108 protein-coding genes and 1 pseudogene (2 of these 109 cut by a window edge) are annotated in these 112,432 nt (G+C 71.8%); 43 read left to right on the forward strand and 66 right to left on the reverse strand.

Translation table 11 applies throughout. The features are described from left to right. From J2N69_RS07825 to J2N69_RS07855, 7 genes are all read left to right on the forward strand, one after another. On the forward strand, positions 1–299 hold the 3' portion of the coding sequence (locus J2N69_RS07825; RefSeq protein WP_230900087.1) for an NAD-dependent epimerase/dehydratase family protein. The gene continues 511 nt to the left of window position 1, outside the view; only the last 299 of its 810 coding nucleotides appear in the window; the start codon falls outside the window, past its left edge; it ends in the stop codon at positions 297–299. Between the two features lie 237 nt (positions 300–536). Then, on the forward strand, positions 537–1,307 hold the full coding sequence (locus J2N69_RS07830) for a DeoR/GlpR family DNA-binding transcription regulator (RefSeq protein WP_230900088.1): 771 nt from the start codon (positions 537–539) through the stop codon (positions 1,305–1,307). Positions 1,308–1,399: 92 nt separating this feature from the next. Further along, positions 1,400–2,764 (forward strand): ABC transporter substrate-binding protein, encoded by a 1,365-nt coding sequence (locus tag J2N69_RS07835; protein WP_230900089.1) that lies wholly within the window; start codon positions 1,400–1,402, stop codon positions 2,762–2,764. Then, positions 2,761–3,720: a carbohydrate ABC transporter permease gene (locus tag J2N69_RS07840; protein WP_230900090.1), complete on the forward strand. Its 960-nt coding sequence runs from the start codon at positions 2,761–2,763 to the stop codon at positions 3,718–3,720. The genes J2N69_RS07835 and J2N69_RS07840 overlap by 4 nt, the downstream gene beginning before the upstream one ends. Next, entirely contained in the window at positions 3,717–4,556 is an 840-nt protein-coding gene (locus J2N69_RS07845) for a carbohydrate ABC transporter permease (RefSeq protein ID WP_230900091.1), read from the forward strand. The genes J2N69_RS07840 and J2N69_RS07845 overlap by 4 nt, the downstream gene beginning before the upstream one ends. Then, positions 4,553–5,542 (forward strand): zinc-dependent alcohol dehydrogenase family protein, encoded by a 990-nt coding sequence (locus tag J2N69_RS07850; RefSeq protein WP_230900092.1) that lies wholly within the window; start codon positions 4,553–4,555, stop codon positions 5,540–5,542. The genes J2N69_RS07845 and J2N69_RS07850 overlap by 4 nt, the downstream gene beginning before the upstream one ends. Positions 5,543–5,635: 93 nt before the next feature. Beyond that, positions 5,636–6,877, forward strand: coding sequence for a TerD family protein (locus J2N69_RS07855; RefSeq protein ID WP_230904628.1), 1,242 nt, complete (start codon positions 5,636–5,638; stop codon positions 6,875–6,877). Between the two features lie 80 nt (positions 6,878–6,957). On the opposite strand, the gene J2N69_RS07860 is transcribed toward J2N69_RS07855, so the two are convergent. Next, a complete protein-coding gene (locus J2N69_RS07860; RefSeq protein WP_030784272.1) occupies positions 6,958–7,185 on the reverse strand; it encodes a CarD family transcriptional regulator in 228 nt (75 codons plus the stop codon). A gap of 438 nt (positions 7,186–7,623) precedes the next feature. Between J2N69_RS07860 and J2N69_RS07865 the strand changes: the two genes are divergently transcribed. Next, the gene (locus J2N69_RS07865; RefSeq protein ID WP_230900093.1) at positions 7,624–8,637 is read left to right on the forward strand and encodes a serine/threonine-protein kinase; all 1,014 of its coding nucleotides are present in this window, start codon (positions 7,624–7,626) and stop codon (positions 8,635–8,637) included. Positions 8,638–8,648: 11 nt separating this feature from the next. On the opposite strand, the gene J2N69_RS07870 is transcribed toward J2N69_RS07865, so the two are convergent. Together J2N69_RS07870 and J2N69_RS07875 are read right to left on the reverse strand one after the other, a co-directional pair. Further along, positions 8,649–10,109, reverse strand: a complete 1,461-nt coding sequence (locus J2N69_RS07870) for an alkaline phosphatase PhoX (protein WP_230900094.1) — start codon at positions 10,107–10,109, stop codon at positions 8,649–8,651. Between the two features lie 821 nt (positions 10,110–10,930). Next, positions 10,931–12,394 (reverse strand): hypothetical protein, encoded by a 1,464-nt coding sequence (locus tag J2N69_RS07875; protein WP_230900095.1) that lies wholly within the window; start codon positions 12,392–12,394, stop codon positions 10,931–10,933. A 258-nt stretch (positions 12,395–12,652) separates the two neighbouring features. Here J2N69_RS07875 and J2N69_RS07880 point away from each other — a divergent pair, with 258 nt between their 5' ends. Then, on the forward strand, positions 12,653–14,491 hold the full coding sequence (locus J2N69_RS07880) for an endonuclease/exonuclease/phosphatase family protein (RefSeq protein WP_230900096.1): 1,839 nt from the start codon (positions 12,653–12,655) through the stop codon (positions 14,489–14,491). Between the two features lie 25 nt (positions 14,492–14,516). On the opposite strand, the gene J2N69_RS07885 is transcribed toward J2N69_RS07880, so the two are convergent. The 14 genes from J2N69_RS07885 to J2N69_RS07950 all read right to left on the reverse strand — a co-directional run bounded on the left by J2N69_RS07885 (position 14,517) and on the right by J2N69_RS07950 (position 24,230). Continuing rightward, the gene (locus tag J2N69_RS07885; protein ID WP_230900097.1) at positions 14,517–15,287 is read right to left on the reverse strand and encodes an SRPBCC family protein; all 771 of its coding nucleotides are present in this window, start codon (positions 15,285–15,287) and stop codon (positions 14,517–14,519) included. 72 nt (positions 15,288–15,359) lie between these two features. Continuing rightward, positions 15,360–16,133: an antibiotic biosynthesis monooxygenase gene (locus J2N69_RS07890; RefSeq protein ID WP_230900098.1), complete on the reverse strand. Its 774-nt coding sequence runs from the start codon at positions 16,131–16,133 to the stop codon at positions 15,360–15,362. Positions 16,134–16,246: 113 nt separating this feature from the next. Beyond that, the gene (locus J2N69_RS07895) at positions 16,247–17,056 is read right to left on the reverse strand and encodes an SGNH/GDSL hydrolase family protein (protein ID WP_230900099.1); all 810 of its coding nucleotides are present in this window, start codon (positions 17,054–17,056) and stop codon (positions 16,247–16,249) included. 193 nt (positions 17,057–17,249) lie between these two features. After that, positions 17,250–17,516, reverse strand: a complete 267-nt coding sequence (locus tag J2N69_RS07900; protein WP_127910330.1) for a DUF4235 domain-containing protein — start codon at positions 17,514–17,516, stop codon at positions 17,250–17,252. Continuing rightward, the gene (locus J2N69_RS07905; RefSeq protein ID WP_230900100.1) at positions 17,513–18,217 is read right to left on the reverse strand and encodes a DUF3618 domain-containing protein; all 705 of its coding nucleotides are present in this window, start codon (positions 18,215–18,217) and stop codon (positions 17,513–17,515) included. The genes J2N69_RS07900 and J2N69_RS07905 overlap by 4 nt, the downstream gene beginning before the upstream one ends. Next, positions 18,214–18,654, reverse strand: a complete 441-nt coding sequence (locus J2N69_RS07910; RefSeq protein ID WP_392720920.1) for a phage holin family protein — start codon at positions 18,652–18,654, stop codon at positions 18,214–18,216. Before J2N69_RS07910 ends, J2N69_RS07905 begins: the two co-directional genes overlap by 4 nt. Before the next feature lie 52 nt (positions 18,655–18,706). Next, on the reverse strand, positions 18,707–19,372 hold the full coding sequence (locus J2N69_RS07915) for a hypothetical protein (protein ID WP_230900101.1): 666 nt from the start codon (positions 19,370–19,372) through the stop codon (positions 18,707–18,709). Continuing rightward, positions 19,369–19,530 (reverse strand): hypothetical protein, encoded by a 162-nt coding sequence (locus tag J2N69_RS07920; RefSeq protein WP_230900102.1) that lies wholly within the window; start codon positions 19,528–19,530, stop codon positions 19,369–19,371. Before J2N69_RS07920 ends, J2N69_RS07915 begins: the two co-directional genes overlap by 4 nt. Before the next feature lie 130 nt (positions 19,531–19,660). Further along, positions 19,661–20,887, reverse strand: a complete 1,227-nt coding sequence (locus tag J2N69_RS07925; protein WP_230900103.1) for a WD40 repeat domain-containing protein — start codon at positions 20,885–20,887, stop codon at positions 19,661–19,663. Further along, positions 20,884–21,444 (reverse strand): SigE family RNA polymerase sigma factor, encoded by a 561-nt coding sequence (locus J2N69_RS07930; protein WP_230904629.1) that lies wholly within the window; start codon positions 21,442–21,444, stop codon positions 20,884–20,886. Before J2N69_RS07930 ends, J2N69_RS07925 begins: the two co-directional genes overlap by 4 nt. Positions 21,445–21,580: 136 nt before the next feature. After that, complete coding sequence (locus J2N69_RS07935) at positions 21,581–22,114, reverse strand: hypothetical protein (RefSeq protein ID WP_230900104.1); 534 nt, start codon at positions 22,112–22,114, stop codon at positions 21,581–21,583. A gap of 126 nt (positions 22,115–22,240) precedes the next feature. Further along, entirely contained in the window at positions 22,241–23,230 is a 990-nt protein-coding gene (dapD, locus tag J2N69_RS07940; protein ID WP_230900105.1) for a 2,3,4,5-tetrahydropyridine-2,6-dicarboxylate N-succinyltransferase, read from the reverse strand. A gap of 122 nt (positions 23,231–23,352) precedes the next feature. Continuing rightward, positions 23,353–23,910: a TetR/AcrR family transcriptional regulator gene (locus tag J2N69_RS07945; protein WP_230900106.1), complete on the reverse strand. Its 558-nt coding sequence runs from the start codon at positions 23,908–23,910 to the stop codon at positions 23,353–23,355. After that, positions 23,910–24,230 carry a DMT family transporter gene (locus J2N69_RS07950; protein WP_230900107.1) on the reverse strand — a complete coding sequence of 107 codons (321 nt, stop codon included), beginning with the start codon at positions 24,228–24,230 and terminating at the stop codon, positions 23,910–23,912. Before J2N69_RS07950 ends, J2N69_RS07945 begins: the two co-directional genes overlap by 1 nt. A 114-nt stretch (positions 24,231–24,344) precedes the next feature. On the opposite strand from J2N69_RS07950, the gene J2N69_RS07955 reads away from it, so the two are divergent. After that, positions 24,345–25,538 (forward strand): DUF7847 domain-containing protein, encoded by a 1,194-nt coding sequence (locus tag J2N69_RS07955; RefSeq protein ID WP_230900108.1) that lies wholly within the window; start codon positions 24,345–24,347, stop codon positions 25,536–25,538. A 1-nt stretch (position 25,539) separates the two neighbouring features. Continuing rightward, entirely contained in the window at positions 25,540–25,776 is a 237-nt protein-coding gene (locus J2N69_RS07960) for a hypothetical protein (protein WP_230900109.1), read from the forward strand. 100 nt (positions 25,777–25,876) lie between these two features. On the opposite strand, the gene J2N69_RS07965 is transcribed toward J2N69_RS07960, so the two are convergent. From J2N69_RS07965 to J2N69_RS08000, 8 genes are all read right to left on the reverse strand, one after another. After that, positions 25,877–26,212: a metal-sulfur cluster assembly factor gene (locus J2N69_RS07965; RefSeq protein ID WP_127910322.1), complete on the reverse strand. Its 336-nt coding sequence runs from the start codon at positions 26,210–26,212 to the stop codon at positions 25,877–25,879. Next, positions 26,209–26,682, reverse strand: a complete 474-nt coding sequence (gene sufU / locus J2N69_RS07970; RefSeq protein WP_230900110.1) for a Fe-S cluster assembly sulfur transfer protein SufU — start codon at positions 26,680–26,682, stop codon at positions 26,209–26,211. The genes J2N69_RS07965 and sufU overlap by 4 nt, the downstream gene beginning before the upstream one ends. A 16-nt stretch (positions 26,683–26,698) precedes the next feature. Next, complete coding sequence (locus J2N69_RS07975; RefSeq protein WP_230900111.1) at positions 26,699–27,955, reverse strand: cysteine desulfurase; 1,257 nt, start codon at positions 27,953–27,955, stop codon at positions 26,699–26,701. Beyond that, on the reverse strand, positions 27,952–28,716 hold the full coding sequence (gene sufC, locus J2N69_RS07980; RefSeq protein WP_127910319.1) for a Fe-S cluster assembly ATPase SufC: 765 nt from the start codon (positions 28,714–28,716) through the stop codon (positions 27,952–27,954). The genes J2N69_RS07975 and sufC overlap by 4 nt, the downstream gene beginning before the upstream one ends. A 7-nt stretch (positions 28,717–28,723) precedes the next feature. Beyond that, positions 28,724–29,053, reverse strand: coding sequence for a non-heme iron oxygenase ferredoxin subunit (locus tag J2N69_RS07985; protein ID WP_127910318.1), 330 nt, complete (start codon positions 29,051–29,053; stop codon positions 28,724–28,726). Beyond that, positions 29,050–30,231, reverse strand: coding sequence for a Fe-S cluster assembly protein SufD (gene sufD, locus J2N69_RS07990; protein ID WP_230900112.1), 1,182 nt, complete (start codon positions 30,229–30,231; stop codon positions 29,050–29,052). The genes J2N69_RS07985 and sufD overlap by 4 nt, the downstream gene beginning before the upstream one ends. A 67-nt stretch (positions 30,232–30,298) precedes the next feature. Further along, entirely contained in the window at positions 30,299–31,720 is a 1,422-nt protein-coding gene (sufB, locus tag J2N69_RS07995) for a Fe-S cluster assembly protein SufB (protein ID WP_223773968.1), read from the reverse strand. Beyond that, positions 31,717–32,481 carry a helix-turn-helix transcriptional regulator gene (locus tag J2N69_RS08000; protein WP_230900113.1) on the reverse strand — a complete coding sequence of 255 codons (765 nt, stop codon included), beginning with the start codon at positions 32,479–32,481 and terminating at the stop codon, positions 31,717–31,719. Before J2N69_RS08000 ends, sufB begins: the two co-directional genes overlap by 4 nt. A gap of 283 nt (positions 32,482–32,764) precedes the next feature. Here J2N69_RS08000 and J2N69_RS08005 point away from each other — a divergent pair, with 283 nt between their 5' ends. From J2N69_RS08005 to J2N69_RS08015, 3 genes are all read left to right on the forward strand, one after another. Then, complete coding sequence (locus tag J2N69_RS08005; RefSeq protein WP_230900114.1) at positions 32,765–33,688, forward strand: ABC transporter ATP-binding protein; 924 nt, start codon at positions 32,765–32,767, stop codon at positions 33,686–33,688. After that, positions 33,685–34,455, forward strand: a complete 771-nt coding sequence (locus J2N69_RS08010) for an ABC transporter permease (protein ID WP_230900115.1) — start codon at positions 33,685–33,687, stop codon at positions 34,453–34,455. The genes J2N69_RS08005 and J2N69_RS08010 overlap by 4 nt, the downstream gene beginning before the upstream one ends. A gap of 96 nt (positions 34,456–34,551) precedes the next feature. After that, the gene (locus tag J2N69_RS08015; RefSeq protein WP_230900116.1) at positions 34,552–35,574 is read left to right on the forward strand and encodes a COX15/CtaA family protein; all 1,023 of its coding nucleotides are present in this window, start codon (positions 34,552–34,554) and stop codon (positions 35,572–35,574) included. Here J2N69_RS08015 and J2N69_RS08020 read toward each other — a convergent pair. The 3 genes from J2N69_RS08020 to J2N69_RS08030 all read right to left on the reverse strand — a co-directional run bounded on the left by J2N69_RS08020 (position 35,554) and on the right by J2N69_RS08030 (position 38,163). After that, entirely contained in the window at positions 35,554–36,660 is a 1,107-nt protein-coding gene (locus J2N69_RS08020; protein WP_230900117.1) for an amidohydrolase, read from the reverse strand. The two genes, J2N69_RS08015 and J2N69_RS08020, sit on opposite strands and share 21 nt — an antisense overlap. Positions 36,661–36,764: 104 nt before the next feature. Next, positions 36,765–37,136: a hypothetical protein gene (locus J2N69_RS08025; protein ID WP_127910313.1), complete on the reverse strand. Its 372-nt coding sequence runs from the start codon at positions 37,134–37,136 to the stop codon at positions 36,765–36,767. A gap of 73 nt (positions 37,137–37,209) precedes the next feature. Next, the gene (locus tag J2N69_RS08030; RefSeq protein ID WP_230904630.1) at positions 37,210–38,163 is read right to left on the reverse strand and encodes a heme o synthase; all 954 of its coding nucleotides are present in this window, start codon (positions 38,161–38,163) and stop codon (positions 37,210–37,212) included. A gap of 419 nt (positions 38,164–38,582) precedes the next feature. Here J2N69_RS08030 and tkt point away from each other — a divergent pair, with 419 nt between their 5' ends. From tkt to pgl, 5 genes are read left to right on the forward strand one after another with little or no spacing between them, the layout of a single operon-like run. Further along, positions 38,583–40,670 carry a transketolase gene (tkt, locus tag J2N69_RS08035; protein ID WP_230900118.1) on the forward strand — a complete coding sequence of 696 codons (2,088 nt, stop codon included), beginning with the start codon at positions 38,583–38,585 and terminating at the stop codon, positions 40,668–40,670. A 34-nt stretch (positions 40,671–40,704) separates the two neighbouring features. Next, positions 40,705–41,823, forward strand: a complete 1,119-nt coding sequence (gene tal, locus J2N69_RS08040) for a transaldolase (protein ID WP_230900119.1) — start codon at positions 40,705–40,707, stop codon at positions 41,821–41,823. 5 nt (positions 41,824–41,828) lie between these two features. Beyond that, positions 41,829–43,352 carry a glucose-6-phosphate dehydrogenase gene (gene zwf, locus J2N69_RS08045; RefSeq protein ID WP_127910311.1) on the forward strand — a complete coding sequence of 508 codons (1,524 nt, stop codon included), beginning with the start codon at positions 41,829–41,831 and terminating at the stop codon, positions 43,350–43,352. Next, positions 43,349–44,389 (forward strand): glucose-6-phosphate dehydrogenase assembly protein OpcA, encoded by a 1,041-nt coding sequence (gene opcA, locus J2N69_RS08050; protein WP_230900120.1) that lies wholly within the window; start codon positions 43,349–43,351, stop codon positions 44,387–44,389. Before zwf ends, opcA begins: the two co-directional genes overlap by 4 nt. Beyond that, a complete protein-coding gene (gene pgl / locus J2N69_RS08055; RefSeq protein WP_269075599.1) occupies positions 44,386–45,165 on the forward strand; it encodes a 6-phosphogluconolactonase in 780 nt (259 codons plus the stop codon). Before opcA ends, pgl begins: the two co-directional genes overlap by 4 nt. Before the next feature lie 45 nt (positions 45,166–45,210). Here pgl and J2N69_RS08060 read toward each other — a convergent pair whose 3' ends face one another. The 14 genes from J2N69_RS08060 to J2N69_RS08125 all read right to left on the reverse strand — a co-directional run bounded on the left by J2N69_RS08060 (position 45,211) and on the right by J2N69_RS08125 (position 61,971). Then, entirely contained in the window at positions 45,211–45,474 is a 264-nt protein-coding gene (locus J2N69_RS08060; RefSeq protein ID WP_230904632.1) for a DUF2087 domain-containing protein, read from the reverse strand. 312 nt (positions 45,475–45,786) lie between these two features. Next, positions 45,787–47,448, reverse strand: coding sequence for a glucose-6-phosphate isomerase (gene pgi / locus J2N69_RS08065; protein ID WP_230900121.1), 1,662 nt, complete (start codon positions 47,446–47,448; stop codon positions 45,787–45,789). 168 nt (positions 47,449–47,616) lie between these two features. Then, positions 47,617–47,952, reverse strand: coding sequence for an RNA polymerase-binding protein RbpA (locus J2N69_RS08070; protein WP_003957010.1), 336 nt, complete (start codon positions 47,950–47,952; stop codon positions 47,617–47,619). Between the two features lie 159 nt (positions 47,953–48,111). After that, positions 48,112–48,342, reverse strand: a complete 231-nt coding sequence (secG, locus tag J2N69_RS08075; RefSeq protein ID WP_030784160.1) for a preprotein translocase subunit SecG — start codon at positions 48,340–48,342, stop codon at positions 48,112–48,114. 114 nt (positions 48,343–48,456) lie between these two features. Continuing rightward, on the reverse strand, positions 48,457–49,233 hold the full coding sequence (gene tpiA / locus J2N69_RS08080) for a triose-phosphate isomerase (RefSeq protein WP_230900122.1): 777 nt from the start codon (positions 49,231–49,233) through the stop codon (positions 48,457–48,459). Between the two features lie 6 nt (positions 49,234–49,239). Beyond that, a complete protein-coding gene (locus tag J2N69_RS08085) occupies positions 49,240–50,451 on the reverse strand; it encodes a phosphoglycerate kinase (RefSeq protein ID WP_230900123.1) in 1,212 nt (403 codons plus the stop codon). A gap of 100 nt (positions 50,452–50,551) precedes the next feature. Next, the gene (gene gap, locus J2N69_RS08090; protein ID WP_127910306.1) at positions 50,552–51,562 is read right to left on the reverse strand and encodes a type I glyceraldehyde-3-phosphate dehydrogenase; all 1,011 of its coding nucleotides are present in this window, start codon (positions 51,560–51,562) and stop codon (positions 50,552–50,554) included. Positions 51,563–51,750: 188 nt separating this feature from the next. After that, positions 51,751–54,711 (reverse strand): M14 family metallopeptidase, encoded by a 2,961-nt coding sequence (locus J2N69_RS08095; protein ID WP_230900124.1) that lies wholly within the window; start codon positions 54,709–54,711, stop codon positions 51,751–51,753. A 233-nt stretch (positions 54,712–54,944) separates the two neighbouring features. Continuing rightward, positions 54,945–55,934, reverse strand: coding sequence for a DNA-binding protein WhiA (gene whiA / locus J2N69_RS08100; RefSeq protein ID WP_230900125.1), 990 nt, complete (start codon positions 55,932–55,934; stop codon positions 54,945–54,947). Continuing rightward, positions 55,925–56,947: a gluconeogenesis factor YvcK family protein gene (locus tag J2N69_RS08105; protein ID WP_230900126.1), complete on the reverse strand. Its 1,023-nt coding sequence runs from the start codon at positions 56,945–56,947 to the stop codon at positions 55,925–55,927. Before J2N69_RS08105 ends, whiA begins: the two co-directional genes overlap by 10 nt. After that, a complete protein-coding gene (gene rapZ, locus J2N69_RS08110; protein WP_127910305.1) occupies positions 56,944–57,879 on the reverse strand; it encodes an RNase adapter RapZ in 936 nt (311 codons plus the stop codon). Before rapZ ends, J2N69_RS08105 begins: the two co-directional genes overlap by 4 nt. Beyond that, positions 57,876–60,260: an excinuclease ABC subunit UvrC gene (gene uvrC / locus J2N69_RS08115; protein ID WP_230900127.1), complete on the reverse strand. Its 2,385-nt coding sequence runs from the start codon at positions 60,258–60,260 to the stop codon at positions 57,876–57,878. Before uvrC ends, rapZ begins: the two co-directional genes overlap by 4 nt. A gap of 176 nt (positions 60,261–60,436) precedes the next feature. Next, on the reverse strand, positions 60,437–61,276 hold the full coding sequence (locus J2N69_RS08120; RefSeq protein WP_408056881.1) for a hypothetical protein: 840 nt from the start codon (positions 61,274–61,276) through the stop codon (positions 60,437–60,439). A 5-nt stretch (positions 61,277–61,281) separates the two neighbouring features. Beyond that, on the reverse strand, positions 61,282–61,971 hold the full coding sequence (locus J2N69_RS08125) for a papain-like cysteine protease family protein (RefSeq protein ID WP_230900129.1): 690 nt from the start codon (positions 61,969–61,971) through the stop codon (positions 61,282–61,284). A gap of 1,060 nt (positions 61,972–63,031) precedes the next feature. Here J2N69_RS08125 and J2N69_RS08130 point away from each other — a divergent pair. Continuing rightward, the gene (locus J2N69_RS08130) at positions 63,032–63,955 is read left to right on the forward strand and encodes a hypothetical protein (RefSeq protein ID WP_230900130.1); all 924 of its coding nucleotides are present in this window, start codon (positions 63,032–63,034) and stop codon (positions 63,953–63,955) included. A 15-nt stretch (positions 63,956–63,970) separates the two neighbouring features. On the opposite strand, the gene J2N69_RS08135 is transcribed toward J2N69_RS08130, so the two are convergent. Next, positions 63,971–64,393: a Rieske (2Fe-2S) protein gene (locus J2N69_RS08135; protein WP_230900131.1), complete on the reverse strand. Its 423-nt coding sequence runs from the start codon at positions 64,391–64,393 to the stop codon at positions 63,971–63,973. A 208-nt stretch (positions 64,394–64,601) separates the two neighbouring features. Between J2N69_RS08135 and J2N69_RS08140 the strand changes: the two genes are divergently transcribed. Then, a complete protein-coding gene (locus J2N69_RS08140) occupies positions 64,602–65,528 on the forward strand; it encodes a carbohydrate kinase family protein (RefSeq protein ID WP_230900132.1) in 927 nt (308 codons plus the stop codon). A gap of 15 nt (positions 65,529–65,543) precedes the next feature. Here the strand turns inward: J2N69_RS08140 and J2N69_RS08145 are convergent, their stop codons facing one another. Together J2N69_RS08145 and uvrA are read right to left on the reverse strand one after the other, a co-directional pair. Next, on the reverse strand, positions 65,544–66,317 hold the full coding sequence (locus J2N69_RS08145; protein WP_230900133.1) for a crotonase/enoyl-CoA hydratase family protein: 774 nt from the start codon (positions 66,315–66,317) through the stop codon (positions 65,544–65,546). 262 nt (positions 66,318–66,579) lie between these two features. Beyond that, entirely contained in the window at positions 66,580–69,699 is a 3,120-nt protein-coding gene (gene uvrA, locus J2N69_RS08150; RefSeq protein WP_230900134.1) for an excinuclease ABC subunit UvrA, read from the reverse strand. A gap of 227 nt (positions 69,700–69,926) precedes the next feature. On the opposite strand from uvrA, the gene J2N69_RS08155 reads away from it, so the two are divergent. Together J2N69_RS08155 and J2N69_RS08160 are read left to right on the forward strand one after the other, a co-directional pair. Further along, positions 69,927–70,610, forward strand: a complete 684-nt coding sequence (locus tag J2N69_RS08155) for a maleylpyruvate isomerase family mycothiol-dependent enzyme (RefSeq protein ID WP_230900135.1) — start codon at positions 69,927–69,929, stop codon at positions 70,608–70,610. A gap of 10 nt (positions 70,611–70,620) precedes the next feature. Beyond that, positions 70,621–71,277, forward strand: a complete 657-nt coding sequence (locus J2N69_RS08160) for an MBL fold metallo-hydrolase (protein WP_230900136.1) — start codon at positions 70,621–70,623, stop codon at positions 71,275–71,277. Positions 71,278–71,350: 73 nt separating this feature from the next. Here J2N69_RS08160 and aroQ read toward each other — a convergent pair whose 3' ends face one another. Then, positions 71,351–71,824, reverse strand: a complete 474-nt coding sequence (gene aroQ, locus J2N69_RS08165; protein WP_230900137.1) for a type II 3-dehydroquinate dehydratase — start codon at positions 71,822–71,824, stop codon at positions 71,351–71,353. A 78-nt stretch (positions 71,825–71,902) separates the two neighbouring features. On the opposite strand from aroQ, the gene J2N69_RS08170 reads away from it, so the two are divergent. Together J2N69_RS08170 and J2N69_RS08175 are read left to right on the forward strand one after the other, a co-directional pair. After that, positions 71,903–72,949 (forward strand): S66 family peptidase, encoded by a 1,047-nt coding sequence (locus J2N69_RS08170; protein ID WP_230904633.1) that lies wholly within the window; start codon positions 71,903–71,905, stop codon positions 72,947–72,949. Between the two features lie 61 nt (positions 72,950–73,010). Then, positions 73,011–74,297 (forward strand): MFS transporter, encoded by a 1,287-nt coding sequence (locus tag J2N69_RS08175; RefSeq protein ID WP_230900138.1) that lies wholly within the window; start codon positions 73,011–73,013, stop codon positions 74,295–74,297. Positions 74,298–74,309: 12 nt separating this feature from the next. Here the strand turns inward: J2N69_RS08175 and J2N69_RS08180 are convergent, their stop codons facing one another. The 6 genes from J2N69_RS08180 to J2N69_RS08205 all read right to left on the reverse strand — a co-directional run bounded on the left by J2N69_RS08180 (position 74,310) and on the right by J2N69_RS08205 (position 82,616). Continuing rightward, on the reverse strand, positions 74,310–75,410 hold the full coding sequence (locus J2N69_RS08180) for a calcium:cation antiporter (protein ID WP_230900139.1): 1,101 nt from the start codon (positions 75,408–75,410) through the stop codon (positions 74,310–74,312). Positions 75,411–75,488: 78 nt separating this feature from the next. Beyond that, positions 75,489–76,496: a TerC family protein gene (locus J2N69_RS08185; RefSeq protein WP_230900140.1), complete on the reverse strand. Its 1,008-nt coding sequence runs from the start codon at positions 76,494–76,496 to the stop codon at positions 75,489–75,491. Between the two features lie 250 nt (positions 76,497–76,746). Further along, entirely contained in the window at positions 76,747–78,669 is a 1,923-nt protein-coding gene (locus J2N69_RS08190) for a TerD family protein (RefSeq protein ID WP_230900141.1), read from the reverse strand. A 30-nt stretch (positions 78,670–78,699) separates the two neighbouring features. Next, positions 78,700–79,278 carry a TerD family protein gene (locus J2N69_RS08195; protein WP_127912174.1) on the reverse strand — a complete coding sequence of 193 codons (579 nt, stop codon included), beginning with the start codon at positions 79,276–79,278 and terminating at the stop codon, positions 78,700–78,702. A 195-nt stretch (positions 79,279–79,473) separates the two neighbouring features. Beyond that, complete coding sequence (uvrB, locus tag J2N69_RS08200) at positions 79,474–81,639, reverse strand: excinuclease ABC subunit UvrB (protein ID WP_230900142.1); 2,166 nt, start codon at positions 81,637–81,639, stop codon at positions 79,474–79,476. Positions 81,640–81,701: 62 nt separating this feature from the next. Beyond that, a complete protein-coding gene (locus tag J2N69_RS08205) occupies positions 81,702–82,616 on the reverse strand; it encodes an MHYT domain-containing protein (protein ID WP_230900143.1) in 915 nt (304 codons plus the stop codon). Positions 82,617–82,891: 275 nt separating this feature from the next. On the opposite strand from J2N69_RS08205, the gene J2N69_RS08210 reads away from it, so the two are divergent. From J2N69_RS08210 to J2N69_RS08220, 3 genes are all read left to right on the forward strand, one after another. Then, positions 82,892–83,788 (forward strand): glycerophosphodiester phosphodiesterase family protein, encoded by an 897-nt coding sequence (locus J2N69_RS08210; RefSeq protein WP_230900144.1) that lies wholly within the window; start codon positions 82,892–82,894, stop codon positions 83,786–83,788. A gap of 63 nt (positions 83,789–83,851) precedes the next feature. Beyond that, positions 83,852–84,466: a methylated-DNA--[protein]-cysteine S-methyltransferase gene (locus J2N69_RS08215; RefSeq protein ID WP_230900145.1), complete on the forward strand. Its 615-nt coding sequence runs from the start codon at positions 83,852–83,854 to the stop codon at positions 84,464–84,466. Positions 84,467–84,806: 340 nt separating this feature from the next. Continuing rightward, positions 84,807–86,075, forward strand: a complete 1,269-nt coding sequence (locus tag J2N69_RS08220) for an MFS transporter (protein ID WP_230900146.1) — start codon at positions 84,807–84,809, stop codon at positions 86,073–86,075. A gap of 73 nt (positions 86,076–86,148) precedes the next feature. Here J2N69_RS08220 and J2N69_RS08225 read toward each other — a convergent pair whose 3' ends face one another. Beyond that, a complete protein-coding gene (locus J2N69_RS08225; protein ID WP_127913342.1) occupies positions 86,149–86,514 on the reverse strand; it encodes a cupin domain-containing protein in 366 nt (121 codons plus the stop codon). Between the two features lie 130 nt (positions 86,515–86,644). Here J2N69_RS08225 and J2N69_RS08230 point away from each other — a divergent pair, with 130 nt between their 5' ends. After that, positions 86,645–87,556, forward strand: a complete 912-nt coding sequence (locus J2N69_RS08230; RefSeq protein WP_230900147.1) for a pseudouridine-5'-phosphate glycosidase — start codon at positions 86,645–86,647, stop codon at positions 87,554–87,556. After that, positions 87,553–88,506, forward strand: coding sequence for a carbohydrate kinase family protein (locus J2N69_RS08235; RefSeq protein ID WP_408056687.1), 954 nt, complete (start codon positions 87,553–87,555; stop codon positions 88,504–88,506). Before J2N69_RS08230 ends, J2N69_RS08235 begins: the two co-directional genes overlap by 4 nt. Positions 88,507–88,774: 268 nt before the next feature. Here J2N69_RS08235 and J2N69_RS08240 read toward each other — a convergent pair whose 3' ends face one another. After that, positions 88,775–89,605 (reverse strand): class I SAM-dependent methyltransferase, encoded by an 831-nt coding sequence (locus tag J2N69_RS08240; protein ID WP_230900148.1) that lies wholly within the window; start codon positions 89,603–89,605, stop codon positions 88,775–88,777. A gap of 158 nt (positions 89,606–89,763) precedes the next feature. Between J2N69_RS08240 and J2N69_RS08245 the strand changes: the two genes are divergently transcribed. Continuing rightward, positions 89,764–90,909 (forward strand): magnesium and cobalt transport protein CorA, encoded by a 1,146-nt coding sequence (locus J2N69_RS08245; protein ID WP_230900149.1) that lies wholly within the window; start codon positions 89,764–89,766, stop codon positions 90,907–90,909. A gap of 57 nt (positions 90,910–90,966) precedes the next feature. Here J2N69_RS08245 and J2N69_RS08250 read toward each other — a convergent pair whose 3' ends face one another. Together J2N69_RS08250 and J2N69_RS08255 are read right to left on the reverse strand one after the other, a co-directional pair. Next, complete coding sequence (locus tag J2N69_RS08250) at positions 90,967–91,386, reverse strand: CBS domain-containing protein (protein ID WP_230900150.1); 420 nt, start codon at positions 91,384–91,386, stop codon at positions 90,967–90,969. 187 nt (positions 91,387–91,573) lie between these two features. Further along, entirely contained in the window at positions 91,574–92,206 is a 633-nt protein-coding gene (locus J2N69_RS08255; RefSeq protein ID WP_230900151.1) for a nucleoside/nucleotide kinase family protein, read from the reverse strand. Positions 92,207–92,337: 131 nt separating this feature from the next. On the opposite strand from J2N69_RS08255, the pseudogene J2N69_RS08260 reads away from it, so the two are divergent. Continuing rightward, positions 92,338–93,118 (forward strand): annotated as a pseudogene (locus J2N69_RS08260) (DUF2293 domain-containing protein). A gap of 98 nt (positions 93,119–93,216) precedes the next feature. Then, entirely contained in the window at positions 93,217–93,696 is a 480-nt protein-coding gene (locus tag J2N69_RS08265) for an anthrone oxygenase family protein (RefSeq protein ID WP_230900152.1), read from the forward strand. A gap of 62 nt (positions 93,697–93,758) precedes the next feature. Here the strand turns inward: J2N69_RS08265 and J2N69_RS08270 are convergent, their stop codons facing one another. From J2N69_RS08270 to J2N69_RS08280, 3 genes are read right to left on the reverse strand one after another with little or no spacing between them, the layout of a single operon-like run. Beyond that, a complete protein-coding gene (locus J2N69_RS08270; RefSeq protein WP_230900153.1) occupies positions 93,759–94,556 on the reverse strand; it encodes an SAM-dependent methyltransferase in 798 nt (265 codons plus the stop codon). Positions 94,557–94,595: 39 nt separating this feature from the next. Further along, complete coding sequence (locus J2N69_RS08275; protein ID WP_230900154.1) at positions 94,596–94,916, reverse strand: DUF397 domain-containing protein; 321 nt, start codon at positions 94,914–94,916, stop codon at positions 94,596–94,598. Position 94,917: 1 nt separating this feature from the next. Continuing rightward, on the reverse strand, positions 94,918–95,778 hold the full coding sequence (locus J2N69_RS08280) for a helix-turn-helix domain-containing protein (RefSeq protein ID WP_230900155.1): 861 nt from the start codon (positions 95,776–95,778) through the stop codon (positions 94,918–94,920). 234 nt (positions 95,779–96,012) lie between these two features. Here J2N69_RS08280 and J2N69_RS08285 point away from each other — a divergent pair, with 234 nt between their 5' ends. Continuing rightward, positions 96,013–96,441: an ATP-binding protein gene (locus J2N69_RS08285; RefSeq protein WP_230900156.1), complete on the forward strand. Its 429-nt coding sequence runs from the start codon at positions 96,013–96,015 to the stop codon at positions 96,439–96,441. Between the two features lie 163 nt (positions 96,442–96,604). Beyond that, positions 96,605–97,021: a hypothetical protein gene (locus tag J2N69_RS08290; RefSeq protein WP_230904635.1), complete on the forward strand. Its 417-nt coding sequence runs from the start codon at positions 96,605–96,607 to the stop codon at positions 97,019–97,021. 95 nt (positions 97,022–97,116) lie between these two features. Here the strand turns inward: J2N69_RS08290 and J2N69_RS08295 are convergent, their stop codons facing one another. From J2N69_RS08295 to J2N69_RS08305, 3 genes are all read right to left on the reverse strand, one after another. After that, positions 97,117–97,308 carry a hypothetical protein gene (locus J2N69_RS08295; RefSeq protein WP_230900157.1) on the reverse strand — a complete coding sequence of 64 codons (192 nt, stop codon included), beginning with the start codon at positions 97,306–97,308 and terminating at the stop codon, positions 97,117–97,119. 198 nt (positions 97,309–97,506) lie between these two features. Then, on the reverse strand, positions 97,507–98,190 hold the full coding sequence (locus tag J2N69_RS08300) for a DUF899 domain-containing protein (protein WP_230900158.1): 684 nt from the start codon (positions 98,188–98,190) through the stop codon (positions 97,507–97,509). Between the two features lie 147 nt (positions 98,191–98,337). After that, a complete protein-coding gene (locus J2N69_RS08305; RefSeq protein ID WP_230900159.1) occupies positions 98,338–99,756 on the reverse strand; it encodes an amidohydrolase in 1,419 nt (472 codons plus the stop codon). 105 nt (positions 99,757–99,861) lie between these two features. Between J2N69_RS08305 and J2N69_RS08310 the strand changes: the two genes are divergently transcribed. Both J2N69_RS08310 and J2N69_RS08315 read left to right on the forward strand, forming a co-directional pair. After that, the gene (locus J2N69_RS08310) at positions 99,862–100,503 is read left to right on the forward strand and encodes a 2'-5' RNA ligase family protein (RefSeq protein ID WP_230900160.1); all 642 of its coding nucleotides are present in this window, start codon (positions 99,862–99,864) and stop codon (positions 100,501–100,503) included. A 123-nt stretch (positions 100,504–100,626) separates the two neighbouring features. Beyond that, positions 100,627–101,148 carry a DUF3574 domain-containing protein gene (locus J2N69_RS08315; protein ID WP_230900161.1) on the forward strand — a complete coding sequence of 174 codons (522 nt, stop codon included), beginning with the start codon at positions 100,627–100,629 and terminating at the stop codon, positions 101,146–101,148. A gap of 68 nt (positions 101,149–101,216) precedes the next feature. Here J2N69_RS08315 and J2N69_RS08320 read toward each other — a convergent pair whose 3' ends face one another. Both J2N69_RS08320 and J2N69_RS08325 read right to left on the reverse strand, forming a co-directional pair. Continuing rightward, positions 101,217–102,011, reverse strand: a complete 795-nt coding sequence (locus J2N69_RS08320; RefSeq protein WP_230900162.1) for a nucleotidyltransferase domain-containing protein — start codon at positions 102,009–102,011, stop codon at positions 101,217–101,219. Positions 102,012–102,033: 22 nt separating this feature from the next. Next, positions 102,034–102,306 (reverse strand): hypothetical protein, encoded by a 273-nt coding sequence (locus tag J2N69_RS08325; protein ID WP_230900163.1) that lies wholly within the window; start codon positions 102,304–102,306, stop codon positions 102,034–102,036. A 77-nt stretch (positions 102,307–102,383) separates the two neighbouring features. Between J2N69_RS08325 and J2N69_RS08330 the strand changes: the two genes are divergently transcribed. Further along, positions 102,384–102,968 carry a DUF4291 domain-containing protein gene (locus J2N69_RS08330; protein WP_230900164.1) on the forward strand — a complete coding sequence of 195 codons (585 nt, stop codon included), beginning with the start codon at positions 102,384–102,386 and terminating at the stop codon, positions 102,966–102,968. Positions 102,969–103,012: 44 nt separating this feature from the next. Here the strand turns inward: J2N69_RS08330 and J2N69_RS08335 are convergent, their stop codons facing one another. Together J2N69_RS08335 and J2N69_RS08340 are read right to left on the reverse strand one after the other, a co-directional pair. Further along, the gene (locus J2N69_RS08335) at positions 103,013–104,302 is read right to left on the reverse strand and encodes an SWIM zinc finger family protein (RefSeq protein WP_330166802.1); all 1,290 of its coding nucleotides are present in this window, start codon (positions 104,300–104,302) and stop codon (positions 103,013–103,015) included. A 194-nt stretch (positions 104,303–104,496) separates the two neighbouring features. Beyond that, positions 104,497–107,802 carry a DEAD/DEAH box helicase gene (locus J2N69_RS08340; protein WP_230900165.1) on the reverse strand — a complete coding sequence of 1,102 codons (3,306 nt, stop codon included), beginning with the start codon at positions 107,800–107,802 and terminating at the stop codon, positions 104,497–104,499. A gap of 376 nt (positions 107,803–108,178) precedes the next feature. Here J2N69_RS08340 and J2N69_RS08345 point away from each other — a divergent pair, with 376 nt between their 5' ends. The 5 genes from J2N69_RS08345 to J2N69_RS08365 all read left to right on the forward strand — a co-directional run. After that, on the forward strand, positions 108,179–109,153 hold the full coding sequence (locus J2N69_RS08345) for a metallophosphoesterase family protein (protein WP_230900166.1): 975 nt from the start codon (positions 108,179–108,181) through the stop codon (positions 109,151–109,153). A 14-nt stretch (positions 109,154–109,167) separates the two neighbouring features. Beyond that, complete coding sequence (locus J2N69_RS08350) at positions 109,168–110,520, forward strand: MFS transporter (RefSeq protein ID WP_230900167.1); 1,353 nt, start codon at positions 109,168–109,170, stop codon at positions 110,518–110,520. After that, positions 110,517–111,539, forward strand: coding sequence for a TolB-like translocation protein (locus J2N69_RS08355; protein ID WP_230900168.1), 1,023 nt, complete (start codon positions 110,517–110,519; stop codon positions 111,537–111,539). The genes J2N69_RS08350 and J2N69_RS08355 overlap by 4 nt, the downstream gene beginning before the upstream one ends. Positions 111,540–111,649: 110 nt before the next feature. After that, positions 111,650–112,084 carry a RidA family protein gene (locus J2N69_RS08360; protein ID WP_230900169.1) on the forward strand — a complete coding sequence of 145 codons (435 nt, stop codon included), beginning with the start codon at positions 111,650–111,652 and terminating at the stop codon, positions 112,082–112,084. Continuing rightward, a protein-coding gene (locus J2N69_RS08365; RefSeq protein ID WP_230900170.1) for a GNAT family N-acetyltransferase crosses the window boundary here: on the forward strand, positions 112,081–112,432 show its 5' portion. 110 nt of this gene lie beyond the right edge of the window; the window shows 352 of its 462 coding nt (coding positions 1–352); it begins with the start codon at positions 112,081–112,083; its stop codon lies off the right edge, out of view. The genes J2N69_RS08360 and J2N69_RS08365 overlap by 4 nt, the downstream gene beginning before the upstream one ends.

Consider the following 112,432-nt stretch of genomic DNA (forward strand, 5'->3'; position numbering starts at 1 on the left):
AGCCGTCGAACGTACGGATGCTGTCGGTCTGGATGAGCCCCGCCGACGGCGCGCGGCTCTTCCACGCGGCCCTCACCGCGCAGGACGTCGGGCACACCGTCGTCTACGGCTCGTCCGCCAACACCCGCCTGTGGTGGGACCTCTCCTCGGCCCGCGCGCTCGGCTACGACCCCCAGGACGACTCCGAGCGGTACGCGGCCACACTCATCGCCGAGCAGGGCGAACTCGACCCCGACAACCCCGACCACGCCCACCTGGGCGGCCACTTCTGCACCCGCCCGCCGGTGTGGCCGCACTGACCCGCCGCCCCGCTCCGGGCGGCGAACGGGCGGCGCGCACCCCCGAAACGGGCACGACCGCCGCCCGCGCCACAGGCCACCGCGCCGCCAAGCGGGCACAAACGGGCGGCATCGTGTCCGCTGCGCACCTGGTCACCCCCTTGCCCGCGCTGTAGAACTTCCCCACAGGCCCGAACGGGCACGCCCCGGCCAGGGGCTTCGGACAAGGGCTTCGGCCAGGGGAAGAAGGTGGCGTCGATGACCGCGGAGGAACGTCAGCGGCGGATCGTCGACGCGGCCCGCCACTGCGGCTCCGTCGACGTGACGGCGCTCGCCGCCCAGCTCGGCGTCGCGAAGGAGACCGTCCGCCGCGACCTGCGCGCCCTGGAGGACCACGGCCTGGTCCGCCGCACCCACGGCGGCGCCTACCCCGTGGAGAGCGCGGGCTTCGAGACCACCCTCGCCTTCCGCACCACCATGCACGTGCCGGAGAAGCGGCGCGTGGCCGCCGCCGCGGCCGAGCTGCTCGGCGACGCCGAGACCGTCTTCGTCGACGAGGGGTTCACGCCCCAGCTGACCGCCGAGGCGCTGCCCGGCGCGGCGGCCGGGCGCCCGCTGACCGTGGTCACCGCCTCGCTCGCCACCGCGGGCGTCCTCGCGGAGGCCGGGAACGTCACCGTGCTGCTGCTCGGCGGGCGGGTGCGTCCGGGCACGCTCGCCACCGTCGACCACTGGACGACCAAGATGCTGGCCGGGTTCGTCATCGACCTGGCGTACATCGGCGCCAACGGCATCTCCCGCGAGCACGGCCTGACCACCCCGGACCCGGCCGTCAGCGAGGTGAAGGCGCAGGCCATCAGGGCATCGCGGCGCACCGTCTTCCTCGGCGTGCACACCAAGTTCGGCGCGACGAGCTTCTGCCGGTTCGCGGGCGTGCCCGACCTGGACGTGATCGTCACCAGCAGCCGCCTGCCCGCCTCGGAGGCGCACCGCTACTCCCTCCTCGGCCCTCAGGTCATCCGCGCCTGACGGCTCCCCACCGCGCACCACCCACCGCCCCCGCGCACCCCGGTGCGTCCGGAACATCCGCAATCGTCCCCCTCCACATCCAGGAGCACTTCATGCGAACCCCGAGCCGACGGAGGCCGCGCGCGCTCGCCGCGGCCGCCGCAGGGACGCTGCTCGCCCCGCTGCTCACCGGCTGCTGGGCCGGTGCGGGCGGGACCGGTTCCGGCGACTCCCTGAACGTCCTCATGGTGAACAACCCGCAGATGCTGCAGCTGCGCAAGCTCACCGCCGCCCACTTCACCGAGGAGACGGGCATCAAGGTGAACTTCACCGTCCTGCCCGAGAACGACGTCCGCGACAAGATCAGCCAGGACTTCGCCAACCAGGCGGGCCAGTACGACGTCGCGACGCTCAGCAACTACGAGATACCGATCTACGCCAGGAACGGCTGGCTGCACGAGGTCGGCTCGTACGCGCGCAAGGACACCGCGTACGACGAGAAGGACATCCTGCCGCCCATGCGCCAGTCCCTCACCGGGGAGGACGGCAAGCTCTACGGACAACCCTTCTACGGAGAGTCGTCCTTCCTGATGTACCGCAAGGACGTCTTCAAGAAGGCGGGCCTGACCATGCCCGAGCGCCCCACCTGGCCGCAGGTGGCGAAGCTCGCCGCCCGGGTGGACGGCGCGGAGCCGGGGATGAAGGGCATCTGCCTGCGCGGCCTGCCCGGCTGGGGCGAGGTGATGGCGCCGCTGACGACCGTGGTGAACACCTTCGGGGGCACGTGGTTCGACAAGGACTGGACGGCGCGCCTGGAGGCCCCCGAGTTCGAAAAGGCAACTCGCTTCTACGTAGACCTCGTGCGCGAACACGGCCAGTCCGGTGCCGCCCAGTCCGGTTACGCGGAGTGCCTCAACAACCTCACCCAGGGCAAGACGGCCATGTGGTACGACGCGACGGCCGCCGCCGGTTCCCTGGAGTCCGCCACGTCCCCGGTCAAGGGCAAGATCGGCTATGTGCCCGCCCCGGTGGTGCGGACGGAGAACTCCGGGTGGCTCTACACCTGGGCCTGGGGCATGCAGAAGACCTCCCGGAACCCGGACAAGGCCTGGAAGTTCATCTCCTGGGCCTCCGGCAAGGAGTACGAGAGGCTCGTCGGCGAGAAGGCCGGCTGGTCGAACGTCCCCGCGGGCAAGCGCGCCTCGACCTACGCGAACCCCGCCTACCGCAAGGAAGCCGCCGCCTTCCAGGACGTCACCCGCGCCGCCATCGAGGGCGCAAGGCCCCGCGACCCGGGCGTGCAGCCCCGGCCCGCGCCCGGCATCCAGTTCGTCGGCATCCCCGAGTTCACCGACCTCGGCACCAAGGTCTCCCAGGAGATCAGCGCGGCCATCGCCGGACGCCAGTCCGTCACCACGGCCCTGGAGAAGTCCCAGCGGCTCGCCGAGAAGATCTCCGAGGAGTACGAGGGACGATGACCGCCACCGCCCCCAGCACCGCCCCCGTCGGCCACGCGCGCGTGCCCGCCGCCAAGGCACCCGCAACCTCCGGCCGGCTGCGCGCCTGGGCCACCAGGGCGCCGCTGCTGCCCGCCCTGATCTTCATGATCACCGTGACCCAGCTGCCGTTCGTGGCCACGCTGGTGATCTCCTTCTTCGACTGGAACGCCCTCTACCCCGACGCCCGCCGCTTCACCTGGTTCGCCAACTACTCGGAGGTCCTCAGCGACCCCGACCTGCGCGCGTCGGTCCTGACCACGATCCTGCTCACGGCCTCCGTCGTCCTGACGAGCCTGGTCCTCGGACTCGTCCTCGCGCTGCTCCTCGACCGGCGGTTCAAGGGGCGCGGGATCGTGCGCACGCTCCTGATCGCACCGTTCCTGCTGGTGCCGGTGGCCGCCGCGCTGCTGTGGAAGCACGTGCTCTACAACCCCGAGTACGGCCTCTTCAACGGCCTCCTGCGCTGGATCGGCGGGGACGGCGCGGCCCAGCCCGACTGGATCTCCAACGCCCCGCTGCCGGCCGTCGCGGCCTCCCTGGTGTGGCAGTGGACGCCCTTCATGATGCTGATCCTACTCGCGGGGCTGCAGAGCCGTGACCCACAGCTGATCGAGGCGGCCCGCATGGACGGCGCCGGGGACTGGCAGGTCTTCCGCCACCTGACCCTGCCGCACCTGCGCCGCTACCTCGAACTGGGCGCGCTGCTCGGCTCGATCTACATCGTGCAGAACTTCGACGCCGTCTTCACGCTCACGTCGGGCGGCCTCGGCACGGCGAACCTGCCCTACACCGTCTACCAGAGCTTCTACCAGGCGCACGAGAACGGCCTGGCCTCCGCGGCCGGCGTGCTCGTCGTCATCGGCTCGCTCGTCATCGCGACCTTCGCGCTGCGGGTCGTGTCGTCCCTGTTCCGTGAGGAGGCCTCCCGCGCATGAGCGACGTACGCGCCAAAGGCGCCAAGGGTGCCGGTCTCGGTCTGGCCGCCTGGCTCGCCGGCATCCTGTTCTTCCTGCCCATCGCCTGGATGACGCTGACCTCCTTCCACTCGGAGGAGGACGCCGCCACCAACCCGCCCTCGCTCGCCGCCTCCCTCACCCTCGACGGCTACCGCGAGTTCTTCGGCGCGGGCGGCGGCGCGAGCCCCTGGCCCCCGCTCGTCAACTCGACCGTGGCCTCGCTCGTCTCGACCCTGTGCGTGCTGGTGCTGGCCCTGCCCGCCGCGTACGCGCTGTCCATCAGGCCGGTGAGGAAGTGGACGGACGTGCTCTTCTTCTTCCTGTCCACGAAGATGCTGCCGGTGGTGGCGGGCCTGCTCCCGCTCTACCTCTTCGCCAGGAACACCGGCCTGCTGGACAACATCTGGCTGCTCGTCATCCTCTACACCTCGATGAACCTGCCGATCGCCGTGTGGATGATGCAGTCCTTCCTCGCCGAGGTGCCGAAGGCGGTCATCGAGGCCGCGCAGATCGACGGGGCGCGGCTGCCCACCGTCCTCGCGCGCGTGGTGGCGCCCATCGCGCTGCCGGGCATCGCCGCGACCTGCCTGATCTGCTTCATCTTCAGCTGGAACGAACTGCTCTTCGCGCGGGTGCTCACGGGCGTCGTCGCCCAGACCGCGCCCGTCTTCCTGACCGGCTTCATCACCAGCCAGGGCCTGTTCCTGGCGAAGGTGTGCGCCGCGTCGCTCGTGATCTCCCTGCCGGTGCTCGCCGCGGGGTTCGCCGCCCAGGACAAGCTGGTCCAGGGCCTGTCGTTGGGAGCCGTGAAATGAAGGCCGCGATCGTCGAGTCGGTGGGCAAGGTCGTCGTCGGTGAGGTGCCCGACCCGACGCCGGGGCCCCGCGAGGTCGTCGTGGAGGTCGCCGCGTGCGGCCTGTGCGGCACCGACCTGCACATCCGCCAGGGCGAGTTCGCGCCGACGCTGCCGGTGGTGCCCGGCCACGAGTTCGCCGGCACCGTCGTCGCCCTCGGCCGTGACGTGCGCGAACTGGCGACCGGTGACCGGGTCGCCGTGGACCCCTCGCTGCACTGCCACGAGTGCCGCTACTGCCGGGCCGGGCGGGGCAACCTGTGCGAGCGGTGGGCCGCCATCGGGGTGACGACGGCGGGCGGCGCCGCCCAGTACGCCGTGGCGCCCGCCGCGAACTGCGTACGCCTGCCCGATCACGTACGCACTCAGGACGCGGCCCTCATCGAGCCGCTGTCCTGCGCGGTGCGCGGCTACGACGTGCTGCGCTCGCGGCTCGGCGCGCATGTGCTGATCTACGGCTCCGGGACGATGGGCCTGATGATGCTGGAGCTGGCCAAGCGGACCGGCGCGGCGAGCGTCGACGTGGTCGACCTCAACCCCCAGCGGCTGGCGACGGCGCGGCGGCTCGGTGTCTCGGCGTCGGCGGCCGGCGCCGACGAACTGGACCGGCCGGGCGGCTGGGACGTCGTGATCGACGCGACGGGCAACGCGGCCGCCATCCAGGACGGCCTGGACCGGGTCGCCAAGGCGGGCACGTTCCTCCAGTTCGGCGTCGCCGACTACGCCACGCGCGTCACGATCGATCCGTACCGCGTCTACAACCAGGAGATCACCATCACCGGTTCGATGGCCGTCCTGCACAGCTATGAGCGGGCGGCCGAGCTGTTCGCGGCGGGGGTGCTCGACCCGGAGGTGTTCATCAGCGACCGGCTGCCGCTGGACGACTACCCGCGGGCCCTGGACCAGTTCGCCTCGGGGGTGGGCCGCAAGATCGTCGTCGTGCCGTGAACCGGTCCGCGGCGCACGGGTGACGCCGGAAAAACCTCGGGCAGGTAAGGGAACGGCAAAGCGGGGCCGTTCGTTACCCCTGGCATGACAGCTATGACCCCCGGCTCGAACATCCCCCTGACCGCCGCCCGCGTGGCGGTGGACGTCGCCGCTCCGGTGCGGCTCGACGTATCGGGCCTGCTGCTCACCGCCGACGGCAAGGTGCGCTCCGACGACGACTTCATCTTCTTCAACCAGCCCTCGGGGCCCGGTGTGACGTATCAGTCGGGCGGTGGCACGACCCCCGACAAGATCACCGTGGACACGACCGCCGTGCCGGCCGGCATCGAGAAGATCGTCGTGACCGCGAGCCCGGACGCGGCGGGCCAGAGCTTCCAGGGCATCGAGCCCACCGCCACCATCCGTGACGCGGACACCGGCTCCGTGCTCGCCACGTTCACCCCGCCGCAGCTCGGCACCGAGACGGCCCTGGTGATCGTCGAGATCTATCTGCGCAACGGCGCGTGGAAGGCCCGCGCGGTCGGCCAGGGGTATGCGAACGGCCTCGCGGGCATCGCCACGGACTTCGGCGTCTCGGTCGAGGAGCCCGCCCCGGCCCCGGCCGCCGCGCCTGCGGCGCCCGCCGCCCCGATGGCTCCCCCGGTGGGGCAGCCGGTCCAGGGCCCGCCCCCGCCGGTCGCCGACCCGCGCCAGGCCGCGCCCGCCGCTCCCCCGGCCCCCGCCGCGCCCGCCCCCGCCGCGCCCGCCCCCGGCGCCGGGAAGATCAACCTGGACAAGGGCCGGGTCAGCCTCCAGAAGAACCAGACGGTGTCCCTGGTCAAGGGCGGCAAGCCGCTGCTCTCCCAGGTCAAGATGGGCCTCGGCTGGGAGCCCGCGTTCCGCGGCAAGGACATCGACCTGGACGCCTCCGTCATCGCCTACGGCCCGAACCGCAACCACGTCGACAGCTGCTATTTCGGCAAGCTCTCGATCGTGAACGGCGCGATCAAGCACTCCGGCGACAACCTCACGGGCGAGGGCGGCGGTGACGACGAGGTGATCGTCGTCGACCTCGGCCGTCTCCCCCAGGACGTCACGGGCCTGGTCTTCACGGTGAACTCCTTCTCCGGCCAGAAGTTCACGGAGGTCGCCAAGGCGTACTGCCGCCTGATGGACGCGGCGAGCGGCGAGGAGCTGGTCCGCTTCGACCTGACCAACGCCGAGGCGCAGACCGGCGTCATGATGGCCAAGCTGATCAAGCAGTTCAGCGGCGAGTGGGAGATGACCGGCATGGGCCAGTTCGTCAAGTCGCGCACGGTGCGCGGCATGGTGAAGCCCGCGGCCCAGGCGCTGTAGGCGCGGACAGGTGAGGGGCGGCGGGCCGCGTGTCGCGGCCCGCCGCCCCTCACGTGCGTCGGTTCAGGTCTTCGGAGTCGTCAGAGCTTGGCCAGCTTCGGGTAGGGGCTCAGGAACCGCCCCTGACGGCCCGCGAAGTCGATGACGACCGCGTCCTCTCCCTCGACGCCGACGATCCTCCCGAGGCCGTACTGGTCGTGGGAGACCCGGTCGCCCACGGCGAACTGCTCTACGGGTGGAGCGGGCGGAGCGGGCACGTTGAAGGGACTGTTCGGCAGGTGGCGGCGCGAGCCGGCGGGCCTCGTCATATTCGAAGTATGCGCCCCCGGACGCCCGACGCACCATGCTCCGAGCTCACACCGCCCTCACATCGGTATGGAACAGACACACAAGTTCCGCCGCGGACGGCCGCCAGAAGGGGCCGAAGCACCTCGAATGGGGCACCCACTGACGGTCCGTACCCCCTCGGCGACACCGTGTCGTCGCGGTTCGGGCCGACGAGGCCGCGGGCAGGCTTCCCATGGCGCCTGCGCGGTGCCGAAGATCACGCCCTGCCTCTTCACTCGTACGAGGCAGCCGCCGCCGAGGCCGCCCCGGCCCGCCGGGGCGCCGGGGCGCCGGGGCGCCGGGGCGCCGGTGGCCGCAACCGTACGATGCCTCCCACGCGTCGCAGAGACCGACAGACAGGCCGGAAGATCGTCCCGGCACCGAAAGGGTCCCGCCGGGGCCCGCTGGAAGGAGCACCCGTGGACGTCGGCGGGTACCGGATCGTTTCGCTGCTCGCCGAGAGCCGCTTGGGCCGTGTCCACCTCGCGCGGTCCGCGTCCGGGCGGCCGGTCGTCGTCCGGACGGTCCCCGCGCGTCTCGCGGCCGACCAGGCGTTCCGTGAGCGCTTCCGGCGCGAGGCGGCCGCGGGGCGCGCCGTGACCGGCCGGTACGCGGCCGCCGTGCTCGACGCCGGCCCGGACGCGGAGGAGCCCTGGGTGGCGATCGAGTTCTGCGCCGGTCCCGGCCTCCCCGAAGCGGTGGCCACCCACGGGCCGCTAGACGACGCCGAGCTGGGCGCGCTGGGCGCGGCGCTCGCCGAGGCCCTCGCGGGCGTGCACGCGGCGGGCGTTCCGCACCGTGACGTCAAGCCGTCGAACGTCGTCGTCACCCGTGACGGGCCGAAGCTTCTCGGCTTCGGCGTCGCGAAGCCCGTGTCCGCCGAGAGCCGCGCGGCGGACGGCCGGGCCCTCGGCTCGCCCGGCTTCGTCGCCCCCGAGCTGCTGGCGGGCGATGCCCGGCCCTGTCCCGCCGCCGATGTCTTCGCGCTCGGCGCGGTCCTCGCGGTGGCGGCGACCGGACGCGGCCCGTTCGGTTCGGGGCGCGGGCCCGAGGTCCTCTCCCGCACGCTGCACGAGGAACCGGACCTGCTCGGCGTGCCGGGCGCCGCCTGGCCCTGGTTCATCGGCCGCTGCCTGACCCGCGACCCGGCACAGCGCCCGTCGGTCGCGGAGACGCTGGCCTGGTGCGCGGGCCGGGCGGTCACGCCGCCGTGGTGGGAGACGGAGCCGGTCGCCGACCTGATCCGCGTACAGGAGGAGGAGGTCGCGGAGCTGCTGGCGTGGGCGGCGGAGGGCGCGGAGGCCACCGACACCGGTGATCCGTACGCCGCGGCGGCCGGCCTCGGCATCCTCGGCGCCCTCGGCACCGCCCAGCGGGAGCAGCCGACCGTTCCCGCCGCCGCCCCGAGGGACCCCCGTATCCCCTGGCGGTGACCACGGGCCGGTCAGCGGCGCTGGCGCCGCCACGGGCCGGTGATCGCCAGCAGGATGCCGGGCGACTGGATGCTCGCGTAGAGCGTCCGGCCGTCGGGCGAGAAGGTGACGCCCGCGAACTCGCTGTACTGCGGGTCGTCCGCTGTACCGATGTTGAGTTCGTTGCGCGCGATGGGGTACGTACGGCCGCGCTCCGTCGCGCCGAACAGGTGCTGGACGCCGTCGCCGTCCTCCGCGACGACCAGGCCGCCGTACGGCGACACGGTGATGTTGTCGGGGCCGTCCAGGGCGCCGCCCCGGTCCGGGTCGGGGTTGACGCCGAGCAGGACCTTCAGGGTGAGGGTGCGGCGGCCGGGGTGGTAGAACCACACCTGTCCGTCGTGCTGGGCGGGGCTCTCGGCGCGGGCGTAGGAGGACACGATGTAGACGCCGCCGTCGCCCCACCACATGCCTTCGAGTTTGCGGGCGCGCGTGATGTCGCCGTCGTCGAACTGTTGGCGCACCGGCACCGTCCGCGCGTCGCGGTCGGGCACCTCCACCCAGTCCACGCCGTACACCGTGCCGATCTTGGTGGCGCGGGACAGGTCGTCGACGAAGCGGCCGCCGGAGTCGAAGCACTTGGGCGCCTTCAGGACGCCCGCGTCGTCGGCGAGGGTGCGCAGCCTGCCGCGACCGTGTTCGAAGCCGGGCGGCGGGGTCCAGCGGTAGAGGAGGCCGTTGGGCTTGGCGGCGTCCTCGGTGAGGTAGAGGTGGCCGCGCCTCGGGTCGACGACGACGGCCTCATGGGCGTAGCGGCCCAGCGCCTTGATGGGGTGGGGGGCGCGGTTGGCCCGGCGGTCCAGGGGGTCGACCTCGAAGACGTAGCCGTGGTCCTTGGTCATGCCGTTCTGGCCGGCCTTGTCCTCGGTCTCCTCGCAGGTCAGCCAGGTGCCCCAGGGGGTGCTGCCACCGGCACAGTTGGTGGCGGTGCCCGCGATGCCGACCCACTCGGCGACGTGGCCGTCGCGGCGGACCTCGACGACGGTGCAGCCGCCGGACGCGGCCGGGTCGTAGACGAGTCCCTCGGTGAGCGGGACGGGGTGCTTCCACTTGGTGCGGGGGCCGCTCAGTTCGTGGTTGTTGACGAGCAGGGTGGTCCCGCGCGGGCCCGCGAAGGCGGCGGTGCCGTCGTGGTTGGACGGGGTGTACTCGCCGCTCTCCAGCCTCGTCTTCCCGCTGTGGGTCAGGACGCGGTACGAGAACCCGGCGGGCAGGGCCAGCAGGCCCTTCGGGTCGGGGACCAGTGGGCCGTAGCCGGGAGCGTGGTGTCCGTGGCCCCGCGCGTCGGTGCCCGGGCCCGCCTCGATGTCGTCGGTCTCCGTGGCGGCCAGCGCGCCGGGCGCGGTGGCGAGCGCGCCGACGCTGCCCGCCAGGGCGATCCCCGCCCCGGAGATCGCGGAGCGTCTGGTGAAGTCCCTGCGGGTGAGCGACATGGTGTCTCCTGAGGCGCGAAGGCGGATACGTACGACCGGGCTGCCGTCGGCGAAACCGTCCCGCCCCCGCCTGAACACCGGTTGAACACCGCCCGACGCCGAAGGGCCACCTTCCGTGAACCTGACGGCCCTGGGCCGGGGGCCCGGACCGCCGCGCTGGTGGGCCCGGGGCCTTGCCGCCCGGGTGGGCCAGAGGCCCGGACCGCCGCGCTGGTGGTCCCGGGGCCTTGCTGCCCGGGTGGGCCCGAGGCCTTGCCTCGCCGGGTGGGCCCGAAGCCCTGACTGCCCGTCGGGGAACCCGCGACTCTGGCCCCCGAGTGAGCCCGAGGACCTGCCTTGACCGCCGCTCCGGTAAACCCGAGACCCTGCCCCCGTAGGCCCGAGGCTCTGACCGGCCCTCCGGAGAACCCGAAAACCTGACCGCCCCTCCGGTCAGCCCGAGACCCTTCCCCCGTAGGCCCGAGGCGCCCTGACCGCCCCTCCGGTGGGTCCGAGAGCCCGACCGCCCTCCGGTGGGCCCGGGGCCCTGACCGCCGCGCCGGTGAACCCGGGGCCTTGCCCCCGCCAGGTGGGCCCGCGGCCCTGACCGTGCGCTGGGGAACCCGCACCCCTGCCCCCGGTGGGCCGAGGACCTGACCGACCCTCCGGTGGTCCCGTGAGCCTGACCGCCCCCCGGTGGGCCCCAAGCCCTGACCGCCCCCGGTGCACCCGCAACCCTGCCCCCGATGGGCCGAGGCCCCGACCACCCCCCGGTGCACCCGCAGCCATGACCGCCCCCGGTGTGAGCGAGGCACCCCCCGCTCACCAGATGCCCCGCCCGGTCACACCCCCTGCTGCGACCTCGCCTTGAAGGCCGCCTTTCGGGCCTCCTTCGCCACCTTCTTGTCGGGGTGCAGCCGCCCCATCGCCTCCAGGACGTCCGCCGTGGCGGGGTGCTCCACGCGCCACGCCGTGGCGAAGAAACCGCTGTGCTGCTGGGCGAGGCCCTCGACGAGGCCTTGCAGCTCGTCGGAGTTGCCCTCGGCGGCGAGCTGCGCGGCGAGCGTGTCGATGGTCAGCCAGAAGACGAGCGCCTCCGAGGGCGCGGGAACGTCGGCGGCGCCGTGCTCGGCGAGCCACACCCGGGCGAGCCCGCCCAGCTCCGGATCGTCGAGGACCTCCCGCAGCGCGGGCTCCGCCTCGCCGCCGACCAGGGACAGCGCCTGCTGGCAGCGGAGCCTGCGCAGCGGCGCGCCCTCGTCGCCGCCGCGCGCCGCGGCCAGCAACTCCCGCGCCGCGTCCAGCGGTTGGTGCCGGGCGAGCCACTGCTCGATCTCGGCCTGCGCGGCCGCCTGCGGGAAGCCGGAGGTGCCCTCCAGGAGGACGTCCGCGCCCTTGTCGGCGAGTTCGCCGACGGCGGGCGCGTCGACGCCGGCCTCCAGCATGCGGGCCCGGATGCCGTAGAGGCCGAGCGGGGTGAGCCGCACCATGCCGTAGCGGGTGACGTCCTCGTCGTCGAGCGGCTCGGGCTCGGCCACGGCGGCGTCGCTGTCGTCGATCTCCGCCATGAGGGCCTCGTCGACCGGCTGGTACTCGACCAGGCCGAGCGGTTCGAAGAGGCGGAACTGGTCGTCGAGCTTCATCATCGCGTCCGACACCTGCTCCAGGACGTCGTCCGTGGGTTCGCCCATGTCGTCGGGGACGATCATCGAGGCGGCGAGCGCGGGCAGCGGCACCGGGCCCCCGCCTCCCGCGGCGTCGCCCACGGTGAGCAGGTAGAGGTTGCCGAGGACGCCGTCCAGGAAGTCGGCCTCGGCCTGCGGGTCCCAGCCCAGCTCGCCGAAGTCGACCTCGCCGTTCTCCTCCAGGACGTCGAGGAGGCCCTCCATGTCGGGCACGGTGGCGTCGGCGTACACCGTGTCGAGGGCGCCGAGCCAGAGGCCGAGGACGTCCTGCGGGCCGCCGGAGGAGAGCAGTGCCAGTTCTTCGCCCTGGGTGACGGTGCCCTCGCCGCCTTCTTCCTCGGCGTCCGTGACCTCGACCAGGCCGGTGTCGACGGCGATGCGCCAGGCCTCGCTCGCGTGGGCCGCCGCGTCGGGGTCGTCCGCCGCGAGGCCCAGCTCGGCGGCGGCCGCCGGAAGCTGCGCCTCGACCAGCTCACCGCCCGCGCCGACCCTGGTGTCGGGGCCGGCCCAGCGGGCGAGCCGCACGGCGCGGGAGAGCAGCGGTGTGGCGAGCGCGGCCCGCGCGAGCTCCGCTTCGGAGTGCAGCAGCACCGGCGGCAGGGTGGCGGGGCTTACGGACATCGACGGGTTCTCCTCCGGGGGTGCGGGCGCCGAGGGTACGGGTCGGCAAGGCGCAAGCCTAGACGGATTTGGCCCCATGCCGCCCGGTTCATGTCCCTGTCAGGAGACGTACAGAGAACGGGCACCCGGGCAGCCTTGACAACTCCCCTGGTCACACACGAGATTGACGCGCGTAGAGCGCTCGTTCGGGACGGCTGCCGTCCCCTGCTGTCGCCCTCTTCCCTCCCGGCCCTCACTTCCCTCATCCGGAGTTCCCTGATGCCCCGCATACCGAGATCCACCGTCGTCAGCGCCGCCACCGCCACCGCCCTCGCGGCGGGTCTGCTCGCCGTCTCCTCGCCCGCCGCCTCGGCCGACGAGGTCCGCGTCCACGACATCCAGGGCACGACCCGGCTCTCGCCGCTGGCCGGGCAGCGGGTGACGGACGTCCGCGGCATCGTGACCGGCGTCCGCGGCCACGGCTCCAAGGGGTTCTGGATACAGGACACGGAGGCGGACGGCGACCCGGCCACCAGCGAGGGCGTCTTCGTCTACACCGGCTCGGCCGCGCTCACCGTCAAGCCCGGCGACGCGGTCCGGGTCTCCGGAACGGTCGGGGAGTACGTGCCCGGGGGCACGAAGTCCGGCAACCAGTCCCTCACGCAGATCACCGGGCCGACGGTGACCGTCGAGTCGTCCGGCAACGCCCTGCCCGCGCCGGTCCGGATCGACGCGAAGTCGGTGCCCGCACGGTACGCGCCCGCCGGTGACCCCGCGCAGGACGGCAGCGTCAACGGCCTGCCGCTGAAGCCCCGTACGTACGCCCTGGACCTGTACGAGTCCCTGGAGGGCATGAACGTGCGCGTCGGCAGTTCGCGCGTGGTCGGGGCGACCGACGCGTACCACGAGCTGTGGGTGACGGTGAAGCCGCGCGAGAACCGCAACCGGCGCGGCGGCACCGTCTACGGCTCCTACGACGCGCAGAACGGCGGGCGGCTCCAGATCCAGCAGCTCGCGCCGGTCTCCGAGCGCCCCTTCCCGAAGGCGAACGTCGGCGACGTCCTGAAGGGCGGCGCCGAAGGGCCCCTGGACTTCAACCAGTTCGGCGGTTACACCCTCGTCGCCCGCGAGCTGGGCGAGGTCCGCGACAAGGGTCTCGTACGGGAGAAGACGCGGCGCCAGGCCCAGCGTGAGCTGGCGGTGGCCACGTACAACGTGGAGAACCTCGACCCGACCGACCCGCAGGAGAAGTTCGACGCGCTGGCCGGGGCGGTCGTGACCAACCTCGCCTCGCCCGACATCCTCGCCCTGGAGGAGATCCAGGACGACAACGGCGCGAAGAACGACGGCACGGTCTCGGCGGGCGCGACGCTGCAGAAGTTCACGGACGCGATCGTGGCGGCGGGCGGGCCTCGCTACGCGTGGCGCACCATCGACCCGGTGAACAACAAGGACGGCGGCGAGCCCGGCGGCAACATCCGCCAGGTCTTCCTCTTCAACCCCAAGCGCGTCTCCTTCACCGAGCGCGCGGGCGGCGACGCGACGACGGCCACCGAGGTCGTGCGCTCCGGCAAGCGTGCCGCGCTGAGCCACTCCCCCGGTCGGATCGACCCGCAGAACGCGGCGTGGGCCAACAGCCGCAAGCCGCTGGCCGGCGAGTTCGTCTTCCGGGGCCGCACGGTCTTCGTCATCGCCAACCACTTCGGGTCCAAGGGCGGCGACGAGGGGCTCACCTCGCACCACCAGCCGCCGGTGCGTTCCTCCGAGGCCCAGCGGCTCAAGCAGGCGCAGGCCGTGAACGGCTTCGTGAAGGACATCCGCGCGGTCCAGCGCGACGCGGACGTCGTCGTGCTCGGCGACATCAACGACTTCGAGTTCTCGGCGACCACCAAGGCCCTCCAGGACGGCGGCGCCCTGTACCCGGCCGTCAAGTCGCTGCCCAAGAGCGAGCGTTACTCGTACGTCTACCAGGGCAACTCGCAGGTCCTCGACCAGATCCTGACCAGCCCGGGGGTCGGCGACGAGGACGACTTCTCCTACGACAGCGTGCACATCAACGCGGAGTTCACGGAGCAGAACAGCGATCACGACCCGCAGGTGCTGCGCTTCAAGCCGTGACCGGGACGGGCCGGGCGGGGACGGCTCACCCGTAGAGGTGGTGCAGCCAGTCCTGCCAGGCCAGTTCGGTGCGTTTGGTGTCCGCCTGCGGGCCGAAGTCGTGCACGCTGACGCGCACCGGGGCACCGGAGTGGTTGCGGCCGAAGAAGCGGTGCAGGGCGTCGTCCGTGCGCAGGCCGATGAAGTACCGGCTGCGGAAGTCGATCACGGCGTCCAGCTCCTCGCCGGGCGCCTCCACGCGGACCCGCGCGCCGTCGGCCGCGTCGTCGGGCAGGCCGAGGGCGCGGGCGAGGCGGACGAAGGCGTCCGGGGCGGCCGACGCGGGCGGGCCGTTGAGCGCGGAGAAGACGGCGGGGCGGCCCGCGAAGTACGCCAGGTACTGGCGCAGGGTGTGCAGGTGGAAGTCGGTGTGCCTGACGGCGTCGTCGTACCGGCGTTCCCAGTCGTCGGCGAAGGTGCCCCGCTGGACGTAGCGCAGCCATGAGCGTCGGCCGCCGTGGCGCGGCTCTATCGTGTGGTCGAGTTGGTCGAGCCGGTCGGGGAGCTGACCGGGACCGCGGCCCGTGCCCTGGACGCGGGCGGTGAGGCGGTGCGGCGGCTCCCAGCGGGTGACGGTGCCGCCGAAGGGGGCCGCGCCGCCCTCGCGGGGCTCGTACTTCATGGGCCACAGCCAGCCGCCGGTGCCGGTGGTCAGGGCGGCCCAGACCTCGGCGGGGGCGCCCTCGACCTCGAACTCCCGGGCTATCTCGAAGCGCTTGCCGCCGCCGGCGGGGCCTGGCGCGGGGACGTCCAGCATCTCCCCACCGTCCCGCCGACACCTGCCGCTGTCCAGGCACCGCGGAGCTGTCGGCGGCAGGACACCGCGAATCTACGCACGACCCGGTACGAAGCTGTACGCGAACCGGTACCGGGCGATGGAGCCGCCGCTCGTGACGCCGGGGAACTCGCGTACGCGCCGCCACTCGGGCGTCGGCGATCCCACGCCGTCGCCGGCGGCGGCGAGCGCGTCGATGTGGGCCTGCTCGCTGTCCCATTCCGCGTAGTTGAGGACCTGCCTGCCGTCCGTGCTGACGTGGAAGTGGGCGGAGATCAGCCCCTGGTCCCGCACCGGGTCGCTGTCCAGGGCGGCCAGCACGGTGTCGACCCAGGCGCGCGGGCTGTCGTCGGCGCTGTCGAAGCGGACGTCCACGATCACGACGGCGCCGGGCTCGCGGTCCGTGCGCCGGTCCGCGCCTGCGGTCCAGCTGCGGTACAGCCGCGTCTTGGCGAGGCCGAGGCGCTGGACGCCGGGCACGGCGGCGTCGATGTCGGCGTTGCGCGCGTCCCTGCCGTTCCCCGCGCTCGCGAAGAAGTCCTGGTGCGCCTGCTCGTCCCGCCACTGGGAGCGGTGCAGGAGCGTCGAGCCGTCGGAGCCCGCGTACACCGCGTACGACAGGAGCCCCTCGTGCGGCCAGGGGCGGCTCTGCCAGGCCCGCGCGATGGCGTCGAGGGTGGCCCGCTGCCGTTCGGGGGTGCCCGTGCCCCAGGTGCTGAGGAAGGTGAGGCCCGCGCCGGGGCGGGCGGGGTCGGGGTGGGTACCGGTGCTCAGGGTCGGGACCGCGTGCGTAGCCGTGGTCGTGTTGGTGTTCGTGTTCGTGGGCATGGCTGTCCATCCGTCCTTGGTGGCGCACGTGAGTGCGGGTCGTTCCCGGGGCCGGCGTGGGACCGGCTCCGTGCACACCCCACGTTCGGACCTCAACCATGGTTCAGGTCAAGTCATATCGGCTCGTGATCGTGATCCGGTACGGTCACCGCGCCGAGGAGGGGACGCTTCGCCTCCCGGCCGTCGCCCGAGGAGCGGCCCCGCACCCGCCGCCACAGCCACGGGCCCATGAACCCGGTGCACCACCGCGCCTGCGCCGTCACCTCGCCCCACACCGACACCGGGGCGAGCGGCGGCAGCGTGGCCAGCCAGCCCTCGTGACCGGGCAGGCCGAGGGCGTCGGCCATCCCGGCGGCGATCCTGGCGTGGCCCAGCGGGCTGGCGTGCATGCGGTCGCCGCACCACAGCCGCGGGTCGCTGGTGACCCGGTGCGGGAAGGTGTCGAGCACCGTCACGCCGTGCCGGTCCGCGGCGGCGCGGATGCGGGCGTTCAGGTCCAGGACGCGGGGCAGCGCGCGCCGCGCGAGCGGGGAGATCCGCCCGATGTCCGGGAAGGTCACGGTGGCCACGTGCGCGCCCGCCGCGGTGAGTTCGGTGAACATCTCCTCGATGTCGGCGGCGACGCGGGCGGCGTCGAAGCCGCCCGGCCGCACCAGGTCGTTCATGCCCGCCATGACGGTGACCAGGTCCGGCTTCATCGCGAGCGCCGGGCCGAGCTGCTCCGCCTTGATCCGGGCCGTGCGCCGGCCGCGCACGGCGAGGTTGGCGTACATCAGGTCGGGGTTCACCGCGGCGAGGATCTCGGCGAGCCGGTCGGCCCAGCCGCGGTAGCCGCGCGTCTCGTCACCGTCCCCGAGGCCCTCCGTCTGGCTGTCGCCGAGCGCGACGTAGCGTGCGTACGGATGGTGCTGCGTGGTGGTCATGGGCCGAGCTTCCTCCGGGCACCTGACGTCGTCAACGCGGCGTCTCCGGCGGGAAACGGCTCGGGGAAGGGTGGCCGCCACCGTCCCCGAGCGGCCGATCATGCGAGACGGCGGCGGGCGGCTCGGCGGGGCCGGGGCCAGGGGGCCCGGCCTCAGCGCCGCGGAGCCGCCCGCCACCGCCGATGTCGTCCCGTCAGTCCGGCCACTGCCCCGTCACCCGGCGGACGCCGACCGCGCCGCCGCGTTGCACCGCGGCCTTGACCACGGCGAAGATCGCGCCCTGGAGCGCGGCCGCGGCGAGGATCTCGCGCCAGGCGCGGTCCTCGTCGTGGGCGTCCGGGGCGTCGTCCTCGCCCGCCACCATCTTCCACGTGCGGTTGAACAGGGCGCTCGCGGCCATACCGCCGAGCATGCCGAAGGCCATGCCGAGCGGCTTGTAGAGCATCGTGGCCTTGGTCATCGGCGGCCACCCCGCTTCCGGCCGCGCAGCACCACGAACGCGAGCAGCGCGCCCGCCCCTGCCGCGACGAACGCCCCGGGGCGCCGGCTGGTGGCCCGCGCGACGCCGGTCGCGACGGCCCGTACCGGCTCCGGCGCGTTCTCCTGCACGCGCCGCGCCACCTCGGTGACCTTCTCCCCGGCCTGGGCCACGGCCTGGTGCTCCTCCGCGCGCGCCTTCGCGCCGAGCACGGCCCCCTTGGCCAGGGCGGCGCCCTCGATGGCCTTGCCCTTCACCTGTGCGGCGCCTTCGATGGCCTTGCCCTTGGCCAGGGCGGCACCCTCGATGGCCTTGCCCTTGACCTGCGCCGCGCCTTCGATGGCCTTCTCCTTCGTCTGTGCCGTGCTCACGGCGGCCGCTTCCTTCGCGTGGCCCGCCTCGTCCGCCGCCTTGCCCTTCGCGCGGGCCGCCTGCTCCGTCACCTTGTCCTTCACCTGTGCCGCCGTTCCACGTACTTGACTCTTCACCGCTTCGGCCTTGTCCTTCGCGCGGGACTTCACGTCCGCCTTCGCCGCGAGTTCCTCCACGGTCTCGCCCAGCCGCCCGCGGGTCTCCTCGATCTGCCGGCGCAGTTCGTCCAGCCCCTTCACGCCCGCGGTCTTCGAACTGCTCGCGTTCTCGCCGCCGTTCGAGCCTTTCGGGCTCTTCGGGGTGTCCGTCATCGGTGCGCCCTTCCCTTGATCTCCTCGACGTCCGCCCGGACGCTCTCGATGGCCTCCTGCGGCACGGGCGGTACCGCACGGGCCAGTTGCCCGCGCCCCATCACGGCCAGGACCCCTGCCACGGCGAAGAGAACACCCGTGACGATGAGGGCGGCCGCCCAGACGGGCAGGGCGAGGGAGAGCGCCGCGATCGCCGTGGCCGCGAGCGCCATGAGTCCGATGTACGCGACCGCGCCGGCCGCCCCGAGGAGCCCGCCGCCACGGCCCGCGCGCTTGCTCTTGGCGGCCATCTCCCGGGCGGCGAGCCGCATTTCCTGACGTACGAGGTCCGACAACTGCGCGGTGGCCCGCTCGACGAGCTGCCCCACCGAGTGCTGCGGGCTGTCGCGGTCCTGCGCGTGGTCGCGTGTCGTCTGCTCGTGCATGGTCCCGGTCACGGGTGCCGCCTCCCTTCTGGCTGGAAGGACCGGGTACCCGCGCGAGGCCGCGCTATCCCCGTTGATCCCCGGTCAGCCGGGCCAGCTCCGCCTGGAACCAGTCGAGGCGCGCCTGGAGGAGTGCGGCCTCGGCCATCAGTTCGGGCATGCCGAGCGCCAGGGGCCCGCCTCCGGCAGCGGGCGGGACCGGCGTGACGACCCGCAGCCCCTCCCCCGCAAGCCGCGCGAACTCCACGACGGACACCGCCTGTCGCGCCCCCCGGCACCGCCCGCACGCCGGTTCGAGGGCCCGCCAGCCCGGCCTGCCCCACCCGGCGTCGGCGAGGAGCGTGGCGGCGCCACCGCAGTCGCACGGCGGCACGGTCGCCTCGCGCACCCGCTGTCTGGCGTACCGGAAGCCGCGCTCGAAGCGGATGTACGCGCCGAGCACCGTCACTTCGAGGAGCACCGCCCCCCGGTGCTCGGCGGTGCACAGCAGCCCCTCGGCGGTGGCACGCTCGTGCACGCAGTGGAAGCCGCAGTCGCAGCGGCGGCTGGGGGCGCTGTGCCGTCTGCCGTAGACGCAGCGCGCCTCGTCGAGCACCGCGTACGGCAGTCCCGCGCCGAGGGAGACGCCGGTGAAAGCGGCCCGGGTGCCGTCGTGGGACAGCACCGGGCGGGCGATCTTGTATCCGGTCGGCGGCTCCGTCGGGCGTTCCTCGGGGAGCCGCAGCCTCATCGGCCTACGGCGGCCTCGACCGGCCGGGGCTCCGCCGCCGGCTCAGCGGCCTGCGGGCCGGGTTCCGGCACGGTCGTCTCGTACTGCTGCCGCGCCGGTTCCTCGTGCCGCGGCTGCTCTTCGGCGATTCCGGTGGCGAGTGCTTTGCCGAGCCTCATGACGCCTCCTAGGGAACAGCTGTTCCGCCATTGGGGACCCACTGCCCCCCATGGTGACCCATAGGAGGGCGAGTTGGCACTAGTGCCTGCAGTGCCTGCGCCCGCCTGACCGGAAATCAAGCCGCGCCGCCTACCGTTCGGCGAAGACCGGTTGCCAGCGTCCGGCCGAGTCCGCCTTGGACGAGCGGTAGCCGCTGAGCGGGACCGTCTTCTCGCTCCCGATGGTGACGAGGACGAGCCGGTTGCGATATTCGCTCGTGCCGGGCGCGATGTCCCAGGCGATGAGCCGCTTGTTGTCGGCCCAGGCGAGCAGCTGCTGGCCGGGGATCTTGGCGACGCGCTTGCCGGTGAGGGGGTCGATGATCTCGGACGCGGTGGTCTTGGCGCCGCCCGCGAAGTCACCGGCGGCGAGTTTTCCGTTCGGGGAGAGCCCGCCGTCGACGAACCAGCGCAGATGCTTCTCCTTCGCGGGGGTGCTCCGCTCGCGGCCCTCGAAGTCGTAGTACTGCTGGTGCGGCGCGGAGGTGAGGCCCGTGTAGACCAGGGAGCCGTCATGGCTGAAGGCGAAGTCCTGGCGGGCGTTGATGTCCGCGATGCCGATCCCGCCGGTCCTGGTTTTCACCTTGCTCCAACTCCCCTCCCCGGAAGCCACGTCAAGGACGTAGAAGCCGGTCCTACTCGGGTCGGCGGGGCCCGGCTCCTCGTGCTTCCCGTCGCTCATCGGCCGGTCCTTGTCCAGCCGGTCCGGGTCCTTCGCGTACGTCGTCGCGACGAGCTTCCTGCCGTCGGGCGAGAACTCGACGCCTCCCACCCCGTGGTCCACCGGGATCCAGCGCTCGACCTTGCCCGTCATCAGGTTCAGCAGGCCGATCCGCTTCGCGGGCAGGCCGCGCTCCAGGACGGCGGCGGTCCGCATCCCGGGCGCGACGTCGAGCCAGGACCAGCGGGGCGCCTCGCGGTAGGTGCCGGTCTTCTGGTCGAGGAGCCGGTAGGTGCGGGTGACGACGGCGTCGCCGTCGGGCTGCTTGACACGTTTGTTCGTGCTGTAGGCGGCCAGCGCGGTGTCGCCCGCGGCGATCAGCTCGCGGGGCGGTGTCTGGCCGGGGTGTGCGAGGACGTCGCCGCTCCGCAGCTCACTGGCCGGGCGCGGCCCGTCGTCCACGGAGTCCCGGCCGAGGCCCGGTGCCGCCACCGCCACGACGGTGGCCGTCACCACCGCGAGGGAGGCGCCCGCCATCGTCCGGGCCCTGCGCCGCCTGCGCACGGCCAGCACCCGGCCTGCGAAGTCCCCCGGCACGGGCCCCTCTTGGTCCGCCTGCTCCCGCAGCGACTCACGGACCAGATCTGCCACCTTCACGGTCGTACCTCCATCGGCGAGAAGTCGGGGGAAGCGCTCGTGGGCCGGTCGTCCGGTCCATCGAGCCGCGCCAGCTCGGGCGCGAGGCTCCGCAGCCGGGCCAGTGAGCGGTGTGTCGTGCTGCGCACGGTGCCGACGGAGCAGCCCAGGATGGCGGCCACCTCCGCCTCCGGCAGGTCCTCGAAGTAGCGCAGGACGAGCACGGTCCGCTGCCGCGTGGTGAGTCTGGCGAGCGCCCCGCGCATCACGACGCGCAGCTCCGCCGCCGAGGTGCCGTCGCCGGGCGTGGCGCGCTCCGGCGGCTCGGCGACGGCCTGTTCGCGTCGCGGCCACTTCAGCCGCCAGCGGCTGACCTGCTGCCGGTAAAGGATCCGTCGTACGTACGCCTCCGGCTCGTCGATCCGCTGCCACCGCCCCGCCGCCTTGACGAGCGCGTTCTGCAGCAGGTCCTCCCCGGCGTGCCGGTCGCCCCCGCTGAGCAGCACGGCGGTCTTCAGCAGCGCCGACGATCTCGTCTCCACGAACTCCCGGAAACTCGCCTGCCCCTGGACATCCATCGTCACCTTCACTCCCTGGGGGCCTGTTGCCCCCGCATGGAGGAGGACGGGTCCGGAGGCCCCCCGCTATGCCTGCTGACCGGGACAGAAAAAAGCGGCCGCCCCGGAGGGTGGCCGCTTTGGGTGGAGCGGTTGTTCAGCCGGCGGCGGGGAAGCCCGCCGCCTTGGTCCAGCGCAGCGTCTTGCCGCCCCGGCTGAACGTGACCTTCTTGCCGCCGGGCGCGACGGCGATCTTCTCCCAGCCGTCGAAGTTCCTCGTGAGGTGCTTGTCCCACTTGGTCAGCGATCCCGTGGCCACGGCGGCGACGGACTCCATGGGCGGTTCGCCGTCCGCGCACCACCGGGCGAAGTCCCCGAAGGCCGCGACGGTGCCGTCCTTGGCCTTGAGCCCGATGCCCTGGCAGGCGTCGGTCCTCGTCTTGTAGACCACGGCGGGCTTGGACCAGCCTCTGGCCCGGGGGCTGTAGTCCTGCACGAAGAGCCCCTTGCCGCTCATGTAGTGCATGGCGACGCGCCGCCCGTCGGCGAGCTTGACCTGCGCGTTGAACGGGTTGGGGCCGTGTCCGCTCCAGGGGATGTCGCTCTTGCGCAGCCGGTGACTGTGGTCACCGGCCGCGGCGTGGCTCATCTCCCGCGCCGCGGCGTGCCCCTCCCCGCGAGGCTGACCCACGCTCTGACCACACCCGGCGACCAGACCGATCACTGTCGCGGCCCCCAGGGCCACGGCCCGGATTCCCGTTCTCCGCATGACGCTTCCGCGCATGACGCTCCCCCTGTTTGTCGTTCCCTGCGATGGTCAGTTGTGGCTGTGCAGGATTTCGTTGAGGCCGCCCCAGACCGCGTTGTTCGGGCGGGCCTCGACGGTGCCCGTCACCGAGTTGCGGCGGAAGAGGATGTTCGAGGCGCCGGAGAGTTCGCGGGCCTTGACGATCTGGCCGTCGGGCATGGTGACGCGCGTACCGGCGGTGACGTACAGGCCCGCCTCGACGACGCACTCGTCGCCCAGCGCGATGCCGACGCCCGCCTCGGCGCCGACCAGGCAGCGCTCGCCGATGACGATGCGGACGTTGCCGCCGCCCGACAGGGTGCCCATCGTGGAGGCGCCGCCGCCGATGTCCGAGCCGTCACCGACGACGACACCGGCGGAGATGCGGCCCTCGACCATGGAGGTGCCGAGCGTGCCCGCGTTGAAGTTGACGAAGCCCTCGTGCATGACCGTGGTGCCCTCGGCGAGGTGCGCGCCGAGGCGGACGCGGTCGGCGTCGGCGATGCGGACGCCCTTCGGCACGACGTAGTCGGTCATGCGGGGGAACTTGTCGACGGACGTCACCGCCAGGTGCAGGCCCTCGGCGCGGGCGTTGAGCCGGACCTTCTCGACGTCGTCGACGGCGACCGGGCCGAGCGAGGTCCACGCGACGTTGGCGAGGAAGCCGAACTGGCCGTCGAGGTTCACGCCGTGCGGCTGGACCAGGCGGTGCGAGAGCAGGTGCAGGCGCAGGTAGACGTCGTGGGCGTCCATCGGCTTGTCGTCGAGGGAGGCGATGACCGTACGTACGGCGATGATCTCCACGCCCCGGCGGGCGTCCGGGCCGATCGCCTTGGCGGCACCCTCGCCGAGCAGCTCCACGGCGCGCTCGGCGGACAGCCGCTCGGAGCCCGCGGGGCCCGCTTCGGCGACGAGCTCGGGCGCGGGGAACCAGGTGTCGAGGACGGTGCCGTCGGCGGCGACGGTGGCGAGGCCTGCGGCGATGGCGCCGGTGGTGCGGGGTGCGTTCGTGTCGGTCATGGGTGAAACCTAACCGGAGGCACGGCGCGCGGGCGAACCGGTCTCAGGGTCCGGGCCGCGCACGGCCCCGACAGCGGGCGGCTCATGGGTCCGCCCCGGCGCGCCCCTGCCGGCGGCCGGCATCACGCGCCCCGGTCGCCCGCGCGCGCAAGGAGCCGGCCGAGGACCTCGCGCGCGTACGCCTCGTCGTACTCGCCGCCCGTGAGCAGCACCTCCAGGCTGATCCCGTCCATCAGGGCGACGAGGGCGCGCGCGGTGACCGGATCGGTGCGGGGCATCAGGACCTCGGTGAGCCCCTGGCACCACTCGGCGGCGACGGGACGCAGCGCGGGCCTGCGCAGGGCGGCGAGATACAGCTCGTACTCCAGCTCAAGGCCGGCCCGCTCCCCCGCGAACCACTCGCCGAGGAGCCGGGCCAGCTCCGCCGCGATGTCGGCGTCCGGGTCCTCGAAGGCGCCGCCCGCCGCCATCACCTTCGCGAACCCCTCGTTGCTCTGCCGCAGCGCGGCGACCAGCAGCTCGTCGAGCGTCTTGAAGTGGTACGTCGTGGAACCGAGCGGCACGTCGGCCTCGGCGGCGACCGAGCGGTGGCTGAGCCCGGCGATCCCCTTGGCGCCGACCACGCGGATCGCGGCGTCGATGATCCGCTGGCGGCGCTCGGGGTCGTAGCGACGGGGCATCAGTGCGCCCCGCCGAGGTTGAGCACGACGACGCCCGCGATGACGAGCGCGATGCCGGTGATCTTGAGCAGCCCGGCCGGTTCGCCCATGAACAGCATCCCGATCGCGGCGACGGCGGCGGTGCCGATGCCCGCCCAGATCGCGTAGGCGGTGCCGATGGAGAGCGTCTTGAGCGTCTGCGCGAGCAGCGTGAAGGCGAGCGCGTAACCGACGACGGTGATGAGTGAGGGCCACAGCTTGCTGAACCCCTCGCTGTACTTCATGGCCGTGGTGCCGGCCACTTCCGCCGCGATGGCCGCGGCCAGCAGTGCGTATCCCATGCGTACGAGTGTACATATCGTTGCGTACGGCCGTACGCAACGCGGCGGGCTAAGGTGACGCGATCTCTGTGGGGGGCCACAGGGCGCACGACACACCATGGAGCGCGAGAGCAGATGCCGGATACACCGGGGTGGGGACCTCAGGGTTCGCAGGGTCCGCAGGGCGCACACGGCCCGCAGGACCCGCAGGCAGGACCGGGGCACGGCAGCCCGCAGCAGGGAGCACCCCCTTACGGAGCACCCCACTACGGAGCACCGCAGTACCCGCCCCCGCCGCCCTACGGCTGGGGGCACCAGGCCCCCTGGGGCCCGCCGCCTCCGCCTCCGCCGAAGCCGGGGGTCATACCCCTCGCCCCGCTCGGCCTCGACCACATCCTCGGCGGCGCCTTCGCCACGATGCGGCGCTACGCCAAGCCGCTGTTCGGTGCCGCCCTCGCCGCGTACGCCGTGTACGCCGTCGTCCTGGGGGCCGCGCTCGGCGTCGCGTACGCCGTCACCCGGGACCACTACGCGGCCCTGTCGGCGGACGGGGCGGAGTTCTCGTGGGAGCACGGCAGGCCGCTGTTCGTCGCGTACGGCGTCGTCTGGGCGGCGGGCATGGTCGGCGCGCTCGTCGTCAACTCGTTCGTGCAGGCCACGACCGCGGCGACCCTGCACGAGGCGGTACTGGGCCGCCCCACCACCGTCCGCGCGGTGACGCGCCGGGCCTGGTCGCGGACCCCGGCGGTGGCGGCCGTGACGCTGCTGCTCGCGCTGATCCTGATGGTGCCGCTGGGGCTCCTGGCCCTGCTCTTCCTCTCGCTCTTCCTCCTGCTCCTGACGCAGTGGGTGATCCCGTTCGGCCTGATCTTCCTGGCGCTGCTCGTGGTGCTCCCGCTGGCGGCCTGGCTGTACGTCCTCTTCGCCTTCGCCCCCGCGGCCGCCGTCCTCGAATCGGCGGGCCCGCTCACCGCGCTGCGCCGCTCGGTCCGCCTGGTCCGGGGCGCCTGGTGGCGCACGTTCGGCATCTCGCTGCTCGCCGGCGCGATGGCGATGATCGTGTACCTCGCGTACCAACTGCCCCTGCAGTTCGCCGCACCGGAGCCGCCCGCGGTCACCCCGGACACCTCCGCGTCCGACGCGATGGCCGACCAACTGCGCTCGCAGACAAGCCTGTACGCGCTCGTCACCCTGCTCGGCGCCCTCCTCACCCAGCTGACGGCCGCGGTCTTCCTCCCCCTGGTGACCGCCCTCCTCTACATCGACCGCCGCATCCGCAAGGAGGGCCTGGCGCACACCCTGGCGGAGGCTTCCTCGGAGCGGCGGTGACATGGAGGACTCCTCCGCGCGGGAGGCGGCGCGCGAGCGGGCGGCCGAAGTCAGGGCGCTGACGCACCGGCTGGAGGCGCTCTACGCCCTCCAGTACGCCGGGGACCGCACCACCCGGCTCGCCGCTCGCGTGGCACGGCTCGAAGCGCTCCTGGCGGCCCTCCAGGGTTTCCCGGACGCCATGGCCGATGCCGCGCGCCGCACCTGCACCTGCGCCTGCACCTGCCGCCACGGCTGAGGACACGGAACGCCGCGACGGCACGACGAAGCCCCCCGGAGAGTCCTCCAGGGGGCTTCGCGCACAGCAGCCGTACCGTCACATCGCGGAGCTGCCCGGCTCAGACGTTGAACCCGAGCGCCCGCAGCTGCTCGCGCCCCTCGTCCGTGATCTTGTCCGGGCCCCACGGCGGCATCCAGACCCAGTTGATCCGCAGCTCGTTGACGATGCCGTCCGTCGCGGACTTCGCCTGGTCCTCGATGACGTCGGTCAGCGGGCAGGCCGCGGACGTCAGCGTCATGTCGATCGTGGCGATGTTCGCGTCGTCGACGTGGATGCCGTAGATCAGGCCGAGGTTGACGACGTCGATGCCCAGCTCGGGGTCGACGACGTCGTACAGCGCCTCGCGGACCTCTTCCTCCGAAGCGGGCTTCGTCAGGGTCTCGTTCTCGCTCATGCCGTCTTCCTTTCAGCGGCGCCGTCGGTCTCGCCCAGTGCCTGGGCCGTCGCGTCCTTCCACGCCATCCAGCTCAGCAGCGCGCACTTGACGCGCGCCGGGTACTTGGAGACCCCGGCGAACGCGACCGCGTCCTCCAGGACCTCCTCCATGGCGTCGTCCGGCTCCAGCCTGCCCTTGGACTGCATCAGCTCCAGGAAGACTTCCTGGATCTTCTGCGCCTCGGCCAGCTCCTTGCCGACCAGGAGGTCGTTCAGGACGGACGCGCTGGCCTGGCTGATGGAGCAGCCCTGGCCCTCGTACGACACGTCGGCGATCGTCGACCCGTCGTACTTGACGCGCAGGGTGATCTCGTCCCCGCACGTCGGGTTGACGTGGTGCACCTCGGCGTCGCCATCACGCAGACCACGACCGTGCGGGTGCTTGTAGTGGTCCAGGATGACTTCCTGGTACATCGAATCCAGCTTCACGTTCCCAGCCAGCCCCTCAGCCGAAGAAGTTCCGTACGTGCTCCAGGCCGTCGACAAGGGCGTCGATCTCGCCGGGCGTGGAGTACAGATAGAACGACGCTCGCGTGGTCGCAGGAATTCCGTAGCGGAGGCAGACGGGGCGGGCGCAGTGGTGTCCCACGCGGACCGCGATGCCTTCCTCGTCCAGGACCTGGCCCACGTCGTGCGGGTGGATGTCGCCGAGCGTGAAGGAGATCGCGGCGCCGCGGTCCTCGGCCGTCGTCGGACCGATGATCCTGAGGTCCGGGACTTCGAGGAGGCGCTTGACCGCGTACTCGGTGATCGCGTGCTCGTGCGCGGCGATCTTGTCCATGCCGATGGCGGTGAGGTAGTCGACGGCCGCGCCCAGGCCCACGGCCTGGGAGACCGGCGGCGTGCCCGCCTCGAACTTGTGCGGCGCGGGGGCGTACGTCGACGAGTTCATCGACACGGTCTCGATCATCTCGCCGCCGCCGAGGAACGGAGGCAGGTCCTCCAGGAGTTCCTGGCGTCCCCACAGCACACCGATGCCCGTCGGGCCGCACATCTTGTGGCCGGTGAAGGCCACGAAGTCGGCCTGGAGCGCCTGCACGTCCAGCGGCATGTGCGGGGCGGCCTGCGAGGCGTCGATGAGGACGAGGGCGCCGACCTCCTGGGCGCGGCGCACGATGGCCTCGACCGGGTTGAGCGTGCCCAGGATGTTGGAGACCAGCACGAAGGAGACGATCTTCGTCTTCTCGGTGATGATCTCGTCGATGTTGGACAGGTCGAGGCGGCCGTCGTCGGTGAGACCGAACCACTTCAGCTTCGCGCCCGTGCGCTGCGAGAGCAGCTGCCACGGCACGATGTTGGAGTGGTGCTCCATCTCCGTGATGACGATCTCGGTCTCGTGGTCCACGCGGTAGGGCTCGTCGGCCCAGCCGAGCATGTTGGCCACGAGGTTCAGCGACTCCGAGGCGTTCTTGGTGAAGATCACCTCGTCGCGGCTGGGCGCGTTGATGAACGCCGCGACCTTGTCACGGGCGCCCTCGTACAGCGCCGTGGCCTCCTCGGCGAGGACGTGCACGCCGCGGTGAACGTTGGCGTTGTGCTGCTCGTAGTACTCGTTCAGTACGTCGAGGACCTGGCGCGGCGTCTGCGAGGTCGCCGCGTTGTCCAGGTACACGAGCTTCTTGCCGTCGTGGATGCGACGATCCAGGATCGGGAAGTCCTTGCGGATCGCCTCGGTGTCGAGGAGGCCCGGCAGCTGTGTCACGCGGATGCGCCACCCTTCGTGTAAGCCTCGTAGCCCTCGGCCTCCAGCTTGTCGGCCAGCTCGGCGCCGCCGGACTCGGCGATGCGGCCGTTGGCGAACACGTGCACGAAGTCGGGCTTGATGTAGCGCAGGATGCGCGTGTAGTGCGTGATGAGCAGCGTGCCGACCTCGCCGGTCGCGCGGACGCGGTTGACGCCGTCCGAGACCTGGCGCAGCGCGTCGACGTCCAGACCGGAGTCCGTCTCGTCGAGGATCGCGATCTTCGGCTTGAGGAGTTCCATCTGGAGGATCTCGTGGCGCTTCTTCTCACCGCCGGAGAAGCCCTCGTTGACGTTGCGCTCGGCGAAGGCCGGGTCCATCTGGAGCTGCTCCATCGCGGACTTGACCTCCTTCACCCAGGTGCGCAGCTTGGGGGCCTCGCCGCGGATCGCCGTCGCCGACGTACGCAGGAAGTTGGAGACCGAGACGCCGGGGACCTCGACCGGGTACTGCATGGCGAGGAACATGCCGGCGCGGGCGCGCTCGTCGACGGACATCTCGAGGACGTCCTCGCCGTCGAGGGTCACGCTGCCCTGGGTGATCGTGTACTTGGGGTGGCCCGCGACGGAGTAGGCGAGCGTCGACTTGCCGGAGCCGTTCGGGCCCATGATGGCGTGGGTCTCGCCCTGCTTCACGGTCAGGTCGACGCCCTTGAGGATCTCCTTGGTGGAGTTGTCGGCCTCGACGGTGACGTGCAGGTCCTTGATTTCAAGCGTTGCCATGGGTGCCTCAGGACTCCTGGGAGAGGGGGGCGCGTACGTCAACGAGGACGCTGCCCCCTTCGATCTTTACGGGGTATACGGGGACGGGGCGCGTCGCGGGAAGGCCGGACGGCTTGCCGGTGCGGAGGTCGAACGCGGAGCCGTGCAGCCAGCACTCGATCTGGCAGTCCTCCACCTCGCCCTCGGAGAGGGAGACGTTCGCGTGCGAGCAGATGTCGTGGATCGCGAACACCTCGCCCTCGGTGTGGACGACGGAGACCGGCGTGCCGTCGAGTTCCACCCGCTTGGGGGTGTCCTCCTCCAGCTCGCCCAGTCCACAGACGCGTACGAAGGTCATGCGACCGTCGCCTCCAGCTCCTCTTCGATCTTCGCGAGGAGGCGCTCCTCGACGTCCGGCAGGCCGATCTGCTGGACCAGCTCGGCGAAGAAGCCGCGGACGACGAGGCGGCGGGCCTCGTCCTCCGGGATGCCGCGCGACTGGAGGTAGAAGAGCTGCTCGTCGTCGAAGCGGCCGGTCGCCGAGGCGTGGCCGGCGCCGACGATCTCGCCGGTCTCGATCTCCAGGTTCGGGACCGAGTCCACGCGGGCGCCGTCGGTCAGCACGAGGTTGCGGTTCATCTCGTACGTGTCCGTGCCCTCGGCGGCGGCCTCGATGAGGACGTCGCCGATCCACACCGCGTGGGCGTCGTCGCCCTGGAGCGCGCCCTTGTAGACGACGTTCGACTTGCAGTGCGGGGTGTTGTGGTCGACCAGGAGGCGGTGCTCCTGGTGCTGGCCCGCGTCGGTGACGTAGAGGCCGAACAGCTCGGCCTCGCCGCCGGTGCCCGCGTACTCGACGCGCGGGTGCAGGCGGACCAGGTCGCCGCCGAAGGTGACGACGACGGACTTGAAGGAGGCGTCGCGGCCGACCAGGGCGTTGTGCTGGGCGACGTGGACCGCCTTGTCGTCCCAGTCCTGGACGGAGACGACGGTGAGCTTGGCGCCGTCGCCGACGATGAAGTCGACGTTGGCGGCGAGCACGGCGTCACCGGTGTGGTCGATGACGACGAGGGCCTCGGCGAACGCGCCCAGCTCGATCACCTGGTGGGCGAAGGCGGTGCCGCCCTCGCCATGCACCGCGATGCGGATGGGCTCCGTGAGGACGGTCTCCTTGGGGACGGTCACGACCGAGGCCTTCTCGAAGGACGAGTACGCCTGCGCGGCGATGCGGTCGACGGGCTTGCCCGCCTTGCCGACGCGCGCGTCGTCCCGGCCCACCGTCTCCTGGGTGACGCCATCGGGGGCGCTCACCTCGACGCGGATGCCGCCGTCGGCGACAGCGGTGCCGTCGTGCAGCCCGCGCAGCCGCTCCAGCGGCGTGAACCGCCACTCCTCCTCGCGGCCGTGGGGGACGGGGAAGTCCGCCACGTCGTAGGACGGGGGGGCGCTCATGCGGGTGGCGACGGTGGACTCGGCGGCCACCGCGATGGATCCGGCGGTCGTCGACCCCACGGGGATGTTCTGGGCCTCAGCCATGGCTGTCGTCGTGCTCTCTTTCTGCGCTCTGCGTGAAGAAATCTGCTCGCTGCGGGGACGTCCGGCCTCAGCCGACCGAACCCTCCATCTGCAGCTCGATCAGCCGGTTCAGCTCCAGGGCGTACTCCATGGGCAGCTCCTTGGCGATCGGCTCCACGAAGCCGCGGACGATCATCGCCATGGCCTCGAACTCGGTCATGCCGCGGCTCATCAGGTAGAAGAGCTGGTCGTCGGAGACCTTGGAGACGGTCGCCTCGTGGCCCATCGAGACGTCGTCCTCGCGGACGTCGACGTAGGGGTAGGTGTCCGAGCGCGAGATCGTGTCGACGAGGAGCGCGTCACAGAGGACGTTCGACTTCGATCCGGCGGCGCCCTCACCGATCTCGACAAGGCCGCGGTATGACGTACGACCGCCGCCGCGCGCCACCGACTTGGAGACGATGTTGGAGGAGGTGTTCGGCGCCATGTGGACCATCTTGGAGCCGGCGTCCTGGTGCTGGCCCTCGCCCGCGAAGGCGATGGACAGCGTCTCGCCCTTGGCGTGCTCGCCCATGAGGTAGACGGCGGGGTACTTCATGGTGACCTTGGAACCGATGTTGCCGTCGATCCACTCCATGGTCGCGCCCTCGTACGCCACGGCGCGCTTGGTGACCAGGTTGTAGACGTTGTTCGACCAGTTCTGGATCGTCGTGTAGCGGCAGCGGCCGCCCTTCTTCACGATGATCTCGACGACGGCGGAGTGCAGCGAGTCCGACTTGTAGATCGGCGCGGTGCAGCCCTCGACGTAGTGGACGTAGGCGTCCTCGTCGACGATGATCAGCGTCCGCTCGAACTGGCCCATGTTCTCCGTGTTGATGCGGAAGTAGGCCTGGAGCGGGATCTCGACGTGCACGCCCTTGGGGACGTAGATGAACGAGCCGCCGGACCACACGGCGGTGTTCAGCGACGCGAACTTGTTGTCGCCGACGGGGATGACGGTGCCGAAATACTCCTTGAAGAGCTCCGGGTGCTCCTTCAGCGCCGTGTCGGTGTCCAGGAAGATGACGCCCTGCTCCTCCAGGTCCTCGCGGATCTGGTGGTAGACGACCTCGGACTCGTACTGGGCCGCGACACCGGCGACGAGGCGCTGCTTCTCCGCCTCGGGGATGCCGAGCTTGTCGTACGTGTTCTTGATGTCCTCGGGCAGGTCCTCCCAGGACTCCGCCTGCTTCTCCGTGGAGCGCACGAAGTACTTGATGTTGTCGAAGTCGATGCCGGAGAGGTCCGAGCCCCAGTTCGGCATGGGCTTCTTGTCGAAGAGGCGCAGGCCCTTGAGGCGGAGCTTGGTCATCCACTCCGGCTCGGACTTCTTGGCCGAGATGTCCCGGACGACGTCCTCGTTGATGCCGCGCTTGGCAGAGGCACCGGCGGCGTCGGAGTCGGCCCAGCCGTATTCGTAGTTGCCCAGACCCTCGAGTTCGGGGTGGGCAGTCTCCGTGGGGAGCGTCATGCGGGGTTCCTCCCGGCCGTGCTTGCTGATGCTGAATTGAAAGGCTGTGCTGACTGTGCTGCCCGCTCGGGCTGTGCCGCCTGCGGGGCGCCGCCACTGCGCGGGATGAACGTCGTGCAGACGCCGTCGCCGTGGGCGATGGTGGCAAGGCGCTGCACATGCGTGCCGAGCAGCGTGGAGAACATCTCCGTCTCCGCCTCGCACAGCTGCGGGAACTGCTCGGCGACATGGGCGACCGGGCAGTGGTGCTGGCAGAGCTGCTCGCCGACCGGTGCGCTGCGCGCCGTGGCAGCGTACCCGTCGGCGGTCAGCGCCTTGGCCAGGGCCTCGGTGCGCTGTTCGGGTGGTGCCGCGTCGATCGCCGCCTGGTACGCCGTGGCCTGCGCGGCGATGCGGTCCCGGGCGAAGGCGACGAGGGCGCCCTCGCCGTGCCGCTCGGCGATCCAGCGCAGGGCCTCGGCGGCGAGCGTGTCGTAGGACTGGTCGAAGGCGTCGCGACCGCAGTCGGTCAGGGCGAACACCTTCGCGGGGCGGCCCCGGGTCCGCGCGCCGTAGATGCGCTGCTCGCGGGGCTCGACGACGTTCTCGTGGACGAGGGAGTCGAGGTGCCTGCGGACGGCCGCCTGGGTGAGGCCGAGACGCTTCGCGAGGTCGGCGACGGTGGAGGGGCCGTGGTCCAGGATGGAGCGCGCGACACGGTTGCGAGTGGATCGCTCCCCGGTCGCGAGTTCCTCCTGCGGAGCCTCGCCAACGTTTTTCACAACGCCATTGTTGCGTAATTCCTCAGAGCCTGACAACCCGCGCCGCGATCACCGGCCGGTGCGCTGCGTCACTTAGGTTCACCTAATCTGACCTGCGAAAACGATCACTGATCGATCAAACGCACGATCCTTTCGATGGGGTGAGCCGGGGCCGTCCCAACCCCTCTGACCAGGCCGGGCACCCCCTCCCACCGGCCCTTTGTGCCCGCGCGCGGCGCACTCCCGCGCACCGTCCGCGCCCCGCCCGCCCGGCGCCCGCGATCCGTCCCTAGACTGGCTCACCATGCGAAACGAGCCCGTCGTCCAGATCGAGAGTCTGGTCAAGCGGTACGGAACCAAGACCGCGGTCGACGGCCTCGACCTGACGGCCGGGGCGGGCATCACCGCCGTTCTCGGCCCCAACGGCGCCGGCAAGACCACCACGATCGAGACCTGCGAGGGGTACCGCAAGCCGGACTCCGGCACGGTCCGCGTGCTCGGCCTGGACCCGGTCCGCGAGGCCGGGGCGCTGCGGCCCCGCATCGGCGTGATGCTCCAGTCCGGCGGCGTCTACTCCGGCGCCCGCGCCGACGAGATGCTGCGCCACGTCGCCAAGCTGCACGCGCACCCGCTGGACGTGGACGCCCTCATCGAACGCCTCGGGCTCGGCTCCTGCGGCCGCACCACCTACCGGCGGCTCTCCGGCGGCCAGCAGCAGCGCCTCGCGCTCGCGCTGGCCGTGGTCGGCAGGCCCGAGCTGGTCTTCCTGGACGAGCCGACCGCCGGCCTGGACCCGCAGGCCCGCCGGGCGACCTGGGAACTCGTCCGCGATCTGCGCCGCGACGGGGTCGCCGTCATCCTCACCACGCACCACATGGACGAGGCCGAGGAGCTGGCCGACGACGTCGCGATCATCGACGCGGGCCGGGTCATCGCCCAGGGCAGCCCCGACGCGCTGTGCCGCGGCGGCGCCGAGAACACCCTGCGGTTCACCGGCCGCCCGGGCCTGGACGTCGGCTCGCTGCTCAAGGCGCTGCCCCCGGACTCGGCCGCGGCCGAGCTGACCCCCGGCGCCTACCGCGTCAGCGGCACGGTCGACCCGCAGCTGCTGGCCACCGTCACCTCCTGGTGCGCCCAGCACGGGGTGATGCCGGACCGGATCTCGGTCGAACGCCACACCCTGGAAGACGTCTTCCTCGAACTCACGGGCAAGGAGCTGCGCGGATGAGCGCCGCCGGTACGTACACGCCGAAGCCGGGTGCCGCCCCGCTCCCCCGCATGATCGCCGCGCAGGCGGCCCTGGAGACGCGGATGCTGCTGCGCAACGGCGAGCAGCTGCTCCTGACGGTGGTGATCCCCACCCTCCTGCTCGTGCTGTTCAGTGTCGTGGACATCATCGACACGGGCGAGGGCAAGGCCGTGGACTTCCTCGCGCCCGGGGTCCTCGCGCTCGCCGTGATGTCCACGGCGTTCACCGGGCAGGCCATCGCGACCGGCTTCGAGCGGCGCTACGGCGTGCTCAAGCGGCTCGGCGCCTCACCGCTGCCCCGCTGGGGCCTGATGGCGGCCAAGACGCTCTCCGTGCTGGTCACCGAGGCCCTCCAGGTCGCCCTGCTCACGGCCATCGCCCTCGCCCTCGGCTGGTCGCCGCACGGCAACCCCTTCGCCGTACTCCTGCTCCTGCTCCTCGGCACCGCGGCCTTCTCCGGCCTCGGTCTGCTGATGGCGGGCACCCTCAAGGCCGAGGTGACGCTGGCGGCCGCGAACCTCGTCTTCCTGCTCCTGCTCATGGGCGGCGGCGTGATCGTGCCGCTCGACAAGTTCCCCGGGGCGGTCCAGTCGGTCCTCGGCCTGCTGCCCGTCTCGGCGCTCTCGGACGGGCTGCGCGACGTCCTCCGGCACGGCGCGGGCATGCCGTGGGCGGACCTCGGCATCCTCGCGGTGTGGGCGGTGCTGGGGCTCGGCGCGGCGGCGAAGTTCTTCCGCTGGGAGTAGCGGCGCGCCCGCGGAAGCAGCCGTACGGCGTAACGGCCGTCACAGGAACGCCGGATACGTCCCCCTCGTGAAGCCGTGCACAAGCGGCCCCCTACGATGGGGCGCGTGCCAAACGTGACCCGAGCCGACCTCGCTCAAGCCGTGCGGAACCCGCTCGCCTTCATCGCCGAGCGCTGGGCCCCCACCCAGCGGACCGTCCAGCGGGCGGCCTTCCTCTCCCTCGCCATGACGGTGGTCATCGTCGTGACGGGCGGGGCCGTACGGCTGACCGGTTCGGGCCTCGGCTGCCCGACCTGGCCCAAGTGCACCGAGGACTCCCTCACCGCGACCAGCGAGATGGGCTTCCACGGCTACATCGAGTTCGGCAACCGCGTCCTGACGTATGTCCTGTGCGCGGCCGTCGGCTGGGCGATCATCGCCGCCCGCGCGCAGAAGCCGATGCGGCGCAGCCTCACGCGGCTCGGCTGGGCACAGTTCTGGCTGGTCATGGGGAACGCCGTGCTCGGCGGCATCGTCGTGCTCGTCGGTCTGAACCCGTACACGGTCGCCGCGCACTTCCTGCTCTCCTCGGCCCTGATCGCGGTCGCCGCCGTCATGTGGCAGCGCACCCGCGAGGGCGACGGCGAGCCGCGTCCGCTGGTCGGCAAGGCCGTGGCGCAACTCGTCTGGTTCCTGGTCGCGGCCTCGGTGCTGCTCATCGCGGTCGGCACGGTCGTGACCGGCGCCGGTCCGCACGCGGGCGACTCCAGCGACGTACCCCGGATGAACCTCGCCCCGGTCGGCCTGGACTGGGAGGGCGTGACCAAGCTGCACGCGGTGCTCGCCTGGATCGTGGTGACGCTGACCTTCGCCCTGTGGTTCGTGCTCAAGGCGGTGGACGCGCCGCGCGGCCCGCTGGCCCGCACCCGCGACCTGTTCCTGATCCTCCTCGCGCAGGGCGCCATCGGCTACGTCCAGTACTTCACGGAGCTGCCGGAGGTCCTGGTCGGCCTGCACATGTTCGGCTCGTGCCTGGTGTGGATCGCCGTGCTGCGCGTGCTGCTGTCCCTGCGGGAGCGGCCGCTGCCCACGGCCGAGGTGCCCGCCCAGGCGGACGACTCACAGCTCTCCGCCGTCTGACGGGTCCGCGAGGCCGTAGACGCGGCAGGCGTTGCCCGCCGCGATCATCCCCGCCACGCGCTGCGCGTCGGTGAGCGACCAGGCGCCCTCGGCGACCCAGGTGCCCAGGACGCGCCCGAGCGCCTCGCGGAAGAGCCGGGCCCCCACGACGTGCAGCTCGGGCAGGCCGTGCGCGCCGCTGGAGAACAGCAGCTTGCCGAAGGGCGCGAGTTCGAGGATCTCCGCGAGCACGGCCGCCGCCCGCGCCCCGGTGCGCACGAGCGCGGGCCCCAGGTCGGTGTGGACGTGCGGGAAGACCGCCGCGAGGTGGGCGGCGGCGCGGTGGTACGGATAGCCGTGCAGCAGCACCAGATCGGTGCCGAGGCCCGCGGTGGCGCGCGCGAAGTCCCCGAAGTACGCCTGGGGGTCGCCGGCGCCCGCGTGCAGCTGGAGCGGCCGCCCCGAGGCCACCGCGATCCACAGCAGGTGCCGCAGCAGCACCGGGTCGGCCAGCTCACCGCCCACCTGCCGCGCCGCGAGCCAGTGCCCCACCGCGCGCCGCACCTCGCCCGGCCCCGGCGGCCGCGCCGCGAGGGAGAGCGGGTGGCGCACCCCCGCGACCGAGGTGAAGGCGACGGCGTGCGCGGCGGCGCCGTGGACGGACTCGGCGAGGTTGGCGAGGAAGGAGTCGGCGGTCCCCGAGGTGTCGGCGACCTGCTCGGCGAGAAGCTCCAGGCGCACGATCTCGCGGGCCGTGGCGCCGCCCGCGGACGCCATCTCGCCGGGCCCCGTCAGGTCTCCCGGCAGCCCCGTGTCGACGAGGTACGTGGTGATGCCGCTGCCGCGCAGCAGGCGCCGCCCCGACTCCAGGACGCCGAGGTCGCGGCGGCGGGCCAGATAGCGGGCGGGCGGACAGTGCGGTTCGAGGCCGAGCAGCGGCGGGCACCAGCGGCGCACCGCGAAGCCGGTCTGGGTGTCGAAGAAGGTGGTGCCGGGGGCGGGCGGCCCCTCGCCCCGGCCGAGGTGGGCCTCGAAGGTGCCGAGGCCCAGCTCCGTACGGAGGACGCCATGGCAGTACTGGTCCACCAGGGACGGCGTTTCGATCATGCGGACTCCCGCTGAATGGACCTTGCTCCTACGGTCCTAACGGGTGACGCGCGTGTCAGGTGTTGCTCTCGGCCAGTCTCGGCGGGCCGAACACGTGCCCGGTCTCAGGCGTTCTTCGGGCCGCCGATCTGGATGCCGGCCATGCGCGTCCACTCGTAGGGGCCGGTCCGCACCTTGGCGGCGAAGTCCCCGTCGAAGTCCTCGTGGACGGTGATGCCGGCCTTCTCCACGGCGCTGAGCGCGATGGCGTGCGTGGGGGCCACCAGGTCGCCCCAGCCGCCGTCCTCGCCGACGAGGACGATGCGGGCGCCCTTCTGGCCGAGGTGGGCGACCTGTCCCTCGGCGCCGCCGTGTTCACGGACGAAGGCACCGATCTCCTTGGCCAGCTTGGCCGCCTTCCGCTCCGCGCGGGCGGCCTGCTTGCCGTCGTCCACCTGCTCGGTCGCCTGCTCGTCCACCTGCTGCGTGTCTGCCATGGGCAGGATGCTACCGACGGGTAGATCGCTTGGCGACAGCCGGGCGGAGTGGCATCGGCCACGAGCCGCGGCGCTAGCGCAGGAAGGGGTCGACCGCCACGGCGACGAAGAGCAGCGACACGTACGTGATGGACCAGTGGAAGAGCCGCATCTCCTTGAGCTTGCCGCCCGTGACCTCCGCCTTGGCGCGGTTCTGCAGGCCGTGCGCCTCCCACAGCCACCAGCCGCCGGTCACCAGTGCCACCGCCGTGTAGAACCAGCCGGTGTAGCCGAGCGGCTGGAGCAGCAGCGAGACGGCGACCATGACCCAGCTGTAGAGGACGATCTGCCGGGCGACGACCTTGTTGGAGGCGATGACCGGCAGCATCGGCACGCCCACGCGCGCGTAGTCGTCCTTGACCTTCATGGAGAGCGGCCAGTAGTGCGGCGGCGTCCAGAAGAACATGACGAGGAAGAGGATGACCGGCGCCCACGACAGGGAGTTGGTGACCGAGGACCAGCCGATGAGGACCGGCATGCAGCCCGCGATGCCGCCCCAGACGATGTTCTGCGAGGTCCGCCGCTTGAGGATCATCGTGTAGACGACCACGTAGAAGAGGAGCGCGCCGAGCGCGAGCCAGGCGGAGAGCCAGTTCACGGCGAGGCCGAAGAGCAGCGTGGAGACGACCGCCAGGGCGATGCCGAAGACGAGGCACTCGCGGGGGCTCACCATCCCGGTGACCAGCGGCCGCTGCGACGTGCGGTCCATGAGGGCGTCGATGTCGCGGTCGATGTACATGTTGAGCGCGTTGGCGCCGCCCGCCGAGAGGTAGCCGCCCAGGCAGGTCACGAAGACCAGCCACAGGTCGGGCACGCCCTGTTCGGCGAGGAACATCACCGGAACGGTGGTGATGAGGAGGAGTTCGATGATCCGCGGCTTGGTGAGCGCCACGAACGCCTTGACACGGGCCCCGAACGGCCGATGGCTCGGGCTAAGGTCCGTCCCGGAAACCCCCGCTGGACGGGATTCAACGGCCGTCACGCACACCCCTGACAGAGACATCCCAGCGAGCTGTCCGGCACCTTCTGACATGAAGATCCGGTAAAGGCTCGCGCGTACCACGCCACTGTAGACGTTGCCCATACCTCGCCCTTCGCGGGGGTGGGGTCGTGTTGAGCGTCCGGACCCGGGGTACCGAGGGTCGGGCGACCGGTCGCCCGAGCGGCGCGGAACGTCCTTTGAACGGACACATGAGCGATACCGAACGACCATTGAGCGGACATATGAGCGGTTCCCTATTCACATGGCGAATCGCCGCGCATTCCTTTCGGGAGGCGGATCACCACTTGTCCCGGCAGTCTGGAATGACTCGAAAAAATGCACGTTCTGGCAGCGGTAGGCTCGACAACGGCCGGTGAGATTCACATCGCCGGCATTCGACATGTGGAGAGGAGCCCTGACTCAGGGTGAGCACCAAGCCGACCACCACAGACCTCGAGTGGACCGAACTGGACCAGCGAGCCGTTGACACCGCTCGCGTCCTGGCCATGGATTCCGTACAGAAGGTCGGCAACGGCCATCCCGGTACGGCCATGAGCCTCGCGCCCGCCGCGTACACCCTTTTCCAGAAGGTGATGCGCCATGACCCGGCGGACGCGGAGTGGACCGGTCGCGACCGGTTCGTCCTTTCCGCGGGCCATTCGTCCCTGACCCTCTACATCCAGCTCTACCTCGCCGGTTTCGGCCTGGAGCTGGATGACCTGAAGGCCTTCCGCACCTGGGGCTCGAAGACCCCGGGCCACCCGGAGTACGGGCACACGACCGGCGTGGAGACGACGACGGGCCCGCTGGGCCAGGGCGTCGCCAACGCCGTGGGCATGGCGATGGCCGCCCGCTACGAGCGCGGCCTGTTCGACCCGGCGACCCCCGCGGGCGAGTCGCCGTTCGACCACCACATCTTCGTCATCGCCGGTGACGGCTGCCTGGAGGAGGGCATCTCCGCGGAGGCGTCCTCGATGGCCGGGCACCAGAAGCTCGGCAACCTCGTGATGCTGTGGGACGACAACCACATCTCGATCGAGGGCGACACCGCCACCGCGATCTCCGAGGACACCCTCAAGCGGTACGAGGCCTACGGCTGGCACGTCCAGCGCGTGGAGCCCAAGGAGAACGGCGACCTCGACCCGGCCGCCCTGTACGCCGCGATCCAGGCCGCCAAGGCCGAGACCGAGCGCCCCTCCTTCATCGCGATGCGCTCGATCATCGCCTGGCCCGCCCCGAACGCGCAGAACACCGAGGCCGCGCACGGCTCGGCGCTCGGCGACGAGGAAGTGGCCGCCACCAAGCGCGTCCTCGGCTTCGACCCGGAGCAGACCTTCGAGGTCTCCGACGAGGTCATCGCGCACACCCGCAAGGCGCTGGACCGCGGCCGTGAGGCCAAGGCCGAGTGGGAAAAGGGCTTCGCCGCCTGGCGCACCGCCAACCCCGAGCACGCCGCCACCTTCGAGCGGGTCGCCGCGGGCGAGCTGCCCGAGGGCTGGGAGGACCACCTCCCCGTCTTCGAGACCGGCAAGGGCGTCGCCACCCGCGCCGCCTCCGGCAAGGTCCTCCAGGCGCTGGGCGCGGTCATCCCCGAGCTGTGGGGCGGCTCCGCCGACCTCGCGGGCTCGAACAACACGACGATCGACAAGACGTCGTCGTTCCTGCCGGCGGACAACCCGCTGCCGGAGGCCGACCCGTACGGCCGCACGATCCACTTCGGCATCCGCGAGCACTCCATGGCCGCGGAGATGAACGGCATCGCGCTGCACGGCAACACCCGCATCTACGGCGGCACCTTCCTGGTGTTCTCCGACTACATGCGCAACGCCGTCCGCCTGTCCGCGCTGATGCACCTGCCGGTGACGTACGTGTGGACGCACGACTCCATCGGTCTCGGCGAGGACGGCCCGACGCACCAGCCGGTCGAGCACCTGGCCTCGCTGCGCGCCATCCCGGGCCTGAACGTCGTACGCCCGGCCGACGCGAACGAGACCGCCATCGCCTGGCGCGAGATCCTCAAGCGCTTCACCAAGGAGTTCGGCAAGGGCGCCCCGCACGGCCTCGCGCTGACCCGCCAGGGCGTGCCCACGTACGACCGCAACGAGGACGCGGCCAAGGGCGGCTACGTCCTGTTCGAGGCCGACGGCGGCACGCCGGAGGTCATCCTCATCGGCACCGGCTCCGAGGTGCACCTCGCCGTCGAGGCGCGTGAGCAGCTCCAGGCCGCCGGTGTTCCGACGCGGGTCGTCTCGATGCCGTCGGTCGAGTGGTTCGAGGAGCAGGACCAGGGGTACCGCGACAGCGTGCTGCCGCCGTCCGTGAAGGCGCGCGTGGCGGTCGAGGCGGGCATCGGCCTGACCTGGCACCGTTTCGTGGGCGACGCCGGACGCATCGTCTCGCTGGAGCACTTCGGTGCCTCGGCCGACGGCAAGGTCCTCTTCCGCGAGTTCGGGTTCACCGCCGACGCGGTGGCCCAGGCGGCGCGGGAATCGATCGCCGCCGTCCAGCGCTGACGCCCGTATACGAACAAGTAGGAGATGTAATTCCATGACAGACGCACTCAAGCGCCTCTCCGAAGAAGGCGTCGCGATCTGGCTGGACGACCTGTCGCGCAAGCGGATCACGTCCGGCAACCTCGCCGAGCTGATCGACCAGCAGCACGTCGTGGGCGTCACGACCAACCCGTCGATCTTCCAGAAGGCCATCTCGCAGGGCGACGGTTACGACCAGCAGCTCTCCGACCTGGCGGCCCGTGAGGTCACGGTCGAAGAGGCCATCCGCATGATCACGACGGCGGACGTCCGTGACGCCGCCGACATCCTGCGCCCGGTCTTCGACGCGACGGACGGCCAGGACGGCCGCGTCTCGATCGAGGTCGACCCGCGCCTCGCGCACAACACCAAGGCCACGGTCGCCGAGGCCAAGCAGCTCGCGTGGCTGGTGGACCGCCCCAACGCGCTCATCAAGATCCCGGCCACCCAGGCGGGCATCCCGGCGATCACCGAGGTCATCGGCCTCGGCATCAGCGTCAACGTCACGCTGATCTTCTCGCTGGAGCGCTACCGCATGGTCATGGACGCGTACCTCGCGGGCCTGGAGAAGGCCAAGGAGCGCGGCCTGGACCTGTCGAAGATCCACTCGGTGGCGTCCTTCTTCGTGTCCCGCGTGGACACCGAGATCGACAAGCGCCTGGACGGCATCGGCACGGACGAGGCCAAGGCCCTCAAGGGGAAGGCCGCCCTCGCCAACGCCCGGCTGGCCTACGAGGCGTACGAGGAGGTCTTCTCCTCCGACCGCTGGGCCGCCCTCGACAAGGCGCAGGCCAACAAGCAGCGTCCGCTGTGGGCCTCGACCGGCGTCAAGGACCCGGCGTACAAGGACACCCTGTACGTCGACGAGCTGGTCGCGCCCAACACGGTGAACACGATGCCCGAGGCGACCCTGGAAGCCACCGGCGACCACGGCCAGATCACCGGCAACACCATCGCGGGCACCTACGACGAGGCCCGCGCGGAGATCGCCGCCGTGGAGAAGCTCGGCATCGCGTACGACGACGTCGTGCAGCTCCTGGAAGACGAGGGCGTCGAGAAGTTCGAGGCCTCCTGGACCGATCTGCTCAAGTCGACCGAGGCCGAGCTGAAGCGCCTCGCTCCTTCGAAGGGCTGACCACTTTGTCAAGCAGCAATCCGCTGCGTGACGCCGCAGACCGACGGCTCCCGCGTATCGCGGGGCCGTCGGGCCTGGTCATCTTTGGCGTCACGGGCGATTTGTCCCGTAAAAAGTTGATGCCCGCCGTGTACGACCTCGCCAACCGAGGTCTGCTGCCGCCGGGCTTTTCCCTCATTGGCTTCGCCCGCCGCGACTGGGAGGACGAGGACTTCGCCCAGGTCGTCCACGACGCGGTCAAGGAGCACTCACGCACGCCGTTCCGCGAGGAGGTCTGGCAGCAGCTCATCCAGGGCATGCGCTTCGTCCAGGGCAACTTCGACGACGACGATGCCTTCGAGCAGCTCAAGGACACCATCCAGGAGCTGGACAAGGCGCAGGGCACCGGCGGCAACTTCGCCTTCTACCTCTCGGTGCCCCCGAAGTTCTTCCCGCAGGTCGTCCAGCAGCTCAAGAAGCACGACCTCGCCGACGCCCCCGAGGGCGCCTGGCGCCGCGCGGTCATCGAGAAGCCGTTCGGCCACGACCTGGCCTCCGCCCGCGAGCTGAACGCGATCGTGCACGAGGTGTTCGCCCCGGACCAGGTGTTCCGGATCGACCACTACCTCGGCAAGGAGACCGTCCAGAACATCCTGGCACTGCGCTTCGCCAACCAGATGTTCGAGCCGATCTGGAACCGGTCGTACGTGGACCACGTCCAGATCACGATGGCCGAGGACATCGGCATCGGCGGCCGCGCCGGCTACTACGACGGCATCGGCGCCGCCCGTGACGTCATCCAGAACCACCTGCTCCAGCTGATGGCGCTGACCGCGATGGAGGAGCCCGCCTCCTTCGACGCGAACGCGCTGGTCGCCGAGAAGGCGAAGGTGCTCGGCGCCGTCCGGCTGCCCAAGGACCTCGGCACCAGCACCGTCCGCGGGCAGTACGCCGCCGGGTGGCAGGGCGGCGAGAAGGCCGTCGGCTACCTCCAGGAAGAGGGCATCGACCCCAAGTCGAAGACCGACACCTACGCGGCCATCAAGCTGGAGGTGGACAACCGCCGCTGGGCGGGCGTCCCCTTCTACCTGCGCACGGGCAAGCGTCTGGGCCGCCGCGTCACGGAGATCGCGGTCGTCTTCCAGCGCGCGCCCCACTCCCCCTTCGACCACACGGCCACCGAGGAGCTCGGGCAGAACGCGATCGTCATCCGCGTCCAGCCCGACGAGGGCATCACGGTCCGGTTCGGCTCGAAGGTCCCCGGCACCTCCATGGAGATCCGGGACGTCTCGATGGACTTCGCGTACGGCGAGTCCTTCACCGAGTCCAGCCCGGAGGCGTACGAACGCCTGATCCTGGACGTCCTGCTCGGCGACGCCAACCTCTTCCCGCGCACGGAGGAGGTCGAGCTGTCCTGGAACATCCTCGACCCGATCGAGGAGTACTGGGACAAGCACGGCAAGCCCGCGCAGTACCCGGCAGGCACCTGGGGCCCGACCGAGGCGGACGAAATGCTCGCACGAGACGGACGGAGCTGGCGTCGGCCATGAAGATCGACCTTACGGACACCACGTCCAGCAAGATCAACAAGGCGCTCGTGCAGGGCCGCCGGGCGATCGGCACCCCGGCCGTCGGCATGGTCCTGACCCTCGTCATCGTCACCGACGAGGAGAACGCCTACGACTCCCTGAAGGCCGCGAACGACGCGTCGCGCGAGCACCCCTCGCGCACCCTCGTGGTCATCAAGCGCACCGCCCGCTCGCCCCGTGACCGCACCACCTCACGGCTCGACGCCGAGGTGCGGGTCGGCGTCGAGGCGGGCACCGGCGAGACAGTGATCCTGCGGCTGTACGGCGAGGTCATCGACCACGCCCAGTCGGTCGTCCTGCCGCTGCTGCTGCCCGACGCCCCCGTGGTCGTCTGGTGGCCGGTGAACGCCCCGCTCGACGCCGCGGCCGACCCGCTCGGCGCCCTGGCGCAGCGCCGCGTCACGGACTCGTACACGGCCGAGCACCCGATCCAGGAGCTGACGGCCCGCGCCGAGTCCTACCAGCCCGGCAGCACGGACCTGGCCTGGACCCGCATCACCCCGTGGCGCTCCATGCTCGCCGCGGCCCTGGACCAGGTCACCTGCAAGGTCACCGAAGTGCAGGTGGACGGCGAGGAGTTCAACCCGAGCTGCGAGCTGCTGGCCATGTGGCTGGCGGACCGGCTGGGCGTACCGGTCAAGCGCGCGGTGTCGGCGGGCCCCGGCCTGACGGGCGTCCGCATGGAGACCACCTGTGGTCCCATCGTGCTGGACCGGGCCGACGGCTCGCTCGCCACGCTCTCCATCCAGGGACAGCCCGACCGTGCCGTGGCGCTCAAGCGCCGTGAGACGGCCGAGCTGATCGCGGAGGAGCTGCGCCGCCTGGACCCGGACGACACCTACGCGTCCGCGCTGAAGTACGGCGTGGACCGCCTGGTCGAGCCGTCCGCCCCGGTGACGGAGGTGGCGGCCGAGGTCAAGGACGCCGCCGCCGGGGAGCCCGAGCCGAAGAAGGCCCCGGCGAAGAAGGCCGCCGCGAAGAAGGCGGCGGTCAAGTGACCGGGGCCCCGCAGCTCGTCGTCCACCGCGACAAGGAGCTGATGGCGCGGGCCGCGGCGGCCCGTCTCATCACGAAGATCGTCGACGCGCAGTCCGCGCGGGGTTACGCCTCGGTGGTCCTCACCGGCGGCCGCAACGGCAACGGCCTGCTGGCGGCGCTCGCCGCCTCCCCGGCCCGGGACGCGGTCGACTGGTCGCGCCTGGACCTGTGGTGGGGCGACGAGCGCTTCCTGCCGGACGGCGACCCGGAGCGCAACCACACCCAGGCCCGGGCGGCGCTGCTGGACGCGGTGCCGCTCAACCCGGCCCGGGTGCACCCGATGCCGGCCTCCGACGGTCCCTACGAGGTGGACGCCGCCGCCGAGGTCTACGCCGCCGAACTCGCCGCCGCCGCGCGTCCGGAGGACCACGGCCAGGTGCCGGCCTTCGACGTGCTGATGCTCGGCGTCGGCCCGGACACGCATGTCGCCTCGCTCTTCCCGGAGCATCCGGCGGTGCGCGAGACGGAGCGCTCGGTGGTCGGCGTGCACGGCGCGCCGAAGCCCCCGCCGACCCGTATCTCCCTGACGCTCCCGGCGATCAGGGCGGCGCGCGAGGTGTGGCTGCTCGCGGCGGGCGAGGACAAGGCGGGGGCCGCGGCCATCGCCCTGTCCGGAGCGGGTGAGGTGCAGGCCCCGGCGGCCGGCGCCCGCGGCCGCTCGCGCACGCTGTGGCTGCTGGACGCGGCGGCGGCCTCGCAGCTCCCTGCGGAGCTGTACCCGCCGGCCGTGGCGTAGCCGTAGGCACGACGAGGGCCCCGCACCGCTCCCGGTGCGGGGCCCTTACGCGTGGGCGTGGACGCGGCGGTAACTGCTGCCGTCGCGCTCGCGCACCAGGAGGCCGTCGGTGACGCAGTACCGGCGCAGCGCCGAGGTGTCGTCGTGCACGGTGCGGAACGCGTCGTTGACCTCGCGCTCGCTGTAGCTGCGGTCGGCGTCGAAGAGGGTGTCCGTGAGGTGGACGAGGAGTTCGTGGCGTACGACGGGGCGTACGGGGATGGCCGTGAGGCGGCCGTGCGCGAAGAAGCCGGTGAGGCGGCGCGGCACGGTGGGGTGGGGGTCGACGGGCCCCGGGGCGCGCCGGAAGACGGCCGGGTCGGCGCGCAGCGATCCGTCGGGCAGCCGCTCCACGAGCCCGGTGGCGAGCAGCCGCCCCAGGTGCTTGCGGGCGGCCGGTGAGTCCGCCTCGCGCGGCGGCAGGTCGTCGAGGACGATGCGCGCGTACAGCCGCAGTCTCTCGGGGTCGGCGAGCGCGGCGAGCAGCTGGTCCATGACGGGGTCCCTCCCGACGGGTGACAGAGCCGAAGCAGTGTCACCCGCCGGGCCTCAGGAACGCATCCGATTAACGAGCAGCGCGGCTCAACGCCCGCGCAGCTCCCGGTACTTGGCGACGAGAGCGGTGGTCGAACCGTCCAGGTCGGGGACGTCGGCGCCCTCGGTCAGCGCGGGCTCGACGCGCTTGGCGAGGACCTTGCCGAGTTCGACGCCCCACTGGTCGAAGGAGTCGATGTTCCACACGGCGCCCTGGACGAAGACCTTGTGTTCGTAGAGCGCGATGAGCTGGCCGAGGACCGAGGGGGTCAGCTTCTTGGCGAGGATCGTCGTCGTCGGGTGGTTGCCCTTGAACGTCTTGTGCGGGACGAGTTCCTCGGCGACGCCCTCGGCGCGCACCTCGTCCGGCGTCTTGCCGAACGCCAGCGCCTGCGTCTGCGCGAAGAAGTTGGCCATCAGCAGGTCGTGCTGGGGGACCAGGCCGGGCAGCAGGTCGGCGACCGGCTCGGCGAAGCCGATGAAGTCGGCCGGGATCAACTTCGTGCCCTGGTGGATGAGTTGGTAGTAGGCGTGCTGGCCATTGGTGCCGGGGGTGCCCCAGACGACCGGGCCCGTCTGCCAGTCGACTTCCTTGCCGTCGCGGTCGACGTACTTGCCGTTGGACTCCATGTCGAGCTGCTGGAGGTAGGCGGTGAACTTGGAGAGGTAGTGCGAGTACGGCAGGACGGCGTGCGACTGCGCGTCGTGGAAGTTGCCGTACCAGATGCCCAACAGGCCCATCAGCAGCGGCACGTTGGACTCGGCGGGCGCGGTGCGGAAGTGCTCGTCGACGAGGTGGAAGCCGTCGAGCATCTCGCGGAAGCGGTCGGGCCCGATGGCGATCATCAGGGAGAGGCCGATCGCCGAGTCGTAGGAGTAGCGGCCGCCGACCCAGTCCCAGAACTCGAACATGTTGGCGGTGTCGATGCCGAAGTCGGACACCTTCTCGGCGTTCGTCGACAGGGCCACGAAGTGCTTGGCGACGGCGTCCGAGGAGGCCTTCAGCTCGGTCAGCAGCCAGTCGCGCGCCGACGTGGCGTTCGTGATCGTCTCGATGGTGGTGAACGTCTTGGAGGCGATGATGAAGAGCGTCTCGGCGGCGTCCAGGTCGCGCACGGCCTCGTGCAGGTCCGCGCCGTCCACGTTCGACACGAAGCGGACGGTGAGGTCGCGGTCGGTGAAGGAGCGCAGCGCCTCGTAGGCCATGGCGGGGCCGAGGTCGGAGCCGCCGATGCCGATGTTGACGATGTTCTTGATGCGCTTGCCGGTGTGGCCGGTCCACTCGCCGGAGCGGATCTTCTCGGCGAAGGCGCTCATCTTGTCGAGGACGGCGTGCACCGCCGGCACGACGTTCCCGGCGTGCTCGCCGTCGACCTCGATGACGGCGTCGCGCGGGGCGCGCAGCGCGGTGTGCAGGACGGCGCGGTCCTCGGTGGTGTTGATCTTCTCGCCGCGGAACATGGCGTCCCGCAGCCCGAAGACGTCGGTCGCCGCGGCCAGCTCGCGCAGCAGCGTCAGCGTCTCCTCGGTGACGAGGTGCTTGGAGTAGTCGATGTGCAGGTCACCGACGTCGAGGGTGTAGGCCGTGCCGCGTGTGGGGTCCGCGGCGAACAGCTCGCGCAGCTGCACCCCCCCGAGCTTCTCGCGGTGGCGGGCGAGCGCCGTCCACTCGGGCGTCTGATTGAGCCTGGCTCGGCTTTCTGCGTTCATCTCGGACTTCAGCCTTCTTTCGTACCTGCGTACGTACCTTGCCCCGCTGCACTGTCCAACCTAATGGATCAGCGGGCGGTATGAGATATCTGGAGCCGTCTGTCCGCACACGTACCGAAACAGGAAACCGGCCGGGCACCTTCTCGGTGCCCGGCCGGTCGCCAAGTCTCAGATCTCGCCCCGCAGTTTGGCGAGCGCCTCCGCGAGGATCGCCTCGCCGTCCGCGTCGCTGCGCCGCTCGCGCACATACGCCAGGTGCGTCTTGTACGGCTCGGTGCGCGGCGGGTCCGGCGGGTTGTCCCGGTCCTGACCGGCCGGGAAGCCGCAGCGGGGGCAGTCCCACGTATCGGGGACCTGCGCGTCGCTGGCGAAGCTCGGCTGCGTCTCGTGCCCGTTGGAGCACCAGAAGGAGATGCGCAGTCGCGGCGCGGACTCACCGCGCTCGGCCTCGCCCATCGGCCCCGCCCCGACCCGACTTCCTCGGATCGCGTTGCCACTTGCCACGGTCGTAACTCCCTGCGTGATGGTGCTGCTGCGGGCGCCTCAGTTTACGTAAGGCCCAACGCGCGTCCAGTGTTGGGAGTTACACCCCACCCCCGGACGCAAGCCCCATGATAAGCCGCACACGCGGACTCGCACCGGACAAGCGACCAGTGGCTGACGCTAGTTGTTCGCCTTCATGAGCAGACCCAGCGCGACAATGCACGCGAACCACAGCAGACCGACCACGACCGTGATGCGGTCGAGGTTGCGCTCCGCGACGGAGGAGCCGCCGACGGACGACTGCATGCCGCCGCCGAACATGTCGGAAAGGCCGCCGCCCTTGCCCTTGTGCATCAGCACCAGCAGCATCATCAGAGCGCTGAAGACGATGAGGGCGATCGAGAACCCCATAACCACGGCTGGACCAACTTCCTCGGATCTGAATCGACGGCGGGGGCCGGAAGCACGCAGCCCCCGGCCCCCGCCAGGGTACCCCTCCGCGACTGGACCGCCGCTACCGCGTACTCACTGGTCGCCGAAGCGGACGATCTTGACGAACTCGTCCGCGTCGAGCGCGGCGCCGCCCACCAGGGCGCCGTCGACGTCCGGCTGGGCCATGATCGCGGCGACGTTCCCGGACTTCACCGAGCCGCCGTACTGGATGCGCACCTTGTCGGCCAGCTCCTGGGAGTACAGCTCGGCGAGGCGGCCGCGGATCGCGCCGCAGACCTCCTGCGCGTCCTCGGGGGTCGCGACCTCGCCGGTGCCGATCGCCCAGACGGGCTCGTAGGCGATCACGATGGACTCGGCCTGCTCGGCCGGGATGTCCTTGAGGCCGCCGTCGACCTGGTTCAGCGTGTACTGGACCTGCTGGCCGGCCTTGCGGATGTCCAGGCCCTCACCGACGCAGAGGATCGGGGTCAGGCCGTGCTGGTAGGCGGCCTTCACCTTGGCGTTGCAGAGCTGGTCGGTCTCGTTGTGGTACTGGCGGCGCTCGGAGTGGCCCACGGCGACGTAGGTGCACTTCAGCTTGGCCAGCATCGAGCCCGAGATCTCGCCGGTGTAGGCACCGGAGTCGTGCGCCGAGATGTCCTGGGCGCCGTACTTGATCTGGAGCTTGTCGCCGTCGACCAGGGTCTGCACGGAGCGCAGGTCGGTGAAGGGCGGCAGGACGGCGACCTCGCAGGCCTCGTAGTCCTTGTCCGCCAGGGCGAAGGCGAGCTTCTGGACGTGGGCGATGGCCTCCAGGTGGTTGAGGTTCATCTTCCAGTTGCCCGCCATCAGCGGGGTACGCGTACTCATCAGGTGTCAGTTCTCCAGTGCCGCGAGGCCGGGGAGCGTCTTGCCCTCGAGGTATTCGAGGGAGGCGCCGCCGCCGGTGGAAATGTGGCCGAATGCGTTCTCGTCGAAGCCCAGGGTCCGCACGGCGGCGGCGCTGTCGCCACCGCCGACGACCGTGAAGGCCGAGGTGTCGAGGAGCGCCTGGGCGACCGCCTTGGTGCCCTCGGCGTAGTCGGGGTGCTCGAAGACGCCCATCGGACCGTTCCAGAAGACGGTGGCCGCGTCGGCGAGCTTCGAGGCGTAGAGCTTACGGGTCTCGGGGCCGATGTCGAGACCCTCCTGGTCGGCCGGGATGGCGTCGGCGGCGACCGTGGTGGGGTTGGCCGGGGCCTTGGTCTTCAGGTCCGGGAAGTCCGGCGAGACCAGCACGTCGACGGGGAGGACGAACTCGACGCCCTTGGCCTCGGCGCGCTTCATGTACTCCTTGACCGCCGGGATCTGGTCCTCCTGGAGGAGGGAGATGCCGACCTCGTGGCCGAGGGCCTTGAGGAAGGTGTAGGCCATGCCGCCGCCGATGAGGATGCGGTCGGCCTTCTCCAGGAGGTGGTCGATCACGCCGAGCTTGTCGGAGACCTTGGCGCCGCCGAGGACGACGGCATAGGGCCGCTTGACGTCGTCGGTGAGCTTCTTCAGGACGCCGACCTCGGTGGCGATGAGGTGGCCGGCGTAGTGCGGCAGCTTGGCCGGAAGGTCGTACACGGAGGCGTGCTTGCGGTGCACGGCGCCGAAGCCGTCACCCACGTACACGTCGGCGAGGGCGGCCAGCTGCTCGGCGAACTCGGCGCGCTCGGCGTCGTCCTTGCTCGTCTCGCCCGCGTTGAAGCGGAGGTTCTCGATGACGGCGACCTGGCCGGGCTCCAGCCCGCCGACCGTGTCGTGCGCGGCGGTGCCCACGGTGTCCTCGGCGAACGCGACGGTCGCGCCGAGGAGTTCCCCGAGCCGCTCGGCTGCGGGGCGCAGCGAGAAGGCGGGGTCGGGGGCGCCCTTGGGGCGGCCGAGGTGCGAGGCCACGACGACCTTGGCGCCCGCTTCGGCGAGGGCCTTGACGGTCGGCAGGACGGCGCGGATGCGGCCGTCGTCGGTGATGGTGCCGTCGGCGAGCGGCACGTTGAGGTCGGCGCGGACGAAGACCCGCTTGCCGTTGACCCCTTCGGCGAGAAGTGCGTCGATCGTCTTCACTACTGGACTCCTTGGGAGGGCTGACGCGCAACAGGGCCCGTCCGGCGCGGCGGTGCGCGGGACAGGCCCTGTGCTCACATCGAGATGCCTGCTCTGGATATTAGAGCTGACCGCCGACGAAGACCGTGAGGTCGACCAGACGGTTGGAGTAGCCCCACTCGTTGTCGTACCAGCCGAGGATCTTCACCGACTTGCCGTCCTGGACCATCGTCATCGACGAGTCGAAGGTGCAGGAGGCCGGGTCGCTGACGATGTCCGAGGACACGATCGGGTCCTCGGTGTAGAACAGGTAGCCCTTCAGGTCGCCGTCGTCGGCGGCCTTCTTGAACGCGGCGTTGACCTCGTCCTTGGTGACCTCGCGGGAGACCTCGACGACCAGGTCGGTGGCCGAGCCGGTCGGGACCGGGACGCGCATCGCGATGCCGTCGAGCTTGCCCTTGAGCTGGGGCAGGACCAGGGCGGTGGCCTTGGCGGCACCCGTCGTGGTCGGGATGATGTTCTCGGCGGCGGCGCGGGCGCGGCGCAGGTCCTTGTGCGGGAAGTCCAGGATGCGCTGGTCGTTGGTGTACGCGTGGACCGTGGTCATCAGGCCCTTGACGATGCCGAAGTTCTCGTCGAGAACCTTCGCCATCGGCGCCACGCAGTTGGTGGTGCAAGAGGCGTTGGAGATGACGTGGTGGTTGGCCGCGTCGTACTTGTCCTGGTTGACGCCCATCACGATGGTGATGTCCTCGTCCTTGGCCGGAGCCGAGATGAGGACCTTCTTGGCGCCGCCGGCGATGTGCTTCTCGGCGTCGGCCTTCTTCGTGAAGATGCCCGTGGACTCGATCACGATGTCGACGCCGAGGTCGCCCCACGGGATGTCGGCGGGGTTGCGCTCGGACAGCACCTTGATGGTGTGGCCGTCGACGGTGATGGTGTCCTCGGTGTGCGACACCTCGGCCTTGAGGCGGCCCAGGATGGTGTCGTACTTCAGAAGGTGCGCGGTGGTCGCGGTGTCACCCAGGTCGTTGACAGCCACGACTTCGATGTCCGCACCCTGCTCCAGCAGCGCGCGGAAGTAGTTGCGACCGATGCGGCCAAAGCCGTTGATGCCTACGCGGATCGTCACGAAACCGATCTCCTCGTTGGTACGCCGGTTTTGCACGCCGGCGAGTTGTATGGGATGTCCCCGACCGCTTCCGACCCTACCTCTCTGAAGCCGCTGAGGTGACATTGAGAGGGCCCTGAAGCGACTCGGTGGCTCGTACCCCTCAGTAGCGGCACCAACCACCGGGTCCTTGGTCCCGAATATGGGCGTCAGCTGCGCAGATGTGCCAGGGAGGCGCCCATAAGAGCGGCCCGCTCGGCCTTTCCGGGGACGTGTTCGAAGCCGAACCCGAGCAGCACGCTGTCACGCGCTGTGACCGACGCGTGGGCTCGGTAGAGCTCCCCGGTCCGCGCCCAGTCGCCTGTGGTATGGGGGCTCCCGGCCGGGGGCGCCGCGACGGCCCAGGAGCCGAGCGAGGTCTCGAACCCCTCGGTCTCCTTGACGTCACCGCCGAGGACCAGCCGGGCGTCGTCGGCGAAGAGGCCGCGTCCGCCGCTGGAGGGGTCGGTGACCGAGCTGAGGGAGATCTCGACCTTCTTGCCCGCGTAGGCGCTCAGGTCGAAGGCGACGCTCTTCCAGCCGCCGGAGGAGCCCGTGAAGCTGTTCCAGGACCCGCTGGTGCCGGTGGCCGTGCAGCCGTCCGCGCCTTGTGTCAGGTAGTGGCGCAGGAAGGGGTGGCCGTTGAGGAGGAACCCGGCCGCGCACTCGGCGGGCACGGTGGCCGCGCTGTGGCCGTTCTTGTCGGGCAGCGTCGTCCAGTCGTCGGCGCCCGGGGTGTGGGCTTCGAGCAGCCCGTGGTCGTAACCGGACTCCAGGCTCCAGTTGAGCGCGAGCCGCAGCTCCGGCTTGTCGGCGGCCGGGACGCCGGTCAGGTCGAAGGTGCGGGTGAGCCGCTTGTAGTCCCGGTCGGCGTGGGTGGCGGAGGCCATGCCCTGGCCCGCGAAGGGGGCGTAGGGGTTGGCCGTGCCGGGGTAGGAGCCCGCGGCGGCGCTCTTGAACCGCGGGAACTGCTGGGCGGGCAGGTTGTCGGAGGTGACGGTGAAGCGTCCGGCCTTGTCGAGCGGGTTGCCGTCGGCGTCACCGAGCGGGGTCTTCACCCCCTTGAGCGCGCCGCTGCCCTCGAAGGCCTTGGCGCCGGTCGCGGAGAGCCGTTCGTACGCCCCCAGGTAGTACTGCGCGAAGTCGTCGGTGCGGGCCTCCCCCAGGTCGACGGCGCCGCCGGTCCGCTCGCCGGACTCGATGAGCTTGCCGCCCTCGTTGAGGTAGGCGCGCAGGGCCAGTTGGGTGGGGGCGCCGGGGACGGCGTCGCCCGTGTGGTGCACGACGGCGGAGAAGTGCGACAGGACGCCGAGCGGGTGCGGGACGCCTCGCTCGGCCACGTCCCAGACGGCCGCCGAGCGTCCGTTGGCCTTCAGGGCGTCGACGTACTTCTGGGTCTGGGCGGCCGTGGCGCCTTCCTCGGCGACGACGAGCGTGCTCGCCCTCGGCCGTTCGGCGACGGTGTACGTGAAGTGCTCGCTCTGGGTACGGCCCTTCTTGGTGCGGCCGGTGAACCACACCTCGACCTTGTCACCCACGCGCGCGCCCTCGACCCCGGCGCGGTACTGGTCGAAGTGGAGGTTGTCCTCACCGCCGTAGGTCTCGCCGCCCTTCCAGGCCCTGAGGTCCTCGTGGTGGGTGCGGCCGCCGTTGATCCGGTAGTTCAGCTCCTTGTCGCGCACCGACTTGCGGGCGGTGACGGCGACTTCCTGATCGCCCCCGCGTGCGTACGAGGCGGAGAAGGCGTCCGGGGTGAAGTTGGGGGCCTCGACGCCGGTGACGGAGACCGGCTTGTCGGGGTGGAGGGCGGTCTCGGCCACGGCCAGCGCGAACGGTACGTTCTTCTCGAACTCCTGCTGGATCAGCTTCTCGTCGTCGGGGAAGGTGAAGATCGACGCGCAGTCCTGCGGCCGCCAGGCGTCGTCGGGGTCGACGTTCGAGGCGGTCTGGCAGGTGGACATCTCCGGCGTGAACATCGCGATGCCGTTGATGTTGCCCGCGTGGCCGTCGGCCTCGCCGTTGGTGGTGTACAGCTCGGAGGAGACCTGCGGATGGTAGCCGGGGATCGCGGGCTTCTCGGGGGTGCCGGCGAGCGCCTTGTAGAGCACGTCGTCCGGGGTGTTCGTGGCGACCTGCCAGCCCACTCCGTAGAGGATCAGTTCGCCCGCGGAGTGGTAGTTGATGCCGTACTGGAAACCGATGCGCTTCTGGAAGCGGTCGAGCGCCTTGGTCTCCGGCTCGGACATCGGCCCGGTGCCGCGGTAGGTCTCGGAGGAGGCGTCGGGGGACGAGCCTTCGTTGTCGTAGCCCCACTTGTAGGCGAAGTTGCGGTTGAGGTCGACGCCGTCGCCCGTCCCGGTCTCGCCGTCGCCGTTGATGTCGCGGAGGTTCTTGCGCCACTGGCGCTCGCCGTCGGCGGCGTGGGTGAAGTCGTAGCCGTCGGGGTTGGCGGAGAGCACGAACCACAGCTCGGTGGAGTCCACGAGCCTGGTGATGCGCTTGTCCTTGCCGTAGTTGTCCAGGTAGTGGTGCATCAGGCGGCGGGTCATCTCGGGGGTGATCCACTCGCGCGCGTGCTGGTTGGCGAGGTGGAGCGTGGCGGGCTTGGCGCCGTCCCGGGTCTTCTTCGCGTTCTTGGAGAGCTTCAGGGCGAGGATGTCCTTGCCCTGGACGGTCTTGCCGATGGAGACGACCTTGGTGAGGCCGGGGTGGGCCTGCCCGGTCCTGACGATCTCTTCCTTGAGGCCGCCCTTGCCGCTGTAGGGCCGGTAGACCCCGTCCCCGGCGGCCCGGATCTTCCGCTGCGCCGCCTCGGAGATCGTGTGCTCGCGCAGTGCGATGCCCTGGCGCTCGACGGCCTCGGCCTGGTCCTCGGTCAGATACAGCTCGACCGGGCCGGCGCCGCGTCCGTGGGCTTGGCCCGCCAGTTCGTGGGCGTCCTGCCCTGCCTTGACCAGGATGGGTATCTGTTTCTCGGTGACGTCGGCCTGGTAGACCTTCACGGCCGCCGGGTCGTCGGCGGTTGGGGCCCTCGCCGGTCCGCTCGCCTGGGCGTGCGGTGCGGCGGCCAGGCCGCCGATGAGCAGTGCGCTCGCGGCGAGGATCGATCTCGCGCTCGCTCTTCGTCTCATGAGCCCCCCTTGCGGTGGTCCGGCACGGGTGTGCGGATTGCACAGACATGCGGGAGCCAGGCTCGTGACAGTGCATGATCATGTCAATACGGCGGGTGAGGGCGCGCGGGTCGGAGGACGGGGCGCGGGTCCGGTGAAGGGGTGCTGGTCCGGTGATGGTGTGCTGCGGGGTGGGCGCGGGAAAGCCGCCGGCGCCCGGGGGTCGCCGACGGCTTTCAGGCACGTACGGGAGCTCAGACCGCCATGTTGTCGGCGAGTTCCTCGGTCAGATTGGACTCCGTGCCGGGGATGCCCAGGTCCTGCGCCCGCTTGTCGGCCATGGCGAGCAGGCGGCGGATGCGGCCCGCGACGGCGTCCTTGGTCAGCGGCGGGTCGGCGAGCGCGCCCAGCTCCTCCAGGGAGGCCTGCTTGTGCTCCATGCGCAGCCGTCCGGCCGCCGCGAGGTGCTCGGGGACCTCGTCGCCGAGGATCTCCAGGGCGCGCTGGACCCGAGCGCCGGCGGCGACGGCCGCGCGGGCCGAGCGGCGCAGGTTCGCGTCGTCGAAGTTGGCGAGGCGGTTGGCGGTGGCGCGCACCTCGCGCCGCATCCGCCGCTCCTCCCAGGCGAGCACCGACTCATGGGCCCCGAGGCGGGTGAGCAGGGCGCCGATCGCGTCCCCGTCGCGTACGACGACCCGGTCCACGCCCCGGACCTCGCGCGCCTTGCTCGCGATCTGGAGTCTGCGCGCGGCGCCGACCAGGGCGAGCGCGGCCTCCGGCCCGGGGCAGGTGACCTCCAGGGACGACGAGCGGCCCGGCTCGGTGAGCGAGCCGTGCGCGAGGAACGCCCCGCGCCAGGCGGCCTCGGCGTCGCAGGTGGCCCCCGAGACCACCTGCGGCGGCAGACCGCGGATGGGACGGCCGCGGCCGTCCACCAGGCCCGTCTGGCGGGCGAGCTGATCGCCGCCCGCGACCACCCGGACGACGTAACGCGAGCCGCGCCGCAGTCCGCCGGGGGCCATCACGATCAGCTCCGAGCCGTGCCCGAAGATCTCCAGGATGTCCCGCTTGAGGCGGCGCGCCGCCATCGCGGTGTCCAGCTCCGCCTCGATCACGATGCGGCCGCTCACCAGGTGAAGGCCGCCCGCGAACCGCAGGATCGCCGAGACCTCTGCCTTCCTGCAGCAGGTCCGGGTGACGGGGAGCCGGGAGATCTCGTCCTTCACCGCTGCCGTCATCGCCATGGGCCGATCCTTCCATGCATCCGAAAAATACGGTCGTACGCGGCTGCCAGGAGCTCCGGATCGTGCCTCGGAGTTCCGTCGGGCCGGGCCACCGGCGCCAGCTCGACCGTGGCACCGAGCCGCTTCGCGGCATCGGTCAGTGACTCACGGTCGGGCACGGCGGCCTCGTCGGCCAGCACCACGTCCAGGGCGAGTTTAGGGGCGTGTCGGGCCAAAACCTCCAAATGACGCTGCGGAGAGAAGCCATCGGTTTCTCCCGGTTGCGGCGCGAGGTTGAGCGGGAGGACCTTGCGGGCCTTCGTCTCGGTGAGCGCGTCGAGCAGTTCGGGGACCAGCAGGTGCGGGATCACCGAGGAGAACCAGGAGCCGGGGCCGAGGACCACCCAGTCCGCGTCGAGGACGGCGGCGACCGCCTCGGGGACGGCCGGCGGGTCGTGCGGCACGACGTGCACGGACTGGACCTCGCCGGGGGTGAGGGCCACCGTGGCCTGGCCGCGGACGGTGTCCACGTCGTCGGGGCGGGCCGGGTCGTGGCCCTTGACCAGGGCCTGCAGCTCCAGCGGCACCGCCGACATGGGCAGCACGCGGCCCTGCGCGCCGAGCAGCCGGCCCACCAGGTCCAGGGCCTGGACGTGGTCGCCGAGCTGCTCCCACAGGGCGACGATCAGCAGATTGCCGACCGCGTGCTCGTGCAGGTCGCCGCGGGACTGGAAGCGGTGCTGGATGACGCGGGCCCAGGTCTGGCCCCAGTCGTCGTCGCCGCAGAGCGCGGCGAGCGCCTTGCGGAGGTCGCCGGGGGGCAGCACCCCCAGCTCGTCGCGGAGGCGCCCGCTGGAGCCGCCGTCGTCGGCGACGGTGACGACGGCGGTGAGGTCACCGGCCCCGGTGATGCGGCGCAGCGCGGCGAGCGAGGCGGACAGGCCCATGCCTCCACCGAGCGCGACCACCTTCGGCTGGGCCCCCCGCTTGCGGCCCAGCCGGCTCAGGCGGACGGTCCGGCGGCTCGGCTTCACTCGCGCCCCATGTCCCGGTGGACGAGGACGGTCTCCACGCCCTCGGACGCCAGGCGCGCCGCGAGCTTCTCCGACATGGCCACCGAGCGGTGCTTGCCGCCCGTGCAGCCGACCGCGATCGTCACATACCGCTTGCCCTCGCGGCGGTAGCCCGCGGCGATGAGCTGGAGCAGCTCGGCGTAGCGGTCGAGGAACTCCTTGGCGCCGGGCTGGTTGAAGACGTACGCGGCCACCTCTTCGTTGAGGCCGGTGTACTGGCGCAGCTCCGGGACCCAGTGCGGGTTCGGCAGGAAGCGCATGTCCACGACGAGGTCGGCGTCGACCGGCAGGCCGTACTTGAAGCCGAAGGACATGACGGTGGCCCGCAGCTCGGGCTCCTCCTCGCCCGCGAACTGGGCGTCCATCTTGGCGCGCAGCTCGTGGACGTTCAGGCTGGAGGTGTCGATGACCAGGTCGGCGTCGCCGCGCAGCTCGCGCAGCAGGTCGCGCTCGGCCGCGATGCCGTCGACGATGCGGCCGTCGCCCTGGAGGGGGTGCGGGCGGCGGACCGACTCGAAGCGGCGGACCAGGGCCTCGTCGGAGGACTCCAGGAAGACGATGCGCCGCGTGACGTTCTTGGACTCCAGCTCGGCGAGGGACTCGCGGAGGTTGTCGAAGAAGCGCCGGCCGCGTACGTCGACGACGACCGCGATGCGGGCGACGTTGCCCTGCGAGCGGGCGCCGAGCTCCACCATGGTGGGGATCAGCGCGGGCGGCAGGTTGTCGACCACGAACCAGCCGAGGTCCTCCAGGCACTTGGCCGCCGTACTGCGTCCGGCGCCCGACATGCCGGAGATGATCACCAGCTCCGGGATCGCCGCTTCGGGGACTCCTGGCGTCTCGATCGGCGTGCCCGCGCTCACTTGCTCTCCACCTTCGTCGTGCTCGCTCATGTCTCCTGCCCCCGTCGTTCCTCTGAGGCACCCGCGGTCACGGGCTCCTCGCCTGCACTGCCGGAGGAACCCGCGGTCACGGATTCCTCGCCCTCACCGCCGGGGCTGCCCACCGGGGCGGGTTCCTCGACTCCACTGTCCGGAGTGCCCGCCGAGGTGGGCTCCTCGGACTCGCTGCCGGGGGCGCCCGCCGAAGTGGGCTCCTCGACCTCGCTGCCGGGGAGCGCCGCCATCACGGGCTCCTCGGACGCACTGCCCGAGGTGCCCGCCGAAGTGGGCTCCTCGACCGCACCGCCGAGGGACCCCACCGTCACGGGTTCCTCGGCCGCGCTGTCCGAGGCACCCGCCGCGGTGGGCTCCTCGTCTTCCATGATCTCTCCGGTGGCCATGTTCACCGCGGGGCCCGCGGGTACCGCGCCGGCCAGGGCCGCCACGATGACCTCGGCCGTTTTGCGGCCTATTCCGGGCACCTCGCAGATCTGATCGATTGTCGCGGATCGCAGCCGCTTCACCGAACCGAAGTGTTTGATCAGCGTCCGCTTGCGGGCGTCGCCGAGGCCCGGCACGTCGTCCAGCGGCCCCGCCTTGAAGCGCTTGGCGCGCTTGCTGCGCTGGTAGGTGATGGCAAAGCGGTGCGCCTCGTCCCGTACGCGCTGGAGGAGGTAGAGCCCCTCACTGGTGCGCGGCAGGATGACCGGGTCGTCCTCGCCGGGGACCCAGACCTCCTCCAGACGCTTGGCCAGGCCGCAGACCGCGATGTCGTCGATGCCCAGCTCGTCCAGGGCGCGCTGGGCGGCCGCGACCTGCGGCTGGCCGCCGTCGACGACGACGAGCTGAGGCGGGTAGGCGAACCGCTTGGGGCGGCCGTCCTCCTCGAGAAGGCCGCTCGCGGGGACCTCGCCGTTCGCCCCGCCGTTCACCTCGGCCGTGTCCGTACCGGCATCCGTGCCGGTGCCCTCCTGTGCCCACTCCCCCGTCTTCTCCTTGTCGGAGATGTAGCGCTTGAAGCGGCGAGTGATCACCTCGTGCATGGAGCGGACGTCGTCCTGCCCCTCGAAGCCCTTGATCTGGAAGCGGCGGTACTCGCTCTTGCGGGCGAGGCCGTCCTCGAAGACGACCATCGACGCCACCACGTCGTCGCCCTGGAGGTGCGAGACGTCGTAGCACTCGATGCGCAAGGGGGCGCTGTCCAGCTCCAGGGCGGCGGCGATCTCCTCCAGGGCACGGGAGCGGGTGGTCAGATCGGAGGCCCGCTTGGTCTTGTGCAGCACGAGGGACTGCTGGGCGTTGCGCGCGACGGTCTCCATCAGGGCCTTTTTGTCGCCGCGCTGCGGGATGCGCAGCGAGACGTTCGCCCCGCGGCGCTCGGTCAGCCACTCCTGGACCGGCTCCAGCGGGTCGGGCAGGGCGGGGACGAGCACCTCCTTGGGTACGGCGTCGCCGCTCTCCTCGCCGTAGAGCTGCTGGAGCGCGTGTTCGACGAGGTCGCCGCTGGTGACCGCCTCGACCTTGTCGGTGACCCAGCCGCGCTGGCCGCGCACGCGTCCGCCGCGGACGTGGAAGATCTGGACGGCGGCCTCCAGCTCGTCCTCGGCGAGGGCGATGAGGTCGGCGTCGGTGGCGTCGGCGAGGACGACGGCGCTCTTCTCCATCGCCTTCCTGAGGGCGTCTATGTCGTCGCGCAGGCGCGCCGCGCGCTCGTACTCCATCTCCTCGGCCGCGTCCGTCATCTGCCGCTCCAGGCGGCGGATGTACGTCCCCGTGCGGCCCGCCATGAAGTCGCAGAAGTCCTCGGCGAGTTGGCGGTGGTCCTCGGGGGTGACGCGCTCCACACAGGGCGCCGAGCACTTGCCGATGTACCCCAGCAGGCAGGGGCGGCCGGTGCGGGTGGCGTTCTTGAACACGCCCGCGGAGCAGGTGCGCACCGGGAAGGCGCGCAGGAGCAGGTCGACGGTGTCGCGGATCGCCCACGCGTGGCCGTACGGCCCGAAGTAGCGCACGCCCTTCTTCTTGTGGCCGCGCATCACCTGCACGCGCGGGAACTTCTCGTTCATCGTCACCGCGAGGTACGGATAGCTCTTGTCGTCGCGGTACTTGACGTTGAACCGGGGGTCGAACTCCTTGATCCAGGAGTACTCCAGCTGGAGCGCCTCGACCTCGTTGTTCACCACCGTCCACTCGACGGAGGCGGCGGTCGTCACCATGGAGCGGGTGCGGGGGTGGAGGTTGGCCAGGTCCTGGAAGTAGCTGGCCAGGCGCTGGCGCAGGCTTTTGGCCTTCCCGACGTAGATCACCCGGCGGTGCTCGTCGCGGAATTTGTAGACCCCCGGGGCGTCGGGGATCTGTCCCGGCTTGGGGCGGTAGCTGGAAGGGTCGGCCATGTCGGACAGCCTACTGGCGTGCACTGACAGACCGGGGGCCGCCGGCGGGGGCGGCCGGACGTACGGAATCGGCGGCCGCCGCCGGGGCCCGGGCGACGTACGGAAACGGCGGCCGCCACCCGGCCCGGGCGACGTACCGAAACGGCGGCCGGGGTGCCGGCCGCCGTTCCTCCCGATCAGCCTTGGTGCCGGGCCCGGCGGCGCCTCACCAGCGCCGCCCCGGACAGGCCGAGGGCAGCCAGGGCACCCGCGCCGGCCAGCGAGGAGGCGACGGTGACGGCACCGCCCTGATCCTGCCCTTGACCGGAGGGCTGCCCGGGCCTCGGTGCGTCGTATCCGCCCGCCTTGCCCGACTTCTCGTACGCGGAGCCCGGCAGCTTGTCGCCGTACGCCTTCTGGACGCGTTCGCGGTAGGCGGCGAGCGAGGTCCCTTCGGCGCCCACCGCGCGGACCGCGTCCTTGTCCAGGGGCAGCACGCGCGCGTGGCCCTGCACGTACCAGGCGTTGATCTGCGGCTCGTGGAAGACGGTGCCGCCGGGCAGCTTCTCGGCGCCCACGCGCGCGTACCGGGTCTCGTCGTCACCTGTGGCGATATTCACGACCTGCCACGAACCGGCCCGCTCGACGGTCCAGAGGGAGGCCTTCTGGCCGTCGGAGGAGACCGCCTTGCTGGCGAGGAACTCCAGGCGGGCCACCGGCGCGCCCTTCTTGCCCGCGACGAACTCCGGGGAGAGGTAATACACGGGCACGGCCTTGCCCTTGATGCTCGGGTTCGCGGCGGCCTTGGAGACGGCTCCCTCGCGGGCGAAGAAGCGGGAGAGCGTGTCGAGGGTCTTCGGCGCCTGCGCGGCCTTGTGCGCGGCGGCGCGGGAGGCCGCCGTGGGGGCCGCGGGGCCCGAGTCGGTGGAGCCGGTGGAGTCGGCGGAGGCGGCCGGGGCCGCGAGCCCCAGCGACAGGGCGACGGCCGAACCGGCGAGCGCGGCCCTGACCAGAGGGCGGGACAGGTGACGGGTCATCGCGCTCACGCCCCGATCCGGTAGAGCGAGTGGGTCCAGGAGAAGGTGTTGTTGTCGACGTACCAGGCGTGCGAGGCCCAGTTGTAGCGGTCGCTGGAAGGCCACGGGTCGCCCCAGTAGACCCAGCTGTTGGCGTCGTCGTAGCCGTACAGGACGTGCATGTGGCCGCCGCCGTTGGACCACTGGATCCGGGTCTCCACCGGGCGCCCGGCGTCGACCTCCGCCTTCACCGTGGGATAGCGGAGCCAGCCGGTGACGTACGAGCCGGGGTTGATGCCCGCCCAGCGCAGGCCGTTCTGGACGTTGCCGAGGGTGGCCTGGTTGTTGGGGCACTCGGTGTTCTGGTTGCGCCCGAAGGCGGCGTTGCAGAACTGGTTCTGGCTGTAGTTGCGGCCCATGAAGGCCGCGATGGTGTTGCCGCCGGCCGCCCAGCACCAGTTGGTCTTCTGCTGCGCCTGCATGGTGATGTTCAGGCGCCTGGCGGCGAGCGCGGAGACGCCGTCGGCGGTGGCGCTCGCCGTGTGGGCGGCGGGCGCGGTGGTGGTGACGGGGGCGGGAGCGAGGGCGGGGGCCGCTGTGGCCGTAGCCGTGGCCGTGGCCGTCGGTACGGCGAAGAGCGCTGCCGTGACGACGGCGAGCGCGGCCAGGCGGCTACGTCTGCCTGTGCCTCTGTTCCTGCGGATCGGTGGGCGCATAGCGGTCCTCCCGAGCGGGGTGTGGGGTGTGGAGGAGCGCGTCCGGACGCTGCGATTGAGCATCGAGTGTTGTCGGGTGCAGGTCAACACGCTTCAATGCGGAATTACCTGGGCCGTGAACGGCAGGCGTACGGAAGTGAACAAGCGCCGTACGCCCACCTGGCGACCCGCTCCGACCGGCACGAACGCCGGGGCGGCTGGAGTGAACGTTCACAGGAGGGTCCGCATGCGGAACGGCACACGGTTCGCGAAAGGCGAGCCTGGGGTGGACGTGGCGGGGAGGGTGGGGGGACGGTCGGGGGACTCGGCGGGGGCGGCGGATGCGGCGGGTTCTGCGGGGGCGACCGACTCGGCGGGGGCGACCGACTCGGCGGGTCTTGCCGGGGCGACGCGTCCTACAAGTTCTGCGGCTTATACGAGGGCGGCCGACTCGGCGGGTTCTGCCTGCTCGCCCTGTCCTGCGAGGTTGGTGGGCTCTGCCGGGTCGACGCGTCCTGCACGGTTGGCGGACTCTACGGGGGCGGCGGACTCGGCGGGCTCTACGGGGTCGGCGGGGTCGGCGGACTCGGCGGGTCCTGCGGGTCCTGCGGGGGCGACGCGTCCTGCGGGGGCGGCGGGTTCTGCTGGCTCGGCGGGTTCTGCAAGTTCTGCAGCTTCTGCGAGGTCGGCGGGGTCGGTGCACATGGCTGGTTGTGCGAGGCCGGTGGGTTCTGCCGGGTCGACGCGCCCTGCGAGTTCTGCGGCTTATACGGGGTCGGTCGACTCGGTGAGTTCTGCCGGATCGACGCGTTCTGCGAGGTCGGCGGACTCGGCGGGTTCTGCAGGGTCAGCGGGGTCGGCCGACTCGCCAAGTCCTGCCGAGTCGCCGCGCCCCGCGAGTTCTGCGGCGTCTGCAAGGTCGGCGGACTCGGCGGTTTCTGCCGAGTCGACGCGTCCTGCAAGGTCTACCGACTCGGCGGGTTCCGCGAGGTCTGCAGGGTCGGCCGACTCGGCGGGTTCTGCGAGGTGGGCGGCCTCTACGGCGTCGGCCGACTCGGCGGGTTCCGCGAGGTCTGCAGGGGTGGCCGACTCGGCGGACCTGGCGGCCGCCCTCCGCACCGGCCCCTTCCACCTCGCGCTGCGCACCGCCATCGCCGCCCGGCGGCTCCCGCTCCAGCGGGTGCGGCACCACCTCGCCCAGTACGGCATCAACGTCGGCGTGACCAGCCTGAGTTACTGGCAGCAGGGCGCCCGGCGCCCCCAGCGTGCCGAGTCACTGCGTGCCGTCCGCGCGCTGGAGGAGATCCTTCAGCTGCCCGAGGAGTCGCTGATCCGGCTCCTGGCCCACCCGGCCGAGCACGCCGACACCGAACGGCCGACCGCCCGTTCGTACCGCTCCCTCGTCGAGGCCTCCGACGTACTGCGTGCGCTCCTTGTCGAGCTGGGCTCCCCGGTCGACGGCGGACTGCACACCATCGGCCACCACGAACGGGTGTGGATCGGCGCGCGGCGCGAGCTGGTGGGCCGGGAGTCACAGCACGCCGTGCGCGCCCACCGGGACGGCGTGGACCGCTACGTCGCCATCTACCACGGTGACCCCGGCTGCGCCCCCGCCCGGGTGCGGGTGCGGGCCCTGGAGAACTGCCGCACGGGCCGCGTGCGGTGGCACGAGGGGGCGGGCGTCCTCGTCGCGGAGCTGCTCTTCGACACGCGGCTGCGGGCGGGCGAAACCCACCTGTTCGCGTACGGCTTCGAGGACGGCACGGCGGGCACGGCCACCGAGTACGTGCGCGGCTTCACCTACGCGGGCGGCCAGTACGCCCTCCAGATCCGCTTCGACGACCGTGCCCTGCCCGTACGCTGCCACCGTTTCGCCCAGCAGTCGGCCGCGGGCCCGCGCGGCGGGCGCCAGGAGCTGACGCTGAGCGGCAGCCACCGTTCGGTGCACCTGGTAGAGCCGCAGGTACGGGCGGGGCTGCTGGGGATCGCGTGGGACTGGGAGTGAGGACCGGCCGGTGGGTCAGGCCTCCGGACCCGCGATGATCTTGCCGTTCTCCACCTTCACCGGCAGCTCGGCCAGCGGCTTGACGGCCGGCTCCTTCAGCACCTTGCCGTTGGTGGCGTCGAACTGACTGCCGTGGCACTGGCAGATCAGCTTGCGCCCCGCCAGCTTCTCGATGGGACAGCGGGCGTGGGTGCAGATCGTGCTGTACGCCGTGTACTCGTCGTCGGCGATCCGGGTCACGACCACGTTGTGGTCGGTGTACAGCTTCGAGGCGCCCACCTTCACGTCGTCGGCCTTCCCGAGGTCCACCGGCGCGGTCGGCGCCGACCGGTTCGACCCGCCGTCGCCCGAGGAGCAGGCGGTGAGCCCGAGCCCGACGGCCGGGGCGAGGGCGGCGGCCCGCAGCACGGTGCGGCGGGCGGGGGGCGTGCCGGGCATGGTGTCTCCACAGGTCAGGGGCGTCGGTGACGGGTCCGACCCTACCGGCGCCACGCGCCGCGACCGGGTGCGGCGCGGGCGTGCCCGAGTGGTGCCCGCTTCCGGTCGGCGGGGCCCGCACGGCCTAGCCTGTGCGGGACGCCGGGTCCGCGCGGCCCGCGCCGAGCCCAGCCGAGCCGAGCCGAAGCAGCGCCGGAGAGGAACCGCCGTGATAGTCGTCGCAGGAGAGGCCCTGATCGACCTCGTGCCGCAGGAGACGGCCGGGGGCGCCGCGGCGGGGCTGCCGGTGCTCGCGCCGCGCCTCGGCGGGGGCCCGTACAACACGGCCGTGGCGCTCGGCCGTCTCGGCTCCCCCGTCGCCTTCTGCTCGCGCGTCTCGCGGGACGCGTTCGGCGAGGCACTGCTCGGTGGGTTGCGAGCGGCCGGTGTCGACGTCTCGTACGTCGAGCGGGGCCCCGAGCCGACGACGCTCGCCGTGGCGTCCATCGGCGCGGACGGCTCGGCCGCGTACTCGTTCTACGTCGAGGGCACGGCCGACCGGCTCTTCAGCGCCCCCGAACACCTGCCCGAGGGCGTACGGGCCATGTCGTTCGGCACCTGCTCGCTCGTCCTGGAGCCGGGTGCGAGCGCGTACGAGGACCTGTTGCGCCGGGCGGCCGCACGCGGGGTCTTCACGGCGCTCGACCCCAACGTCCGAGCGATGCTGATCCCCGACGCCGACGCCTACCGCGCGCGGTTCAAGAGCTGGCTCCCGTCGGTCTCGCTGCTCAAGCTCTCGCGGGAGGACGCCGACTGGCTCGGCGGCACCCCGCGGGAGTGGCTGGCGGCCGGCCCCTCGGCGGTGGTGGTCACACACGGCGGCGACGGCCTCACCCTCTACACCGGGGACGGTACGGAGCTGCGCGTGCCCGGTGAACCGGTCGACGTGGTGGACACGATCGGCGCGGGCGACACCGTCAACGCGGCCCTCCTCCACGGCCTGGCGGCACGGGACGCGCTCTCGGCGGAGGCGTTGGCCGCCCTGGACGAGGACGGCTGGACGGCCGTCCTCCGCTTCGCGGCACGCGCGGCGGCGATCACCTGCTCACGGGCGGGGGCCGAGCCTCCGTACGCGGTGGAACTCGGGCGGCCTTGAGGGCGGGGCGTTCCCTCAGCGGCCCGGGAACGCCCCGTGCCGCCCCGCTCCCGCGGCGAACCGGGCCGCCCCGTCGGCCGCCTCGCTCCCCTCGGTCAGGGAACGCAGTCCGTGCCGCAGTTCGCCCGCCATCGCCTCCTGTTCGGACAGGCCGCCCTGTTCGAGGAGGGAGAGCCGGTCCTCGCGCAGGCAGGTCTGCGGGAACGCGGCGATCTCGGCGGCCAGCCGCTCGGCCGCGGCACGCGCGCCACCCGGGGGCACCACGCGGTTGACCAGGCCCATGCCGAGCGCCTCCGCCGCGTCCACCGGTCGGCCCGTGAGGACCAGGTCCATGGCGCGGCTCTCACCGATCAGCCGGGGCAGCCGCACCGTCCCGCCGTCGATGAGCGGCACGCCCCAGCGGCGGCAGAAGACGCCGAGGACGGCACCCTCCTCGGCGACCCGCAGGTCGCACCAGAGCGCGAGTTCGAGGCCCCCCGCGACGGCGTGACCGGAGATCGCCGCGATCACCGGCTTCGAAAGACGCATCCGGGTGGGGCCCATGGGCCCGTCGCCGTCCGGCGTCACGTCATTGCCTTCAGGGGTACCGATGGCCTTGAGGTCCGCGCCCGCGCAGAAGGTGCCACCCTCACCCCACAGAACGGCGACGGACGCCTCGGCATCGGCGTCGAAGGCACGGAAGGCGTCAGCGAGGGCACGCGCCGTGGGCCCGTCCACGGCGTTCCGCGCGGCGGGCCGGGACAGCACGACGGTGGTGACGGGGCCTGCGCGTTCAACACGTACGGACATGGGGCCAGCCGACCATGAGCGGAGACGCCCGACAAGAGGGGAGGGACGTGGCAGGGGGACTGACAGGGGCAGAGACCCCACCCCGCAGAGCCGCCCGGCAGCGGCAGGAGGCCCGGCACGGGCGTACGGGCTCGCTCTCCCCGCGGGCACGCGCACCCCTTCCTACGAAGACAGCGCCCCGCCCCTGGTGAGGGGCGAGGCGCTGCGGTCGCCGAGCGGGGCTACCGCGCTGTGCTGCGGGCCACGGACAGCGGCTCGCCGGTCAGGCCTTGCGGGCCCGTGCCGTCGTCTTCTTCGCAGCGGCCTTCTTGGGGGAGGCCGTCTCCTTCGTGCCGACGGCCTTCTTGGCGGCCGCCGTCTTCTTCGTGGCCGTCGCCTTCTTCGTGGCCGCCGTCTTACTGGCCGCCGTGCCGGTCCTGACCGTGGCCGTCTTCTTCGTGGCCGTGGCGCTCGCCGCCACCGCCCGCTTGGCGGTGGCCTTCTTCGCCGGGGTCTTCTTCGCCGGCTTGCGCCCCCGCGAGGGCTGCGCGTCGCTGATGCGGTCCGCCGAGATGATGTCCCGCAGGAACTTGCCGGTGTGGCTCGCCGGCACCCCGGCGACCTCCTCCGGTGTGCCCTCGGCGACGACCAGACCGCCGCCGCTGCCCCCCTCGGGGCCCATGTCGACGACCCAGTCCGCGGTCTTGATGACGTCGAGGTTGTGCTCGATGACGATGACCGTGTTGCCCTTGTCGACCAGACCGGAGAGGACCGTGATCAGCTTGCTGATGTCCTCGAAGTGCAGACCGGTGGTCGGCTCGTCCAGGACGTAGACCGTCCGGCCGGTGGAGCGCTTCTGGAGTTCGGAGGCCAGCTTCACGCGCTGGGCCTCACCTCCGGAGAGCGTGGGCGCGGACTGCCCGAGGCGCACGTACCCGAGGCCGACGTCCGTGAGCGTCTTCAGGTGGCGGGCGATGGCGGGCACCGCCTCGAAGAAGCCGAGTGCCTCCTCGATCGGCATGTCGAGGACCTCGGCGATGGACTTGCCCTTGTAGTGCACGTCCAGCGTCTCGCGGTTGTAGCGCGCGCCGTGGCAGACCTCGCACGGGACGTACACGTCCGGGAGGAAGTTCATCTCGATCTTGATGGTGCCGTCGCCGGAGCAGTTCTCGCAGCGGCCGCCCTTGACGTTGAAGGAGAAGCGTCCGGGGAGGTAGCCCCGCACCTTCGCCTCCGTGGTCTCCGCGAAGAGCTTGCGGACGTGGTCGAAGACTCCGGTGTACGTCGCCGGGTTCGACCGCGGGGTGCGGCCGATGGGCGACTGGTCGACGTGCACGACCTTGTCGACGAGGTCGTCGCCCTCCACGCGCGTGTGGCGGCCCGGAACGGAACGCGCGCCGTTCAGTTCCCTGGCCAGGTGCGTGTAGAGGATGTCGTTGACCAGCGTCGACTTGCCGGAACCCGAGACGCCGGTGACGGCCGTGAGGACGCCGAGCGGGAAGGAGACGTCGATGTCCTGGAGGTTGTTCTCCCGGGCGCCGTGCACCGTGAGCTGACGCGCCGGGTCGGCGGGACGGCGCACGTCGGGGACCGGGATCGCCTTCTTGCCCGAGAGGTACTGCCCGGTGATCGACTTGTCGTTGTCCAGCAGCTCCTTCATGGAGCCGCTGTGCACGACCTTGCCGCCGTGCTCGCCCGCGCCCGGACCGATGTCGACGACCCAGTCGGCGACCTTGATCGTGTCCTCGTCGTGCTCGACGACGATGAGCGTGTTGCCCATGTCCCGCAGGCGTACGAGGGTCTCGATGAGCCGGTGGTTGTCGCGCTGGTGGAGGCCGATGGACGGCTCGTCCAGGACGTAGAGCACGCCGACGAGACCGGAGCCGATCTGCGTGGCCAGGCGGATGCGCTGGGCCTCGCCTCCGGAGAGGGTGCCCGCCGCGCGGTTCAGCGAGAGGTAGTCAAGGCCGACGTCGACCAGGAAGCGCAGCCGCTCATTGACCTCCTTGAGGACGCGCTCGGCGATCTTCTTGTCGCGGGCGCCCAGCCTCAGTTCGGCGAGGAAGTCCGCGCAGTCGCTGATCGACATCGCGGAGACCTCGGCGATGGACTTCCCCATGACCGTGACGGCCAGGACGATCGGCTTGAGGCGCGTGCCCTCACAGGTGGGGCAGGGCACCTCGCGCATGTAGCCCTCGAAGCGCTCGCGGCTGGCGTCGCTCTCGGCCTCGCTGTGGCGGCGCTTGACGAAGGGCACGGCGCCTTCGAAGGCGGTGGTGTAGACCCGCTCGCGGCCGTACCGGTTGCGGTAGCGGACCTCGATCTGCGTCTTGTGGCCGTACAGCAGGGCCTTCTTGGCGCGCTGCGGCAGGCCGGCCCAGGGCATGTCGGTGGCGAAGCCGAGGGCGTCGGAGAGGGCGTTCACCAGGCGGGCGAAGTAGTCCTTGGTGTGGCCGTGCGACCAGGGGTGGATGGCACCCTCGTCGAGCGACTTGTCCTCGTCCGGGACGATCAGCTCGGGGTCGACCTCCATGCGCGTACCGATACCGGTGCAGTCCGGGCAGGCGCCGAAGGGCGAGTTGAAGGAGAAGGAGCGGGGCTCCAGCTCCTCGAAGGAGAGGTCGTCGTACGGGCAGTAGAGGTGCTCCGAGTACATGCGCTCGCGCTCGGGGTCGTCCTCGGGGAGGTCGACGAAGTCGAGCACGACCATGCCTCCGGAGAGGCCGAGGGCGGTCTCCACGGAGTCGGTCAGGCGGCGCTTGGCCGAGTCCTTCACCGTGAGGCGGTCGACGACCACCTCGATGGTGTGCTTCTCCTGCTTCTTGAGCGTGGGCGGCTCGGAGAGCTGGATCGTCTGGCCGTCGACCCGCGCGCGGGAGTACCCCTTGGTCTGGAGGTCGGCGAAGAGGTCGACGAACTCGCCCTTGCGCTCGCGCACCAGCGGCGAAAGGACCTGGAAGCGGCTGCCCTCGGGCAGCTCCAGGACCTTGTCGACGATGGCCTGCGGCGACTGCCGGGTGATGGGGCGGCCGCACTCGGGACAGTGCGGCTTGCCGATGCGCGCGAACAGCAGGCGCAGGTAGTCGTAGACCTCGGTGATGGTGCCGACCGTCGAGCGGGGGTTGCGCGAGGTCGACTTCTGGTCGATGGAGACGGCCGGGGAGAGGCCCTCGATGAAGTCGACGTCGGGCTTGTCCATCTGGCCGAGGAACTGCCGGGCGTACGAGGAGAGCGACTCGACGTACCGCCGCTGGCCCTCGGCGAAGATCGTGTCGAACGCGAGCGAGGACTTGCCCGACCCGGAGAGTCCGGTGAACACGATGAGGGAGTCACGCGGGAGGTCGAGCGAGACGTTCTTGAGATTGTGCTCGCGCGCGCCACGGACGATGAGACGGTCGGCCACGCCGGTCCGCACCTTTCTAGAGAGAAGTGACAGGGACGAAACCCCGTCTTTCACAGACTAGGGCGAGCCACTGACAACGCCGGGCTGGTTCCCCGGTTCACCTGAGGAACACATCCGGACCGTCAAGAATGCCCGATGCCACCCTCGACCATATCGCACGTACATTCGAATTACGGGGTGACCTGGACTCCTTCACCCGGACGTGTGACGCAGCTATCGTCTGCCCCATGATTGATCATGTGCGCGACCTGGCGTCTGTACGTGACGCGACCGACCGACTGCTCACGGCAGCCGCGGAACTGGACAACGATTCGACCGCCGAGCCGTCACGGCTGCCGGGCTGGACCCGCGGCCATGTCCTCGCCCACCTCGCGCGCAACGCGGACGCGCTGGTGAACGTCCTGGCCGGGCGTCCGATGTACGTCAGCGCCGAGGCCCGGGACGCGGACATCGAGCGGGACGCCCCGCGCGCGCTCGCCGAGCAGCTGGCCGACGTACGGCAGAGCGCGGCTCGCTTCCAGGACGAGGCGGCGAGGCCCGCGGACTGGTCCCGCACGGTGGAGCTCCGCAACGGCGTCACGGACTCCGCGTCCCGGGTGCCGTTCCGGCGGTGGGTGGAGGTCGAGCTGCACCACGTCGACCTCGGCATCGGCTACGAGCTGGAGGACCTGCCCGAGGAGTTCGTGCAGCGGGAGATCGCCTTCCTTGCCGCACGTTTCTCGGGGCACCAGGAGGTGCCGCCCACGCGGATCACGGACGGCACGCACGCGTGGAGCACCGGTCGCGCGGGGGAGCCCGAAGTCACCGTCTCCGGCCCCGCGCCGGACGTGGTCGGCTGGCTCGCCGGCCGCCGTGACGGTGCCGCGTTGAAGACCGAGGGAGGCCTGCTCCCGGCCCTCCCCCCGCTATAGGGTGACGCACATGACGTACAGCGGAGCGGTGAAGGTCGGCGGGCCCGCGGATGTGCACGAGCTGCCGGATCTGATGATCTCGAAGGTCGCGGTCGGGCCGATGGACAACAACGCCTATCTGTTGCGGTGCCGGGCCACCGGCGAGCAGCTGCTGATCGACGCGGCGAACGACGCCGAGACACTGCTGACGCTGATCGGTGACGACGGCATCGCGTCCGTCGTCACCACGCACCAGCACGGCGACCACTGGCAGGCGCTCGAAGCCGTCGTCGCGGCGACCCGCGCGCGGACGTACGCGGGCCGCGAGGACGCCGAGGGCATCCCCGTGCCGACGGACGTCCTCGTCGACGACGGCGACACGATCACGGTCGGCCGGGTCACCCTCACCGCCCGCCACCTGGTGGGCCACACGCCGGGCTCGATCGCGCTCGTCTACGACGACCCGCACGGCCATCCGCATGTGTTCACCGGCGACTGCCTCTTCCCGGGCGGCGTCGGCAACACGTGGAAGGACCCGAGGGCCTTCGCGAGCCTCATGGACGACGTCGAGACGAAGATCTTCGGGACGCTCCCGGACGAGACATGGGTCTACCCCGGCCACGGCAACGACACGACGCTGGGCGCCGAGCGACCGCACCTCCGGGAGTGGCGCGCCCGGGGCTGGTGAGCCGGGCGGCACCGACGGGCCGCCGGGGACAAAGTCACGCCCCGGCGGCCACTTCGGCGGTCGCCCCCAGTGGTCACGCCCTCGCGGTCACCAGCGCCGCCACCCGCTGCACGGCGAAGACGTAGCCCTGGACGCCGCACCCCGCGATGACGCCGTCGGCGCGCTGCGAGACGTAGCTGTGGTGCCGGAACGCCTCACGCTGGTGGATGTTGGAGATGTGCACCTCCACCACCGGCATCCCGTCGCAGGTGTTGAGCGCGTCCAGGATCGCGACGGACGTGTGGGAGTAGGCCGCGGGGTTGATGACGATGCCCGCGTGGTGCTCACGCGCCTCGTGAATCCAGTCCACCAGCTCGCCCTCGTGGTTGCTCTGCCGCAGGTCCACCGAGCCGCCGTGTGCGGCCGCCGCCTCGGCGCACAGAACCTCGACGTCGGCGAGGGTGTCCGAGCCGTAGATCTCCGGCTGGCGCTGCCCGAGGAGGTTCAGGTTCGGGCCGTTCAGGATCATGATCGGGGCGGTGGCGAGGCTGCGGGTACTGAGGGTCATGGACGAGGTCTATCACGCCTCCCGCGCGCGGGAACTCGGGTGCCGCCGCGGAGAGTACGGCCCTACGCTGCCGGCATGATCACCGAACCTCTGTACCCGCCCAAGCCCTCGCCGGGTGACCGCATCGCCGTGATCTCGCCGTCCAGCGGTCTCCCGGAGCTCTTCCCGCTCCCCTACGAACTCGGCCTGGAACGACTCCGCAAGGAGTTCGGTCTCGAACCGGTGGAGTATCCGACGACGCGCAAGATGGGCGCCACGCCGCGCGAGCGGGCCGACGACATCCACGCGGCGTTCACCGATCCGACGGTCAAGGCCGTCATCGCGAGCATCGGCGGTGACGACCAGATCACCGTACTGCCGCATCTGGACCGGGAGTTGATCCGGGCGCACCCCAAGCCGTTCTTCGGCTACAGCGACAACACCAACCTGCTCGCCCACCTCTGGCAGTGCGGCATCGTCGGCTACCACGGCGCGTCCGTGATGTGCGAGCTGGGCCGGCCGGGCGCGATGGCGCCGCTGACGGAGCGTTCGCTTCGCGCCGCCCTCTTCACGTCCGGAACCTACGAACTCTCCCCCGCCGACCGCTTCCGTGACGTCGACCTGCCCTGGGAGGACCCCGCGAGCCTCGCCGCGGAGCCGCCGACCGAGCCGGGCGCCGGCTGGCACTGGCACCGGCCGGAGCGGGTCGTGGAGGGCCGCTCCTGGGGCGGTGAACTGGAGATCCTCTCCTGGCTGCTGATGACGGACCGTGAGATCGCGCGGGACCTGTCGGCGTACGACGGATGCGTGCTGTTCCTGGAGACCTCGGAGGAGCTGCTGAGCGCCGACGCGGTCTTCCGCATCCTGCGCGCCATGGGGGAACGCGGGCTGCTGCGCCGCTTCCCGGCCCTCCTGATGGGCCGCCCCAAGGCCTGGTCGTTCACCCGCCCCAACGACGCGGAGGCCAAGGCCGCGCACGTGCGTGAGCAGCGGGAAGCCGTGCTGCGCGCGCTCGGCACGTATGCCCCGGACACCATGGCCGTCTTCGACGTGGACCTCGGGCACACCGACCCCCAGGTGGTGATCCCCTACGGCGGGAACGTGCGGGTGGACGGTCCGGGACGGCGCATCACGGTGACGTACTGAGCGACCCGAGCACCTCCGCGCGCCCCCCGTAACCCTTCGTCACTGTGGGTAGTCAGGCGGCATGCGCACCACTGAACCCCCCTCCTTGCCGCGGCTCGCGGCGGCCTCGCTCGCCGGGACCGCCATCGAGTTCTACGACTTCTTCATCTACGGAACGGCCGCGGCGCTGATCCTCGGACCGCTGTTCTTCCCGACGTTCTCCCCGCTGGCGGGCACGCTCGCCGCCTTCGCGACCTTCGGCGTGGGCTTCGTGGCACGTCCGCTGGGGTCGGTCCTCTTCGGGCACATCGGGGACCGGCGCGGGCGGCGGCCCGTCCTCGTCGGGTCGCTGCTCCTCACCGGCCTCGCCACGGTCGCCGTCGGCTGCGTACCGACGTACGAGTCGATCGGGATCGCCGCTCCCCTGCTCCTCCTTGCGCTGCGCTTCCTGCAAGGGCTCGGTCTCGGCGGCGAGTGGGGCGGCGCCGTGCTGCTGACCGCGGAGCACGCGCCGGCCGAGCGGCGCGGACTGTGGGCGAGCTTTCCGCAGATCGGACCGCCGGTCGGCTTCCTGCTGGCCAACGGCATCATGCTGGTGCTCTCGGCGACCCTTTCCGACGCGCAGTTCGCCGCCTGGGGGTGGCGGGTGCCGTTCTGGGCGGCGGGGGTGCTCGCGGCGGCCGGGCTCGCGCTGCGCACCTCGCTCGCGGAGAGCCCCGACTTCCTGCGGGTGCGCGAGCACGCGCGCGTGCCGCTCGTCGAAGTGGTCCGCGACCACTGGCGCCTGGTGCTCCTGACGGCGGGCGCGCTCGCGGTGGGCTACGCCGTGTTCTACGCCGTGACGACCTGGTCGCTCGCCTACGGAGTGGAGCGGCTCGGCGTGAGCCGCACGGTCATGCTGGCGTGCATCATGGCGGCCGTGGTGGTGAAGGGCGCCCTGACCCCGGTGGTGGCCGTCCTCGGTGACCGGTACGGGCGGCGGCCGCTGTGCCTGCTCGGGTGCGCCGCGTCCGCGCTGTGGATGTTCCCGATGATCGGCCTGCTCGCGACGGGGCAGCCGCTCCTGATGTTCCTCGGCTTCCTGGTGGCGATGATCGCGTTCATCACCATGTTCGCCGTGATCGCCGCGTACTTGCCGGAGTTGTACGAACCACGCGTGCGCTGTACGGGCGCCGCGGTCGGCTACAACCTCGGCGGAGTGCTCGGCGGGGCGCTCACGCCGATCGTGGCGACGGCCGTGGCCCGGGGGGACGGGACGCCGTGGGGCGTGGCCGCGTATCTGTCGTGCATCGCCCTGTTGAGCCTCGGGTGCTTCGCGCTGCTGCCGGAGACGCGTCCGGTGCGGGAGCCGGCGCCGGCCACCGGGTGAACGCCCACGGGTCTACGGCGTGACTGCCAGCTCCAGGTACGCCGCGAACAGCACCAGGTGGACGCCGCCCTGGAGCGGTGTGGCCCGTCCCGGCACGACCGTGAGCGTGCCGACGATCACCGTGAGGGCGAGCAACACCATGTGGGTCGCGCTCAGGCCGAGCACGAGCGGCCCGGACAGCCACAGGGAGGCGAGGGCGACGGCCGGGATGGTCAGGCCGATGCTGGCCATCGCCGAGCCGAGGGCGAGGTTCAGGCTGGTCTGGACACGGTCGCGGCGGGTGGCGCGTACGGCCGCGATGGTCTCCGGGAGCAGCACGAGCAGCGCGATGATCACGCCGACGACGGCGTGCGGCATGCCGGCGCTCTCCACGCCCGACTCGATCGTCGGTGACACGCCCTTGGCAAGGCCGACCACGCCGATCAGGGCGAGCCCGAGCAGTGCCAGGCTGGTCAGCGCCTGCCGGGAGGAGGGGCCGGCGGCGTGGCCGTCGCCGTCGATGACGTCGCCCTGCTTGGTCAGCGGCAGGAAGTACTCGCGGTGGCGCACGGTCTGGGTGGCCACGAACAGGCCGTACAGGACGAGCGAGGCGACGGCGGCGAAGGTGAGCTGGCTGGGAGAGAATTCCGGGCCCGGCTTGGTGGTGGTGAACGTCGGCAGGACCAGGCAGAGCGTGGCCAGGGTCGCGACGGTGGCGAGGGCCGCTCCGGTGCCCTCGGGGTTGAAGACGGCGACGCGGTGGCGCAGTGCGCCGACGAGGAGGCAGAGCCCCACGATGCCGTTGCAGGTGATCATCACGGCGGCGAAGACGGTGTCGCGCGCCAGGGTGGAACTCTTGTCGCCGCCGTCGGCCATGAGGGTCACGATCAGCGCCACTTCGATGATCGTGACGGCGATGGCGAGGACGAGGGAGCCGAAGGGTTCGCCGACGCGGTGGGCGATCACCTCGGCGTGGTGTACGGCGGCGAGCACCGCTCCCGCGAGGACCAGTGTCACCACGGCCACGACCGCGCCGGGCAGGTCGCGTCCCCAGGTGAGGGCGAGGAGGACGACCGCGAGGAGCGGGACCACGGCCGTCCACTGCATGCCGAGCGCCCGGAGCCGAGTGACCATGACTCGATGCTGCCCCGGGCGCACGGGTGTCGCGACTCGGTGCCGCCCCCTGTGAGGGGACGGCACCGGGTGAGACCGTCAGGCCTCGATGCTGTCCTTCTCGGTCTCGCCGGCGGTGGCCTCGGCCGCCGCCTGCTTCTCCTGCTCCTGCTTCTTGGAGGCGATGAGGCTGGTGATCGTGGTGATCACCAGGACGCCGCAGATGACGGAGAGGGAGACCGGGATGGAGATCTCGGGGACGTGCACGCCGTTCTCGTGGAGGGCGTGGAGGACGAGCTTCACGCCGATGAAGCCGAGGATCACCGACAGGCCGTAGCTGAGGTGGACCAGCTTCCTGAGCAGGCCGCCGATGAGGAAGTACAGCTGGCGCAGGCCCATGAGGGCGAAGGCGTTGGCGGTGAAGACGATGTACGGGTCCTGGGTGAGGCCGAAGATCGCCGGGATGGAGTCCATCGCGAAGAGCACGTCGGTGGTGCCGATGGCGAGCATGACGACCATGAGGGGCGTCATGATCTTCTTGCCGTTCTTCCGGATGAAGAGCTTCGTGCCCTCGTACCGGTCGGAGACGCCGAACTTCTTCTCGATGGACTTCAGGAGACGGTTCTCCTCCCAGTCCTCTTCCTCCTCGTCGGCACGCGCCTCCTGGATGAGCTTCCAGGCGGTGTAGATCAGGAACGCGCCGAAGATGTAGAAGACCCAGGAGAAGTTGGCGATGACCGCGGCGCCGGCGGCGATGAAGATCGCGCGCAGGACCAGGGCTATCAGCACACCGAAGAGCAGCACGCGCTGCTGGAGGTGGGTCGGCACCGAGAACTTCGCCATGATCAGGATGAAGACGAAGAGGTTGTCGACGGAGAGCGACTTCTCGGTGATGAAGCCCGCGAAGAACTCGCCGGACGCCTGGCTCTCACCCGCGACCAGCAGGCCGACGCCGAAGAGCGCCGCGAGGACGATCCAGACGACCGTCCATATCCCGGCTTCCTTGATCGACACGTCATGGGGCTTGCGCCCGATGAAGAAGTCGACCGCGATCAGGGCACACAGACCTAGAACGGTCGTCACCCACAGGGTCATTGAAACGTCCACTGCGCCTCCGGCTTCGTACGGCTACTGATCAGCGTCGTCGCTGCCGGAGGTCTCTTCCACCCGAGGCGTTCACACCAGGAATCGGGCCGACGCCCCGGGACCGATGGCGGTCCGTATTGACGGGAACGTCGCAGCCGGGAGTACTCCCCTCCGCTGGTAGAAGAGTACGCGAATCACCAAGGGTTGGTAAAGGGGATGGCAAACAAAAACCAAAAGGCCAGCTCAGAGGATGGTCAAAGTCGCTTTACCGTCAAGCGCGCCGAGCGGCGGCGACCTGTTCGAGCACCTGGCGCAGGATCTGGCTGCCCGCCGGAAGGACCGGCGGGTCGTACGTCCACGTGTGTCCGACCCACGGGTCGGCGAGGTGGTCGTCGGGCACCGGCGTCAGCCGCAGCAGCGCGCGCCACAGGGGGTCGAGCAGCGGGCCGTACTCGGCGGCGTCCTCGCGGTCGGCGACCATCATGAGGTGCACGCCGACGGCCGGGCCCTCGTCCGCGAGGTAGCGCAGTCGGGTCACGGCGCGGTCGTCGAAGCCGTGCGGGAAGTCGTTGACGATCAGGAGCTGCTCGGCGGTGTCCAGGTCCGGGGGCAGCGCGTCGGCGGCGCCGCCGCGGATCGCCATCTGGACGAGGTCCACGCGCTGGGTGAGCCGGGCGAGGACGTCGGAGACTCCGGCCGCCCCGATTGCCGGAGGCCCGGCGAGGACACCGGCCGACACGAGCGGGGCGAGGGAGGGCGCCGCGGAGCCCGCGGGGTCGATGACGTGCACCTGGAACTCGCCTGCGGGGTGGACGGCGAGCAGCCGCGCGGCGTGGGCGACCGCGGTGTCCATGGCGAGGCGGCGCAGCGCGGTGGAGTCGGTGCGGTGATTGGTGAGGGCCTTGCCGCTGTCGATCCACAGGCCGCGCTCCAGCGGCAGCCTGACGAGCATCGGGATGCGCAGGTCGGGGCGCTCGGGGAGGTGGAGGTCGCCGAGGCGCAGCGCCATCGGGACCTCCGTGGGCGCGCGGTAGGCGTGCCAGACGGGGTTGCTCCACGACGCGTACGCGGCGGGGAGGGCGGGTTCGACGACATCGGCCTCGGCGGTGAGCTGGGCGAGGTCGCGGTCGAGGGCCGCCCTGGCCTGGCCGACGAGGTCGGCGTGCCGGGTCCGGGCGCTCTCGCGGGCCGCGTCACCCGCGCCGCCGATGCGGCCGCGCGGGTCGTCGAGGACCGCGTCGAGTTCCTGTTCCATGCGGGAGTCGGCGAAGTCGACGGCGCTGCGGTACGCGGCCGTGGTGCGGGCCAGGTCTTCGAACATGCCCCACACCTGGTTGTAGAGCCGCTCCTCCATGGACCAGCCGGTGGCGTCACCCGCCACGGGCTGCGCGGGCAGGCCCGGCCCGGCCGGGGGCGCGGCGGGAGGCGGCGGCGGTGGTGCGGTGGTGCGGCGCCCCGGGTGGGTGTAGTCGACGGGGCCGCCGGCCGGGGCCTGGGCGCTCTGGGCGGTCGCCTCGGGCTCGTCTGCGCCCGGTTGCCGCGCGGCGGGGCGGTCCTGCGCCGGGCCCGTGTGGTCCTGGGTGGTGGTGCGTACGCGAGCAGCGTCGGCGGGGCGGGACGGTGGCGCGGCCACGGAACGGGCCAGGCCCTGGGCCACCGCGTCGTCGATGGCGCTCGCGAGTTCGCGGGCCTGCGGCAGGCCCTGGTCGGTGAGCATCTCGGCGAGGCCGCCCGCGTACCCCTGGCCGACGGCGCGGACTTTCCAGGCACCCTGGCGGCGGTACAGCTCCAGGGCGACGACGGCCGACTCCGCGTCGAGGTCGGTGATGGTGTAGCTGGCCACCTCGGCGCCGTCGAGTCCGGTGACCGCGACGAAGGGCGCCGCGAGGGCGCGGAAGCTGACGGGGCTCCCGGCACCGGCGGGCAGTGCGAGCAGGACGCTGACCCGGCGGACGGTCTCCGGCAGGGCGCCGAGGTCGACGGCGAGGCGGTGGTCGGCCGCCGCCTGCCGGGAGACCTCCAGGCCCGGCAGGGTGGGCGAGCCGGGGTGGGCCACCCACTCCGCTCCGGGGACCCTGCCCTGGTCGTCGCCGAGCGTGGCCCCCGCCACGACCGGCTCGCCGGCCGAGACCCGGATCTCCAGGCGGGTCCCGGGCAGCGGATGGTTCTGCCCACGCACCAGTTCGACCGTCATCGCGTTCGTTCCCCCTCGTACGGACGGTGTTTACAGGTGCGGCAGGATCGACGGCATCAAGTCCTGGAAGGTGCGGCCGTTGGCGGGCTCGCCGATGGCCGTCATCTGCCAGCCGGAACCCGCACGGTGGACCTTCGCCATGACCTGGGCGGTGTACTGGCCGCCGCCGTCCAGGGTGTAGCGGGCCAGCTCCTCGCCGTTGGTCTCGTCGACCAGGCGGCAGAAGGCGTTCTGCACCTCCTGGAAGGTCTGGCCGGTGAAGGAGTTCACCGTGAAGACGATCTGGTCGATGTGGACGGGAACCCGCTGCAGGTCGACGAGGATCGCCTCGTCGTCGCCACCCTGCCCGACACCGCCCACGAGGTTGTCGCCGGTGTGCCGCACGGAGCCGTCGTCGCTGACCAGGTGCTGGAAGAAGACGACGTCCAAGGGCCGCTTGTCCGCGAACAGGACCGCCGAGGCGTCCAGGTCCACCTCTCGGGTCCGGGTGCCGAACAGGCCGCGGCGCGGGGCCGCCTGCCATCCGAGCCCCATGCGCACCGCGGTGAGGGCGCCCCCGTCGTTCTTCTGCAGGCTGATGGCCTGACCCTTGGTCATGTTGACCGTCACGCGCTGTCCCCTCTCGGACTGCCTGGGCAACCGCCTCTTGCGGTTGCCCAGCACCCTACGCAGCGTCACCTGTGCGGCCGTACGGCGGACCGCACTTTGTGGCGGTCTTGCAACAGACCGGCCAGTACGGCGATTCCCCCCTCCCCAGGGCGTACTTGCAGGCCCCGGCGGTGCTCTTGGGCCCCGGGGGTGTTCCTAGGCCTGGCCCGCCTCCTTCATCTGCCGCAGTTCCTTCTTCATCTCCGACACCTCGTCGCGCAACCGCGCGGCGATCTCGAACTGGAGGTCGGCGGCGGCCGCGCGCATGCGCTCCGTCATCTCCTCGATCTGCTCGGCCAGTTCGGCCGCGGGGCGGTCGGTGGGGACGGTCTGCCCGCCCTTCTTGCCCTTGGCCTTGCCCTTGGCGGTGCCGGTCGCCCCGCCGCCCGCCTTGGCCGCGTCGCCGCCGAGCGCGGGCACCGGCGTCTTGGCGCCCTTGCCCGCCTTCGGCTTGCGGTAGTCGGAGCCGAGGAGCTGCTCGGTGTCGACCTCTTCGCGCGCGATCGCCGACACGATGTCGTTGATCTTCTTGCGCAGCGGCTGCGGGTCGATACCCCTCTCCTTGTTGTACGCGATCTGCTTCTCCCGGCGGCGATTCGTCTCGTCGATGGCCTTCTCCATCGCCGGGGTGATCTTGTCGGCGTACATGTGGACCTGGCCGGAGACGTTGCGCGCGGCGCGGCCGATGGTCTGGATCAGGGAGGTGCCCGACCTCAGGAAGCCCTCCTTGTCGGCGTCCAGGATGGCCACCAGGGAGACCTCGGGCAGGTCGAGGCCCTCCCGGAGGAGGTTGATGCCGACCAGGACGTCGTACTCCCCGGAGCGCAGCTCGCGCAGGAGCTCGACGCGGCGCAGGGTGTCGACGTCGCTGTGCAGATAGCGGACCTGGATGCCCAGCTCCAGGAAGTAGTCGGTGAGGTCCTCGGCCATCTTCTTGGTGAGGGTGGTGACCAGGACGCGCTCGTCCTTCTCGGTGCGCGTGCGGATCTCGTGCACCAGGTCGTCGATCTGGCCCTCGGTGGGCTTGACGACGACCTCGGGGTCGACGAGGCCGGTGGGGCGGATGATCTGCTCGACGAAGCCGTCACCGCGCGACAGCTCGTACTTCCCCGGGGTGGCGGAGAGGTAGACCGTCTGCCCGATGCGGCCGAGGAACTCCTCCCACTTCAGGGGGCGGTTGTCCAGGGCGGACGGCAGCCGGAAGCCGTGGTCGACGAGGGTGCGCTTGCGGGAGGCGTCGCCCTCGTACATCGCGCCGATCTGCGGGACCGTGACGTGCGACTCGTCCAGGACGAGGAGGAAGTCCTCGGGGAAGTAGTCGAGGAGGGTGTTGGGGGCCGTGCCGGGGGCGCGGTCGTCGAAGTGCATCGAGTAGTTCTCGACGCCGGAGCAGGAGCCGATCTGGCGGAGCATCTCCAGGTCGTACGTGGTGCGCATGCGCAGGCGCTGGGCCTCCAGCATCTTGCCCTGCTTCTCCAGCTCGGCGAGGCGCTCGGCGAGCTCCTTCTCGATGCCGTTGACCGCCTTCTCCAGGCGCTCCGGTCCCGCCACGTAGTGCGAGGCCGGGAAGACGTAGAGGTGGTCGTCGTCGCTGATGACCTCGCCGGTGAGCGGGTGGAGCGTGGAGAGCGCCTCGATCTCGTCACCGAACATCTCGATGCGGACGGCCAGCTCCTCGTAGACCGGGAAGATCTCGATGGTGTCGCCGCGGACGCGGAAGGTGCCGCGGGTGAACGCCAGGTCGTTGCGCGTGTACTGGATGTCCACGAAGCGGCGCAGCAGCTGGTCGCGGTCGATCTCGTCGCCGACCTTGAGCGGGACCATCCGGTCCACGTACTCCTGCGGGGTGCCGAGGCCGTAGATGCAGGAGACGGAGGCGACCACGACGACGTCGCGGCGGGTCAGCAGCGAGTTCGTCGCGGAGTGGCGCAGGCGCTCCACTTCCTCGTTGATCGAGGAGTCCTTCTCGATGTAGGTGTCCGACTGCGGGACATACGCCTCGGGCTGGTAGTAGTCGTAGTACGAGACGAAGTACTCGACGGCGTTGTTCGGGAGGAGTTCGCGGAACTCGTTCGCCAGCTGGGCGGCCAGGGTCTTGTTCGGCGCCATCACGAGGGTGGGGCGCTGAAGCTTCTCGATCATCCACGCGGTGGTGGCCGACTTGCCGGTGCCGGTCGCGCCGAGGAGGACGACATCCTTCTCACCTGCGCGGATGCGTCGCTCCAGCTCGGCGATGGCCGCCGGCTGGTCGCCGCTGGGCTGATACGGACTGACGACCTCGAAAGGTGCCACCGTGCGTTCGATCTTGGATACGGGCCGCATGGAATCCACCGTACGACCCCGCACTGACAACCGGGCGGGATCGGGGACTCAGCGGCGCCCCCTCACCAGTTCTGCGGGGTGCGCGAGCCGGGCCGCCGGCCGGGTCCGCGGCGGGTTCCGGGGGCGTGCCGGTCGCCCGGGCGCGGGGCGGGGTAGGGCGGGCGGGGGCGGCGGCCGGGGTACGCGCCGCTCCGCGGTTCCGGCCGGCGGCCGGCGCTCCCGCCCCGGGGGTCCGGCTGCCGCCGGCCGCCCATCACCATCAGCGGGTCGAACATCACGATGACGCCCGCGAGGAGCAGGAAGGCGAGCGGGCCGATCATCATCGGGGCGAGGATCTCGGCGGGCGAGTCACCGGGCAGCGCCGTGTCGGGGCCGTGCAGGTGGACGCTGAGGGCCGCCATCCCGGTGTAGTGCATGCCGCTGACCGCCAGCCCCATGACGAGGCTCGCGCCGAGGCTCCACAGGAAACCCCTCACCTGACCGGCCGCCCAGAGCGCGGCGGTGGCGGCCGCCATGGCGATCACCACGGACGCGGCGACGGTGAGCGTGTTGTACTCCAGCGTCCCGCGAAGACGTATACCGGCCATTCCCAGGTAGTGCATCGAGGCCACACCGAGGCCTGTGATCGTCCCGCCGGTGAACAGGGCGGTGCCGGTCGCGCCGCGGTAGCCGACGATGAAGATGCCGATGCCGACCATGACGATGGCCACGGCGAGACTCGCGAAGGTCAGCGCCTTGTCGTAGTGGATCGGCGCCTCCTTGACGGTGAAGCCCATCATCGCCACGAAGTGCATGGTCCAGATGCCGGAGCCGATCGCGGCCGAGCCGAGCGCGAGCCAGCCGGGCCGCCAGGAGTGGGTGACGAGCAGCGATCTGGTCGTACAGCGCAGCCCGAGCGCTCCTCCGAGGCAGGCCATGACGTAGGCCACCACCGGGGTGACGACTCCGTAGCTGAACCCGTCGACCGTGCCCTGCATGCGCGGTAGCCCTTCCGCCTGTCGTGCCCAAATGCCGTGGAACGCCCTGTGCACCCCCTACCGTCGGCCATCTGTAGAGACCGTTGGTCGAGGCTGAGAGTAAAGCTCAATTTGGACGTCCGAACGATTTTCCGGCAAAGAATCGCGTTACCCGCGCGCGGGGTCCTCGACCGTGGTGACTTCGTTCAACCTGTGGCCATCCTGCACCTGTTTGTCGTTGGCCGTGGACTGTCACTCTCGACCGGTCCGCGATCTCAACGACGCGAGGAGTACCCGTGTACGCACGCGCTGCCGCTGCCGCCACCGCCGCCCTTCTGGGAGCCGGTGCACTCGTCCTCCCCACCGCCCCCGCCGCCGCGCGGACCCCGGCGGCGCCGGCCACCGGCGACCACGACAGACCGCTGGTGGTGGCCCACCGCGGTGCCTCCGCCTACGCCCCGGAGAACACCTTGGCGGCCATCGACAAGGCGCGCGACATGGGGTTCCGCTGGGTGGAGAACGATGTCCAGCGCACCAAGGACGGCGAGCTGGTGATCATGCACGACGACAACCTGAAGCGGACGACGAACGTGGAGGAGGTTTTCCCCGGCCGCTCCCCGTGGAAGGTCAAGGACTTCACGGCGGCCGAGATCGCGAAGCTCGACGCGGGCAGCTGGTTCAGCCCGAAGTACGCGGGTGAGCGCGTGCCGACCCTGGCGCAGTACATGCGCCGGGTCTCGCGCAACCACCAGAAGCTCGTCTTCGAGTTCAAGAAGCCCGAGCTGTACCCGGGCATCGAGAAGCAGGGCCTGCGGGTGCTCCGCGAGACGGGCTGGCTCGACAAGCACCACGTCAAGAGCAAGCTCGTCATCCAGAGCTTCAGCGCCGACAGCGTGAGGACCGTGCACAAGCTGCGGCCCGACGTGAAGACGGGCTTCCTCGGCACCCCTTCGATCGCCGACCTGCCCGCGTACGCGGAGTTCTCCGACCAGATCAACTCGACGCACACCTCCATCTCGACCGCGTACGTCGCCGCGATCCACGCGTTCAAGGGGCCGCACGGCAAGCCCCTGGAGATCTTCACCTGGACCGTCAACGACGCGGCGAACGCGCGGCGCGCCGCGAGCTTCGGTGTGGACGGGATCATCACCAACACGCCCGACGTCGTACGCAAGGCGCTGCGCGACCACTGACGCGAGGCGTTGCCCGCGGCTGACGTGGCCGCGTTGTCAGTGGCCGGTCGTACGGTGGTCCGCATGAACGCCAATGCGGAGGAGCGGGGCCGGGGGCCGAGTGCGGGCCCGGGTGGGGAGCCGGACGCGGGCCGGGGGCCGGAGCGACGGCAGGCCGTGTGGGCCGTCGTCGGCAGCGACATCGGCCCGCTGCTCCTCGCCGCCACCGGCACCGGTCTTGTCACCGTGGCCTTCCACGCCACGGACGACGTGCGCGACGCGACCGTGGACCGGCTCGGCTCCCGGCTGGGGGCCGAGCCGGTGCGGGCACCGGGGTCACCGCTGCTCGCCGAGCCGATACGGCAGCTCGCGGCCTACTTCGCGGGCGAGCGGCGGGCCTTCGAGCTGCCGCTGGACTGGTCGCTGATCTCCGGTTTCAACCGCCAGGTGCTGCGCGAGCTGGCCTCCGGGGTGCCGTTCGGCACGGTGGTGGGCTACGGCGACCTGGCCCGCCGCGTCGGGCAGCCGGGCGCCGCCCAGGCCGTCGGCATCGCCATGGGAGCCAATCCCCTGCCGGTCGTGGTGCCGTGCCACCGCGTGGTGGAGAGCGACGGAGGCATCGGCGGCTTCGGCGGGGGCCTGGAGACCAAGCGGCAGCTGCTCGCGCTGGAGGGGGTGCTGCCTCAGCCGCTGTTCTGAGGTCACCGTGTGGCGGGGGCGCCTTGTGCTTCTGGCTGACTCTGCTGGGGTCCGCGTCTCGTGCCTCGCGTCCGTGTCCGGCGTCCGTGCCTCGTGTCCGGCGTCCGTGCCTCGCGTCCGTGTCCGGCGTCCGTGCCTCGTGTCCGGCGTCCGTGCCTCGCGTCCGTGTCCGGCGTCCGTGCCTCGTGTCCGGCGTCCGTGCCCCGCGTCCCGCGTCCGTGTCTCGTGCCACGTGCGTCCGTGCCCCGCGCCCCGCGCCCCGCGTCTACGCAGTTTCACGTCTGCTCGGTTTCACGTCTGCGCTGTTTCGCGGCCGGGGAGCCCCTGGCACACTGCGTCGGTGACCAAGACCCTCGACGCTCCTGACATACCCGCGCCGGAGGCACTGCCCGGCCTGCGCCGTCGTACGACCGCGGTGCTGATCGCCAGTCAGATCCTCGGCGGGCTCGCGATCCCGATCGGCATCGCGCTGGCCCCGGTGCTCGCCACCGAGGTGAGCGGGACGGAGGCCCTGTCAGGTCTCGCGCCCACCGCTTCCGTGGCCGGTACGGCCCTGCTCTCGCTGCCGCTCGCCGCGCTGATGACGTCACGCGGGCGACGGCCGGGCCTCGTCCTCGCCTATGCGACGGGCGCGCTCGGCGCGGGGCTCGTGGTGCTGGCCTCGGTCATCGAGAGCTTCCCGCTGCTGCTGCTCGGCATGGCGGCCTTCGGCGGAGGGTCGTTGGCCACCCTGCAGGCCCGTTTCGCGGCGGCCGACCTCGCCGAGCCCGAGCGGCGGGGCCGCGCCATCTCCCTCATCATCTGGGCCACCACCATCGGCTCGGTCCTGGGCCCGAACATCGCCGCGCCGACGAGCCGGGTCTTCGCCGACACCGCCATCCCCGAGACAGCGGGCCCGTTCCTCTTCGCGGCCGGGATCTTCGCGGTCGCCGCGCTCGTGGTGGCGGTGCTGCTGCGACCCGATCCGCTGCTCACCGCCCGCGCCCTGGCCCCACAGGAGGACGACACAGCGCAGAGCCGCTCGCTGCGGGCCGGCATCGCCGCCGTGGCCGCCTCCCCGATGGCGCGCCTGGCGCTGGTGACGGTCGCTGTCTCGCACACGGTGATGGTCTCGATCATGGTGATGACCCCGGTCGACCTGGGTCACCACGGCGCGAGCCTGCAACTGGTCGGGCTGGTCATCAGCGGTCACATCGCGGGCATGTACGCGTTCTCGCCGGTGATGGGCTGGCTGGCCGACCAGTTCGGTCGTCTGTCCGTGATCGGCCTGACGGTGGGGCTGCTGAGCTGCGCGGCGCTGCTCGCCGGCACCGCGGGGCCGAGCCACGGTCAGACCGCCGCCGGGCTCTTCCTGCTCGGCCTCGGCTGGTCGGCGGGCCTGGTCTCCGGTTCCGCGCTGCTCACCGACTCGGTGCCGCAGCCCGCCCGGGCCGCCGTGCAAGGCCTCTCGGACCTCACGATGAACGCGGCGGCGGGCATCGGCGGGGCGCTCGCGGGCCTGATCGTCGCCCGGGCCAGCTACGGCTGGCTCAACCTCGTAGGGGTCTGCGTCCTGCTGCCGATGGCCGCGCTCGCCGTACGCAGGGCGGTGTCGGCCAAGAAGGCGTGACCCCGCCCCTCAAAGGCCCTCAAAGGCCCCTCAATGGCCTGCCCCCGCCCCTTAAGGGCAGCCGAGGCAGAGGTCAGGGCAGCGTGATGTGGTACGCCTTGCGGAGCGTCTCGTGCACCGTCCACGTCGTACGGTCGCCCTCGCGCAGCACGGCCGCGTCGCCGGGGCCGATCTCCAGGGTGTCGCCGCCCTCGACCTGGACGGTGGCCCGGCCGCTGACGACCACGAAGAGTTCGTTGGCCTCCGTGTCGGTGACGACGCCCGGTGTGATCTGCCAGATGCCGCGCAGCTGCTTGCCGTCGGCGGACTCCCACAGCACCTTGCCGGTCACCACCGGGTCGCCGGAGACGATCTGCTCCGGGTCGAGCGGTTCGGCCTCCAGTTCGACGTCCGGGATGTGCACGGCGAAAGACGCGGCGGCTTGATCATTCGTGGTCATGGCCGGTCACCTTAGCCGGGGCCCGCGCGGCGCCCCGGCCGGGGTCGGTCTTCTCCGCGCCCGGCGGGGTTTGACGAGGCGCGCCGCCCGCCAGGGATGAGGGGAGACCCGACAGGCAGGAGGCAGGCCCGTGCTGGTGGTGTCCGACGAGGTACGGAAAGCTGTCGCCGAGCGGCGGCCCGTGGTGGCCCTGGAGTCCACGATCATCGCGCACGGCCTGCCGCGGCCGCGCAATCTCCAGGTGGCGAAGGACCTGGAAGCCGTCGTACGCGGGGAGGGCGCCGTCCCCGCGACGATCGCCGTCCTGGACGGGCGCCTCAATGTCGGCCTCGACGCGGCGCAGTTGGAGCGGGTCGCGAACGAGGACGGCATCCGCAAGTTCGGCCACCGCGACCTGCCGCTGGCCGTCGCGACGGGCGCGAGCGGGGCGACCACGGTGTCGGCCACTGCCCTGCTGGCCGCCCGCGCCGGGGTGCGGGTCTTCGCCACGGGCGGGCTCGGCGGCGTACACCGGCAGTGGACGGTGACGCAGGACGAGTCGGCCGACCTGGGGCTGCTCGCCCGCACCCGGGTCACGGTGGTGTGCGCGGGCGTGAAGTCGATCCTGGACGTGGCGGCGACGTTGGAGCGGCTGGAGACGCTGGGGGTCGCCGTCGCCGGGTACCGGACGAACCGTTTCCCCGGCTTCTACTTGGCCGACTCCGGGTACGGCGTGGACTGGAGGCTGGAGACGCCCGGCGAGGTCGCCGCGGTGATGCGGGCGCAGGACGCGGTCGGCGGGCCCGAGTCGGCGCTGATCGTGGCGAACCCGGTGCCGACGGCCGAGCAGCTCGATCCCGTGCTCCACGCGCGCGTGCTCGACGAGGCGCTCCGGGTGTGCGAGGAGCGGGGCGTCACGGGGCAGGCGATCACGCCGTTCCTGCTGGACGAGTTGGTGCGGCGGACCGAGGGGGCGTCACTGGAGGCCAACCTCGCGGCGGTGCGCGGCAACGTACGGCTTGCGGGGCGGATCGCGGGGGCGTGGGCGGGGCGGTGCGAGTGACGGGGGCGCAGACGGTGCGGGGGGTGGCGCGGCCCGCCCTGGGTCCGGTGGGGCGTCTGCTCGTTGTCGGGGATGTCGTCACGGACATCGTCGCCCGGCACCGTACGCCGATCGCACCGGGCACCGATACGGCCGCGGCGATCCGTGCCGTGCCCGGCGGTGCGGGGGCCAACGTGGCGTGTTGGGCCGCTTATTGGGGCTGCCCCGACGTACGCCTCCTGGGGCGGGTCGGTGCGGACTCCGCGGCTTGGCACGAGGCGGCGCTCACGCGCGCGGGGGTGCGGCCTCGGCTGGTGGTCGACCCGGAGGCGCCGACGGGGACGGTGATTTGCCTGGTGGACGGGGGCGCCGGGGCCGAACGCACGTTCCTCACGGACAGCGGGGCCTCGCTGCGGCTCTCTCCCGAGGACTGGGCGCCGGAGTTGCTCGACGGCGTGGCGTGGCTGCATCTGTCCGGCTACCTGTTCTTCGCCGAGTCGAGCCGGGCGGTGGCCGGGGTGGCGATGGCGCAGGCGCGGGCGCGGGGGGTGCCGGTGAGTGTCGACCCCGCGTCGGTGAGGTTCCTGCGGGAGTGGGGCGTGGGGCGGTTCTTGGCCGCGGTGGAGGGGGTGACGGTGCTGATGCCCAGCAGGGGGGAGGCGGAGTTGCTCGCGGGGGTGGGAGCGGGGGCTGTGGCGGACTCTGCGGTGGCTCTCAGTCGGCTGTTCTCCGTGGTGGTGGTTACGGCGGGGGCGGAGGGGGCGGTGGTGGCGCGGGGTGGTGATGTGGTGGGGCGGGTGGCTTCTGTGGGGGTGTGCGTTCGGGATACGACGGGGGCGGGTGATGCGTTCACCGGGGCGTTTGTCGCTTCGCGGGTGCGGGGGGTGGGGCTGGTGGGGGCTGTGGGGGAAGGGTGTCGGGCGGGGGCGGTGGCTGTGGGGCGGGTGGGGGGTCGGCCGCCGGAGTCTTGACGGGGAGGGGTGGGGGTGGCTTGGGCTTGGGGGTGTGTGCGGGTTGTTGTGGGCTGGGCGCGCAGTTCCCCGCGTTTCCCTTCCAGGGGCGGGCGTCCAGGGAGGCTCTGCCGGGTGGAGGGGCACGCCCAGGAGACAGCGGGTCTTGGCATGGGGGCGTGTGCGGGTTGTCGTGGGCTGGGCGCGCAGTTCCCCGCGCCCCTTTCAGGGGCGGGAGGCAGGGGGGCATGGGCCCGCGCCCCTTTCTGGGGCGCGGGGTGAGGGGGTGTCAGGGTTTTCTGCCCCAGGTTGAGATCAGGGGTGGGGCGGCCAGGTCGAGGGGGGTTGAGGTGACGTTGGACAGGTGGTGGTCCAAGTCGTCGGGGGTGGTCAGGCCCGCCTCGATCAGGGCCGGGCGCAGTTGGTGGAGCGTCGCGGTCTCCAGGGCCGCGCAGGCCGGTGAGACCAGCGGGAAGTACGCGTCGGAACCCACCTGCCGCAGGCCCGCCTCACGCAGCAGCCGGGGCAGCCTGCGGCCGTACGTGAGGTCCACGCCGCGCTCCGCGAGCAGCGTGCGTACGGCGTGACGCAGCCGGTTGGCCAACTCCTGCGCGGGGCCGTGGTCGTCGGGGCAGGCCAGCGGCTGAAGCGCGGGATCGGCCTCCTCGACCAGCAGCCTGCCGCCCGGCCGCAGCGCCTTGAGCATCGACTTCAGGGCCTGCTCCGGGTCGGCCACCTCGCCCAGGACGAGCCGCGCGTGCACGAGGTCGAAGGCCTCGACGGGCGGTGGGTCGGCGGCGACGTCGTGCGTACGCACTTCCAGGGGCGAGCGCGCGGCCCTGGTCTGCCAGGACGTGTCGATGTCCGTCGCCAAAACCTTGCCGGTGGGACCGACCCGTTTGGCAAGCCAGGAGATCACGGAGGTGCCGCCCGCTCCGACCTCCCAGCAGCGCCAGCCGGGGCCGATGCCGAGGCGTTCGATGTGTCCGAAGGTGGTGGGGTCGAAGAGGGCGGCGTAGGCGGCGAAGCGCTGCTTCGACTCGGCCTGCCGGGCGTCGGAGAGTTGTCGGGGGTCGGGGAGCCGCCGGGGGTCGAGGAGGTGACCGTCGATACGCGTCATGCGCCGATCATCCCATTTGCCCGGCTTGCACCCCGGTAGCAGAACCGGTCATTCCCGGGCCATTCCAGAGCGGAATGCTCCGTTCCCACAGGGCTCAGCAGTGGGGGCGGCTCTCCTGGCAGACTGACACGTCACGTCATCAGCGCGAGGAGCCCCACATGTCGATGGCAGGCAACCTGCGGAAAGTCGGAAGCCTGGGCAAGGTCGGAAGCCTGCGGAAGGTCGGTGGGCTGCGCAGAGTGGCCCGCCTCGGCCGCCGCGGCGCGCGCGTCGACCTGAGCCACCCGGCCCGCTCCCCGCTGGGCTCCTCGGTGGTGAACTGCGTGACGTACCGCGAGGGGGTGCGCCAGCCCGTCGGCCGTGACCTCGTCGAGTCGGTGGAGCACGTCCGCAAGACCGACGACGGCTTCGTCTGGCTGGGTCTGCACGAGCCGACGGAGCGGGAGTTCGCCGGCGTCGCCGACCTCTTCGACCTGCACCCGCTCGCCGTGGAGGACGCGGTGCACGCGCACCAGCGCCCGAAGGTGGAGCGGTACGACCACACGCTGTTCGCCGTATTCAAGACGGTCTGCTACGTGGAGCACATCGAGATGACCGCGACCAGCGAGGTGGTGGACACCGGCGAGATCATGGTCTTCGTGGGCCGCGACTTCGTCATCACGGTCCGGCACGGACGGCACGGTTCGCTCGGCCCCCTGCGCGAGGAACTGGAAGGCGCGCCCGAGCAGCTCGCCCAGGGCCCGGCAGCGGTGCTGCACGCCATCGCGGACCATGTCGTGGACGGCTACCTCGCGGTGACGGACGCGGTGCAGTCCGACATAGACCAGGTCGAGACGGCCGTCTTCGCCCCGGACGGCGAGCGGCTCGACCCCGGCCGCATCTACCAGCTCAAGCGCGAACTGCTGGAGCTGAAGCGCGCGGTGGTCCCGCTGGGCCGCCCGCTCCAGGTGCTGGCCACCCAGCCGATGCGCGTCATCGCCCCGGAGATACAGGCGTACTTCCGGGACGTCGACGACCACTTGAAGCGGGCCACCGAGCAGATCGCCGCTTTCGACGAGTTGCTGAACTCCATCCTCCAGGCGCATCTCGCCCAGGTGACCGTCGCGCAGAACGAGGACATGCGGAAGATCACCGCTTGGGCCGCGGTCATCGCGGTGCCGACGATGGTCTGCGGCATGTACGGCATGAACTTCGACCACATGCCCGAACGGCACTGGCAGTACGGATATCCCCTGGTGATGAGCGTGGTGGCGGCGATCTGTTTCGCCCTGTACCGCGGGTTCCGGCGCAGCGGCTGGCTGTAGCCGGGCGAGGCGGCCGGGCCGGAACGGTCCGGGTGCGAAGGCGCCGTCGCGCGGGCGTCAGTTCTTGGCGTACACCCGCTCGACCCAGCCCGCGAGCTGGGCGTCGGTGAGGTGTTTGGCCAGGTCCGCCTCGCTGATCATGCCGACGAGCCGCTTGTTCTCGATCACGGGCAGGCGGCGGATCTGGTGGCCTTCCATCTCCTCGACGACGTCGTGGATGTCGGCTCGCGCATCGATCCAGCGGGGCGTGCCCTTGGCCATGTCGCCCGCGGTGACCTGGGAGGGATCGTGGCCCATGGCCACGCAGTCGATCACGATGTCGCGGTCAGTGAGGATGCCGCAGAGCCGTTCGTTCTCGTCAGCGATGGGCAGGGCGCCCACGTCGAGTTCGCGCATCAGCTGGGCGGCGCGGTCCAGGGTCTCGTGCCGGGGAATCCACTGGGCTCCCTTGTGCATGATGTCTCCGGCGGTGGTCATCGGTACCTCCCGTGGCCGGGCAGTGTCCGGAGCGGCGCGAGCGCGCCGCTGGTCCCGGCGCCCCTCATTCTCGTGGCGTCCCCGGAGCCCCGCATCCGGAGCAGGCGGTGGGGGTCGGCCAAGCCCACCGCCCGCCGCCGATTGCCCGCCGTCTGCCCCCTGCCGCCCGCCGCCGCCGGACCCAGCCTCAACCGCTCCACGCCGGATGCCGGGGGTCGTCCGCCCGCACCACCACGTCGGCCGTGGCCGCGGGGTCCGTCTCCGTCTCGTAGCGTTCGAAGGCCGGGAGCGTCCAGTGCTCGCCCTCCGGTGTGTGCCGTCGCAGGGCGCCCGGGGAGAGGCGTACGTGCACCGTCAGGTCGAACGGGAACCAGTGGCCCAGCAGCAGCGGGCCGTGCAGCAACAGCACACCGCCCGGCGGGAGTCGGACGTAGGGGCTGCGGGTCGCGCGGTCGGTCGCCGGGTCCCAGAGATCCGGCAGAATCCGGCCCGTCCCGCCCGGGTCCAGCGGCCCGAGGACCTCGCGCCACAGCGCCCCGGTGTCGAACCACCCGCTGTAGTAGGCCTCCACGTCCTGATGCCCGTACTCCAGGCGCAGCGACGCCGGTCGCAGGAACCCCTCGGTGGCGACCACGAGGGAGGTCCGCCCGCGCAGGCGCAGCGCGTCGCTCACCCGCCGCGCCAGGTCGCCCGTGCCGCCGGCCGGTGCCCCGTCCACGGCGACGCGCGGCCAGAGGCTTCCGTCCGCCGGCTTCAGGTCGAGCAGGCGGTCGGCGAGAGTGTCGGCCAGGCGTTCCCAGGTGATCGGTTCGAGTCGCACAGGCCCATGATGCCGCCGCGCCCCGACCACCCGCCGAGGCGGCAGGTCAGGGGACGAGTCGGGGACGAGCCCGGGACGACTCGGGGGTGATACGGGGACGACTCAAGGATGATTCGGGGAATGAGACGGGCATGGCGAGTCCTCCGTGCGGCCGCGGCCCCGTGGTCTTCCAGCCCCTGAAGCGGCGGCACTGCGCGGAGTGCCGGTCCGGGCCGCTGCCACTGCTGGTCCTCGAACGCGGCGAACCGCGCTGCCTGGACTGCGCCGACCTCGGGCACCTCGTGTACCTGCCGCGCGGCGACACCGCGCTCACGCGCCGGGCCCGCGAGGCCGGTCGGCTCTCCGCGGTCGTCGTCCGCTTCCACCGGCGCCGCGCCCGGTACGAACGACAGGGCGTGCTCGTCGAGGAGGCGGCCCTCGCCCGTGCCGAGGCGCGGTGCCTCGCCGACGCGGAGGCACGGGCACGGCGCAGGGCGCGGGACGCGGGACGCGGTGCGCCGTGCCGCGGAGGACGTGCGGTTCACCGCGGCCTTCGCCGGTGAGATCCGACGCCTCTTCCCCGGCTGCCCTGCGGAGCGCGCCCTCGCCATGGCCACGCACGCGTCCGTCCGCGGCAGAGGGCGGGTGGGGCGCAGCGCGGCGGGGCGGGCCCTCTCGGAGGCGGCGGTGACGGCGGTCATCGCCGCGGTGCGGCACGCCGATACGCCGTACGACCGGCTGCTGATGAGCGGGGTGCCGCGCGGCGAGGCGCGGCGCAGGATCGCGCCTTCGGTGGAGACGACGCTACGGAGGTGGCGCGACGCCCCGGCCCGGCCGCGCGGCCGACCGCCCCCTCCCCCCGCCGCGCCGCACCGGGACGTCCACGCCCGCACCCGCGAGCCGTACGTATGGCCGACCGCTCCCGGCAATTGACTTGTGGGGAGACGGCGCGCCGTGCAGGATCACTCGCGGCCCGCCCTTCGACGCAACGGCCGCCATGACCTGCCGGCCCTCAGCACGCGGGAGTTGCCATGATCGACGGACCGTACTTCGTCCTCACCGTGCTGGGGGCGCTCGCCTGCGGTCTCACCGCCGGGGCCTTCGCCGCGTTCTCGACCTTCGTGATGAAGGGCCTGGCCGCGCTGCCGCCCGCCCAGGGCATCGCCGCGATGAACTCGGTGAACGTCACCGCGGTCAACCCCGCGTTCATGACCGTGTTCCTGGGGGCGACAGGGCTCTGCGCGGTGCTCGCCGTCGTGACGTTCGTGCTCTGGCCGGACGAGGGCACCTTCGCGCTGCTGCTCGGCTGCGCGCTGCATCTCGTCGGTTCGTTCGGCGTGACGGTCGCCGCGAACATCCCGCGCAACGACGCCCTCGCCGAGGTCGACCCGGAGAGCGCGGAGGGTGCGGCGTACTGGCGCGCGTACGTGCGTGAATGGACCGCGTGGAACCACGTCCGCGGCGTGGCCTCGCTCGCCGCGGCGGCGTGCTTCATCCTCGCCCTGGCCTGAGGTGCCCTGCCCTGAGGTGCCCTGCCCTGAGGTGCCCTGCCCTCAGGTGCCCTGCCCAGAGGTCAGACCTTGCGCCCCACCGCCCCGTACGCCGGCGTGGGCCCCTCCCCCGCTTCCGGTGCCGTCTCGCCCAGGTCCGGCTTCCAGCGGTCGACGACCGCCACTCCGGGGTCCACCATCTCGTACCCCTCGAAGAAGCGCTCCACCTCCGCGCGCGTGCGCAGGGCCAGCGTCATGCCGCGCGCCTTGTACAGCTCCGCCGCCTGCCGCGCCGTGTCCGGGGTGAACTCGCCCGTGCCGTGCGACAGGAGCAGGTGGCTGCCCGGCGGGAGGGCGCTCATCAGACGGTCCACCAGTTCGTACGCGCCGTCCTCGTCCGCGATGAAGTGCAGCAGCGCGACGAGCGACAGGGCGATCGGCCGGCCGAAGTCGAGGACGCGGGCGGCCTCTTCGAGGATCTTCTCCGGTTCGCGGAAGTCCGCCTGGATGTACTCGGTGACGCCCTGCGGCGTCGAGCGGAGCAGCGCCTCGGCGTGGGCGAGGACGATGGGGTCGTTGTCGCAGTAGACGACGCGGGTCTCGGGGGCGATCCCCTGGGCGATCTGATGGAGGTTCGGCTCGGTCGGTATCCCCGTGCCGATGTCCAGGAACTGCCGGACGCCCTGGGTCGTGAGCCAGCGCGTGGCGCGCTGCATGAACGCGCGGTTGGCCCGCGCGGTCGTCAGGACCCGCCCGTCCATGGCGACGAGCCGGCGGCCCATCTCCTCGTCCACCGGGTAGTTGTCCTTGCCGCCCAGGAACCAGTCGTACATCCGTGCGGGGTGCGGCTTACTGGTGTCGATGTACGACGGGTCGGTCATCCGTACCCCCTGTGGTCGGCGGAGAAGAACAGTGTGGTCTCACGACAGCAGGAAGTCCGCCTCGCCGGCCTTCGCCCCCTGTATGAAGGCGTTGATCTCCCCGTGCGTGTAGATCAGCGCGGGACCGTCGGGGTCGGCCGACTGGCGCACCGCGACCCTGCCGTCGTCCAGTTTCATGGCCTCCAGGCAGTTGCCGCCGTTGCCGCCGCTCCACGGCTTGTGCCAGCCGTCGCTGCCGAGGTCGCGGGCGGGCATGCCGTTGTAGATCCGAGACTCTGCGCGTGACTCCGCGCGCGAGTCGTCGCGGGCTCCGGGCGAACGCGGACCGGCGGGGCGCGTTCCGGCTCGATGTCGGTCCATGTCACAGCTCCTTGCGGACGTCCCGGAGGATGTCCTTCGTGCGTTGTGCCGTGGCGGCCTGCGCCGCCATGCGGTCCATGACCTCCAGGTGGGTGGCCACCTCTTTGCGCGCGTCCAGGTAGACGGCGCCGGTCAGGTACTCGCTGTAGACCATGTCGGGCAGCTCCGCCACGGCGAAGCGGAAGAGCACGAACGGTCCGTACGTTCCGGGGTGCGGGCCCGCCGCGAACGGCGCGACCTGGAGCGTGACATGGGGCATCTCGGTGGCTTCGAGCAGCCGGTCGAGCTGCGCGCGCATCACCTCGGGGCCGCCGACGGGCCTGCGCAGCGCGGTCTCGTCCATCACGACCCACAGCCGTGGCGCGTCCTCGCGGGTGAGCAGCGCCTGACGCTCCATGCGCAGCGCCACGTACCGCTCGATGTCCGCGGGCCGGGTCTGGCCGATGGCGCCGGAGAGCATCACGCCGCGCGCGTACTCCTCGGTCTGGAGCAGGCCGGGCACGAAGTGCGGTTCGTAGGAGCGGATGAGGCTGGCCGCGCCCTCCAGGCTGACGTACATGCTGAACCAGCCCGGCAGGATGTCGTGGAACCGCTGCCACCAGCCCGGCTTGTTCGCCTCTTCGGCGAGGGCCACGAAGGAGTCGGCCTCGTCGTCGGCGACGCCGTAGGCCTTCAGGAGCAGTTGGAGGTACGGGATCTTCAGCGCGACCTCGGCCGTCTCCATGCGGCGCACGGTGGCCGGGGCGACGCGCAGGATCTTCGCCGCCTCCTCGCGTTTCAGGCCGGCGCTCTCCCGCAGGTCCTGTAGGCGACGACCGAGAACGACCTGGCCGACGGTCGGCGCGGACCGCGGTTCGCTCACGTCTCCTACCTCCACCTGACTGCGCGTTGCCACGACTCAAGCACACGGCACCGAGAGTCGTTGCGAGCAGTGTGCCATGCGCGGTCCCGGAGGAACATGCCACTGTGCACTTTTCAGAGTGGCTCTTGCCAAGGTGTTCCGGGCGGGGCGATAGTGGAGAGCGTGACTCCGCCCGCGCCGTTAGGAACCGAAGCCGCCGAAGGCCGTCTTGGTGATCTCGCCGAGGCACGTCCTGTGAGCGTTGCCGAGGTCTGCGTCAGTTTCACCCTCGCCCCGCAGCCGAACTCCGTCGCGCAGGCCAGACGCCTGCTGCGGGCGCAGCTCGGCGTCTGGGCGGTGCGTGACGACGACGCCTGCGACGCGGCGGCACTCGTCCTCTCCGAACTGGTCACCAATGCCGTGGCGCACACCACGAGCCGGTGGATCGTCTGCGAGCTCTGCGCGGACTCGGGGAAGCTGCGGATATCCGTGAGTGACGAAGGGTGCGGGCCAACTGTGCCGCGCCCCGTGCACAGGGGGGCAGATGAGGAGCACGGGAGGGGATTGCTCCTCGTCGACGCGGTGAGCAGCGCGTGGGGCGTCCACGAAGCGGGGCCCGGAGTCGGGCGCACGGTGTGGGCGGAGTTGCGCCGGACGGCGGCGGAGGCGTCGCGGGTCGCGTAGACCGGCCGCGGCCGGCGTGGACCAGCACGGCGGTGTCGGCAAAAGCATCGTGACCGGCGTGGACCAGCACGCCGGTGCCGAGGATGCGGAGAACGGGTGAGTCGAGCGTGGCAGTGATGCGGGCGGGGGGCATGTGAGCGCGGGTACGGTGCGGCCGTTGAATCTGAATACGTTGGTCCGGCTCTCCAGGCGACGGCAGCTCGCCGGGGCTGTGCCACCACCGCCTTTGCGGCTCGATCTGCCCGAGGGCATGACCGAACCGCTCGGCCGTGACGCGGTGGCGGTACCGGCGGGGCTCGGGCCCCGCCTGATGTCCCGGCTGCCCCGCGTGGGGTGCGTGTACGAGGACGGGCCGCGCTGGTGGTGGATCGTGCCCGCGGACTCCGACGTCGCCATGGAGTGGCCCGCCGCGGCCGCCTACTCGGCGGGCGCGGTGGTGCGCGACGGCGGCCGGCGCCGCCCGGTGCTGATCAACTGCCCCGACGGCGACGTGCCTTACACCCCGCCGATCCCCCTCTACCTGGCGGTGTGCCGGGCGACGGGGACGACGCCGGGGTGGTCACGGGCCTTCACCGCATAGCACTTGGCGCGGGCCTGCCTGCCTTGGGCGCGTGACGCCTTGCCCTGCCTTGCCGTGCTGGCACTGCCCCGGAGCCGAGGCGCGGGCCGGGCGGTCTACGCGGCCGCCGCGACTTCCGCCGGCTCGGCGACGCGCACGACCACCAAGAAGGCGTCGGAGGCGAGGTCCATCACGACCTCCGCGGGCTGCCCCTCCGCGCGGCGGGCCCGCGCGAACTCCTCCGCGGGCCATGAGCCGCGGGGCCCGCCCGCGGGGAAACGCTCCAGCACCATTCGTCCGTTCGTCATGTTCCTGCCCCCGTGTGGTGTGGTTCGGCGCGGTCTCTGTACGGAGAAGAACGCCGGCGGTGCCCTCCAGGACTCGCGGCGTGACCGAACTGACACAGAGTTGCGGCATCTCCCGGGCTTTTCCGGGGCTCCTCCGGGGCCTGTCCGGGTGTCCCCGACGTGCTCCCGTGCGGGTCCGGGGGTATCCGGGGGGGGGGATCAGTCCTCGTACTCGTCGTGATAGCGCACCCGCGCGCTGCCCGCCGGGGCCCCGAGCGCCGACGCCCGGCCTCTCGGCTCCTCCCACTCCTCCTGCCGGCCGAGCGCGGTGAGGTCCAGCAGGCTCGTGGTGGAGCCGAGGCCGTCCAGGCCGCGGGCGAACGTCGCGTACGTGTGGAAGACGCGGTCGCCGTCCCGCAGGAAGCAGTTGATCGCGGGGACATCGCACGGCTCCTCGGCGGAGAAGGCGCCGAAGTCATGGTTGAAGTCGCCGCCGTGCGTCGAGTACCAGGGCACGGTCCAGCCCATGCGGGCCTTGAACGTGAGGAGCGCGGTGTAGGGCGCGCGGGAGACAGCGACGAAGTTCGTGCCGCGGGCCCGCAGATGCGCGAGGTGCCCGATCTGGTCGAGGAAGGCGGAACAGCTGCGGCAGCCCGCCTCCCACTCGGGGGCGAACATGAAGTGGTAGACGATCAGTTGCTCCCGGCCGTCGAAGAGGTCGAGCAGCGTCGCCTTCCCGTCGGAGCCGTCGAAGTAGTACTCCTTGTCGACCTCCACCATCGGCAGTCGGCGCCGCGCGGCGTTGAGCGCGTCGCGCGCGCGGGTGGCGGCCTTCTCCTTGGCCAGCAACTCCTCCCGCGCGATCAGCCACTCCTCGCGTGTGACGATGTCCGGAAGTCCCATGTCGTGTCTCCTCCACCCTTCGGGCGCGTACCTCAGCGAAGGGTGGACCGGCGGGGCGCGCGGAACTCATCGCTCCCGGACGAGAAAACCTAAGGAGCACCGAGAAAGTATGGGCGGGAGAGGCCGGAGGTGCGGCGGGGGACGCGGTCAGCCGTCGTACTCCTGGACGCGCCTGCCGTGGCTCCGGTCGACGAGTTCGGGCAGCAGTTCGCCCAACTCCCGTACCGTCTCGGGCACGTCGAGGGTCAGCAGTACGCGGTCGCGCATCAGGACCCTGCCGTCCACGATCGTGGTGCGTACGTCCCCGGAGCGGGCGCTGTGCACGAGGGTGGCGGCCAGGTCGTGCACGGGCTGGGTGTGCGGGCCGCTGAGGTCCACGAGGATGATGTCGGCCCGCCGCCCCTCGGCGAGGCTCCCGATCTCCCGCCCGAGGCCGACGGCTCGCGCGCTCTGCAGCGTGGCGTGGTCCAGGGCCTGGCGGGCGGTGAGCCAGGTGGGGTCGTTCTCCGCGTGCTTCTGGACGAGCGCGGTGAGCGTCATGGACTCCCATACGTCGAGGGTGTTGTTGGACGCGGCACCGTCCGTGGCGAGGCCGACCGGGACGCCGGCCTCGCGCAACGCCCGTACGGGAGTGGCGTCCCAGGCGAACTTCAGATAGCCGCGGGGCGCCGAGGCGACGGCGACGCGTCCGCCGGCGCGGCGCAGCGCGGGCAGGTCGCGGGCGGGGGCGAGGCCGGTGGCGTGGGCGATGAGGAGGTCACCGTCGAGGAGCCCGGCGCGCTCCAGGACCTCGATGGGCGTGCGGCCGTGCCGGGCGAGACTGTTCGCGGTCTGTTCCCGGTTCTCGGCGGCATGGATGTGGACGAGCAGCCCGTGTTCGCGGGCGAGATCGGCGGTCGCGGCGAGGTCGGTGTCGTCGACGGTGTACGGGGCGTGCGGGGCGAGGCAGGTGGTGATGCGTCCGTCGGCGGTGCCACGCCGCCGCAGCGCGAAGTCGAGGGAGGCGGCGCGTCCCTTCGGCCCCTGCGAGGTGAAGTAGGCCTGGCCGAGGACGGCACGCAGGCCGCTCTTCTCGGCGACGTCGGCCACGGTGTCCATGGCGAAGTAGTGGTCCGCGAAGGTGGTGACGCCGCCGCGGATCATCTCGGCACAGGCGAGCCGCGCGCCGAGCCCGACCGTGCGCTCGGTCAGGTTGGACTCGATGGGCCAGATCCAGTCGTTGAACCACGCGTGGGCCGGCAGGTCCTCGGCGAGGCCGCGCAGGGCGGCCATCGGGGTGTGGGTGTGGCAGTTGACGAGGCCGGGGAGGGCGATGGTGCCGCGGCCGTCGATGTGTTCGACGGGGCGGGGGTGCCGGGTGTCGGGGTGCCGCGTTTCGGGGGTGGCGGCTTCGGGGGTGGCGGCTTCAGCCGTGTCGGCCGCTGTGACGGAGGCGATGACTCCGTCCCGTACGACGATCACCGCGTCGTCCACGAAGATGATCTCGCCGCCCGGGCCGTGGGTCAGGGCGGTGCAGCCGGTGATGAGGAGGTCCGCGGGGGGTGGGGGTTTCGGGGGCGGCGTCATTTCTTCACGGTAGTGCGGGGGCGACCGCCTGACCGGCTGACCGGGTTGGCTGACTGGCTGACTGGCTGACTGGCTCAGCGGGCGGACGTGACACGATGCCGCACTGTGAGCACAGATGTACGAGGGTCAGTCACAGGCGAAGGCGAGGGCGCGGCCACGGCGACAGCGACGGCGGCGCGGGGTGGCCCCGACGGCTGGGCCGACCTGCCCGGCGACACGGCTCTCAGTATCCAGGTCCCCGAGGCGAACCACCTGGTCAGCACGGGTTTCCAGGCCCACGTGACGGTGCTTTACCCGTTCCTCGGCGCGTCCCGCCTCTCCGCTTCGGCCCACGCCGACCTGACGGAGGTGTTCGCGGCCCACGCGCCCTTCACCCTGACGTTCACCGAGTTCCGCCGCTATCCGGGCGTCCTCTACCTCCCGCCGGAGCCCGAGGCCCCCGTGCGCGCCCTCACGGCGTCGCTCACCGACCGCTGGCCCGAGGCGGTCCCGTACCGGGGCATCTTCACTCCGCCCCTCGCGCCCCATCTGACCCTCGCGAACCACGAGGGCCCGGACACGTACGAAGCCGCGTACGACGCTCTGGAGGCTCGGCTCGCCCCCCACCTGCCCCTCGTCAGCCAGGTGAACGAGGTCCACCTGATGGTGACGGACGGCGCGGGAGGCTGGCGGGATCTCAGGACGTACCGCCTCGGGGGAGGCACGTCCGAGCCCGCGCTCTGTGACGTGCGTGCGAAGCGGGTGTGAAACCCCGGGCGGGAGTCAGGACATACCGCGAGAAGCGGACGGCGGGCCCGGGCACGTCCGCTACGGTTTGCCGCCAATGCCGTAGGTCCTCCCGCCCCCGCCGAAACCGAAAGGGACCGCCCCATGACTCCGACCCTCTCCCGCCTCACCCGTAGCCGCCTCGCCGTGGCCGGGGCCGCGACCGCGGTCCTCGCGGTCGCGGCCCCAGCGGCGTACGCCTCGCTGGACGACGCCCCGCGGTCATCCTCTGCTTTCACTGCGGCTTCCACGGCTGCTTCCTCGGACGCCGCCGCCCCGTCGAAGCCCGCCCGGGGCAAGCCCTACAACGAGACCCGGCTCTTCTTCGGCACGGAGCGTCCCGACGGCGGCCCCGCCGTCACCGACAAGCAGTTCATGGCCTTCATCGACAAGGAGGTCACGCCGGGCTTCCCCGACGGGCTGACCATCCAGGACGGGCGCGGCCAGTGGCGCGACTCCAACGGCAGGATCGAGCGCGAGCGTTCGTACGAACTGATCCTGCTGTACCCGGCGGGCGAGGCGCGCGAGCGGGACGTCCTGATCGAGGAGATCCGCAGCGATTACGAGAAGGCGTTCGCGCAGGAGTCGGTGGCGCGGCTCGACGAGCGGACGCGGGTCGACTTCTGACCTTCAGCGGTACGACGGGGTGGCGGCGGTGGCGGCGGCGCTTCCGCGGCGGGGCGCACCGCCGCCCGTCACCCCGCACGCCCGGCCGCCACGATGAGCCGCTCCACCTCGTCGAGCGCCTCGATGAGGCGGTCGCGGCGCGCGGGGCCGTCCGCCGGCAGGGAGGCGGCGGCCAGAATCGCGTCGATGCCTCGTAGGCCCGCCCGCTCCAGGAGCCGCTTCTCGTTGGTGACCCATTCGCCGCGTGCGGCGAGCACCGCGTGGCCGCCCTCCATCGCGGCCGTGGCGAGGGCGCCGGCGACCTCGGTGTACTGGGCGCGCGGGGCGTTGTTGGCGCGGGCGTAGCCGAGAGTCGTGCGGGCCCGGCCGAGCCAGACGCCGGGAGCGGCGCGGCGCAGGGCCTCGGGGTAGGCGGGGCGCGGCAGTTGGCCCCGCAGCACTTGGTTGACGGCCAGTTCGGCGACGACCAGGTAACTGGGGATGCCCGCGAGGTGGAACATCAGCGGCTCCCAGCGGAACCGCCCCGCCTCGGCCTCCTCGATCTCGTGCTCGACCACGTCGAGATCGCGGTAGTGCACGTCGACGCGGCGCCCGTCGACGGTGAGCCACGCCCCGCCGTTGAAGACACCGCCGCCCCACTCGCCGATCCCCGAGACCTCGCCCTCCCAGCCGATCGCGCGCAGCGCGGCGGGGTCGAAGGCGGGCCCCCGGTAGTACACGGCGGTGTCCCAGTCGCTGTCGGCGGTGTGCGTCCCCTGCGCGCGGGAGCCGCCGAGGGCGACGGCCTCGACCCCGGGGAGGGCGGCGAGCCGGTCGGCGACATGGTCGAGGAAGAGGTCGTCGGTCATGGTCCGCGTCGTCATGGAATCACTCCGGCATCAAAGGTCATCGCTCTCCCGGCCCCTCGCGGTGGTGCGACCGTCCGATGTTCCGGGCCTGGATCACCGTGCCATGAAACACCCCACCGCTGACACTGCTGTTGTTCGTGACGCCACGGTGCAGCGCGTACGCATCGGCGTCCGGCGCCAACTCCGGCGGCGAGACGCGCAGTTCGGCCGCCTCGACAGGAGCGGCTGCCAGTCTGCGACACAGCCGGGGACGCCACTCCGCCCGCACGTCGGCCGCAATCTCGCCCTCCGCGGCATCGCGTGCGGCCACGACCTCGGGCCGCGCTTGCTCCGACTCCCTTGAAATTCGCTGGCGCCCCGCCACCGCTCCCGGCACGCTGGCTCCCCATGAACCACCAGATCCGCGCCCTGCACACCGACTCGACGGTCACCGTCTACCAGGCGTACGCCCCGGGGCTCGGCGTGCCGGCGGCCCGCTCCGGCCGCTTCCCCACCGCATGGAAGCGGGACCGCATGACGTGGATCAAGCCGTCCTTTCTCTGGATGATGTACCGCTGCGGCTGGGCCACGAAGCCGGACCAGGAGACCGTCCTGGCGGTGGAGATCACCCGCGAGGGCTTCGACTGGGCGCTGCGCAACGCCTGCCTCTCGCACTACGTCCGCGGCGTCCACCCCGACCAGGCGGCCTGGAAAGAGGCCCTTCGCCGCTCCCCCGCCCGCGTCCAGTGGGACCCGGAACGCGACCTGCGCCTGCGCCCGCTCCCCCACCGCTCCCTCCAGCTGGGCCTGTCGGGCGAGGCCTCCCGCCGCTACGCGGACGAGTGGACGGTCTCGATCACCGACGTCACGGCCCTGGCCCACGAAGTCCACGCCTACGTACGCGACGACAACCTCGCGGCGGCGACGGCACTGCTCCCAGAGGAACGCGTGTACCCGGGTGGAGACGCCCTCTTGGCCCACCTCGCCACGTAACAGCCGCGCCACGCCTCGCCACTCGCGGTCTCCCACCTGGGCCCCTACGCCCCCACCACCCCCGTCACCGCCCCCACCACATCCGCGTCCGCCTCGCCCTCCGGCCACCAGTCGTCCGCGCCCGGCTCGCTCAGGTACGGGTACCAGCGGTTGTCGTGGCCGAAGCGGAGTTGGAGGGTGCCTTCGGGGTTCGTGAGGGCGTTGCGGTGGATCGTCATGCGGGGGAGGTCCGCTGCCGCGAGGGCGCCGCGGGCCCGGTCGAAGGGGCCCGCCGGGGGGTCCCAGGGGGTTTCCAGGACCGCGAGGCCCTCCTCGCCGCCCTGGCGCCAGGCCGCGGCCGCGCGGGCGAGGTCCGCGGGGGTGCGGCCCACCGAGCGGGCCAGTTCGGCGAAGTGGCGGCTGAAGGTGCGGCGGCCGGTGAGGCCGGGGTGCGAGGCCGCCAGGCGGACCGCGTCGTGCCAGGGGGATGTCGCCGTGAAGGGGTCGGTGCCCGTGGTGAGGAACGCGTGGGCCCTGGCCGCCGCGTCCGTGATCAGGAACTCCAGGGACGTCGGGTCCGGGGCGCCGGGCAGGGACGGCAGCACCGGGGGCTCGCCCGGATGGGCCGGGGGTGCCATCGGGGGCGGGAGCGCCGGGCGGTACTCCGAAGTCAGCGCGTCCCTGGCCGGGGTGCCCGGCAGCGACGGTTCGGCGGGCGCGTCGGGCAGCGGCGGTGGGGCGGCCTGCTGCTGCTCCGCCGCCGACTTGTGCGCGTTGCGGCGGGACAGCTCGTCCAGGAGATCCTGTTCCTCGCCTCCGCGCAGCAGGAGCAGGACGAAGGGGTCGGCGTCCAGGAGGCGGGCCGTCTGGTAGGCCAGCGCCGCCGCGTGCTTGCAGGGATGGCCCCGGTCGGGGCAGGTGCAGGAGGGCGACAACTCGCGCGCCCCGGGGAGCAGTTGCACGCCCGCTCGCCGCGCCGCATCGGCCAGGGCGTGCGGCATGTCCTTGTCGAGCAGCGCCGCGATGTGCGCGGGGTCGGTGGCCACCGCGTCCAGGAAACGGTCCCAGTGTTCGGGCAGCATCGTCCCCAGGCGGATCTCCGCGCGGTAGGGGCGGGGTCGGCTGCCGTGGACGTACGCGACGATGTGGCCCGGCGCGACGGTGATCGTGTCGACCGCGCCTTCGCGGGCGTACGTGCGGCCGCGCGCCAGGCGGGCCTGGTCCAGGGCGCTCTCCTCCAGGGCGTCGATCCACGCGTTCCCCCACCAGGACGTGGCGAACGGCTCCTCGGGGTCGAGGTGCGCCGGCAGGGCGGGGAAGACGCGGCCGCTGCCCATGCGGCTCGTCTCGCTCATGCCGCTGGCCCAGCCGAGGCCGCCGCCCCGCGACGAGGCCCGCCCGGCCCCGGCCCCGGTCCCGGCCCGCGTCGGCTTCACCCGCCCACGGCCCCGCCCGCCATCGAGCCCGCCCTCACTCCGTCCGTCACGGAACCCGCCCCCGTCTCCGGCACGTCCCGCACCGCTCAACCCGCCGACGCCCTCCACACCACTCACGTCGCCGTCCTCCTCAGCGCCACCAGGTCCGCCAGCTCCGCGTCCGACAGCTCGGTGAGCGCGGACTCGCCGCCCTCGCCGAGCACCGCGTCCGCCAACGCCCGCTTCGCGGCGAGGAGTTCGGCGACGCGGTCCTCGACCGTGCCCTCCGTGATCAGGCGGTGGACCTGGACGGGCTGGGTCTGGCCGATGCGGTACGCGCGGTCGGTGGCCTGCTCCTCGACCGCCGGGTTCCACCAGCGGTCGTAGTGGATCACGTGGCCCGCCCGGGTGAGGTTCAGTCCCGTGCCCGCCGCCTTCAGCGACAGCAGGAAGACGGGGACCTCGCCCGACTGGAAGCGGTCCACCATCTCCTCGCGGCGCGCCACCGGCGTCCCGCCGTGCAGGAGCTGCGTGGGGATGCCGCGCGCCGCCAGGTGGGTCTCCAGGAGGCGGGCCATCTCCACGTACTGCGTGAAGATCAGGACGGCGCCCGCGCTCTCCGACTCCGTGAGGATCGTGTCGAGCAGTTCGTCGAGCAGCTCCAGTTTCCCGGAGCGGGCGCGGCCCGACCGCGTGGTGAGCACGCCGTCCTTCAGGTACTGCGCCGGGTGGTTGCAGATCTGCTTCAGCGCCATGAGCAGCTTCATCACCAGGCCGCGGCGGGCGATGCCGTCCGACGCCTCGATGCGCGCCAGCGTCTCGCGCACCACCGCCTCGTACAGCGAGGTCTGTTCGCGGGTGAGCGTGACGGGGTGGTCGGTCTCCGTCTTCGGCGGGAGTTCCGGGGCGATGCCGGGGTCGGACTTCTTGCGGCGGAGCAGAAAGGGCCGCACCAGCCGGGACAGGCGGGCCAGCGCCTCGTCGTTCGCGCCGGTCCCGGTGGGGTCGCCGCCCTCCACCAGGCGCGCGTGCCGGGCACGGAACGCCTTCAGGGGGCCGAGCAGGCCGGGGGTCGTCCAGTCGAGCAGGGCCCACAGTTCGGAGAGGTTGTTCTCCACGGGGGTGCCGGTGAGGGCGACGCGGGCCGGGGAGGGGATGGTGCGCAGCGCCTTCGCCGTCGCCGCGTGCGGGTTCTTGACGTGCTGCGCCTCGTCCGCGACGACCAGCCCCCAGGGCTGTGCGGCCAGTTCGGGCGCGCTCGTACGCATCGTCGCGTACGTGGTGAGGACGAAGCCGCCGGTCAGTCCGGCGAGGGTGCGGCCCGCGCCGTGGAAGCGGCGCACCGGTACGCCCGGCGCGAAGCGTTCGATCTCCCGCTGCCAGTTGCCGAGCAGTGACGCCGGGCAGACCACGAGCGTCGGCGCGGGGTGCGCGCGGTGGAGGTGGAGGGCGATCAGCGTGATCGTCTTGCCGAGGCCCATGTCGTCGGCGAGGCAGCCGCCGAGGCCCAGCGAGGTCATGCGGTCGAGCCAGGCGAGGCCCCGGAGCTGGTAGTCCCGCAGGGTGGCGTGGAGGCCGGGCGGCTGGGCGATCGTGCCGAGGTCGTCCGTCACGCGCTCGCGGAGCTTCGCCAGGGCGCCGACGGGTACGGCGGGCACCTGCTCGCCGTCGACCTCCGCCGTGCCGGTGAGCGCGACGGAGAGGGCGTCCACCGGGTCGAGCAGGCCGAGGTCGCGCTTGCGTGCCTTGCGTACGAGTTCGGGGTCGACCAGCACCCATTGGTCGCGGAGGCGGACCACCGGGCGGTGCGCCTCCGCGAGCAGGTCCAGCTCGGCGTCGGTCAGCGGGTCGCCCGGCTGGTCGCCGAAGGCCAACTGCCAGCGGAACTGGAGGAGTTCCTCGGTCTTGAAGAAGTCGAAGTTGTCGGCGGCGGTGCCGGGCGCGGGGCGGACGACGGCCGTCGCGGTGAGGCCGCGGGTCAGCTCGCGCGGCCAGTGCACGGCCACCCCGGCCGCGCCGAGCCGCCCGGCCGCCGAGCCCAGCAGGTCGTACAGCTCCTCCTCGCTCAAGGGCAGTACGTCAGGGCGCGGCCGCTCCAGGAGCCGGGCGAGCGGCGGCCATACGCGGGCGGCGCGGCGCAGCGCGAGCAGGGTGTCGACCCTGGCGCGCGGGCCGAAGTGGTCGGCGCCCGCCCAGAGGCCGGGGACATCGGTCACGAGTGACGGGTCGGCCAGGCTGTGCACCTGCACGACGGCGGCCGCGGGGCTGGCCACGGCCGCGCGAGGCACCGCCGCCTCGGCCCGAGCCTCAGCCGCGGCTCCGGATACGACTCCAGACCCGGCCGCGGCCTCAACCTCGCCCCCGGCGCCGGACCCGCCCCCGGCTCCAGACTCGGCCCCGGCCCCGGCCCCGGACCCGCCTGCGGCTCCCGGCTCAGCCCCGGCGCCGGACCCGCCCGCGGCTCCCGACTCGACCCCGGCCCCAGCCACGACCCCAGACCCGACCAAGCCCCCCACCCCCGAGGCCCCGTCGAACACACCCCCCTCCACCTCCTCTGCCCGGTCGAACACCTCCTCCGCCCGGTCGAACACCTCATGCGCCCGCAGATCGAGCCGCAACGACACCCGCACCCCGGCGTCCATCCCGGCCGCGACCTCCGCGGCCCACTCCCGCGCGCCCGGCAGCCGCTGCGGATCGTGCGCGGCGAACGGGGCGCCGACCGCGTGCGCGGCGGCCGGGGTGCGCGGCAGCGTGTCCACCACGGCGTCCACGAAGGCCCTGACCAGGGCAAACGGTTCGGGCAGCAGCAGCGGCCCGCCACCCGGCAGGGGTACCGCGTGCGCCTCGGCGGGCAGGGCCGCGGCGATGGCCCGCAAGTGGATGACGTCCGCCTCGTCCAGCGGCCCGGCCCGCCACGCGTCCAGGTCCTCGGCGGTGAGGCCGGGCAGCAGCCTGCCCCGCGCGGCCAGGTGCAGCGCGTGCCGGGCGGCCGCGGCCCAGCAGGCGGCAGTGGGATGCGGGCGCGCGGCGCGCAGCAGAAGCGGCACGGCCACGCCCACCGGCAGGAAGAACGCGGGCACGGTACGGGACCGCGCCCCCTTGCCGTGCCGACGGGCCACGACGAGATCGCCGGGCCGCCCCAGCCCCTCCCCGACCGGGAGGCTCCCGGGACCGGGACCGGCGCCGACGCCAAAGCCCCCGACCCCCCTGAACTCCCCGAGACCTTCGAGACCTCCGAGGTCATCTCCTCCGCCACCCTTGGAGGCTTCCCCTCCCCGCACCCCGGCGAGCCCCGCCACCGCCCCTTCCGGCAGCGCTCCACCGTCCGGCCGCCACAGGGCCACCCGCCCCCGCCTCGGCACCTGCGCCGGCAGGAAGACGGCCGCGCAGGAACGGACGAGGACGAGGGCGTCGTCCACCGCCGCCACCTCTGCCGTCATCGCCGCACCACCTCGCTCAGCCCCTGCTCACGCCACCCGTCTCCTACATCCGCCACCCTAGGCGAGACCACTGACAACCCCGCCTGACCAGCCCCGCGGGACGCCACCGGGGCCTGCCGCCGCCCGTCCCCGCACCCCGCCCACCGGTCCACCCACCGGTCCGCCCACCGGCCCGGCCAGCACCCCACCGCAAGGCCCCGCCACCCGGCCAGGTCCACGTCGGCGCCGCTCCCCCCGTACCGCCCCCAACCCCCCTCCCACACTGGAAGGAAAGTTTCCTAACAATAATTCATCCCACCCCTTGACGCGCACATGACGCCTCGCCAGGATTCCCCGAGACGGCCCGGCACCCCCCAAGCCATCCGAGGAGACGGACATGCCGCTCACCCCCCGCGCCATGAACTCCCGTACGGCACACCCCCGTTCCCGCACGCCCCGCTGGGGCATCCCGATCGCCGCGGGCACCTCGCTCGCGCTGGTCGGCGGTGTCCTGCTCTGGTCCCCGACCGAGAAGGCCGATGCCTCCCCCGCCCCCGCAGCCGCCCCCCGGGCAGGGTTCACCGCGGTCGCCGCCGGTGACATCGCCGAGCAGTGCACCGCGAGCAGCAGCAGCTGCAAGCACCCCAAGACGGCGGCCCTGGTGAAGCAGATCAACCCGTCCTTCGTGATGACCATGGGCGACAACCAGTACGACGACGCCCGCCTGAAGGACTTCAAGAACTACTACGACAAGACCTGGGGCGCCTTCAAGAACAAGACCCGCCCCGTCCCCGGCAACCACGAGACCTACGATCCGGCCGGCCCCCTCAAGGGCTACAAGTCCTACTTCGGGTCCATCGCCTACCCCGACGGCAAGAGCTACTACAGCTACGACCAGGGCAACTGGCACTTCATCGCCCTCGACTCCAACAGCTTCGACGACGACGAGCAGATCGACTGGCTCAAGGCCGACCTCGCCGCCAACGACAAGAAGTGCGTCGCCGCGTACTGGCACCACCCGCTCTTCTCCTCCGGCGGACACGGCAACGACCCCGTGGGCCGCCCGGTGTGGAAGCTGCTCCAGGAGCACAGGGCCGAGCTGGTGCTCAACGGCCACGACCACCACTACGAGCGGTTCGCCCCGCAGAACGCGGACGGCAAGGCCGACCCGGACGGCATCGTCGAACTGCTCGGCGGCATGGGCGGCGCCAACCCGTACGACATCGAGGAGGTGCAGCCCAACAGCCAGAAGCGGATCACGAAGACCTTCGGCGTCGTCAAGCTGAACTTCACCGACACCGGGTTCTCCTGGAACCTCGTCGCGACGGACGGCTCGACGAAGGACACCAGCCCCTCGTACACCTGCCGCTGAGACGAACGCGCGCCATGTATCTGGCCACCACCGACGCGGCCGCCAAGGCCTCGGAGAAGCCCACCGCCTCCGGGGCCCGGCGCGGCCGCGTCGCCGGACCCGTCCTCGCGCTCGGCGCGGTCAGCCTGGTCACGGACATCTCGTCCGAGATGGTCACCGCGGTCCTGCCGCTCTACTTCGTCCTCCAACTGGGCCTGTCCCCCCTCCAGTTCGGCTTCCTCGACGGCCTCTACAACGGCGTGACCGCGCTGGTGCGCCTCGCGGGCGGGTACGCCGCCGACCGCGGCGGCCGACACAAGCTCGTCGCCGGGGGCGGCTACGCCCTCTCCGCGCTCTCCCGCCTCGGGCTGCTGCTCGCGGGCGGCGCCACCGCGGGGATCGGCGCGGCGCTCGCCGCCGACCGCCTCGGCAAGGGGGTGCGGACCGCGCCGCGCGACGCGCTCATCTCGCTGAGCAGCCCGCCCGACGCGCTCGGCCGCGCCTTCGGTGTGCACCGCGCGATGGACACCACGGGCGCGCTGCTCGGGCCGCTCGCCGCGTTCGCGCTGCTGTGGGCGACCGCGGACGCGTACGACGCCGTGTTCGTCGTCAGTTTCTGCTTCGGGCTGCTCGGGGTGCTGATGCTGGTCGCGTTCGTGCCCGGCCCCCAGGAGCGGGTGACGCCGAAACCGCCGGCCCGTCCGGCCGCGCCGCGCGCCAAGGCACTCGACCTGCTCCGCGTTCCCGCCTTCCGCCGCGTCCTGTACGCCGCCTCGCTGCTCGGCGGGGCCACCATCGGCGACGCGTTCCTCTACCTGCTCCTCCAACGGCGGCTCGACTTCGCCATCGCGTGGTTCCCGCTGCTCCCGCTGGGCGCCGCCGCCGTCTATCTGCTGCTCGCCGTCCCGGCCGGGCGGCTCGCGGACCGCGTCGGGCGCCGCGTGCCCTTCCTCGCCGGGCACCTGGCGCTCCTCGGTGGTTACGTCCTCCTGCTCGCCCCCACCGACGGCCGGCCGCTGCTCGTCGGCGTCCTGCTCCTGCTCGGCGTCTTCTACGCCGCCACGGACGGCGTCCTGATGGCCCTGGCCGCACCGTTCGTGCCGAGCGAGCGGCGGGCCGGCGGCATGGCCGTGCTCCAGACGGGCCAGGCCCTCGCCCGCCTCGCCGCCGCCGCGGGGTTCGGCGCCGCCTGGACGCTGTGGGGCGTCGGCCCGGCGCTGATCTGCGCGGTCGTCGCCCTGGCGGTGGCCATCGCGGGCGCGGCCGTCCTGCTCCCCCGTACCGAAAAACCCGGTACTGAAGCGCCCCGTAGCGAGAAGCCCTGTACCGAAGTGCCCCGTAGCGAGAAGCCCTCCACCGAGAAGCCCCGTACCGAAAGGTCCTCATGACCGCGTCCGCTTCCGGCCCGCCCCGGTCACTGCGCTCCCGGATCATCGCCCTCGCGGTGGCGGCCGCCGTCCTGACGGGCGTCGCGGTCGCGTACACCCTGCATGCCGCGCAGCGCGCCCAGTCCGCGGACACCACCTCGGCGTTCGGCCTGGACCCCGGGCAGCTGTACTTCCGCAGCACCGAGGCGGGCGCGGGCCGCGTCGCCCGCCTCCCCGCGTCCGGCAAGGCCGCCCCGAAGGCCGCGCGCACCACCGGCGGCCCGTCCTGCGAGCGGTTCTACGCCGCCGGGGGCACCGCCCTGTGCCTCCAGCGCCGCCCCGGCATCCCGCCCAAGTCGTACGCCGTCGTCCTCGACGACAAGCTCCGCGAGAAGCGCCGCATCGCGCTGACCGGCATCCCCAACCGGGCCCGGGTCTCCGCGTCCGGCCGGATGCTGTCCTGGACGATGTTCGCCACCGGCGACTCCTACGCGGGCTCCTCCTTCTCCACCCGCACCTCGATCCTCGACACCCGCACCGGCTACCTCATCAAGAACATGGAGGAGATCCCCCTCACCCTGGGCGGCCGCCGCTACCACTCCCCCGACGTCAACTACTGGGGCGTGACGTTCACCAAGGACGACAACGTCTTCTACGCGACCGTCTCGACGAAGGGCAAGACGTACCTCGTGCGCGGCGACATGAAGAAGTGGGCCGCGACCGCCCTGCGGGAGAACGTCGAGTGCCCCTCCCTCTCCCCCGACAACACCCGCCTCGCCTTCAAGAAGCGCGTACGCGAGGGCACCCGGGACCCGTGGCGGCTGCACGTCCTCGACCTGCGCACCATGCGGGAGCGCCCGCTCGCCGAGCGGCGCGACGTCGACGACCAGGCCGCCTGGCTGGACGACGACACCCTCGCGTACGCCCTGCCGGGGCAGGACGGCCGCAAACAGGACATCTGGTCGACGCCCGCCGACGGTTCCGGGAAGCCCACCCTGCGGGTACGGGGCGGCAGTTCACCGTCGGCCGTGCGTCGCTGACCGTCACCCCGATGGCGTACGAGATGCGGCACCCGGTCACGAGATACGGGCGCCCGTTCGCGTGCGAAATTCGGATGCGCACGCGACCCGGGGGCCCGCATCATCCCCCCATGACCGCCGTCCCGGAACGCACCGTCGTGCCCGCCCTCTTCCCGCCACCCGGCTACGCCCACGCCGCCGTCGTCGAGGCGGGCACCCGCCTCGCCTTCATGGCGGGCTCCGTCCCGCTCGACCCCGAGGGCACGCTCGTCGGGGAGGGCGACATCGCCCGCCAGACCGAGCAGGTCATCGCCAACCTCGACACGGCCCTGCGGGCGGTCGGCAGCGACCTGTCGCAGGTGGTGGCCAGCACGGTGTACGTCGTCGCGGACGAACCCCCCGCGCTCACCGAGGCCTGGGAGGTCGTCCGCGCCTCGGGGCTGCACGCGGGCCCGCACACCTCGACGCTGCTCGGCACCACTTGCCTCGGCTACCCGGGCCAGCTGGTGGAGATCACCGCCACCGCGGTCGTCCCCGCCGACGACCGCCCCGGGGTGAGCCCGTGACGTCCGGTCCGTTCACGCTGCGCCCGGCCGCCGAGTCCGACGCCGCCGCCGTCGCCGACGTCTATCTGCGCTCCTACGACGCCGCGCTGCCGACCGTGCGCCGGGCGCACTCCGACGCCGAGGTGCGGGACTTCTTCCGGTACGTCGTCGTACCGGCCGGCGGCACGTGGCTCGCGGAGGCGGCGGGCGAGGCCGTCGGCATGATGGTGCTCGACGGCGACGAGCTGAGCCAGCTCTACGTCGCCCCGCGGTGGCAGCGCCGCGGCATCGGCGACCGCTGCGTGGCGCTGGCCAAGGAGCGCCGTCCCGAGGGCCTGTGGCTGCGGACGTTCCAGGTCAACGCCCCGG

The organism is Streptomyces huasconensis (genome assembly GCF_021028635.1).
Taxonomy (GTDB): Bacteria; Actinomycetota; Actinomycetes; order Streptomycetales; family Streptomycetaceae; genus Streptomyces; species Streptomyces huasconensis.

Bases quoted from the DNA above. Each gene is read 5' to 3' on its own strand.
- sufC (WP_127910319.1), bottom strand. From the start codon at position 28,716: ATGGCAACGCTTGAAATCAAGGACCTGCACGTCACCGTCGAGGCCGAC.
- uvrB (WP_230900142.1), bottom strand. From the start codon at position 81,639: ATGCGGCCCGTATCCAAGATCGAACGCACGGTGGCACCTTTCGAGGTC.
- rapZ (WP_127910305.1), bottom strand. From the start codon at position 57,879: ATGAGCGAGCACGACGAAGGTGGAGAGCAAGTGAGCGCGGGCACGCCG.
- J2N69_RS07840 (WP_230900090.1), top strand. From the start codon at position 2,761: ATGACCGCCACCGCCCCCAGCACCGCCCCCGTCGGCCACGCGCGCGTG.
- J2N69_RS08015 (WP_230900116.1), top strand. From the start codon at position 34,552: ATGGGGCGCGTGCCAAACGTGACCCGAGCCGACCTCGCTCAAGCCGTG.
- J2N69_RS07835 (WP_230900089.1), top strand. From the start codon at position 1,400: ATGCGAACCCCGAGCCGACGGAGGCCGCGCGCGCTCGCCGCGGCCGCC.
- J2N69_RS07875 (WP_230900095.1), bottom strand. From the start codon at position 12,394: ATGTCCGTAAGCCCCGCCACCCTGCCGCCGGTGCTGCTGCACTCCGAA.
- whiA (WP_230900125.1), bottom strand. From the start codon at position 55,934: ATGGCGATGACGGCAGCGGTGAAGGACGAGATCTCCCGGCTCCCCGTC.
- dapD (WP_230900105.1), bottom strand. From the start codon at position 23,230: ATGACCGACACGAACGCACCCCGCACCACCGGCGCCATCGCCGCAGGC.
- J2N69_RS08330 (WP_230900164.1), top strand. From the start codon at position 102,384: ATGAACCACCAGATCCGCGCCCTGCACACCGACTCGACGGTCACCGTC.
- J2N69_RS08120 (WP_408056881.1), bottom strand. From the start codon at position 61,276: ATGACCCGTCACCTGTCCCGCCCTCTGGTCAGGGCCGCGCTCGCCGGT.
- J2N69_RS08335 (WP_330166802.1), bottom strand. From the start codon at position 104,302: ATGAGCGAGACGAGCCGCATGGGCAGCGGCCGCGTCTTCCCCGCCCTG.
- sufB (WP_223773968.1), bottom strand. From the start codon at position 31,720: ATGACGCTCCCCACGGAGACTGCCCACCCCGAACTCGAGGGTCTGGGC.
- J2N69_RS07855 (WP_230904628.1), top strand. From the start codon at position 5,636: ATGACCCCCGGCTCGAACATCCCCCTGACCGCCGCCCGCGTGGCGGTG.
- J2N69_RS08270 (WP_230900153.1), bottom strand. From the start codon at position 94,556: ATGACCGACCCGTCGTACATCGACACCAGTAAGCCGCACCCCGCACGG.
- J2N69_RS08160 (WP_230900136.1), top strand. From the start codon at position 70,621: ATGACGTACAGCGGAGCGGTGAAGGTCGGCGGGCCCGCGGATGTGCAC.
- J2N69_RS08315 (WP_230900161.1), top strand. From the start codon at position 100,627: ATGACTCCGACCCTCTCCCGCCTCACCCGTAGCCGCCTCGCCGTGGCC.
- J2N69_RS08125 (WP_230900129.1), bottom strand. From the start codon at position 61,971: ATGCGCCCACCGATCCGCAGGAACAGAGGCACAGGCAGACGTAGCCGC.
- J2N69_RS07905 (WP_230900100.1), bottom strand. From the start codon at position 18,217: ATGACGGACACCCCGAAGAGCCCGAAAGGCTCGAACGGCGGCGAGAAC.
- J2N69_RS08240 (WP_230900148.1), bottom strand. From the start codon at position 89,605: ATGACGCGTATCGACGGTCACCTCCTCGACCCCCGGCGGCTCCCCGAC.
- J2N69_RS08345 (WP_230900166.1), top strand. From the start codon at position 108,179: ATGCCGCTCACCCCCCGCGCCATGAACTCCCGTACGGCACACCCCCGT.
- J2N69_RS07985 (WP_127910318.1), bottom strand. From the start codon at position 29,053: ATGACCTTCGTACGCGTCTGTGGACTGGGCGAGCTGGAGGAGGACACC.
- J2N69_RS07880 (WP_230900096.1), top strand. From the start codon at position 12,653: ATGCCCCGCATACCGAGATCCACCGTCGTCAGCGCCGCCACCGCCACC.
- tpiA (WP_230900122.1), bottom strand. From the start codon at position 49,233: ATGAGTACGCGTACCCCGCTGATGGCGGGCAACTGGAAGATGAACCTC.
- J2N69_RS07965 (WP_127910322.1), bottom strand. From the start codon at position 26,212: ATGAGCGAGAACGAGACCCTGACGAAGCCCGCTTCGGAGGAAGAGGTC.
- J2N69_RS08320 (WP_230900162.1), bottom strand. From the start codon at position 102,011: ATGACGACGCGGACCATGACCGACGACCTCTTCCTCGACCATGTCGCC.
- J2N69_RS07960 (WP_230900109.1), top strand. From the start codon at position 25,540: ATGGAGGACTCCTCCGCGCGGGAGGCGGCGCGCGAGCGGGCGGCCGAA.
- J2N69_RS08180 (WP_230900139.1), bottom strand. From the start codon at position 75,410: ATGGTCACTCGGCTCCGGGCGCTCGGCATGCAGTGGACGGCCGTGGTC.
- J2N69_RS08265 (WP_230900152.1), top strand. From the start codon at position 93,217: ATGATCGACGGACCGTACTTCGTCCTCACCGTGCTGGGGGCGCTCGCC.
- J2N69_RS08025 (WP_127910313.1), bottom strand. From the start codon at position 37,136: ATGGCAGACACGCAGCAGGTGGACGAGCAGGCGACCGAGCAGGTGGAC.
- J2N69_RS07830 (WP_230900088.1), top strand. From the start codon at position 537: ATGACCGCGGAGGAACGTCAGCGGCGGATCGTCGACGCGGCCCGCCAC.
- J2N69_RS08095 (WP_230900124.1), bottom strand. From the start codon at position 54,711: ATGAGACGAAGAGCGAGCGCGAGATCGATCCTCGCCGCGAGCGCACTG.
- J2N69_RS07895 (WP_230900099.1), bottom strand. From the start codon at position 17,056: ATGACCACCACGCAGCACCATCCGTACGCACGCTACGTCGCGCTCGGC.
- J2N69_RS07845 (WP_230900091.1), top strand. From the start codon at position 3,717: ATGAGCGACGTACGCGCCAAAGGCGCCAAGGGTGCCGGTCTCGGTCTG.
- J2N69_RS07890 (WP_230900098.1), bottom strand. From the start codon at position 16,133: ATGCCCACGAACACGAACACCAACACGACCACGGCTACGCACGCGGTC.
- J2N69_RS08245 (WP_230900149.1), top strand. From the start codon at position 89,764: ATGTCGATGGCAGGCAACCTGCGGAAAGTCGGAAGCCTGGGCAAGGTC.
- J2N69_RS07950 (WP_230900107.1), bottom strand. From the start codon at position 24,230: ATGGGATACGCACTGCTGGCCGCGGCCATCGCGGCGGAAGTGGCCGGC.
- J2N69_RS08010 (WP_230900115.1), top strand. From the start codon at position 33,685: ATGAGCGCCGCCGGTACGTACACGCCGAAGCCGGGTGCCGCCCCGCTC.
- J2N69_RS08175 (WP_230900138.1), top strand. From the start codon at position 73,011: ATGCGCACCACTGAACCCCCCTCCTTGCCGCGGCTCGCGGCGGCCTCG.
- J2N69_RS08155 (WP_230900135.1), top strand. From the start codon at position 69,927: ATGATTGATCATGTGCGCGACCTGGCGTCTGTACGTGACGCGACCGAC.
- J2N69_RS07850 (WP_230900092.1), top strand. From the start codon at position 4,553: ATGAAGGCCGCGATCGTCGAGTCGGTGGGCAAGGTCGTCGTCGGTGAG.
- J2N69_RS08340 (WP_230900165.1), bottom strand. From the start codon at position 107,802: ATGACGGCAGAGGTGGCGGCGGTGGACGACGCCCTCGTCCTCGTCCGT.
- J2N69_RS08005 (WP_230900114.1), top strand. From the start codon at position 32,765: ATGCGAAACGAGCCCGTCGTCCAGATCGAGAGTCTGGTCAAGCGGTAC.
- J2N69_RS08350 (WP_230900167.1), top strand. From the start codon at position 109,168: ATGTATCTGGCCACCACCGACGCGGCCGCCAAGGCCTCGGAGAAGCCC.
- J2N69_RS07915 (WP_230900101.1), bottom strand. From the start codon at position 19,372: ATGAGGCTGCGGCTCCCCGAGGAACGCCCGACGGAGCCGCCGACCGGA.
- tal (WP_230900119.1), top strand. From the start codon at position 40,705: ATGACAGACGCACTCAAGCGCCTCTCCGAAGAAGGCGTCGCGATCTGG.
- J2N69_RS07955 (WP_230900108.1), top strand. From the start codon at position 24,345: ATGCCGGATACACCGGGGTGGGGACCTCAGGGTTCGCAGGGTCCGCAG.
- J2N69_RS07945 (WP_230900106.1), bottom strand. From the start codon at position 23,910: ATGCCCCGTCGCTACGACCCCGAGCGCCGCCAGCGGATCATCGACGCC.
- J2N69_RS07900 (WP_127910330.1), bottom strand. From the start codon at position 17,516: ATGACCAAGGCCACGATGCTCTACAAGCCGCTCGGCATGGCCTTCGGC.
- aroQ (WP_230900137.1), bottom strand. From the start codon at position 71,824: ATGACCCTCAGTACCCGCAGCCTCGCCACCGCCCCGATCATGATCCTG.
- J2N69_RS08205 (WP_230900143.1), bottom strand. From the start codon at position 82,616: ATGCAGGGCACGGTCGACGGGTTCAGCTACGGAGTCGTCACCCCGGTG.
- J2N69_RS08300 (WP_230900158.1), bottom strand. From the start codon at position 98,190: ATGGGACTTCCGGACATCGTCACACGCGAGGAGTGGCTGATCGCGCGG.
- J2N69_RS08190 (WP_230900141.1), bottom strand. From the start codon at position 78,669: ATGACGGTCGAACTGGTGCGTGGGCAGAACCATCCGCTGCCCGGGACC.
- pgi (WP_230900121.1), bottom strand. From the start codon at position 47,448: ATGAACGCAGAAAGCCGAGCCAGGCTCAATCAGACGCCCGAGTGGACG.
- J2N69_RS07860 (WP_030784272.1), bottom strand. From the start codon at position 7,185: ATGACGAGGCCCGCCGGCTCGCGCCGCCACCTGCCGAACAGTCCCTTC.
- J2N69_RS07930 (WP_230904629.1), bottom strand. From the start codon at position 21,444: ATGGATGTCCAGGGGCAGGCGAGTTTCCGGGAGTTCGTGGAGACGAGA.
- J2N69_RS08215 (WP_230900145.1), top strand. From the start codon at position 83,852: ATGAACGCCAATGCGGAGGAGCGGGGCCGGGGGCCGAGTGCGGGCCCG.
- J2N69_RS08020 (WP_230900117.1), bottom strand. From the start codon at position 36,660: ATGATCGAAACGCCGTCCCTGGTGGACCAGTACTGCCATGGCGTCCTC.
- J2N69_RS08145 (WP_230900133.1), bottom strand. From the start codon at position 66,317: ATGTCCGTACGTGTTGAACGCGCAGGCCCCGTCACCACCGTCGTGCTG.
- J2N69_RS08360 (WP_230900169.1), top strand. From the start codon at position 111,650: ATGACCGCCGTCCCGGAACGCACCGTCGTGCCCGCCCTCTTCCCGCCA.
- sufD (WP_230900112.1), bottom strand. From the start codon at position 30,231: ATGGCTGAGGCCCAGAACATCCCCGTGGGGTCGACGACCGCCGGATCC.
- J2N69_RS07920 (WP_230900102.1), bottom strand. From the start codon at position 19,530: ATGAGGCTCGGCAAAGCACTCGCCACCGGAATCGCCGAAGAGCAGCCG.
- uvrC (WP_230900127.1), bottom strand. From the start codon at position 60,260: ATGGCCGACCCTTCCAGCTACCGCCCCAAGCCGGGACAGATCCCCGAC.
- J2N69_RS08250 (WP_230900150.1), bottom strand. From the start codon at position 91,386: ATGACCACCGCCGGAGACATCATGCACAAGGGAGCCCAGTGGATTCCC.
- J2N69_RS08225 (WP_127913342.1), bottom strand. From the start codon at position 86,514: ATGACCACGAATGATCAAGCCGCCGCGTCTTTCGCCGTGCACATCCCG.
- J2N69_RS08355 (WP_230900168.1), top strand. From the start codon at position 110,517: ATGACCGCGTCCGCTTCCGGCCCGCCCCGGTCACTGCGCTCCCGGATC.
- J2N69_RS08305 (WP_230900159.1), bottom strand. From the start codon at position 99,756: ATGACGCCGCCCCCGAAACCCCCACCCCCCGCGGACCTCCTCATCACC.
- J2N69_RS08275 (WP_230900154.1), bottom strand. From the start codon at position 94,916: ATGGACCGACATCGAGCCGGAACGCGCCCCGCCGGTCCGCGTTCGCCC.
- J2N69_RS07885 (WP_230900097.1), bottom strand. From the start codon at position 15,287: ATGCTGGACGTCCCCGCGCCAGGCCCCGCCGGCGGCGGCAAGCGCTTC.
- opcA (WP_230900120.1), top strand. From the start codon at position 43,349: ATGAAGATCGACCTTACGGACACCACGTCCAGCAAGATCAACAAGGCG.
- J2N69_RS08135 (WP_230900131.1), bottom strand. From the start codon at position 64,393: ATGCCCGGCACGCCCCCCGCCCGCCGCACCGTGCTGCGGGCCGCCGCC.
- J2N69_RS08295 (WP_230900157.1), bottom strand. From the start codon at position 97,308: ATGACGAACGGACGAATGGTGCTGGAGCGTTTCCCCGCGGGCGGGCCC.
- secG (WP_030784160.1), bottom strand. From the start codon at position 48,342: ATGGGGTTCTCGATCGCCCTCATCGTCTTCAGCGCTCTGATGATGCTG.
- J2N69_RS07870 (WP_230900094.1), bottom strand. From the start codon at position 10,109: ATGTCGCTCACCCGCAGGGACTTCACCAGACGCTCCGCGATCTCCGGG.